This is a genomic window from Streptomyces parvulus, from assembly GCF_014648855.1.
Taxonomy (GTDB): domain Bacteria; phylum Actinomycetota; class Actinomycetes; order Streptomycetales; family Streptomycetaceae; genus Streptomyces; species Streptomyces parvulus.
In genome coordinates this window covers 57,672-173,014 of sequence record NZ_BMRX01000007.1, presented here as the reverse complement: position 1 = coordinate 173,014, position 115,343 = coordinate 57,672, and the positions used below count along the sequence as shown (strand labels likewise).

The 115,343-nt window shown below is 73.1% G+C and carries 97 protein-coding genes and 1 tRNA gene (2 of these 98 cut by a window edge); 66 read left to right on the top strand and 32 right to left on the bottom strand.

Translation table 11 applies throughout. The features are described 5' to 3' along the window. The 5 genes in view from IE108_RS15000 to IE108_RS14980 are tightly spaced (at most 46 nt apart) and all read left to right on the top strand, a layout consistent with a single transcriptional unit that may run on beyond the window. A protein-coding gene (locus IE108_RS15000; protein WP_064730622.1) for a M55 family metallopeptidase crosses the window boundary here: on the top strand, window positions 1-340 show its 3' end. The gene continues 494 nt to the left of window position 1, outside the view; the window shows 340 of its 834 coding nt (coding positions 495-834); the start codon falls outside the window, past its left edge; it ends in the stop codon at window positions 338-340. Continuing rightward, complete coding sequence (locus IE108_RS14995; RefSeq protein WP_064730623.1) at window positions 333-1,652, top strand: M20/M25/M40 family metallo-hydrolase; 1,320 nt, start codon at window positions 333-335, stop codon at window positions 1,650-1,652. The genes IE108_RS15000 and IE108_RS14995 overlap by 8 nt, the downstream gene beginning before the upstream one ends. A gap of 11 nt (window positions 1,653-1,663) precedes the next feature. Beyond that, window positions 1,664-3,640, top strand: a complete 1,977-nt coding sequence (locus tag IE108_RS14990) for a prolyl oligopeptidase family serine peptidase (RefSeq protein WP_229851823.1) — start codon at window positions 1,664-1,666, stop codon at window positions 3,638-3,640. After that, complete coding sequence (locus IE108_RS14985; protein WP_064730624.1) at window positions 3,637-4,569, top strand: S66 peptidase family protein; 933 nt, start codon at window positions 3,637-3,639, stop codon at window positions 4,567-4,569. The genes IE108_RS14990 and IE108_RS14985 overlap by 4 nt, the downstream gene beginning before the upstream one ends. 46 nt (window positions 4,570-4,615) lie before the next feature. Continuing rightward, window positions 4,616-5,188 (top strand): GNAT family N-acetyltransferase, encoded by a 573-nt coding sequence (locus IE108_RS14980; protein WP_064730625.1) that lies wholly within the window; start codon window positions 4,616-4,618, stop codon window positions 5,186-5,188. Here the strand turns inward: IE108_RS14980 and IE108_RS14975 are convergent. After that, on the bottom strand, window positions 5,160-5,507 hold the full coding sequence (locus tag IE108_RS14975) for a DUF6204 family protein (RefSeq protein ID WP_064730626.1): 348 nt from the start codon (window positions 5,505-5,507) through the stop codon (window positions 5,160-5,162). The two genes, IE108_RS14980 and IE108_RS14975, sit on opposite strands and share 29 nt — an antisense overlap. Window positions 5,508-5,653: 146 nt before the next feature. Between IE108_RS14975 and IE108_RS14970 the strand changes: the two genes are divergently transcribed. After that, window positions 5,654-7,615 carry a DUF5107 domain-containing protein gene (locus tag IE108_RS14970; protein WP_064730627.1) on the top strand — a complete coding sequence of 654 codons (1,962 nt, stop codon included), beginning with the start codon at window positions 5,654-5,656 and terminating at the stop codon, window positions 7,613-7,615. 19 nt (window positions 7,616-7,634) lie between these two features. Here the strand turns inward: IE108_RS14970 and IE108_RS14965 are convergent, their stop codons facing one another. Continuing rightward, window positions 7,635-7,982 (bottom strand): VOC family protein, encoded by a 348-nt coding sequence (locus IE108_RS14965; protein WP_064730628.1) that lies wholly within the window; start codon window positions 7,980-7,982, stop codon window positions 7,635-7,637. An 80-nt stretch (window positions 7,983-8,062) separates the two neighbouring features. Between IE108_RS14965 and IE108_RS14960 the strand changes: the two genes are divergently transcribed. The 14 genes from IE108_RS14960 to IE108_RS14895 all read left to right on the top strand — a co-directional run bounded on the left by IE108_RS14960 (window position 8,063) and on the right by IE108_RS14895 (window position 18,778). Continuing rightward, window positions 8,063-8,572 carry a phage holin family protein gene (locus IE108_RS14960; RefSeq protein ID WP_064730629.1) on the top strand — a complete coding sequence of 170 codons (510 nt, stop codon included), beginning with the start codon at window positions 8,063-8,065 and terminating at the stop codon, window positions 8,570-8,572. Window positions 8,573-8,707: 135 nt separating this feature from the next. After that, window positions 8,708-10,564, top strand: a complete 1,857-nt coding sequence (locus IE108_RS14955) for an NAD(P)/FAD-dependent oxidoreductase (RefSeq protein ID WP_064730630.1) — start codon at window positions 8,708-8,710, stop codon at window positions 10,562-10,564. Continuing rightward, entirely contained in the window at window positions 10,561-12,408 is a 1,848-nt protein-coding gene (locus IE108_RS14950) for a transketolase (RefSeq protein WP_064730631.1), read from the top strand. Before IE108_RS14955 ends, IE108_RS14950 begins: the two co-directional genes overlap by 4 nt. Beyond that, on the top strand, window positions 12,405-13,334 hold the full coding sequence (ligD, locus tag IE108_RS14945; protein ID WP_064730632.1) for a non-homologous end-joining DNA ligase: 930 nt from the start codon (window positions 12,405-12,407) through the stop codon (window positions 13,332-13,334). Before IE108_RS14950 ends, ligD begins: the two co-directional genes overlap by 4 nt. 105 nt (window positions 13,335-13,439) lie before the next feature. Next, the gene (locus IE108_RS14940; protein ID WP_079163863.1) at window positions 13,440-13,832 is read left to right on the top strand and encodes a gas vesicle protein GvpO; all 393 of its coding nucleotides are present in this window, start codon (window positions 13,440-13,442) and stop codon (window positions 13,830-13,832) included. A 63-nt stretch (window positions 13,833-13,895) separates the two neighbouring features. Further along, entirely contained in the window at window positions 13,896-14,333 is a 438-nt protein-coding gene (locus IE108_RS14935; RefSeq protein WP_064730634.1) for a gas vesicle structural protein GvpA, read from the top strand. After that, on the top strand, window positions 14,330-15,103 hold the full coding sequence (locus IE108_RS14930) for a GvpL/GvpF family gas vesicle protein (RefSeq protein WP_064730635.1): 774 nt from the start codon (window positions 14,330-14,332) through the stop codon (window positions 15,101-15,103). The genes IE108_RS14935 and IE108_RS14930 overlap by 4 nt, the downstream gene beginning before the upstream one ends. A gap of 4 nt (window positions 15,104-15,107) precedes the next feature. Beyond that, the gene (locus tag IE108_RS14925) at window positions 15,108-15,371 is read left to right on the top strand and encodes a gas vesicle protein GvpG (protein WP_064730636.1); all 264 of its coding nucleotides are present in this window, start codon (window positions 15,108-15,110) and stop codon (window positions 15,369-15,371) included. Then, a complete protein-coding gene (locus tag IE108_RS14920) occupies window positions 15,368-16,012 on the top strand; it encodes a hypothetical protein (protein WP_064730637.1) in 645 nt (214 codons plus the stop codon). The genes IE108_RS14925 and IE108_RS14920 overlap by 4 nt, the downstream gene beginning before the upstream one ends. Further along, window positions 16,009-17,193, top strand: a complete 1,185-nt coding sequence (locus tag IE108_RS14915; protein WP_064730638.1) for an SRPBCC family protein — start codon at window positions 16,009-16,011, stop codon at window positions 17,191-17,193. The genes IE108_RS14920 and IE108_RS14915 overlap by 4 nt, the downstream gene beginning before the upstream one ends. Beyond that, on the top strand, window positions 17,190-17,516 hold the full coding sequence (locus IE108_RS14910) for a gas vesicle protein (RefSeq protein ID WP_064730639.1): 327 nt from the start codon (window positions 17,190-17,192) through the stop codon (window positions 17,514-17,516). Before IE108_RS14915 ends, IE108_RS14910 begins: the two co-directional genes overlap by 4 nt. Further along, window positions 17,513-18,301 carry a GvpL/GvpF family gas vesicle protein gene (locus IE108_RS14905; protein ID WP_064730640.1) on the top strand — a complete coding sequence of 263 codons (789 nt, stop codon included), beginning with the start codon at window positions 17,513-17,515 and terminating at the stop codon, window positions 18,299-18,301. Before IE108_RS14910 ends, IE108_RS14905 begins: the two co-directional genes overlap by 4 nt. Continuing rightward, on the top strand, window positions 18,298-18,480 hold the full coding sequence (locus IE108_RS14900) for a gas vesicle protein (RefSeq protein ID WP_064730641.1): 183 nt from the start codon (window positions 18,298-18,300) through the stop codon (window positions 18,478-18,480). The genes IE108_RS14905 and IE108_RS14900 overlap by 4 nt, the downstream gene beginning before the upstream one ends. Before the next feature lies 1 nt (window position 18,481). Next, window positions 18,482-18,778, top strand: coding sequence for a gas vesicle protein K (locus tag IE108_RS14895; protein ID WP_079163724.1), 297 nt, complete (start codon window positions 18,482-18,484; stop codon window positions 18,776-18,778). 26 nt (window positions 18,779-18,804) lie between these two features. Here IE108_RS14895 and IE108_RS14890 read toward each other — a convergent pair whose 3' ends face one another. After that, a complete protein-coding gene (locus tag IE108_RS14890; RefSeq protein ID WP_064730642.1) occupies window positions 18,805-19,623 on the bottom strand; it encodes a class I SAM-dependent methyltransferase in 819 nt (272 codons plus the stop codon). A gap of 127 nt (window positions 19,624-19,750) precedes the next feature. Beyond that, window positions 19,751-21,295, bottom strand: a complete 1,545-nt coding sequence (locus tag IE108_RS14885) for a bifunctional phosphatase PAP2/diacylglycerol kinase family protein (RefSeq protein ID WP_064730643.1) — start codon at window positions 21,293-21,295, stop codon at window positions 19,751-19,753. Window positions 21,296-21,418: 123 nt separating this feature from the next. On the opposite strand from IE108_RS14885, the gene IE108_RS14880 reads away from it, so the two are divergent. Continuing rightward, the gene (locus IE108_RS14880; protein WP_064730644.1) at window positions 21,419-23,038 is read left to right on the top strand and encodes an ABC-F family ATP-binding cassette domain-containing protein; all 1,620 of its coding nucleotides are present in this window, start codon (window positions 21,419-21,421) and stop codon (window positions 23,036-23,038) included. Window positions 23,039-23,054: 16 nt separating this feature from the next. Here IE108_RS14880 and IE108_RS14875 read toward each other — a convergent pair whose 3' ends face one another. Beyond that, complete coding sequence (locus IE108_RS14875) at window positions 23,055-24,176, bottom strand: baeRF2 domain-containing protein (RefSeq protein WP_064730645.1); 1,122 nt, start codon at window positions 24,174-24,176, stop codon at window positions 23,055-23,057. A 61-nt stretch (window positions 24,177-24,237) separates the two neighbouring features. Between IE108_RS14875 and IE108_RS14870 the strand changes: the two genes are divergently transcribed. Continuing rightward, window positions 24,238-24,516 carry a DUF6158 family protein gene (locus IE108_RS14870; protein ID WP_064730646.1) on the top strand — a complete coding sequence of 93 codons (279 nt, stop codon included), beginning with the start codon at window positions 24,238-24,240 and terminating at the stop codon, window positions 24,514-24,516. A gap of 36 nt (window positions 24,517-24,552) precedes the next feature. Here IE108_RS14870 and IE108_RS14865 read toward each other — a convergent pair whose 3' ends face one another. From IE108_RS14865 to IE108_RS14855, 3 genes are all read right to left on the bottom strand, one after another. Further along, window positions 24,553-25,095, bottom strand: a complete 543-nt coding sequence (locus IE108_RS14865) for a type 1 glutamine amidotransferase domain-containing protein (protein ID WP_064730647.1) — start codon at window positions 25,093-25,095, stop codon at window positions 24,553-24,555. Between the two features lie 72 nt (window positions 25,096-25,167). Beyond that, window positions 25,168-25,599: a CBS domain-containing protein gene (locus IE108_RS14860; protein WP_064730648.1), complete on the bottom strand. Its 432-nt coding sequence runs from the start codon at window positions 25,597-25,599 to the stop codon at window positions 25,168-25,170. Between the two features lie 20 nt (window positions 25,600-25,619). After that, entirely contained in the window at window positions 25,620-26,018 is a 399-nt protein-coding gene (locus IE108_RS14855) for a DUF2795 domain-containing protein (protein WP_064730649.1), read from the bottom strand. Between the two features lie 202 nt (window positions 26,019-26,220). On the opposite strand from IE108_RS14855, the gene IE108_RS14850 reads away from it, so the two are divergent. From IE108_RS14850 to IE108_RS14820, 7 genes are all read left to right on the top strand, one after another. Beyond that, window positions 26,221-28,611, top strand: a complete 2,391-nt coding sequence (locus IE108_RS14850) for an ATP-binding cassette domain-containing protein (RefSeq protein ID WP_064730650.1) — start codon at window positions 26,221-26,223, stop codon at window positions 28,609-28,611. 56 nt (window positions 28,612-28,667) lie between these two features. Next, a complete protein-coding gene (locus IE108_RS14845) occupies window positions 28,668-29,096 on the top strand; it encodes a helix-turn-helix transcriptional regulator (protein WP_064730651.1) in 429 nt (142 codons plus the stop codon). Window positions 29,097-29,101: 5 nt separating this feature from the next. Then, window positions 29,102-29,518: a VOC family protein gene (locus IE108_RS14840; RefSeq protein WP_064732039.1), complete on the top strand. Its 417-nt coding sequence runs from the start codon at window positions 29,102-29,104 to the stop codon at window positions 29,516-29,518. 345 nt (window positions 29,519-29,863) lie between these two features. Then, window positions 29,864-30,658 (top strand): RNA polymerase sigma factor SigF, encoded by a 795-nt coding sequence (locus IE108_RS14835; protein ID WP_064730652.1) that lies wholly within the window; start codon window positions 29,864-29,866, stop codon window positions 30,656-30,658. Between the two features lie 188 nt (window positions 30,659-30,846). Next, window positions 30,847-31,788, top strand: a complete 942-nt coding sequence (locus tag IE108_RS14830; RefSeq protein ID WP_064730653.1) for a hypothetical protein — start codon at window positions 30,847-30,849, stop codon at window positions 31,786-31,788. 210 nt (window positions 31,789-31,998) lie between these two features. Next, window positions 31,999-33,285: an aminotransferase class I/II-fold pyridoxal phosphate-dependent enzyme gene (locus IE108_RS14825; protein ID WP_064730654.1), complete on the top strand. Its 1,287-nt coding sequence runs from the start codon at window positions 31,999-32,001 to the stop codon at window positions 33,283-33,285. Next, the gene (locus tag IE108_RS14820; protein WP_064730655.1) at window positions 33,282-34,397 is read left to right on the top strand and encodes an MBL fold metallo-hydrolase; all 1,116 of its coding nucleotides are present in this window, start codon (window positions 33,282-33,284) and stop codon (window positions 34,395-34,397) included. The genes IE108_RS14825 and IE108_RS14820 overlap by 4 nt, the downstream gene beginning before the upstream one ends. Before the next feature lie 63 nt (window positions 34,398-34,460). On the opposite strand, the gene IE108_RS14815 is transcribed toward IE108_RS14820, so the two are convergent. Then, on the bottom strand, window positions 34,461-35,096 hold the full coding sequence (locus IE108_RS14815; RefSeq protein WP_064730656.1) for a DedA family protein: 636 nt from the start codon (window positions 35,094-35,096) through the stop codon (window positions 34,461-34,463). After that, window positions 35,093-35,866: an MBL fold metallo-hydrolase gene (locus tag IE108_RS14810; RefSeq protein WP_064730657.1), complete on the bottom strand. Its 774-nt coding sequence runs from the start codon at window positions 35,864-35,866 to the stop codon at window positions 35,093-35,095. Before IE108_RS14810 ends, IE108_RS14815 begins: the two co-directional genes overlap by 4 nt. A gap of 94 nt (window positions 35,867-35,960) precedes the next feature. Between IE108_RS14810 and IE108_RS14805 the strand changes: the two genes are divergently transcribed. The 4 genes from IE108_RS14805 (at window position 35,961) to IE108_RS14790 (ending at window position 40,590) form a co-directional block, all read left to right on the top strand. Beyond that, window positions 35,961-36,362: a hypothetical protein gene (locus IE108_RS14805; RefSeq protein ID WP_064730658.1), complete on the top strand. Its 402-nt coding sequence runs from the start codon at window positions 35,961-35,963 to the stop codon at window positions 36,360-36,362. 102 nt (window positions 36,363-36,464) lie between these two features. Further along, window positions 36,465-38,609 (top strand): phage holin family protein, encoded by a 2,145-nt coding sequence (locus IE108_RS14800; protein WP_064730659.1) that lies wholly within the window; start codon window positions 36,465-36,467, stop codon window positions 38,607-38,609. An 84-nt stretch (window positions 38,610-38,693) separates the two neighbouring features. After that, on the top strand, window positions 38,694-40,091 hold the full coding sequence (locus IE108_RS14795; protein WP_064730660.1) for an amino acid permease: 1,398 nt from the start codon (window positions 38,694-38,696) through the stop codon (window positions 40,089-40,091). Window positions 40,092-40,164: 73 nt separating this feature from the next. Further along, window positions 40,165-40,590 carry an OsmC family protein gene (locus IE108_RS14790; RefSeq protein ID WP_064730661.1) on the top strand — a complete coding sequence of 142 codons (426 nt, stop codon included), beginning with the start codon at window positions 40,165-40,167 and terminating at the stop codon, window positions 40,588-40,590. Window positions 40,591-40,595: 5 nt separating this feature from the next. Here IE108_RS14790 and narI read toward each other — a convergent pair whose 3' ends face one another. From narI to IE108_RS14760, 6 genes are all read right to left on the bottom strand, one after another. Next, window positions 40,596-41,318: a respiratory nitrate reductase subunit gamma gene (gene narI / locus IE108_RS14785; protein WP_064730662.1), complete on the bottom strand. Its 723-nt coding sequence runs from the start codon at window positions 41,316-41,318 to the stop codon at window positions 40,596-40,598. Continuing rightward, window positions 41,315-41,809: a nitrate reductase molybdenum cofactor assembly chaperone gene (gene narJ, locus IE108_RS14780; protein WP_064730663.1), complete on the bottom strand. Its 495-nt coding sequence runs from the start codon at window positions 41,807-41,809 to the stop codon at window positions 41,315-41,317. The genes narI and narJ overlap by 4 nt, the downstream gene beginning before the upstream one ends. Before the next feature lie 4 nt (window positions 41,810-41,813). Further along, window positions 41,814-43,409 (bottom strand): nitrate reductase subunit beta, encoded by a 1,596-nt coding sequence (gene narH / locus IE108_RS14775; protein WP_064730664.1) that lies wholly within the window; start codon window positions 43,407-43,409, stop codon window positions 41,814-41,816. After that, complete coding sequence (locus tag IE108_RS14770; protein WP_064730665.1) at window positions 43,409-47,104, bottom strand: nitrate reductase subunit alpha; 3,696 nt, start codon at window positions 47,102-47,104, stop codon at window positions 43,409-43,411. The genes narH and IE108_RS14770 overlap by 1 nt, the downstream gene beginning before the upstream one ends. 143 nt (window positions 47,105-47,247) lie before the next feature. Next, a complete protein-coding gene (locus IE108_RS14765) occupies window positions 47,248-48,111 on the bottom strand; it encodes a Sco1979 family transcriptional regulator (RefSeq protein ID WP_064730666.1) in 864 nt (287 codons plus the stop codon). Between the two features lie 87 nt (window positions 48,112-48,198). Then, the gene (locus IE108_RS14760) at window positions 48,199-49,026 is read right to left on the bottom strand and encodes a helix-turn-helix domain-containing protein (protein WP_064730667.1); all 828 of its coding nucleotides are present in this window, start codon (window positions 49,024-49,026) and stop codon (window positions 48,199-48,201) included. Window positions 49,027-49,153: 127 nt separating this feature from the next. Here IE108_RS14760 and IE108_RS14755 point away from each other — a divergent pair, with 127 nt between their 5' ends. From IE108_RS14755 to IE108_RS14740, 4 genes are all read left to right on the top strand, one after another. Then, window positions 49,154-49,459, top strand: coding sequence for a 4a-hydroxytetrahydrobiopterin dehydratase (locus IE108_RS14755; RefSeq protein ID WP_064730668.1), 306 nt, complete (start codon window positions 49,154-49,156; stop codon window positions 49,457-49,459). A gap of 4 nt (window positions 49,460-49,463) precedes the next feature. Further along, complete coding sequence (locus IE108_RS14750; RefSeq protein WP_064730669.1) at window positions 49,464-50,204, top strand: class I SAM-dependent methyltransferase; 741 nt, start codon at window positions 49,464-49,466, stop codon at window positions 50,202-50,204. A gap of 573 nt (window positions 50,205-50,777) precedes the next feature. Next, window positions 50,778-52,508 carry a glycoside hydrolase family 6 protein gene (locus tag IE108_RS14745; RefSeq protein ID WP_189397663.1) on the top strand — a complete coding sequence of 577 codons (1,731 nt, stop codon included), beginning with the start codon at window positions 50,778-50,780 and terminating at the stop codon, window positions 52,506-52,508. A 151-nt stretch (window positions 52,509-52,659) separates the two neighbouring features. After that, window positions 52,660-53,586, top strand: coding sequence for a class I SAM-dependent methyltransferase (locus IE108_RS14740; protein ID WP_064730671.1), 927 nt, complete (start codon window positions 52,660-52,662; stop codon window positions 53,584-53,586). A gap of 72 nt (window positions 53,587-53,658) precedes the next feature. On the opposite strand, the gene IE108_RS14735 is transcribed toward IE108_RS14740, so the two are convergent. The 3 genes from IE108_RS14735 to IE108_RS14725 form a co-directional block, all read right to left on the bottom strand. Then, window positions 53,659-54,492, bottom strand: a complete 834-nt coding sequence (locus IE108_RS14735) for an aldo/keto reductase (RefSeq protein WP_064730672.1) — start codon at window positions 54,490-54,492, stop codon at window positions 53,659-53,661. An 83-nt stretch (window positions 54,493-54,575) separates the two neighbouring features. Then, entirely contained in the window at window positions 54,576-56,402 is a 1,827-nt protein-coding gene (locus IE108_RS14730; RefSeq protein WP_064730673.1) for an AMP-dependent synthetase/ligase, read from the bottom strand. Window positions 56,403-56,615: 213 nt separating this feature from the next. Continuing rightward, the gene (locus IE108_RS14725; protein ID WP_229851820.1) at window positions 56,616-58,121 is read right to left on the bottom strand and encodes an MFS transporter; all 1,506 of its coding nucleotides are present in this window, start codon (window positions 58,119-58,121) and stop codon (window positions 56,616-56,618) included. 113 nt (window positions 58,122-58,234) lie between these two features. Here IE108_RS14725 and IE108_RS14720 point away from each other — a divergent pair, with 113 nt between their 5' ends. Next, window positions 58,235-59,218, top strand: a complete 984-nt coding sequence (locus IE108_RS14720) for an Lrp/AsnC family transcriptional regulator (RefSeq protein ID WP_064730675.1) — start codon at window positions 58,235-58,237, stop codon at window positions 59,216-59,218. Here IE108_RS14720 and IE108_RS14715 read toward each other — a convergent pair. Next, window positions 59,197-60,078 (bottom strand): LysR substrate-binding domain-containing protein, encoded by an 882-nt coding sequence (locus IE108_RS14715; protein WP_064730676.1) that lies wholly within the window; start codon window positions 60,076-60,078, stop codon window positions 59,197-59,199. The two genes, IE108_RS14720 and IE108_RS14715, sit on opposite strands and share 22 nt — an antisense overlap. Window positions 60,079-60,250: 172 nt before the next feature. Between IE108_RS14715 and IE108_RS14710 the strand changes: the two genes are divergently transcribed. Beyond that, on the top strand, window positions 60,251-61,261 hold the full coding sequence (locus tag IE108_RS14710; RefSeq protein WP_064730677.1) for a bile acid:sodium symporter family protein: 1,011 nt from the start codon (window positions 60,251-60,253) through the stop codon (window positions 61,259-61,261). 15 nt (window positions 61,262-61,276) lie between these two features. On the opposite strand, the gene IE108_RS14705 is transcribed toward IE108_RS14710, so the two are convergent. From IE108_RS14705 to IE108_RS14680, 6 genes are all read right to left on the bottom strand, one after another. Further along, complete coding sequence (locus IE108_RS14705; protein WP_064730678.1) at window positions 61,277-63,160, bottom strand: exo-alpha-sialidase; 1,884 nt, start codon at window positions 63,158-63,160, stop codon at window positions 61,277-61,279. Window positions 63,161-63,371: 211 nt separating this feature from the next. Further along, the gene (gene fdhD, locus IE108_RS14700; RefSeq protein ID WP_064730679.1) at window positions 63,372-64,220 is read right to left on the bottom strand and encodes a formate dehydrogenase accessory sulfurtransferase FdhD; all 849 of its coding nucleotides are present in this window, start codon (window positions 64,218-64,220) and stop codon (window positions 63,372-63,374) included. A gap of 17 nt (window positions 64,221-64,237) precedes the next feature. Continuing rightward, entirely contained in the window at window positions 64,238-65,098 is an 861-nt protein-coding gene (locus IE108_RS14695) for a 2Fe-2S iron-sulfur cluster-binding protein (protein ID WP_064730680.1), read from the bottom strand. Continuing rightward, window positions 65,095-67,053 carry an NAD(P)H-dependent oxidoreductase subunit E gene (locus IE108_RS14690; RefSeq protein ID WP_064730681.1) on the bottom strand — a complete coding sequence of 653 codons (1,959 nt, stop codon included), beginning with the start codon at window positions 67,051-67,053 and terminating at the stop codon, window positions 65,095-65,097. The genes IE108_RS14695 and IE108_RS14690 overlap by 4 nt, the downstream gene beginning before the upstream one ends. Continuing rightward, window positions 67,034-68,977 (bottom strand): molybdopterin oxidoreductase family protein, encoded by a 1,944-nt coding sequence (locus tag IE108_RS14685; RefSeq protein ID WP_064730682.1) that lies wholly within the window; start codon window positions 68,975-68,977, stop codon window positions 67,034-67,036. The genes IE108_RS14690 and IE108_RS14685 overlap by 20 nt, the downstream gene beginning before the upstream one ends. Beyond that, entirely contained in the window at window positions 68,974-69,945 is a 972-nt protein-coding gene (locus IE108_RS14680; protein WP_064730683.1) for a 2-dehydropantoate 2-reductase, read from the bottom strand. The genes IE108_RS14685 and IE108_RS14680 overlap by 4 nt, the downstream gene beginning before the upstream one ends. Window positions 69,946-70,113: 168 nt before the next feature. Between IE108_RS14680 and IE108_RS14675 the strand changes: the two genes are divergently transcribed. From IE108_RS14675 to IE108_RS14585, 19 genes are all read left to right on the top strand, one after another. Further along, the gene (locus tag IE108_RS14675; protein WP_064730684.1) at window positions 70,114-71,454 is read left to right on the top strand and encodes an OFA family MFS transporter; all 1,341 of its coding nucleotides are present in this window, start codon (window positions 70,114-70,116) and stop codon (window positions 71,452-71,454) included. Then, on the top strand, window positions 71,423-71,566 hold the full coding sequence (locus tag IE108_RS14670) for an MFS transporter small subunit (protein ID WP_181849452.1): 144 nt from the start codon (window positions 71,423-71,425) through the stop codon (window positions 71,564-71,566). The genes IE108_RS14675 and IE108_RS14670 overlap by 32 nt, the downstream gene beginning before the upstream one ends. Window positions 71,567-71,736: 170 nt before the next feature. Next, window positions 71,737-72,687: a beta-ketoacyl-ACP synthase III gene (locus IE108_RS14665; protein WP_064730685.1), complete on the top strand. Its 951-nt coding sequence runs from the start codon at window positions 71,737-71,739 to the stop codon at window positions 72,685-72,687. A gap of 133 nt (window positions 72,688-72,820) precedes the next feature. After that, window positions 72,821-73,498, top strand: a complete 678-nt coding sequence (locus IE108_RS14660) for a GntR family transcriptional regulator (protein WP_079163726.1) — start codon at window positions 72,821-72,823, stop codon at window positions 73,496-73,498. 240 nt (window positions 73,499-73,738) lie between these two features. Further along, window positions 73,739-74,920 (top strand): ROK family transcriptional regulator, encoded by a 1,182-nt coding sequence (locus tag IE108_RS14655; protein ID WP_064730687.1) that lies wholly within the window; start codon window positions 73,739-73,741, stop codon window positions 74,918-74,920. A 113-nt stretch (window positions 74,921-75,033) separates the two neighbouring features. Beyond that, window positions 75,034-76,551 (top strand): sugar ABC transporter ATP-binding protein, encoded by a 1,518-nt coding sequence (locus IE108_RS14650; protein ID WP_064730688.1) that lies wholly within the window; start codon window positions 75,034-75,036, stop codon window positions 76,549-76,551. Continuing rightward, entirely contained in the window at window positions 76,548-77,567 is a 1,020-nt protein-coding gene (locus IE108_RS14645) for an ABC transporter permease (protein WP_064730689.1), read from the top strand. Before IE108_RS14650 ends, IE108_RS14645 begins: the two co-directional genes overlap by 4 nt. A gap of 17 nt (window positions 77,568-77,584) precedes the next feature. Then, on the top strand, window positions 77,585-78,628 hold the full coding sequence (locus IE108_RS14640) for a substrate-binding domain-containing protein (RefSeq protein WP_064730690.1): 1,044 nt from the start codon (window positions 77,585-77,587) through the stop codon (window positions 78,626-78,628). A gap of 95 nt (window positions 78,629-78,723) precedes the next feature. Further along, window positions 78,724-79,977, top strand: a complete 1,254-nt coding sequence (locus IE108_RS14635; protein ID WP_064730691.1) for a Gfo/Idh/MocA family protein — start codon at window positions 78,724-78,726, stop codon at window positions 79,975-79,977. A gap of 16 nt (window positions 79,978-79,993) precedes the next feature. Beyond that, entirely contained in the window at window positions 79,994-80,992 is a 999-nt protein-coding gene (locus IE108_RS14630; protein ID WP_064730692.1) for a sugar phosphate isomerase/epimerase family protein, read from the top strand. Between the two features lie 263 nt (window positions 80,993-81,255). Continuing rightward, entirely contained in the window at window positions 81,256-84,969 is a 3,714-nt protein-coding gene (locus tag IE108_RS14625; protein ID WP_064730693.1) for a ThuA domain-containing protein, read from the top strand. Between the two features lie 121 nt (window positions 84,970-85,090). Next, window positions 85,091-86,281 carry an inositol-3-phosphate synthase gene (locus tag IE108_RS14620; RefSeq protein ID WP_064730694.1) on the top strand — a complete coding sequence of 397 codons (1,191 nt, stop codon included), beginning with the start codon at window positions 85,091-85,093 and terminating at the stop codon, window positions 86,279-86,281. Between the two features lie 410 nt (window positions 86,282-86,691). Then, window positions 86,692-87,612: an SCO3242 family prenyltransferase gene (locus IE108_RS14615; RefSeq protein ID WP_064732040.1), complete on the top strand. Its 921-nt coding sequence runs from the start codon at window positions 86,692-86,694 to the stop codon at window positions 87,610-87,612. Further along, a complete protein-coding gene (locus IE108_RS14610; protein WP_064730695.1) occupies window positions 87,609-88,541 on the top strand; it encodes a sugar phosphate isomerase/epimerase family protein in 933 nt (310 codons plus the stop codon). Before IE108_RS14615 ends, IE108_RS14610 begins: the two co-directional genes overlap by 4 nt. A 13-nt stretch (window positions 88,542-88,554) precedes the next feature. Further along, window positions 88,555-89,289 carry an EboA domain-containing protein gene (locus IE108_RS14605; protein ID WP_064730696.1) on the top strand — a complete coding sequence of 245 codons (735 nt, stop codon included), beginning with the start codon at window positions 88,555-88,557 and terminating at the stop codon, window positions 89,287-89,289. Then, window positions 89,289-90,137 carry a TatD family hydrolase gene (locus tag IE108_RS14600; protein ID WP_064730697.1) on the top strand — a complete coding sequence of 283 codons (849 nt, stop codon included), beginning with the start codon at window positions 89,289-89,291 and terminating at the stop codon, window positions 90,135-90,137. The genes IE108_RS14605 and IE108_RS14600 overlap by 1 nt, the downstream gene beginning before the upstream one ends. Window positions 90,138-90,140: 3 nt before the next feature. Continuing rightward, the gene (eboE, locus tag IE108_RS14595; protein ID WP_064730698.1) at window positions 90,141-91,316 is read left to right on the top strand and encodes a metabolite traffic protein EboE; all 1,176 of its coding nucleotides are present in this window, start codon (window positions 90,141-90,143) and stop codon (window positions 91,314-91,316) included. Beyond that, entirely contained in the window at window positions 91,313-92,692 is a 1,380-nt protein-coding gene (locus IE108_RS14590; protein ID WP_064730699.1) for an alkaline phosphatase family protein, read from the top strand. The genes eboE and IE108_RS14590 overlap by 4 nt, the downstream gene beginning before the upstream one ends. A 112-nt stretch (window positions 92,693-92,804) precedes the next feature. Further along, a complete protein-coding gene (locus IE108_RS14585) occupies window positions 92,805-94,028 on the top strand; it encodes a sugar phosphate isomerase/epimerase family protein (RefSeq protein WP_064730700.1) in 1,224 nt (407 codons plus the stop codon). A gap of 79 nt (window positions 94,029-94,107) precedes the next feature. Here the strand turns inward: IE108_RS14585 and IE108_RS14580 are convergent, their stop codons facing one another. From IE108_RS14580 to IE108_RS14565, 4 genes are all read right to left on the bottom strand, one after another. Next, entirely contained in the window at window positions 94,108-95,487 is a 1,380-nt protein-coding gene (locus IE108_RS14580; RefSeq protein ID WP_064730701.1) for an OFA family MFS transporter, read from the bottom strand. Between the two features lie 122 nt (window positions 95,488-95,609). After that, a complete protein-coding gene (locus tag IE108_RS14575; RefSeq protein ID WP_064732041.1) occupies window positions 95,610-97,805 on the bottom strand; it encodes an acetate--CoA ligase family protein in 2,196 nt (731 codons plus the stop codon). A 4-nt stretch (window positions 97,806-97,809) separates the two neighbouring features. After that, on the bottom strand, window positions 97,810-99,042 hold the full coding sequence (gene frc / locus IE108_RS14570) for a formyl-CoA transferase (RefSeq protein WP_064730702.1): 1,233 nt from the start codon (window positions 99,040-99,042) through the stop codon (window positions 97,810-97,812). Window positions 99,043-99,053: 11 nt separating this feature from the next. Continuing rightward, window positions 99,054-100,736, bottom strand: coding sequence for a thiamine pyrophosphate-binding protein (locus IE108_RS14565; RefSeq protein WP_064730703.1), 1,683 nt, complete (start codon window positions 100,734-100,736; stop codon window positions 99,054-99,056). A gap of 144 nt (window positions 100,737-100,880) precedes the next feature. Here IE108_RS14565 and sucC point away from each other — a divergent pair, with 144 nt between their 5' ends. The 3 genes from sucC to IE108_RS14550 are packed head-to-tail and all read left to right on the top strand — an operon-like array spanning window position 100,881 to window position 104,517. Then, complete coding sequence (gene sucC, locus IE108_RS14560; RefSeq protein ID WP_064730704.1) at window positions 100,881-102,023, top strand: ADP-forming succinate--CoA ligase subunit beta; 1,143 nt, start codon at window positions 100,881-100,883, stop codon at window positions 102,021-102,023. A 38-nt stretch (window positions 102,024-102,061) separates the two neighbouring features. Then, window positions 102,062-102,964: a succinate--CoA ligase subunit alpha gene (gene sucD / locus IE108_RS14555; RefSeq protein WP_064730705.1), complete on the top strand. Its 903-nt coding sequence runs from the start codon at window positions 102,062-102,064 to the stop codon at window positions 102,962-102,964. Next, on the top strand, window positions 102,961-104,517 hold the full coding sequence (locus tag IE108_RS14550) for an aldehyde dehydrogenase family protein (RefSeq protein WP_064730706.1): 1,557 nt from the start codon (window positions 102,961-102,963) through the stop codon (window positions 104,515-104,517). The genes sucD and IE108_RS14550 overlap by 4 nt, the downstream gene beginning before the upstream one ends. 4 nt (window positions 104,518-104,521) lie before the next feature. On the opposite strand, the gene IE108_RS14545 is transcribed toward IE108_RS14550, so the two are convergent. Beyond that, entirely contained in the window at window positions 104,522-105,853 is a 1,332-nt protein-coding gene (locus tag IE108_RS14545; RefSeq protein ID WP_064730707.1) for a DUF2254 domain-containing protein, read from the bottom strand. A 141-nt stretch (window positions 105,854-105,994) separates the two neighbouring features. Here IE108_RS14545 and IE108_RS14540 point away from each other — a divergent pair. From IE108_RS14540 to IE108_RS14520, 5 genes are all read left to right on the top strand, one after another. Beyond that, window positions 105,995-106,079: transfer RNA gene (locus IE108_RS14540), tRNA-Leu, on the top strand. Between the two features lie 298 nt (window positions 106,080-106,377). Beyond that, on the top strand, window positions 106,378-109,125 hold the full coding sequence (locus IE108_RS14535) for an AAA family ATPase (RefSeq protein ID WP_159394637.1): 2,748 nt from the start codon (window positions 106,378-106,380) through the stop codon (window positions 109,123-109,125). A 167-nt stretch (window positions 109,126-109,292) separates the two neighbouring features. Beyond that, window positions 109,293-110,366, top strand: coding sequence for an effector-associated domain 2-containing protein (locus IE108_RS14530; RefSeq protein ID WP_079163727.1), 1,074 nt, complete (start codon window positions 109,293-109,295; stop codon window positions 110,364-110,366). 143 nt (window positions 110,367-110,509) lie between these two features. After that, window positions 110,510-110,698, top strand: coding sequence for an FxSxx-COOH-like cyclophane-containing RiPP peptide (locus IE108_RS14525; protein WP_064730710.1), 189 nt, complete (start codon window positions 110,510-110,512; stop codon window positions 110,696-110,698). A gap of 38 nt (window positions 110,699-110,736) precedes the next feature. Next, window positions 110,737-112,599, top strand: coding sequence for an HEXXH motif domain-containing protein (locus IE108_RS14520; RefSeq protein WP_064730711.1), 1,863 nt, complete (start codon window positions 110,737-110,739; stop codon window positions 112,597-112,599). Window positions 112,600-112,683: 84 nt separating this feature from the next. Here IE108_RS14520 and fxsT read toward each other — a convergent pair whose 3' ends face one another. Continuing rightward, window positions 112,684-115,343 carry the 3' portion of an FxSxx-COOH system tetratricopeptide repeat protein gene (gene fxsT / locus IE108_RS14515; protein ID WP_159394640.1) on the bottom strand. 1,246 nt of this gene lie beyond the right edge of the window, so the window shows 2,660 of its 3,906 coding nt (coding positions 1,247-3,906); the start codon falls outside the window, past its right edge — the gene reads right to left on this strand; its stop codon occupies window positions 112,684-112,686.

The window sequence follows — 115,343 nt, the reverse complement described above, 5'->3', positions numbered from 1 at the left end:
CTACGCGCCCGAGGCACGCAAGGTCGCGGTCAAGGACCACGTGTCGCGGTACGCGGCCGTCTGCCGCACGCCCGCCAGGACCGCGGCCGACATCCGGGCCGCGGCCAAGGACGCGGCCGCGCTCGCGGTGCGGTACGAGCCCGTGCGCGGGGGCCCCTTCACGGTGGCCCTGGAGTTCGACGCCGAGCACCTGGCGGCGGCCTCGACCGTGGTGCCGGGTGTGGCGCGGGTGGGGGAGCGGAAGGTGGCGTACACCCACGACACCATGTTCGAGACGATCCGGACGTTCAAGGCGGTCACCACGATCGTCTCGGCGGCGGTGGAGGAGCAGTATGGCTGAGGAGACGGGGACCGACGCGCGGGCACTGGACGAGGTCGTCCGGTTCACCTCCGAGCTGATCCGGATCGACACCACCAACCGGGGCGGCGGCGACTGCCGGGAACGGCCGGCCGCCGAGTACGCCGCCGAGCGGCTCGCCGAGGCCGGGATCGAGCCCACGCTGCTGGAGCGCACCAAGGACCGCACCAACGTGGTGGCCCGCATCGAGGGCACCGACCCGTCGGCCGACGCGCTGCTCGTCCACGGCCACCTGGACGTGGTGCCCGCCGAGGCCGCCGACTGGAGCGTCCACCCCTTCTCCGGGGAGATCCGCGACGGCGTCGTCTGGGGCCGCGGCGCCGTCGACATGAAGAACATGGACGCGATGATCCTCGCGGTCGTCCGCGGCTGGGCCCGCGCGGGCGTGCGGCCCCGGCGCGACATCGTGCTCGCCTTCACCGCGGACGAGGAGGCCAGCGCCGAGGACGGCTCCGGCTTCCTCGCCGACCGGCACGCCCCGCTCTTCGAGGGCTGCACCGAGGGCGTCAGCGAGTCCGGCGCGTTCACCTTCCACGACGGGGCCGGCCGGCAGTTCTACCCCATCGCCGCGGGCGAGCGCGGCACCGGCTGGCTCCGGCTCACCGCCCGCGGCCGGGCCGGACACGGCTCTAAGGTCAACCGGGAGAACGCGGTCACCCGGCTGGCCTCCGCCGTCGCCCGCATCGGCGACCACGAATGGCCGCTGCGGCTGACCCCGACCGTGCGCGCCGCCCTCACCGAGATCGCCGCCGTCTACGGCATCGACGCCGACCTCGACGACGTCGACGCGCTGCTGGCCAAGCTCGGCCCCGCCGCCAAGCTCGTCGAGGCCACCGTCCGCAACAGCAGCAACCCGACCATGCTGGACGCCGGGTACAAGCTGAACGTCATCCCGGGAGAGGCCGTCGCCCACGTCGACGGGCGCTTCCTGCCCGGCGGCGAGGACGAGTTCCGCGACACCCTCGACCGGCTCACCGGGCCCGACGTCGACTGGGAGTTCGCCCACCGGGAGGTCGCCCTCCAGGCGCCGGTGGACTCACCCACGTACGCCCGGATGCGCGCCGCCGTCGAGGAGTTCGCCCCGGAGGGGCACGTGGTGCCGTACTGCATGTCCGGCGGCACGGACGCCAAGCAGTTCTCGCGGCTCGGCATCACCGGCTACGGCTTCGCCCCGCTGAAGCTGCCCGAGGGCTTCGACTACCAGGCCCTCTTCCACGGCGTGGACGAACGCGTCCCCGTCGAAGCGCTGCACTTCGGGGTCCGGGTCCTGGACCGGTTCCTGCGTACCGCCTAGAGGCTGGAGAGATGGTGGAGATCGGGGAGCCGGTGCGGACTCTCGCCTACGGATCGTGGCCCTCGCCCGTCGGCGCGGCCCTGGCCGCCGCCCACGACGGGCGGCCGGACGACGTCGGCTTCGTCGGCGAGGAGGTGTGGTGGACCGAACCCCGGCCCGCCGAGGGCGGGCGGCGCACCCTGGTGCGGCGGCACCCCGACGGCACCGAGGAGCAGGTGCTGCCCTCCCCGTGGAACGTGCGCAGCCGCGTCATCGAGTACGGCGGCCGGCCGTGGGCGGCCGTCGCCACCGACTCCGGTCCGCTGGTGGTCTTCGTCCACTTCGCCGACCAGCGGCTCTACGCCTGCCGGCCGGGCGGCGCCGCGCCGCGCCCGCTGACGCCCCGCTCCGCGGTCGGCGGCGGACTGCGCTGGGTCGAGCCGCAACTGCGCCCGGAGCGCGGCGAGGTGTGGTGCGTCCTGGAGGAGTTCACCGGCGAAGGACCCACCGATGTGCGCCGGGTCCCGGTCGCGGTGCCGCTGGACGGCTCGGCCGCCGAGGACCGGGCGGCCCTGCGCGAACTCACCGGTGAGCGCCACCGCTTCGTCACCGGCCCCCGCGTCTCGCCCGACGGCCGGCGCGCGGCCTGGCTCGCCTGGGACCACCCGCGTATGCCGTGGGACGGCACCGAACTGGTCGTCGCCGGCATCGGCCCCGACGGGACCTTCCAGGACGCCCGCACCGTCGCGGGAGGCCCCGAGGAGTCGGTCGCCCAGGTGGACTGGGCCCCGGACGGCGCCCTGCTCTACGCCTCCGACCGCACCGGCTGGTGGAACCTCTACCGCGACGGGCAGCCCCTGTGCGCCCGCGACGAGGAGTTCGGCGGGCCGCTGTGGAAGCTCGGGCAGCGCTGGTTCGCGCCCCTGGACAGCGGCCCGATCGCCGTCCTGCACGGCCGGGGCGCCGCCGTCCTCGGGATACTGGACCCGCAGACCGGCGAGGTCGTCGACGCCGCCGGACCCTGGACGGAGTTCGCGCCCACCCTGGCCGTGCTCGGCGAGCGGGTCGCCGCCGTCGGCGCCGGACCGCACAGCGGCTACGAGATCGTCGAGCTGGACGCCCGCACCGGACGGGCCCGCGTGATCGGCTCCCCGCACCAGGACGCGGTCGACCCGGCGTACTACCCCCGGCCCGAGATCCGCACCTTCGCCGGCCCGGACGGCCGCGACGTCCACGCCCACCTCTACCCGCCGCACCACCCCGGCTGCCGCGCCCCCGACGGCACCCTGCCGCCGTACGTCGTCTGGGCGCACGGCGGCCCCACCAGCCGCTCCCCGCTCGTCCTAGACCTGGAGATCGCCTACTTCACCTCCCGGGGCATCGGCGTCGCCGAGGTCGACTACGGCGGCTCCAGCGGGCACGGCCGGGAGTACCGCGAGCGGCTGCGCGGGCAGTGGGGCGTGGTCGACGTCGAGGACTGCGCGGCCGTCGCCCTCGCCCTCGCCGAGGAGGGCACCGCGGACCGGCGGCGGCTCGCGGTGCGCGGCGGCAGCGCGGGCGGCTGGACCTCCGCCGCGTCGCTGGCCGCCACCGACGTCTACGCCTGCGGCACGGTCATCTACCCGATCCTCGACCTCACCGGCTGGGGCACGGGCGAGACCCACGACTTCGAGTCCCAGTACCTGGAGGGACTGATCGGACCGTACGCCGAGGTCCCCGAACGCTACGCCGAACGGTCGCCCGCCGAGCACGCCGACCGCGTCACCGCGCCCTTCCTGCTGCTCCAGGGCCTGGACGACGTGATCTGCCCGCCCGTGCAGTGCGAGCGCTTCCTCGCCCGGATGGCCGGGCGCGGGGTGCCGCACGCCTACCTCGCCTTCGAGGGCGAGGGGCACGGCTTCCGCCGGGCGGAGACCATGGTGCGCGCCCTGGAGGCCGAGCTGTCCCTCTACGCCCAGGTCTTCGGGCTGGAGCGGCCGGACGTCCCGGTCCTGGAGCTGAAGCCGTGAGCGGCCCGCCGCAGCCGACCCGGCCGGTCCGGCTCGCGTCCGGCGCCCGGGTGGCCGTCGTCGCGCCCAGCGGACCCGTGCCGGAGGAGCGGCTCCAGGCCGGCCTGGACGTCCTGCGGGGCTGGGACCTCGACCCGGTCGTGGCACCGCACGTCCTGGACCGGCACGGCACCCTCGACTATCTCGCGGGCACCGACGCCCACCGGGCCGCCGACCTCCAGTCCGCCTGGTGCGACCCGTCCGTGGACGCCGTGCTCTGCGCCCGCGGCGGCTACGGCGCCCAGCGCATGGCCGACCTGCTCGACTGGGACGCGATGCGCGCGGCCGGGCCGAAGGTCTTCGTCGGCTTCAGCGACATCACCGCGCTGCACGAGGCGTTCGCGACTCGCCTCGGCCTGGTCACCCTGCACGGCCCCATGGCCGCCGGGATCGACTTCGTCAAGAACGCGCGGGCCCAGGACCACCTGAGGGCCACCCTGTTCGCGCCCGAGAGCGTCCGGGTGATCGCCTCCGGCGGCACCCCGATGGTCCCCGGCCGCGCGCGGGGCGTCACCCTCGGCGGCTGCCTCTCCCTGCTCGCCGCCGAACTCGGCGGCCCGCACGCCCGCCCCTCGGCGCGCGGCGGGCTGCTGTGCCTGGAGGACGTGGGGGAGGAGGCCTACCGCGTCGACCGCTGCCTCACCCAGCTGCTCCGCGCCGGCTGGCTGGACGGGGTCGCCGGGGTGCTGCTCGGCTCCTGGCAGGACTGCGAGCCGTACGAGCGGCTGCGGCCCGTGCTGGCCGACCGGCTCGGCGGCCTCGGCGTGCCGGTCGTCGAGGACTTCGGCTTCGGACACGGCGAAGGGGCGCTGACCATTCCCTTCGGCGTGCCGGCGGAACTCGACGCGGACGCGGGCACCCTGGCCCTGGACCGCCCGGCGCTGGCCTGACCCCGCCGACCTGACGGCGCTCCGCGCGGCGCCTTAGGCTGGCCCCATGCCGCACACCCCGTCCCGCCACCTCGCCGAGGGCCCACGCGTGGGCATACGCCCCTTCACCTACGCGGACGCCGCCGAGTTCACCGCCCGCGCCCGGGAGAGCAAGGACCTGCACCACCCCTGGCTCTTCCCGCCGGACAGCCCCCAGGCGTACGACGCCTACGCGTCCCGGCTGATCGAGGACCCGACCAAGGCGGGGTTCCTGGTGTGCGAGAAGGGCACCGGGGACCGGGACGGCGAGGGCGGGGCCATCGCCGGGTTCGTCAACATCAACAACATCGTCCACGGCGGCTTCCTCAGCGGCGCCCTCGGCTACGGCGCCTTCGCCCACGCGGCCGGCCGGGGCCTGATGCGCGAGGGGCTGGGACTCGTCGTGCGGCACGCTTTCGGGCCGATGCGGCTGCACCGCCTGGAGATCAACGTGCAGCCGGGCAACGCCGCCTCGATCGCGCTGGCCCGCGCCGCGGGTTTCCACCTGGAGGGCTTCTCACCGCGGATGCTGCACGTCGACGGGGCCTGGCGCGACCATCAGCGCTGGGCGATCACCGCCGAGACCGCGACTTCCGGTTGACCTTCATGGTGTCCAGGTCCGTCACCGTGGACCGCAGCTCACCGAAGCCGTGACCGAGCCCGCGCAGCGTGGCCTCCGCCCGGTCCTCGGCGATCGCCGCCGCCATCTCCTCGCCGTCCGCCGCGTCCGAGACCACCACGTACCGCATCGAGAAGTGCTTCAGCGGCGACGCCTCGTACGACAGCGACCCCTCCTCGGTGAACCGCATGCTGGTCATCCCGTGCTCACCGGCCTCGGCGAGCAGGCGGGCGCGGCCCTCCTCGGTCAGGTCCTGCCAGGTGCCCCGGACGATCACCCGGTAGGTGTGCCGCTCACTCACGTGCCGCTCCTTCGTACGTACGCCGACCGCCCGACCCTAAGCCCGGGCCCGCACCGCGCCCCAGCGAATTAAACGTGAGCCACGTCGCGTCACGGCGACCGGTTCCGCCCCTGTTCACGCGGTCGGGGAGCGGCTTCCATGGGGCCGTGACGACGATCCGACGTGAGGTACTCACCCTGCCCGCCGCCTCGCCGGGCCCGGACAACCCGCTGCCGCCGCTGCGCCCGCTGGACGAGGCGCACCGCATCGACGACCGCGACCGGGCGGGCCTGCCCCGCGACATGGCCCGCCAGGTCGACCACGAGCCGCTGCGCAGCCTGCTGCCCGTCATGGTCCGGGACGGCTACGACCGCACCCGCCGGGCACGGGAACTGGACGCGCTGGTCATCGAGAACGACCGGCTGCGGGCCACCGTCCTGCCCGCGCTCGGCGGCCGGATCGCCTCCCTGCGCCACAAGCCCTCCGACCGCGAACTCCTCTACGTCAACCCCGTCCTCCAGCCCGCCAACTTCGCCCTCAACGGCGCCTGGTTCTCCGGCGGCATCGAGTGGAACATCGGCGCCACCGGACACACCACCCTCTCCTGCTCGCCCGTGCACGCGGCCCGCGTGCCCGCCCCGGACGGCGGCGAGATGCTGCGCCTGTGGGAGTGGGAGCGGCTGCGCGACCTGCCCTTCCAGGTCGACCTGTGGCTGCCGGAGGGCTCCGACTTCCTGTACGTCGGCGTCCGCGTCCGCAACCCGCACGAACGCCCGGCGCCCACCTACTGGTGGTCCAACATCGCCGTGCCCGAGGAACGCCGGGTCCTCGCCCCCGCCGACGAGGCCTACCACTTCGGCTACGAGCGCCGGCTGCGCCGCGTACCGGTCCCGGAGTACGACGGCGTCGACCGGACCTACCCGCTCAACAGCACCTACGCCGCCGACTACTTCTACGACGTGCCCGACGGCCGGCGCCGCTGGATCGCCGCGCTCGACGAGCACGGCCACGGGCTCGCGCAGACCTCGACCGACGTACTGCGCGGCCGCAAGCTGTTCGTGTGGGGCACCGGCCCCGGCGGGCGGCGCTGGCAGGAGTGGCTCACCGAGCCCGGCACCGGCGGCTACTGCGAGATCCAGGCGGGCCTCGCCCGCACCCAGCTGGAGCACGTCGGACTGGACCCGGAGAGCGAGGTGTCCTGGCTGGAGGCGTACGGCCCGCTGGAGGCCCGGCCCGACGGCGACTGGCACACCGTGCTGCGCGGGGCCGAGGAGCGGCTGGAGGCGGCCCTGCCGCGCGCCGACGTGGACACGGCGTACGAGGCGTGGCGGGCGCACGCCGACACCGAGCCCGGCGAGCGCCTGGCGGAAGGCTCCGGCTGGGGCGCGCTCGAAGTGCTGCGCGCGGACCTGAAGCTGCCGGGCACCCCCTTCGACGAGAGCACGCTCGGCGCGGAGCAGGAACCCTGGCTGCACCTGCTGCGCACCGGAACCCTCCCCGCGGGCGGGCCCCACGAGCCGCCCGGGCCCACCCTGGTCGCTCGGCCCTGGCGGGACATGCTGGAGACCACCGCCGCCACGCCGCTCGCCGAGTACCACCTCGGGATCGCCCAGTGGCACGCCGGCGACCGCGCCCAGGCCGTACGCAGCTGGGAGCGCGGCCTGGGGTGCGCCGCCGAACGCTGGCCGCTGCTGCGCTGCCTCGCCGCCGCCGACCAGCACGACGGCCACTCGGAGCGGGCCGCCGAGCAGTACGCGGAGGCCTTCGACGACCTGTGCGGGCACCGGCCCGGCGCGGCGGACGGGGACGAACGGTGGACGGCCGTCGCCGCCGCCCTCGGCCGGGAGGCGATCGGCGCGCTGCTCGCGGCCGGACGCACCGCCGACGCCCGGGCCGTGTGGGAGCGGCTGGACCCCGAGACGCGCGACCGCGGCCGGTTCAAGCTGACCGAGGGGGAGTTGCTGGCCGCCGAGGGCCGCACCGAGGAGGCGCGCGCCCTCTTCGACGCCGGCTTCGAGGTCGCCGACCTGCGGGAGGGCGACGAGAGCATCGGAGCGCTGTGGGCCCGGCTCGGCGACGAACCGCCCCCGGCCCGGTACGACTTCCGGATGCGGCCGGACGGGAACTGAGCCCGTCTGGCCCGGGCGGTTACGCCCGCCGGTCCACGTACTCGTAGATCGCCCCGTCCGGGTGCCGGGCGATCAGGTTGCGGCCGGCGGGCGTCGGGACCGGGCCCGCGATGACGTCGCCGCCCAGCGAGGTGATGGTCCGCAGGGTCTCCTCGACGTCCGTCACCGCGATCGTCGCCGCCACCTTGCGCAACACCTCGAGCTGGGACTCGGGCCCGCTCATCAGCAGGAAGCAGCCGACGGCGGCCACTTCGACCCCGCCGCGTTCGGAGCGCATGGCCCGGCCGCCGGCCAGCCCCTCGTAGAAGGGGATCGCCTTCTCCAGGTCGTCGACGTAGACGCGCAGTGTGGCACCCAGAATGTCCATGGGGACGAGCCTAGTTGGCGGCGGCCCGGCCCGACTCGGCCCCCGGCCATGGAAGTTCCCGGGCCGGGTACCCGCAGTGCATGGACCGCATGGATCACTTGGAACACCTGGACAAGCATCTGGTCGACGAACTGGCACAGGTGGCACGCGAGACCGTGCGCGACGAGCTGCGCGAACAGACCCGCAAGCAGCGCCGCAAGGCCACGCTGTACGCCGCGTCCGGTGCCGCCGCCCTGTACGCGGGCGCGGCCGTCGCGCTCGCCGTGGGCCTGGCGCTCGCCGTGGGACTGCCCGACTGGGCCGCCGCGCTGATCACGGCCGCGCTGCTGGGCGTCGCCGCCTACCTGCTGCGCGCCGCCGCCCGGCCGCACGCGTCGGGCCCGGGCGCCGGCCCCGGCGTCGGCGGTGACGCGCCCGCCATGCCCGCGGGCGCGCCCAGCGTGCCGCCGATGCCGCCGGTCGCCCCCGGCGTGGGCGACGCGGCCGGCGCCCCGGGCGCGGGCACGGCCGCTCCGGCGCCGGGCGGTGCCGGAGCGGCCGCGCCGCGCCGGGACGGCACCGGCCCCGAGGCCCCGCGCGAGCGCGGCTGACCCCGGCCCGCACGGACACCCCGCCCGCACGGACGGCCGTCCGTGCGGGCGGGCGCGTTCCCCGCGGACGTTTGGGTGCCCCGGCCAAGGGGACGCGGAAGGCTCACGAGGTACGCGACAGCCCGGAGGCGAACCGTGAGCCGACCCCGCATCGTGATCGTCGGTGCCGGCTTCGCCGGGTACCGGACGGCCCGCACCCTGTCCCGGCTCACCCGGCACCAGGCCGACATCACCCTGCTCAACCCGACCGACTACTTCCTCTACCTCCCCCTGCTGCCGCAGGTGGCCGCCGGGATCCTGGAGCCGCGCCGGGTCACCGTGTCCCTCTCCGGCTCGCTGCCGCGCGTACGGCTCGTACTGGGCGAGGCCGACGGCATCGACCTGGACGCGCACACGCTGCGTTACACGGGTCCGGAGGGCGGCGAGGGCACGCTGCCCTTCGACCGGCTGGTGCTCGCCGCGGGCAGCGTCAACAAGCTGCTGCCCATCCCCGGTGTCGCCGAGCACGCCCACGGCTTCCGGGGGCTGCCCGAGGCCCTCTACCTGCGCGACCACGTGACGCGCCAGGTGGAGCTGGCCGCCGCGGCCCGGGACCGCGAGGAGTGCGCCGCGCGCTGCACCTTCGTCGTGGTCGGCGCGGGGTACACCGGCACCGAGGTCGCCGCGCACGGCGCGATGTACACCGACGCCCAGGTCCGCAGGCACCCGATGCGCACCGGGATGCGGCCCCGCTGGATGCTCCTCGACGTGGCGCCCCGGGTGCTGCCCGAGATGGACGAACGGCTCTCCGTCACCGCCGACCGCGTACTGCGGCAGCGAGGCGTCGACGTGCGGATGGGGACCTCGGTCAAGGAGGCCACGCACGACGGCGTGGTGCTGACCGACGGCACGACCGTCGGCACGCGCACGCTGGTGTGGTGCGTGGGCGTGCGGCCCGACCCGCTGGTCGAGTCCCTCGGGCTGCCCATGGAGAGCGGCCGGCTCCTGGTCGACCCGCACCTCCAGGTGCCGGGCCGCCCGGAGCTGTTCGCCTGCGGTGACGTGGCCGCGGTGCCCGATCTGACCCGGCCGGGCGAGTTCACGCCGATGACCGCGCAGCACGCCTGGCGGCACGGCAAGGTCTGCGCGCAGAACGTCGCCGCGTCGCTCGGTATCGGGGAGCGGCGGCCCTACCGCCACCGTGACCTGGGCTTCGTCGTGGACCTCGGCGGGGCCAAGGCCGCGGCCAACCCGCTCGGACTGCCGATGTCCGGTCCCGCGGCGGGCGCGGTCACCCGCGGTTACCACCTGGCGGCGATGCCGGGCAACCGCGTCCGGGTCGCCGCGGACTGGGTGCTGGACGCGGTGCTGCCCCGGCAGGCGGTCCAGCTGGGCCTCGTCCGCTCCTGGTCGGTGCCGCTGGAGTCGGCGTCACCGGAGGTGGCCCGCGTCCCGGGCAGGCCGGAACAGCGCGACGGGGACGCGGTACCTGCCGGAGGCCCCGCGGGGGCGCCGGGCGGGGACACCCCCGAGCAGCGGCCCGATCCGCCGGGCGGCGAGCCCGCGAAGCAGCAGCCGGGCGGTGAGGCCGCCAAGAATCAGCCCGGCGGCGAGTCCGCGAAGCAGCAGTCCGGCGGAGAGTCCGCCAAGAATCAGTCCGGCGGCGAGCCCGCCAGGAATCAGCCGGGCGGTGAGCCCGCGAAGAATCAGCCGGGTGGCGAGTCCGCGAAGCAGCAGCCCGGCGGCGAGCCCGCGAAGAACCAGCCCGGTGGTGAACCCGCCAGGAACCAGTCCCACGCCCCACGCGCCACCGGCAAGCCGCGACCGCCCGGCAAGAGCGACCGGTCGGGCAAGGCTCGCAAGCCCACCCGGGCCGCCGGCGCGAGCCGGTCCGCGGGGCCGGGTGCCGATCCCGGCCCCGAACCCCCGGAGAACCAGCCGGCACCCGGCCCCGACATCGCCCCCGGCCCGGTCAAGCGCACCGACGGCCGTACCGCAGAAGGAGACTCATGAACACCGGTGAACTCGTCGACCTCGGACAGCAACTGCGCGTCGACAGCGTGCGCGCGTCGGCCGCCGCGGGCTCCGGGCACCCGACGTCCTCGATGTCCGCCGCCGACCTGGTGGCCGTACTGCTGGCCAACCACCTCCGCTACGACTTCGCCCGCCCCGCCCACCCCGGCAACGACCGTTTCGTGCTGTCCAAGGGACACGCCTCGCCCCTGCTCTACTCCGCCTTCAAGGCGGCGGGCGCCATCGACGACGAGGAACTGCTCACCTTCCGCAAGGAGGGCAGCCGCCTGGAGGGCCACCCCACGCCGCAGCGGCTGCCGTGGGTCGAGACGGCCACCGGCTCGCTCGGCCAGGGCCTGCCCGTCGGCGTCGGCATCGCCCTGGCGGGCAAGCGCCTGGACCACAGCGACCACCGCGTGTGGGTGCTGTGCGGCGACAGCGAGATGGCCGAGGGATCGGTGTGGGAGGCCGCCGAGCACGCCGGGTACGAACGCCTCGACAACCTCACCGTGATCGTCGACGTCAACCGGCTCGGCCAGCGCGGACCCACCCGGCACGGCCACGACCTCGACGCGTACGCGCGCCGCTTCCGGGCCTTCGACTGGCACACGATCGAGGTGGACGGCCACGACGTGGACGCGATCGACCGGGCCTACGGCGAGGCCCTGTCCACCCAGGGCCAGCCCACCGCCGTCATCGCCCGCACCCTCAAGGGCAAGGGCGTCAAGGCCGTGGAGGACCTGGAGGGCCACCACGGCAAGCCGCTGCCGGAGGCGGACGAGGCCATCGCCGAACTGGGCGGCCCGCGCGACCTGCGCGTCTTCGTGCACGAGCCCGAGGACGCCCGCGCGCTGCACTCGGCCGGCACCGGCGAGACCGAACTGCCCCGCTGGGAGATCGGCGACGAGATCGCCACCCGCAATGCCTTCGGCGAGGCCCTGGCCGCGCTCGGCACCGCCCGCGGCGACGTCGTCGCCCTGGACGGCGAGGTCGGCGACTCCACGCGCGCCGAGTTCTTCGCCAAGGAGCACCCCGAGCGCTACTTCGAGTGCTACATCGCCGAGCAGCAGATGGTCGCCACGGCCGTGGGGATGGCGGCGCGCGGCCGGGTGCCGTTCGCCACCACCTTCGCCGCCTTCCTGACCCGGGCGTACGACTTCGTGCGGATGGCCGCCGTCAGCGGCTCCGGCATCAACCTCGTCGGCTCCCACGCGGGCGTCGCCATCGGCCAGGACGGGCCCAGCCAGATGGGCCTGGAGGACCTGGCGATGATGCGGGCCATCCACGGCTCGACCGTGCTCTACCCGTGCGACGCCAACCAGACCGCGCGCCTGGTCGTCGAGATGGCCGACGCCGAGGGCATCCGCTACCTGCGCACCTCGCGCGGTGAGAGCAAGGTCGTCTACGGGCCCGACGAGGAGTTCCCGATCGGCGGCAGCAAGGTGCTGCGCTCCTCCGACGGCGACCGCCTCACCCTGGTGGCGGCCGGCGTCACCCTGCACGAGGCGCTGGCCGCGGCCGACGCCCTGGCCGCGGACGGCATCCCGGTCCGGGTGATCGACCTGTACTCGGTCAAGCCCGTCGACCGGGCCACCCTGCGCCGGGCGGCGGAGGAGACCGGCTGCCTGGTCACCGTCGAGGACCACCGCAGGGAGGGCGGCATCGGCGACGCGGTCCTCGACGCGTTCTGCGACGGCCGGCCCGTCCCCCGGCTGGTCAGGCTCGCCGTGGAGACGATGCCCGGCTCGGCCTCGCCCGCCGAGGAGCTGCGGGCGGCCGGGATCGACGCCGAGTCCGTCGCCGCGGCCGGACGGATGCTGGTGGAGCAGGCGATCGTGCCGTGAGCGGAGGCGACGGCGCCCGGAGCGTGCGGGCCGGGCGCCGCACCCTGGAGGTCCACCGGCCGGGCAAGGTGCTCTTCCCGGCGACGGACGGGACGCCCGAGTACACCAAGGGCGACCTCGTTGACTACCACCGCGCCGTCGCGCCCTTCGTGCTGCCGCACCTGCGGGGCCGCCCGCTGATGCTGGAGCGGCACCCCGACGGCGTCGGCGGTCCGCGGTTCATGCAGAAGAACACCCCGGAGCACTACCCCGAGTGGATCCGCCGGGTCGAGGTCGGCAAGGAGGGCGGCACCGTCCGCCACACGGTGTGCGACGACTCGGCCACCCTCGTGTACCTCGCCGACCAGGCCGCCCTGACCCTGCACCCCTGGCTGTCCCGGGCCGGGGCGGTCGACCTGCCGGACCGGATGGTCTTCGACCTGGACCCGTCCGGTGACGACTTCGAGGCGGTCCGGGAGGCCGCCCGCCTGGTGGGCGAGCTGCTCGACGAGCTGCGGCTGCCCTCGGCGCTGATGACCACCGGATCGCGGGGACTGCACGTCGTCGTACCCCTGACGGCACGTCAGGACTTCGACGAGGTACGCGAGTTCGCCCGGGACGCGGCCGACGTCCTCGCCGCCGCCCATCCGGACCGGCTCACCACCGCCGCCCGCAAGAAGGACCGCGGGGACCGGCTCTACCTCGACATCCAGCGCAACGCCTACGCGCAGACCGCCGTGGCCCCCTTCACCGTCCGCGCCCTGCCCGGCGCACCCGTGGCCACGCCCGTCTCCTGGGACGCACTGGACGACCCGGCCCTCCATGCCCGCCGCTGGACGATCGCCACCGCGGTGGAGCAGGCCCGCACCCGGCCCTGGGCCGACGTCATGAGCCGCGCCCGGGCCCTGGGCCCCGCCCGGCGGCGGCTGAACGCCCTGCGCGGCTGAACCGCGACGGGGCAGACACGCGAGGTCACGACCGCGTGTGGCACATGCACGTGCCCGCGGAGGTTTGCCGAACAACCTTGCGGCCACACGGAGGGGGAGGTGGCCATGTCGAACACGAACAACACATCCGAATCACAAGACTCGCAACAGAGTTCACGAAAATCACAAAAGCCCCATAACTCGCAGAACTCGCAGAACTCGCAGGACTCTCAGAAGTCGCAGGCGTCACGCAAGCCCCGGCCGATGGAGGTACTGCGCGAGGCGAGGGCTCAGCTGGCGGAACTCACCGGTATGACCGCGGAGTCCGTGTCGTCCTTCGAGCAGACGGAGGACGGCTGGTCGCTGGAGGTCGAGGTCCTCGAACTCGAGCGGGTCCCCGACACGATGAGCCTGATGGGGAGCTACGTGGTGGAACTCGATTCCGAGGGGCAGCTCACGGGTTACCGGCGAGTGAAGCGCTACGAGCGCGGCCGGGCCGACGTCCGGGGTTCCCGCTAGCGGGACGACCGGCCGGAGCGGCCGAACCAACCCATCCGCAACCAAGACGGAGGAACAGCAAGCATGAGTGTGGTACCGGCTCAACAGTCCGGCGGCGGCGGAGGCAGCAGCGGCCTCTACGACGTGCTCGAGCTCGTGCTGGACAGGGGGCTCGTCATCGACGCCTTCGTGCGGGTCTCCCTGGTCGGCATCGAGATCCTGAAGATCGACGTACGCGTCGTGGTCGCCAGCGTCGACACGTACCTGCGCTTCGCCGAGGCGTGCAACCGCCTCGACCTGGAGTCCGGGCCGCGCAAGGACCCGGGCCTGCCCGACCTGGTCGGCAAGATGACCGAGTCCGGCGCCAAGGGCAAGTCCAAGGGGGCGCTGTCCGGTGCCGCGGAGACCATCTCCGACGCGTTCAAGCAGGCCCGCGAGGAAGGCGACTCCGAGCGGCAGACCACCTCGCGGCCGCGCGCCCGCAAGACCGCCGCCTCGCGCCGTAAGGAGGAGCAGGAGTGAGTACGTACGTCTACGGCATCACCGCCGGCACGCACCCCGCGCTCCCCGAGGGCACCGGTGGCGTCGGTGACCCGCCGCGCGGGATACGGATCCTGAAGGAGGGCGGGCTGGCGGCCGTCGTCAGCGACGCCCCCGAGGGTCTGCGGCCCAAGCGCCGCGAACTGCTCGCCCACCAGAACGTGCTGAGCGAGGTCGGCGCCGGCGGCTGTGTGCTGCCCATGCGCTTCGGCAGCGTCGCCCCGGACGACAGCGCGGTGACCGGGGTGCTCGCCGAGCGCGCCGACCACTACGAGGAGCGTCTGCGGGCCCTGGACGGCCGGGTGGAGTACAACATCAAGGCCACCCACGTCGAGGAGGCCGTGCTGCACCACGTGATGGCCCAGAACCCCGAGGTCAGGGCTCTCGCGGACGCCAACCGGCAGGCGGGGGGCGGCAGTTACGAGGACAAGATCCGGCTCGGTGAGATGGTCGCGGCCGCCGTCAAGGACAAGGAGGCCGAGGACGCCACCGTGCTGGAGCGCGCCCTGGAGCCGGGCGCCGACGCCATCAGCGTGGGCCCGGAGTCCACCGGCTGGCTGGCCAACGTGTCGTTCCTGGTGAAGCGGGAGTCCGCCGAGGAGTTCCTGGCCGCCGTGGAACGCGTCCGCGGGGACATGCCGCACCTGGAGGTGCGGGTGAACGGCCCGCTTCCGCCGTACAGCTTCGTGGAGCCCGGCCCGGCCGAGCCCGCGGGCACCGCGGCCGGCGGGATGGACGTCGGAACGGAGTGAGGACGTGGGACTGATCTCAGAGGTCCTGCTGCTGCCGTTCGCCCCGGTGCGCGGCAGCGCCTGGGCCATCAGACAGGTGATGAACGAGGCCGAGCGGATCTACTACGACCCCGCCACGGTCCGGGCCGAACTAGCCCGTCTGGAAGAGCAGCTGGAGGCCGGTGAGATCACGGAGGAGGAGTTCGACCGGCAGGAGGACGAGCTTCTGGACCGGCTGGAGATCGCTTCGCGCACGAGCGCGGGATTGGGCAACGGGACGGCACCATGAATCGAGTGGGACTTGGCCTCGCGGTAGGGGCCGGATATCTGCTGGGACGCACCAAGAAACTGAAGCTGGCGGTCGCCGTGGGCACCATGGTGGCCGGCAAGAAGATGAACCTGACCCCCAAGGGGATCGCCGAACTGGTCAGTACGCAGCTGCAGAACAACCCCCAGTTCAAGGAGATCGGGGACCAGCTGCGCACCGACCTCAGGGGCGTCGGCAAGGCGGCCTCGGGCGCCATGGTCGAGCGTCAGATAGACGCGCTGGCCAACCGGCTGCACGGGCGCACCGCCGAGGTCCGCGACCAGCTCTCCGGCGTGACGTCCCAGGTTCCGGGCGTCGGCTCGGACGACTCCGAGGTCTCGGAGGACTCGGAGGAGTACGACGAGCGCGACGACGACGAGCGCGCCGAGCGTGACGACGACGACCGCGACGAGCGCGACGACGACCGCCGCGAGGCCGAGGCCCCGCGCAAGACGGCCAGGAAGGCGCCCGCGAAGAAGGCGTCGGCGAAGAAGGCACCCGCCAAGAAGACCGCGGCCAAGCGGGCCCAGCCCGCCAAGAAGGCGGCGGCCAAGAAGGCGTCCGGTGCCAGGGGCGCCGCCCGCGGTGCCGCCCGACAGACGAAGGGCGGTGGCGAGCGATGAGCGACACCCTGGGATCCGCCGCCTCCACGGCCGGCAAGGCCGCGAAGAAGAACCCGCTGACGGAGGTCGCGCAGAGCGAGGCCGCCGACCGCCTGAAGGCCGAGGTGCAGGAGTACTTGGCCGCCCAGGTCACCCGGCTGCTGACCGGCGTCGGCACCAAGCTCGGCGAGACCACGGGCAAGCTCAACGACATAGCCGACGGCAAGAGCCCCGGCTTCGCCAAGCTCGCCCTCGACGGCGGACGCAAGCTCGCCGAGGGCAAGAGCCCGATGCGGGCCGCGTTCGAGGTCGGCGCGGGCAAGGTCAAGGACAACGTGGTCGGCGCCTTCAAGAACCTCACCGGGGGCAAGGGCCGCAAGAAGGGCGGCGGCGGCCAGAAGCCGACGGTCATCCTCGAGTACGTCGACGTCGGCGTGCCGGTGCGCACCGCCTACGACCAGTGGACGCAGTACCAGGACTTCAGCACCTTCGCCAAGGGCGTCAAGAGCGCGAGCCGCGCCGACGACACGTCGTCCGACTGGCAGATGAAGGTCTTCTGGTCCAACCGCAGCTGGAAGGCGAAGACCACCGAGCAGGTGCCGGACGACCGGATCTCCTGGTCCTCGGAGGGCGCCAAGGGCACCACCAAGGGTGTCGTCACCTTCCACGAGCTGGCCGACAACCTGACCCGGGTGATCCTGGTCATCGAGTACTACCCCAAGGGCCTCTTCGAGAAGACCGGCAACATCTGGCGCGCCCAGGGCCGCCGGGCCCGCCTGGACCTGAAGAACTACGTCCGGCACATCACCCTCAAGGGCGAGGCCGACGACGGCTGGCGCGGCGAGATCCGCGACGGCGAGGTCGTCCGCAGCCACGAGGACGCCGTGGCGGAGGAGGAGCAGGAGCAGGAGGAGGGTCAGGAGCCCGAGGCCGAGGAGGAGTACGAGGGCGAGGAAGAGGCGCCGTACGCCGAGGAGGAGGGCGAGGCGGACGCCGAGTACGAGGAGGAGCCCGAGGAATCCGAGGAGGAGCCCGAGGGCGAGTACGAGGAAGAGGAGTACGAGGAGGAGCCGGAGGGCGAGTACGACGAGGAGGCCGAGGAGGCCGAGGAGCCCGAGGACTCCGACGACAAGGAAGCCGGGGGGGACGAGTACGCGTCCCGTGAGGAGCACGAGGACGCCGACAGCGGGAGTCGTCGATGACCACACCCAGCCGGCTGCCCGATCCCTATGGCCAGGGACAGAGCGCCAACCTCGCCGACATCCTGGAACGGGTGCTCGACAAGGGCGTCGTCATCGCGGGCGACATCAAGATCAACCTGCTCGACATCGAGCTGCTGACCATCAAGCTCCGGCTCGTGGTCGCCTCGGTGGACAAGGCCAAGGAGATGGGCATCGACTGGTGGGAGAGCGACCCCGCGCTCTCCTCGCGCGCCCGGCACGACGAACTCACCCGTGAGAACGCCGAGCTGCGCGAACGCCTGCGTGAGCTGGACCCGGGCCGCGTACCGAAGGAGGCGTCGTGAGCGGACTGCGGTACGTCTACGCCGTCTGCCGCCCCTTCGGCGCGGCCCTCCAGGCCCAGCTGACCGGCGTGGCGGGCGACCCGCCAAGGCTGCTGGCCCACGGCGACCTGGTCGCGGTCGTGAGCCGGGTGCCCGAGGCCGACTTCGGCGAGGAGGCCCTGCGCGCGCACCTGGAGGACCTGGACTGGCTGGCCGGCACGGCCCGTGCCCACCAGCAGGTGATCGACGCGCTCACCGCCGTCACCACCCCGCTGCCGCTCCGGCTGGCGACCGTCTTCCGGGACGACAGCGGGGTGCGGACGATGATGGAGCGTCGCGAGGACGCCTTCCGGCGCACCCTCGACCGGCTGGAGGGGCGCGTGGAGTGGGGCGTGAAGGTGTTCGTCGAGGCGGAGCCGGAGCGGCCCGCCGCGGCGGAGCCCGCTCCGAGGCCCGTCACGGGCCGCGACTACCTGCGCCGGCGGCGCGAGCAGTCGCGGGCGGGCGAGGACCTGTGGACCCGCGCCGAGGGGTTCGCCACCGGCCTGCACTCGACGCTGTCGTCGCTGGCCGACGACGCGCGGCTGCACGCGCCGCAGAACCCCCGGCTGTCCGGCGCCGCCGGGCGCAACGTCCTCAACGCCGCCTACCTCGTGCGGCGCGACGCCTCCGAGGAGTTCGTGGAGCGGGTCGACCGGACGAAGGACGACGCCCCCGGCATCCGCGTGGAGCTCACCGGCCCCTGGGCCGCCTACTCGTTCGCGGGTGACGCCGCCGGCGAGGAGGAAGCGGGGGCCGGGTCATGACCGTCGTGGAACGCCGGGAGATCGCCCTCGTGGATCTGCTCGACCGGCTGCTGGCGGGCGGCGTCGTCATCAAGGGCGACGTCACGCTGCGGATCGCGGACGTGGATCTGGTCCGGATCGATCTGAACGCGCTGATCAGCTCGGTCAACAGCAACGTCCCCTCGCCGTTCGGGGACTGACGTGAGCGACGAGCACCCCGAGCCCCGCAGGCGCATCGACCTCGACCCCGACACGGTCGAGCGGGACCTCATGAAGCTGGTCCTCACGGTGGTCGAGCTGCTGCGCCAGCTCATGGAACGCCAGGCGCTGCGCCGGGTCGACGAGGGCGGCCTCAGCGAGGAGCAGGAGGAGCGCATCGGCCTCACGCTGATGCTCCTCGACGACCGGATGACCGAGCTGCGCGACCGGTACGGGCTGCGGCCCGAGGACCTGAACCTGGACCTCGGACCGCTCGGACCGCTGCTGCCCCGGGACTGAGCGTCCCGGGGCCGCGGCCCGCCCGTTCACTCCTTGCGGCACAGGACCTCGCCGTGCAGGACGGCGAACCAGGCCTCCGGCCGTTCCCCCCACTCGCGCCAGGCCGCCGAGACGGCCGCCAGCTGCCCGGCGGTCGCGTGGCCGCCCTCGGTCGCGCGGTCGGCGTACGCCGACGCCAGGGTCCGGTCCGCCCACAGCCCGCTCCACCACGCGCGCTCGTCCGCGGTGGCGAAGGTCCAGGTCGCGGAGGTCGCCGTGACATCCGTGAAGCCGGCCCGCAGGGCCCACGCCCTCAGCCGGCGCCCGGCGTCGGGCTCGCCGCCGTTGGCGCGGGCCACCCGCCGGTACAGGTCCAGCCAGTCGTCCATGCCGGAGGAGGCGGGGTACCAGGTCATGGCCCCGTAGTCCGAGTCCCGGACGGCGACGATGCCGCCGGGCCGCACCACCCGCCGCATCTCGCGCAGCGCCCCCACCGGATCCCCCACGTGCTGGAGCACCTGGTGGGCGTGGACCACGCAGAACGTGTCGTCCGGGTAGTCCAGCGCGTGCACGTCGCCCACCGCGAAGTCGGTGTTGCCCAGTGCGCGCTCCGCCGCCGTGTCCCGGGCCCGTTCGACGATCTCCGGTGCCCGGTCCAGGCCGGTGACGTGCCCGTCCGGCACCAGTTCCGCCAGGTCCCCGGTGATGGTGCCGGGACCGCAGCCGACGTCCAGGACCTTCATGTGCGGCCGCAGGGAGTCCAGCAGATAGGCGGCGGAGTTGGCGGCGGTGCGCCAGGTGTGCGAGCGGAGCACGGACTCGTGGTGCCCGTGCGTGTAGACGGCGGTCTCCCGAGGCTTCGGCATGGTGGATCCCCTCTCCGGCGGTGCGCTCACGCTACGCCCGCCCGCCGAATGGTGAGACCCGCGTATTGCATCGTGGACTGACAGACCATCAGGACGGACCGTAGGGACGGGTCGTCAGGACGGACCGTCAGGACGGGTCGTCTCCGGGGCCGGTCCGGTCCGTCAGGGAGAGCAGCCCGCCCTCGCCCGGAAGCGGCCGGTACACCGTGAGCGCCTCCGGCAGCTTCTCCAGCGTCAGGTCGCCCTCGGTCTCCGTCAGCTCACCGTCGAACGCCATCAGCGTGCCCGGTGCCACCCCCGACAGCCGCAGCCGGGGCACCTGCACCGCGGCGTGGGCGGGGGAGCGGGTCAGCGGACCCGCGAGCGCCGCCGACAGCAGCCGCAGCGCGGGCCGGCGCCCGCCGTGCACCACCCGCACGTCCAGCTGCCCGTCCGCCAGGTCCAGCCGGCGGCCCGAGGCGAGCCCCCTGCGGTGGTACGTCCCGTTGCCCGCGAACAGCAGCCACAGCGGACGCCGCCGGCCGCGCACCTCCGCCTCCAGCGGGTGCCGGTCCGCGCGCAGCACCCGCACCGCCGCCAGCACCCCGGCCGGCCAGCCGCCGATCTTCGACGACCAGTGCTCCCGCTCGCGCACCAGCTCCGGGTACACGCCCAGGCTGAAGGTGTTGAGGAAGACGCCGCTGCGCCCGCCGGAGGCGAACCGGCCCACGTCCACCCGCACCCCCTCGCCCCGCTCCAGCGCCCCGCACAGGTCGCGCACGTCCTCCACGCCCAGGTCGTAGGCGAAGTGGTTGAGCGTCCCGCCCGGCAGCACCGCCAGCGGCAGGCCGTGCCGCAGGGCGACCTCGGCCGCGGCGTTCACGGTGCCGTCGCCGCCGCACACGCCGAGCACCCGGGCGTGGTCCGCCGCCTTCTCCAGCTCCGCCGGTATGTCCCCGGGCTCGCACTCCACCACCTCGGCGTCGGGCAGCGCGTCGCACAGCGCCCGCACCCGGTCCGAGGTGCCCGAGGCGACGTTGGCCACCATCACGAGCCCCTCACCGCCGGGCAGCGCCGGCACCTCGGCCAGCGGCCGGGCCGGCGGGATGTGCTGGGCGCGGGTCGGCACCAGAGCCCGTACGGCGAACGCGGCGCCCGCCCCGAGCGCGGCGCCCGCCACCACGTCGCTCGGGAAGTGGACGCCGGTGTAGACGCGCGAGAGGGCCACCGCCGCGGCCACCGGTGCCACCGCCGCACCCCACGCCGGGGACTCCAGCGCGACCCCGGTCGCGAACGCGGCCGCCGACGCGGAGTGGCCCGACGGGAACGACGTCGTGATCGGCTGCCGCTTCAACTGCCGGACCCGCGGCACCGCGTCCAGCAGCGGCCGGGCCCGGCGCACCGAGCGCTTGCCGAGGGTGTTGATCGTCAGCGAGGCGAGGCCCAGCGAGGCCAGGCCCCGCGCGGCGGCCCGCCGGGCCCTCGGGGTGCGGGACGCGGCCAGCGCCGCGGCCACCCCGAACCACAGCACGCCGTGGTTGGCGGAACGGCTCAGCCGGGGCAGCAGCGGGTCGGCGCCGGGCCAGGTGCGGGCGGCGACGGCCTCGAACGCCCGCTGGTCCAGCCGCAGGAAACCGTTGCGGAGGGGGTGCGGGCCGGGCGTCAGGGCGGTGAGGTCTACGTCGGGGCTCATGCCCCCCGCCTACCCGGTGCGCGGCGTTTTCTGCCGGTGGCGCTCGCCACGTCGGCCCGCGCGGGAGAGGCCCTCCGTAATCGGTTTGCCCGGGGCGGGGCCCGCCCCGCAGAATCCGGTGCCATGGGTCATCTCGAAGCCGCGCACCTGGAGTACTACCTCCCCGACGGGAGGGCGCTGCTCGGCGACGCCTCCTTCCGGGTGGGGGAGGGGGCCGTGGTGGCCCTCGTCGGACCCAACGGGGCGGGCAAGACCACCCTGCTCCGGCTGCTGTCCGGGGAGCTGAAACCGCACGGCGGGACCGTCACCGTCGGCGGCGGCCTCGGGGTGATGCGGCAGTTCGTGGGCTCCGTCCGGGACGAGACGACCGTACGGGACCTGCTCGTGTCCGTGTCCCCGCCCCGCATCCGCGAGGCCGCGCGCGCCGTGGACACCGCCGAGCACGCGCTGCTCACCGTGGACGACGAGGCCGCCCAGATGCGCTACGCGCAGGCGCTGGCCGACTGGGCCGAGGCCCAGGGGTACGAGGCCGAGACCCTGTGGGACATCTGCACCACCGCCGCCCTGGGCGTGCCCTACGAGAAGGCGCAGTGGCGGCGGGTGAGCACCCTCTCCGGCGGTGAGCAGAAGCGCCTGGTGCTGGAGGCCCTGCTGCGCGGCACCTACGAGGTGCTGCTGCTCGACGAGCCGGACAACTACCTCGACGTGCCCGGCAAGCGCTGGCTGGAGGAGCGGCTGGCCGAGACCCGCAAGACCGTGCTGTTCGTCTCCCACGACCGGGAGCTGCTCGCCCGCGCCGCCCAGAAGATCGTCTCCCTGGAGCCCGGCCCCGCGGGCGCCGACGCCTGGGTGCACGGCGGCGGCTTCGCCACCTTCCACGAGGCCCGCCGCGAGCGCTTCGCCCGCTTCGAGGAACTGCGCCGCCGCTGGGACGAGAAGCACGCCCAGCTCAAGAAGCTCGTCCTGACGCTGCGCCAGGCCGCCGCGGTCAGCCACGACATGGCCTCCCGCTACGCCGCCGCGCAGACCAGGCTGCGCAAGTTCGAGGAGGCCGGGCCGCCGCCCGAGCCGCCGCGCGAGCAGGACATCAGGATGCGTCTGAAGGGCGGCCGCACCGGCGTCCGCGCCGTCACCTGCGAACAGCTGGAACTCACCGGCCTCATGAACCCCTTCGACCTGGAGGTCTTCTACGGGGAGCGGGTCGCCGTCCTCGGCTCCAACGGCTCCGGCAAGTCGCACTTCCTGCGCCTGCTGGCCGGCGAGGAGGTGGCGCACACCGGTCACTTCAAGCTCGGGGCGCGGGTGCTGCCCGGACACTTCGCGCAGACCCACGCCCATCCCGAGCTGCTCGGCCGCACCCTCCTGGACATCCTGTGGACCGAGCACTCCCAGGACCGGGGCGCCGCCATGTCGAGGCTGCGCCGCTACGAGCTGACCCAGCAGGCGGAGCAGACCTTCGACCGGCTCTCCGGCGGCCAGCAGGCCCGCTTCCAGATCCTGCTCCTCGAACTCCAGGGCGTCACCGCCCTGCTGCTCGACGAGCCGACCGACAACCTCGACCTGGAATCGGCCGAAGCCCTCCAGGAGGGCCTGGAGGGCTTCGAGGGCACAGTCCTCGCCGTCACCCACGACCGCTGGTTCGCCCGCTCCTTCGACCGCTACCTCGTCTTCGGCAGCGACGGACGCGTCCGCGAGACACCGGAACCGGTCTGGGACGAGCGGCGGGTCGAGCGGGCCCGGTAGGCACCGGCCGGGGCGGTCACTTCCAGCGCAGCAGCGCCCCCAGACCGCCCACCGGGGACTTGTCCGCCGCCTCGGACGGCAGCGCCGGCGTCACCGAGACCGCCGGCGCGCCGGTCATCACCGCCGACCGCAGCAGCGCGTCGTCCGCACGGGCCGACCAGGAGTTCTGCTCGCCGAGCGTCTTCAGCTCCGTACGGCGCACGGCGAGCTGGTCGGCGTCCTCGCCGATCCACACCTCCCGGTGGGTGTCGGGGGCGTCCGGGACGACGAGCAGTTCGTCGATGCGGTGCTCCCGGGCCGCCTCCACCAGCGCGGGCACGCCCTCGGCGGCGCCCGCCCGGCCCTCGCCGTCCGGCGTCCGCGCGGCGAGGAAGCGGTCCAGCTCCGCCCGCGCGCGCGAACGCACGTGGTCCTCGCGCAGCCCCTCCACCTCGTCGTCCAGCAGCCTGCTGCCGGCGCCGCGCGAGGCCTCGGCCACCCGGTCCTGGAGCCGCTTGGGCAGCCGCTCGTGCACGGACCGCCGCTCGCGGTCGTCACCGACCAGGATCAGCAGGTCGGCACCGGTCTGCTCCTGGGACACGGCGAGGGCGTCCGCGATCTCCGCCGCGTTGTGCTCCCAGGTGTTCTCCACCCGCAGCTGGAAGTGGCGCTCCGACCAGTCGGCGCTGCTCGTGCGGTGCAGCGGCCACTGCCTGCCGGTCACCCCGCCCGCGTCCGAGCTGCCCAGCGCGCCGCGCAGCTCGAAGTCGGCGCCCTTGCGGTCGATGTACGCCACCACGCACACCGGGTCCTGGCCGGCCAGGTCGAGCAGCGGCGCGACGTGCGGCAGCGGCGCCCAGTCCGCGGTGGTCCCGCCGTACGGGGGCCGGGCCAGCCGGGGATCGAGGACCACCTTCCCGGCGCGCGCGAACAGCGCCCGGCCGTGCGGGTCGGAAGCGTGCCGCAGAGCGTCCACGGCCTCCCGGACCGCCCGGCAGGTGGCGTCGTCGGCGCCCTGCTCCGCCAGTTCCCGGGCCACCGCGGCGGCCGTCAGCTCGCGCTCGTGCGGGGTGTCCTCCGTGTGCCGGGACAGGTCGACGTACACGGAGGCCCAGGGCCCCTGGTGCTCGTAGAGGGGGTGCAGGAACGCGAGGTCCATGGCGCTCTCCCGGGTGGGCGCTCGAGGGTGGCAGTGCTGCGGGGGCGGGTACCCGGACCGCATGAACGAACACGACATAGCCGCCATAGGGGGCACGATGACCGGTGTGGACCCGGGCCGGCTGGACGACCAGCAGCTCATGAAGGAGCTGGAGACCATCCACCGCACGCGCCACGACACCCTGCTGTACGGGTCCAACGACGCGCTGCGGGCCCACAACGACCGCATGGCGCGCCTGGAGGGCGAGTGGCTGCGCCGCAATCCGCGGCGCCCGGTCGCCCCGGGCCGCACCCGCGAGGGCGCCCGCGAACGCGGCTGCGGCCGGCCCGTCACCCCCTGAGGAACGGGGCGCCGGACCGGCCGCGGGACGCTCCGGTCAGCCGGCCGCCTTGGCGAACTCGGCGAGGAAGGTCTCGCAGAACGCCTTCAGGTCGTCCGGCTTGCGGCTGGTGACCAGGGTGCTGTCGCCGTGGTCGCAGACCTTGACCTGCTCGTCCACCCAGGTGGCACCGGCATTTCGCAGATCGGTGCGGAGACTGGGCCAGGAGGTCAGCACCCGGCCGCGCACGACGTCCGCCTCGATGAGGGTCCACGGCGCGTGGCAGATCGCCGCCACCGGCGTGCCCCGTGCGAAGAAGTCCCTGACGAACGCCACGGCCTTCTCGTCGGTCCGCAGGAAGTCGGGGTTGGCCACCCCGCCGGGCAGCACCAGCCCGCCGAACGAGTCGGCGGACGTCTCGCCCACCACCTCGTCCACGGAGAACGTGTCCGCCTTGTCCAGGTGGTTGAATCCCTGAACCTTTCCGGACTGCGTGGACACGAGCACCGGCTCGTGACCCGCGTCCTTCGCCGCCTGCCACGGCTCGGTCAGTTCGACCTGTTCCACGCCCTCGGGCGCGGTGAGGAATGCGATGCGCATGGGGTTCGGGTTCCTTTCCTGGCGCGCCGGCCGGTGTCGCCGCCCGCGCGCGTATGTCTCGTCCGGCCCGGGTCAGGCCCCGGACCGGGTGTCCGGTTCCGGCCGGGTGATGCGCGCGGGCGCGGATCCGGGGTCCGGAGCCTCCGGCAGATCACCGAGGCCCACCGTCCCGACGGGCAGACCGTCCTCGACGACCGGCACCCGGCGCAGGCCGTGCTCCCGCAGCAGCGCCGCCGCCCGCGCGACGGGGTCGTCCGGGGCCACCGAGGGCGGGTCGCGATCACAGACCGCCCCGGCGCTCACCGCCATCGGGTCGACGCCCCGCGCCACCGCCCGCACCGCGATGTCGCGGTCGGTGAGCATGCCGACGACCTCCTGCCCGTCCGCGACCACCACGTCGCCGACGTTCTGGGTACGCATCAGCCGCGCCGCCTCGACCAGCGAGGACCCCGGGCGGACGGCGGCCACGCCCGGGGTCATCACGTCCTTCACACGGTCGGTCACGGGACCGCTCCTTGCGGCGCCTACGCGCCGCCCGGTCGCGTCGGGCCGGCCTCGGTGAGGGCCACCGCCAGTTCCTGGACGTTGCCGTAGCGCGCCCGGTCCGGCAGCCGGTCCACTTCCCCGACCAGGGCGTCGGGCGCGTTGCCGTGGCGCAGGGTGCGGGTCAGTTCCCGCGGCCCCGCGGGAAAGCTGCCCCGGGTCAGGTTCCGGGCCAGTTCGAGCCGCAGGGCCTCCAGGTACGTCGGTCCGCGGCCCGGCGTCACGGGCCCGTGGGTGACGTCCGGATCGTCCTCCGCCGGCGGCTCCGGGCCGTGCCACTCCTCGGTGCGGGTGGGATGCCCGGACCTGAGCAGACCCTGGAGCTCGTGCTTCATCTCGTCGTCGCGGTGGGCGCTCATCCGGTCGCTGCCTCGCTGCATGTCTCCCTCCAGATCTTCAGGGGTGCCGCCCGCGTACCCGGACGCCGACGGCCGACACGGATCCACCCGGACGAGTCCCTTCCGATTCCCGCCGCGCGGCACCGGATCAGTAATCGAGAAGCGCGCGCCCCGCCGCCCCCTCTAGCGTGTGGAACACGCGGGCGGCAGCCTTCGCACGAACCCCAGGACGGACGGAGACACGATGAGCAGCGCCAAGAGGACGGACGGCGGAGCGCCCGCGCCCCATGTCGCCGACAGTCACGACCTCATCCGCGTGCACGGCGCCCGCGAGAACAATCTGAAGGACGTGAGCATCGAGATCCCCAAGCGCCGCCTGACGGTCTTCACGGGGGTCTCCGGTTCGGGCAAGAGCTCGCTGGTGTTCAACACCATCGCCGCCGAGTCGCAGCGGCTGATCAACGAGACCTACAGCGCCTTCGTGCAGGGCTTCATGCCGACCCTCGCGCGACCCGAGGTCGACGTGCTCGAAGGCCTGACCACCGCGATCATCGTCGACCAGCAGCGGATGGGTGCCGACCCCCGCTCCACCGTCGGCACCGCCACCGACGTCAACGCGATGCTGCGCATCCTCTTCAGCCGCCTCGGCGAGCCCCACATCGGTCCGCCGAGCGCCTACTCCTTCAACACCGCCTCGGTCCGGGCGAGCGGCGCGATCACCGTGGAGCGCGGCAACAAGAAGGCGGTCAAGGCCACCTACGAGCGCACCGGCGGCATGTGCACCCGCTGCGAGGGCCGCGGCAGCGTCTCCGACATCGACCTCACCCAGCTCTACGACGACTCCAAGTCGCTCGCCGAGGGCGCCTTCACCATCCCCGGCTGGAAGTCCGACAGCCAGTGGACCGTGCAGGTGTACGCCCAGTCCGGCTTCGTCGACCCCGACAAGCCGATCCGCGAGTACACCGAGAAGCAGCTCCGGGACTTCCTGTACGGCGAGCCGGTCAAGGTGAAGGTCAACGGCGTCAACCTCACCTACGAGGGCCTGATCCCGAAGATCCAGAAGTCCTTCCTGTCCAAGGACAAGGAGGCGATGCAGCCCCACATCCGGGCCTTCGTGGAGCGCGCCGTCACCTTCACGGTCTGCCCCGAGTGCGACGGCACCCGCCTGAGCGAGGGCGCCCGCTCCTCGAAGATCGGCAAGATCAGCATCGCCGACGCCTGCGCCATGGAGATCCGGGACCTGGCCGACTGGGTGCGCGACCTCGACGAACCCTCCGTGGCACCGCTGCTCGGCGCGCTGCGCGACGCCCTCGACTCGTTCGTCGAGATCGGCCTCGGCTACCTCTCGCTCGACCGGCCCGCCGGCACCCTCTCGGGCGGCGAGGCGCAGCGCGTCAAGATGATCCGCCACCTCGGCTCCTCGCTCACCGACACCACGTACGTCTTCGACGAGCCCACCATCGGACTGCACCCGCACGACATCCAGCGGATGAACGACCTGCTGCTGCGGCTGCGGGACAAGGGCAACACCGTCCTGGTCGTCGAGCACAAGCCCGAGGCCATCGCCATCGCCGACCACGTGGTGGACCTCGGCCCCGGCGCCGGCACGGCGGGCGGCACCGTCTGCTTCGAGGGCACTGTCGAGGAGCTGCGGGCCGGCGACACCGTCACCGGGCGCCACCTCGACGACCGGGCCGCCCTCAAGGACTCGGTCCGCGCGTCCACCGGTGCCCTGGAGATCCGCGGCGCCACCACGCACAACCTCCAGGACGTCGACGTCGACGTCCCGCTCGGCGTGCTCTGCGTGGTCACCGGCGTGGCCGGCTCCGGCAAGAGCTCGCTGATCCACGGCTCGGTCCCGGCCGGCGCCGACGTCGTCTCGGTCGACCAGAGCCCGATCAAGGGCTCGCGGCGCAGCAACCCCGCCACCTACACCGGACTGCTCGAACCGATCCGCAAGGCCTTCGCCAAGGCCAACGGCGTCAAGCCGGCCCTGTTCAGCGCCAACTCCGAGGGCGCCTGCCCCACCTGCAACGGCGCCGGCGTCATCTACACCGACCTCGCCATGATGGCCGGGGTCGCCGCCCCCTGCGAGGACTGCGAGGGCAAGCGGTTCCAGCCCGCGGTGCTGGAGTACCGCTTCGGCGGCCGGGACATCAGCGAGGTGCTCGCCATGTCGGTCGCCCAGGCCGAGGAGTTCTTCGGCTCCGGCGAGGCGCGCACCCCCGCCGCGCACAAGATCCTCGAACGGCTCGCCGACGTCGGCCTCGGCTACCTCACCCTCGGCCAGCCCCTCACCACGCTCTCCGGCGGCGAGCGCCAGCGGCTCAAGCTGGCCACCCACATGGGCGACAAGGGCGGCGTCTACGTACTCGACGAGCCCACCACCGGCCTGCACCTCGCCGACGTGGAGCAGCTCCTCGGGCTGCTGGACCGTCTCGTGGACGCCGGCAAGTCGGTCATCGTCATCGAGCACCACCAGGCCGTCATGGCGCACGCCGACTGGATCATCGACCTCGGCCCCGGCGCCGGCCACGACGGCGGCCGCGTCGTCTTCGAGGGCACCCCCGCCGACCTCGTCGCCGACCGTTCCACCCTCACCGGCGAGCACCTCGCGGCCTACGTGGGCGCCTGACCGCCGGCCCACGGCGCCGGTACCGCCGGCGGCCGGCGCTGTGGGATCGTGGGAGCGTGACGAGCCTGGAGGACCTGGCCCGGCTGCGCCGGGCACGCGACCTGATGGACCGCGAGTACGCCGAGCCGCTCGACGTGCCGGCGCTGGCCCGGGTCGCCCTCATGTCGGCGGGCCACTTCTCCCGCAGCTTCCGCGCCGCCTACGGGGAGACGCCGTACAGCTACCTGATGACCCGCCGCATCGAGCGCGCCAAGGCCCTGCTGCGGCGCGGCGACCTGTCCGTCACGGAGGTCTGCTTCGCGGTCGGCTGTACGTCGCTGGGCTCCTTCAGCTCGCGCTTCACCGAGCTGGTCGGCGAGAGCCCCAGCGCCTACCGGGAGCGCGACCACACGGACGGCGCCGCCATCCCCGCCTGCGTCGCCAAGGTGTACACCCGGCCGGTCAGGAACGGAGAAGCGGCACCCGCGCGCCCGCCCGTAGCGTGACGCGCATGGACATCAACCTGTCGCAGTGCTTCATAGCCGTCGACGACCACGACACGGCGCTCGCCTTCTACCGGGACGTCCTCGGGATGGAGGTCCGCGACGACGTCGCCTTCGAGGGGATGCGCTGGGTGACCGTCGGCTCCCCGGCCCAGCCCGACGTGGACATCGTCCTCGAACCCCCGCTCGCCGAGCCGGGCGCCTCGGCCGCCGACCGGGACGCCGTGGCCGAACTGCTGGCCAAGGGCATGCTCCGCGGCCTGAACTTCACCACCGGCGACGTGGACGCCACCTTCGAGCACATCCGGGCCGCGGGCGCCGAGGTGCTCCAGGAACCCGTCGACCAGCCCTACGGCGTCCGCGACTGCGCCTTCCGCGACCCGGCCGGGAACATGGTCCGCTTCAGCAGGCCGCGCGGCCGCTGACGCGGTCCCACGCGCCGCCGCGGCCCGGGGACGGCGCGTGGCACCCGTTCGTGCGTCGCGCGAGGGGAAGTGTTTGGGACGGGTGCGAGGGGGCAGGGGCAAGGTCAGTGCTTCGGACAGGAGGCACGTCCGTGGGAGCGGCTGCGCCGCCCCGGACGTGACCGTCCGGGCCCGGACGCCCTCCCACGGGTGACCGCCCGACCCCCAGGGTCGTGTCGTCGCACCGGTGGCGTCCGTCCGGCGCGCCGGAGGTTCACGGACTCCGGCCGCCCCGCACGGGCCGTGCCCGAGGGCCCGCCCCCGTACCGACGACCGGCCCCGCGCTCCGAAGGAGTTGCGACGCACATGCCGATCCACGCCAGCGTGAAGCATCCGCACGACGACGCCCCCGACACCGCGGACGCGTTCCGCCGGCTCAGCACCCTTCCCGACGGCCCGGAGCGCGACGCGGTCCGCGGCCGGATCGTGGAGGCCTGGCTGCCCATGGCCGAACGGCTCGCGGGACGCTTCCGCAGCCGCGGCGAGAGCTACGAGGACCTCCGCCAGGTCGCCGCCCTCGGCCTGGTCAAGGCGGTCGACCGGTACGACCCCGAACGCGGCAACGCCTTCGAGAGCTACGCCGTGCCGACCATCACCGGCGAGATCAAGCGCCACTTCCGCGACCACATGTGGACCCTGCACGTGCCGCGCCGGGTGCAGGAACTGCGCAACCGGGTGCGCTTCGCCCGCCAGGAACTCTCCCAGACCATCCCGGGCCGCACGCCCACCGTGGCCGAGATCGCCGAACACGCCGACCTGGGCGAGGACGACGTCCGGGCCGGTCTGGAGGCGCTGGAGAGCTTCACCGCCCTCTCCCTGGACGCGGAGCTGCCCGGCAGCGAGGACGGCTACTCGCTCGGCGACGCCCTCGGCGGGCCCGACCCGGCCCTCGACACCGTCGTCGACCGCGAGGCCGTCAAGGAGCGCCTGGCCGAGCTGCCCGACCGCGAGCGGGCCATCCTCTACATGCGGTTCTTCGACGACATGACGCAGAGCAGCATCGCCGAGCAGCTGGGCATCTCCCAGATGCACGTCTCCCGCCTGATCAGCCGCTGCTGCGACCGGGTGCGGGAGCAGGTGCTGCGGGATCCGGGGGCCTGACGGCCGCTCCGCCGCGGGGCCGTTCCGGGACCGCGGCCCGGGGTTCCCAAACCTCGGGCTCACCCGCCCGGGCGGCCCGTTCGCGCGAACGGCGCACGGTGGCGCGCGGACCGGGGGCGGGCGGGCTGTGATGGCCGAGGGGCGCGAGTGCCGTGCCCCCGACGCCGCAGCTCGAAGGAGCCCGTCCCATGCGCCGCACCGCCCGCGCCCTGTCCGTGGCCGTCCTGTCCAGCGCCGCCCTCGGCGTCCTCGCGGTGCCGGGAGCGGCGGACCCGGGCGTCCCGCCGCCGCCCGCGGGCGCCGGGGAGCCCGTGCCGCCGCCCGTGGCGGAGGAACCCGTACCACCGCCGGCGGCGGACGAGCCCGTACCACCGCCCGCCGCCGACGAACCCGCGTCCGGGGCCGGCCGGGCCGCCGCCGAGGTGAGCCCCGCCGACGTCACCCCCGGCGGCACCGTCACCGTGTCGGTCTCCTGCGCCCCGACCGGCGGCGCCGCGCCCGACACGCTGGACGCCACCTCCCCGGCCTTCGACGAGGGCACCGTCGCGCTGCGCAAGGTGCGGGGCGAGGCGGCGGCGGGCGCCGGACCCGCCTACCGGGGCACCGCCCGGATAGTCGCCGCAGAGGACGCCGGGGACGCCGAGGGCGAGGGCGGCGTCGAGGACGAGGCGGCCGTCGAGGAGCCCGAGGGCGCCCTGGGCGAGGACCTGACCGTCGACGGCTCCTGCCCCGACGCGACGGGCGGCGAGGGCGACCCGTGGAGCGCGACCATGAACGGACCGGGCGCGGTCGCGGGCGAGAGCGGCACCGCCAAGCCCGCGTGCCCCCCGGCCGCCTCCCACGGCGAGGCTCCCGCGCACGGCACGCCCTGCCCCACCGAGCCGCCGTGCCCCGAGACCGCGGACCCGCACGGTGAGTACTCCGGGGCCGGGGCGGGTGCCGGTACCGGTGCCGGAAGGAAGCCCTGCGGCGACGTGCCGGCGGAGCACGGCGTACGGGCCGGCGCCGGCGGCACCTTCGGCGACTCGGTGCCCGCCCTGGTCGCGGGCGGCGTCCTGATCGCCGGCGCCTGCGCGGCGGCCGCCCACCGGCTGCGGCTGCGGCTGCGCGGGGAGGACGGCGGGCGCTGACCCCGGCGGCCGCCGGCCCGTGTGACGCGGACGACGGGCCGCGGAGCCATGGCCGGTGTGCCGGATGGGTACAGGGACCGACGACCGGTGCGCAACGCGTCGCCCCGCGCGGAGGGGCACTCCGAGGCAAACGAGGGAAACGGGGCGAACGGGGAACACGGGGCAGGGCACGGCACGGACAGGGCAGTACGCACCCGCGCGGAGGTACGCATGCGGCGCACGGACCCCGAAGGCCACGACGCCGTGGGCCACGGCCCGGTCCGGTACGGCCCGCACCTGCCCGACGACGGGCTGCCGGTGCTGCCCGAGCTGGCCGCCGTCCTCGCCTCCGCGGCCGACCGCCCGCAGGCCGAGCCGGTCGGCGGCGGCCCCGGTCTCACGGCCGCCGCGAGCGGCTACTGGTACCGCCGGGGCCTGCCCGCCGAACCCGGCCGGGTGGCCGCGGCCCCCGGGGCGCACGCCCTGCTGGTGGCGCTGACCGCCGCGCTCGGCGGCGACGTCCTGGTGCCCCGCCCCTGCGCCGCCTGGTGGGCGCCGGACGCGCGGCTGCTCGGCCGGCGCGTCTTCCACGTACCGACGCCGGCCGAGAGCGGCGGCGTACCCGACCCCTACGCCCTCCTGGAGACCGTCCGCCGGGTCCGCGCCGAGGGCGGAGACCCCCGCCTGCTCGTACTGGCCGTCGCCGACGACCCCACCGGCACCGTCGCGCCGCCCGAACTGCTGCACGAGACCGTCGAGGCGGCCGCGGGCGAGGGACTGCACCTGGTCAGCGACGAGACCTGGCGCGACACCCTGCACGACCCGCACGCCACGGTGGTCCTCAGCCCCGCCGAGATGCTGCCCGAGCGGGTCACCGTCGTCACGGACCTCGCCGGGGGGCTGCTCCCGCCCGCCTGGCCGGCCGCCGTCGCCCGCTTCCCGGCGTCCGCGGCCGGCGGCGGTCTGCACGCGCGCGTGCTCGACGTCCTCACCGCGCTTGGGGCGGGCGTGGCGGCGCCCGTCGCCGCCGCGGCCGGGTACGCGCTGGACGAGCCCGAACCGGTCACCGCCCGCCGCTCGGCCGCCGCACGCCTGCACGCGCGCGTGGCCGCCGCCCTGCACGCGGCCGTCGTCGACGCGGGCGCGACCGCGCGCCCCCCGCAGGCCGGACGGCACCTGTACGCCGACCTCGGCCCGCTGCGCGACGCCCTCGGCGCGGAGGGGGTCGGCGACGCGCAGGAACTGGAGGACTTCCTCTCCGCCCGCCTCGGCCTGCCCGCCCCCGGCGGCCACCGCTTCGGCGACGACCTCGCCGCCCTGCGCGTGCGCCTGTCCACGGGCCCGCTGCTCGGGGCGGTCCCGGACGCCGACGGCGGCGGGCGGGACGACGTGGGGCGCGTGGACGTCCTCACGTCCCCGGATCCGTTGGAACTGCCACACGTGCGACGGGCGTTGACCGCACTCGGGTCGGTCTTCGGCGGTCTGCGCGACGCTCAGCGATGGGAGCCTCCTCGATGACGCAGCAGCCCCGGTCGACCGCGAGCACCCCCGCCACGGACGGGGCCACCGGGACGCCCCCGGCCGCGTCCTCCCGTCCGGCCCCCCACCCCCCGCTCGCCGACCCCCGGCCGCCCGCCGAACACCGGGTGTGGCCGCGGACCTTCCACGACCGGCTGACCGCCCCGCTGCCCGGCCTGCGGGCGCTGGCCAGATTCGCCCGCGAGGGCGCGGTCCGCCCCGGCCGCGAGGGCCTCGCCGACATCCCCCGGCTGCCCTGTGCCCCGGGTCCGCTGCCCCGCGTCGACGCGGACACCGTCGCCGTCACGTGGGCCGGGCACGCCAGTTGGGTGGTGAGCATCGGCGGGCTCACCGTGCTCACCGACCCCGTCTGGTCCCGCCGCATCCTCGGCACCCCCGCCCGGATCACGCCCGTCGGAGTCCCGTGGAGCGCCCTGCCCCGCGTGGACGCCGTCGTCATCAGCCACAACCACTACGACCACCTGGACGCCCCGACCCTGCGCAGGCTCCCGCGCGACACGCCCGTCCTGGTGCCCGCCGGGCTGGGCCGCTGGTTCCACCGCCGCCGCTTCACCCACGTCACCGAACTGGACTGGTGGGAGGCGACCGAACTGCGTCCGAGGGACGGATTCGACGGCGCCTCCGGCAAGGGCGGTGGCGGGCGACGGGCGGGAGTGCGCTTCGACTTCGTCCCGGCGCACCACTGGTCCAAGCGCAGCCTCGCCGACACCTGCCGCACCCTGTGGGGCGGCTGGGTGCTCACCGCGCCCGACGGCCGCCGCGTCTACTTCGCCGGCGACACCGGGTACGGCCACTGGTTCACCCGGATCGGCCGCCGCTACCCGGGCATCGACCTCGCGCTGCTCCCCGTGGGCGCCTACGACCCCCGCTGGTGGCTCAGCGACGTGCACTGCGACCCGGAGGAAGCGGTCCGCGCGGCGCAGGACGTGGGCGCCCGCCGCATGGCGCCGATGCACTGGGGGACGTTCGTCCTCTCCGCCGAACCGGTGCTCGAACCCCTCACCCGGACCCGCGCGGCCTGGCAGGCCGCGGGACTGCCCCGGGAGGACCTGTGGGACCTGCCGGTGGGAGCCTCTCGGGTACTGGAGTGATCCCGGCCCCCCTCGAACCCGGACCCCCGAACCCCGGCCGGCCCCTGCGCCCCCGCCGGAGCCCTACGCCTTCGCCGGGCCGCGGAAGCGCCGCCACAGCGAAGGGGCCGCGCTGACCAGCACCGTCAGGGCGATGGCCGCGGCCACGCCCTCCCAGGGCTTGCTGAACAGGGCGCCGCTCAGGACGCCGATGAGCTGGTACGTCGCCGCCCAGGCCAGGCAGGCCGGGAGGTTGCCGTGGGCGAAGCGGCGCAGCGGCCACTCGGCCAGCAGACAGGCCAGCATCACCGGTATGCGCCCGGCCGGCACCAGCCGGGACAGGACCAGCACCGCGACGTCGTGCTCGGCGAGCTTGTCCTGCGCCTGCTCCAGCCGGTCCTCCGGCGCCCGGGACCGGATCGCCTCCAGCCAGCGCGAGCCGTTCTTCGAGCCGACCCCGCGCCGGCCCAGCCAGTACAGCGCCATGTCCCCGCAGAAGGCGGCCAGCGACGCCGTCGCGAACACCATGAGCATCGAGAACGGCAGCGACTGGTGCATCGCCACCACGGCCGCCGAACTCACCAGCGCCCCCGTCGGCACCACCGGCACCAGCGCCCCGATCAGCACCAGCAGGAACAGCGACGGATAGCCGAACGCCTGCTGCGTCGGCTCCGTCGGGATGCTCGTCATGCTCGTCGTGGCGGCGTCCAGCCAGTTCACCGCGCGACCTCCACCCGCACACTCTCGCCGTGCCCCAGACGGTGCACCGCCACCCCCGGCGCGCGCAGCGCCGACAGGCGCACGAACTCGTCCCCCGGCGTGTGGAATTCATGGGGGCGCACGGCGTCCATCCCGATCGGCCAGTACGTGCCGTAGTGCACCGGCACGGCCGTCCGCGGCGCGAGCCGGGCCAGCGCCTCGGCCGCCCGCCCCGCGTCCAGGTGCTCCGCCCCGAGGTACGGGCCCCAGCCGCCCACCGGCAGCAGCGCCGCGTCGACCGGCCCGACCTCCTTCTCCATGCCGTCGAACAGGCCGGTGTCCCCGGCGAAGTACGTCCGCGCCTCGCCCTCCACGACGAAGCCGAGTGCCGGGGCGCGGTGCCGTCCCACCGGCAGCCGCCGCCCGTCGTGCTGTGCGGGCACCGCCCGGATCCGCAGGTCACCGACGCGCACCACGTCGCCGGGCGCCACCTCCGCGACCTCCAGGTGCCCGAGCCGCCGCAGCCCCGGCACCGCCCGCCGCGCGCCCCGGGGCACGAGCAGGCGCGTGCCCGGCGCGAGCCGCGCGAGCGACGGCACGTGCAGGTGGTCCGCGTGCAGATGGGACACCAGCGCCACGTCCGCGCGCCAGGCGTCCGGCGGCGGCACCGCCCCCCGCCTGCGGCGCAGATGGGCCAGCCGGCGGGCGAACAGGGGATCGGTCAGCACACGGACGTCCGAGTCCTCGACGGTGCAGGTGGCGTGACCCCACCAGGTGAGCTCCACCGGCACTTCTTTGCCTCCTTCGCGCGACTCCCCGAAGCCTACGTCCAGGAGTAGGGTCGGCGGCGAAAACGGGAGGTGACGGGAGGTGAGGGGGGACACCATGGGGCCGGTGCGGGTGACGGCGATCGCGAGCCTGACGCCGCTGGAACTGCTGGACGACGACCCGTTCCTGGTCGACTCCCGCAGCCAGCACGCCATGTGCGCGCGCTGGGCGGCGGAACACGGCTACGTCGTCGCCAGGGAACTGCTGGTGCGCCGGCTGCGCCCGGACCACGACGCCTTGTGGGACGGGGTCCGCCCGGGCCGCGACCTCTTCGTGGCCCCCAGCCGGCGGGTGCTGGAGAGCGCGCTCTCCTCCGTCGACGACTTCACCGCCGAGTGCGCGCGGCGCGGAGCCCGCGTCGAGACCGCCGGCCACGCCGAACCGGCGTACGACGCCGTGATGAAGGCGTGCGTGCACCGCAGGCTGTCGATGCCGACGGCGGGGTACGACGGCCGCTGACCGTCGCTTTCGGGGTGTGAACCGGGCTCAGGGGGACATTCGGGTGCTCCGGGGCGTTGTGGCAGGGTGGGGAGGCCCGGACTGCGGGCCGGGACGTGAGGTGTGCGGAGCGTGGGTGGAGGCCGTTGGCGCCGGGTCGCCAGTCAGATCGGGCGGAGTGTCGCGGTGTGGGCCGTGTCCACCCTCACCATGCTCGCGCTCGCGGGCATCCTGCCGGACTTCCGGCTCCAGTCGCCCGACGGGGACAGCGCGACCGACATCGCCATGACCGCCGCGGTCGGCGCCGGGGCCTTCGGCCTGCTCTCCGCCCTGGTGTGGCCGCTCATGGTGCGGCTGCTGCTCCTGGTGCCCGCCCTGGTCCTCGGGCTGCTGGTCTTCTTCCTCAACGGCGGGCTGCTGCTCCTCGCCATCGACGTCAACCCGGCCGGCCGCGGCGGGGTCGCCCCCGAGACCGCGGTCGTGGTCGCCGCCGTCATGTCCGCCGTCGCCTCCGCGACCGGCGGTGCGCTGGCCGTGCGCGACGACGACGCCTACCGCCGCCGGCTCTACCGCCTCGCCGACCGCCGCCGCAGATCCGGCCCGCCCTGCCCGGCCGGCCCCGGCACCCTCTTCCTGCAACTCGACGGCGTGGGCCACGACGTGCTGCTGGAGGCCGTCGACGCCGGCGCCATGCCCACCGTCGCCCGCTGGCTCGGCCGCGACGGCGCCTCCGCGAGCCACCGGCTGGCCCCCTGGCGCACCGACTGGTCCAGCCAGACCGGCGCCAGCCAGCTCGGCATCCTGCACGGCAGCAACCACGACGTGCCCGCCTTCCGCTGGTACGAGAAGGACAGCGGCGAGGTCGTCGTCTGCAACCGCCCGACCAGCGCCGCCGAACTCCAGTACCGCGCCGTGCGGCGCACCGGCGACGGCGGACTGCTCAGCCTGGACGGGGCCAGCCGCGGCAACCTGTTCGGCGGCGGCGCCGACGAGCAGGCCCTCGTCCTGTCCATCGCCACCCGCCGCCGCAGCCGCGAGACCCGCTCCCGGTCCGGCTACTTCGCCTACTTCTCCGACCCGGCCAACGCCGTGCGCACCGCGATGTCCTTCATCGCCGAGGTGGGCCGGGAGATCGGCCAGTCCACCCGGGCCCGGGCCCACAAGGTCCGCCCGCGCGTCTCCCGCGGCGGCCTCTACCCCTTCGTCCGCGCCTTCGCGACCGTCGTCGAACGCGACGTCGTCGTCTCCGCGGTGATGGGCGACATGCTCGCCGGCCGCACCGCCGTCTACGCCGACCTGGTCGCCTACGACGAGGTGGCGCACCACTCCGGACCGCGCGGCCGGGACGCCCTCAAGGTCCTCCAGCGCCTCGACCGCTCCCTCGCCCTGATCGAGAAGGTCGCCGAGCACGCCCCCCGGTCCTACCGCGTCGTCGTCCTGTCCGACCACGGCCAGAGCCCCGGCGAGACCTTCCGCGCCCGCTACGGACTCACCCTCGGCGACCTGGTCCGGGCCGGCTGCGGCCTGCCCGTGCCGCGCCGCGCCCAGCGCACCCGCAGCGGCGCCGAGGCCCGCAACACCGTCCGCGCTGCCCTGCACCGCCCCGTCGAGGAGGCGGCCGCCCAGCAGCGGCCCGCCGACACCCCCGCCGGACGCCGCTCCGAGCCGATCGTGCTGGCCTCCGGCAACCTGGGCCTGGTCTCCTTCCCGGACGTGCCGCACCGGATGACCAGGGAGGAGATCGACGCCCGGCACCCCGCACTGCTGCCCACCCTCGCCAACCACCCCGGCATCGGGTTCCTGCTGGTGCGCAGCGAGCGGCACGGCGGCGTGGTGCTGGGCGCGCGCGGCGCCGAGATACCCCTGGACCGGCTCGACGAGGAGCCCGGACCGCTCGCCCCCTTCGGCCCCGGCGCCGCCGACGCGGTACGGCGCACCCACACCTTCCCGCACACCGCCGACATCATGGTCAACTCCTTCCACGACCCGGCCGACGGCGAGGTCCTCGCCTTCGAGGAGCAGATCGGCTCCCACGGCGGGCTCGGCGGCGCCCAGTCGCGCGCCTTCCTGCTGTCACCGGCCGTGCTGTCCGAACCGGTCGAGGACGGCGGGGAGATCGTCGGCGCCGAACAGGTCCACCGGGTGCTGCGCCGCTGGCTGCGCGAGTCGAACGGCCCGCAGGTGCCGCTGGACGATCCACGGCCGAACGTCGTCGAGAGCGCACCTTTTCCCGTGGCGGACGGGTTCGTGCAGGACAAAAGCGCCTGATTTGGAGCCGTGCCGGACTCTGCCCGACCATGGGCGCCGTCCCGGCGATCCCGGGCACCAGTTCCATGAGAGGCGCACCACCCCATGCACGACACCGGGACCGTCCCCCCACCGGCTCCGGATCCGCAGGAGACCCCCGCGGCCCCCGAACCCACCGCCCGCGACGGCCGGCACGCCCGCCGCTTCGGGCTCCCCGTCGCCACCGCCCTGGTCATGGGCAACATCATCGGCGGCGGGATCTTCCTGCTGCCCGCCTCGGTCGCGCCCTTCGGCACCGTCAGCCTGCTCGCCTTCGGCGTCCTGACCGTCGGCGCCATCGCGCTCGCCCTCGTCTTCGGCCGCCTCGCCGCCCGCGACCCGCGCACCGGCGGTCCCTACGTCTACGCCCGCGGCGCCTTCGGCGACTTCGCCGGATTCCTCGCGGCCTGGACGTACTGGATCACCACCTGGGTGTCCAACGCGGCCCTCGCCGTGGCCGCCGTCGGCTACCTCGACGTCCTGATCCCGGTCGGCGACCACCGCTGGAGCGCCTGCCTGGCCGCCCTCGTCGTCCAGTGGCTGCCCGCGCTCGCCAACTTCGCCGGCACCCGGTACGTGGGCGCCGTGCAGCTCACCGCCACCGTGCTGAAGTTCGCGCCGCTGCTGCTCGTCGCCGTCGGCGGGCTGTTCTTCTTCGACGCGGACAACCTCGGCCCGTTCAACGCGAGCGGCGGCAGCGGCATCGGCGCGGTCTCCGCCGCCGCCGCGATCCTGCTCTTCTCCTACCTGGGCGTGGAGTCCGCCGCGGTCAGCGCCGGCGAGGTGAGGGACCCGCGCCGCACCGTCGGCCGCGCCACGGTCATCGGCACCGCCGGCGCCGCCCTCGTCTACCTGCTGGGCACGCTCTCGGTCTTCGGCACCGTCTCCCACGACCGCCTGGTCGACTCCACGGCCCCCTTCTCCGACGCGGTCAACGCCATGTTCGGCGGCGCGTGGGGCGGCTGGGCCGTCGCGCTGGCCGCACTGGTCTCGATGACCGGCTGCCTCAACGGCTGGACCCTGCTCAGCGCCCAGACCCCGTACGCCGCCGCGAAGGACGGCCTTTTCCCGGCCGCGTTCGCGCGCAGGCGGCGCGGCGTCCCGACGACCGGCGTCGCCGTCACCGTCGTCCTCGCCTCCCTGCTCACCGTCTACAACTACACGTCGGGTTCGGCGAAGGTCTTCGAGGTCCTCGTCCTGGTCACCACCTTCACCGCGACCGTGCCCTACCTGCTGGCGGCCACCGCCCAGATCTTCCACCTGGTCTCCGGACGGGGCGAGCAGGTCGACCGGGGCCGCCTGGTCAGGGACCTCGTGATCGCCTCGGTGGCCGCCGGCTTCTCGCTGTGGCTCGTGGCGGGCGCCGGCTACGCGGCGGTCTACCAGGGGGTGCTGTTCCTCTTCGCGGGCGTACTCGTCTACGCGGTCATGGCGGCCCGCAGGGTGGGCCGGGCCGGAGTGTGATCGGATGGGGGCGGAAACCCGGGCACGGGCTTCCACCGCCCCAGTCCAGCAAGTGAATTCGAGAGGAACCGCCGTGGCAACCACGCGCTCCGCACACACCGTCTGGGAAGGCAACCTGCTCGAGGGCAGCGGTGTCGTCACCTTCGACTCGTCCGGCATCGGCGAGCAGCCGGTGTCGTGGCCGTCGCGCGCCGAGCAGGCGAACGGCAAGACCAGCCCCGAGGAGCTGATCGCCGCCGCCCACTCCAGCTGCTTCTCCATGGCGCTGTCGCACGGCCTGGCCGGCGCCGGCACCCCGCCCACCAGGCTCACCACCTCCGCCGACGTCACCTTCCAGCCCGGCGAGGGCATCAAGGGCATCCACCTGACCGTGGAGGGCACCGTCCCCGGCCTCGACGAGGAGGCGTTCACCGCCGCCGCCGAGGACGCCAAGAAGAACTGCCCGGTCAGCCAGGCCCTGACCGGCACCACCATCACCCTCACCGCCAAGCTGGCCTAGCACCGCTAGGAGCCCGTGCGCTCCCAGCCCCGCCGGTCCGGGCGCGGCCCCAGCTGCCTGGGGTCGCGCGACCGGTACACCACGTACGGGCGGGTCAGGTACTGGAGGGGCGCGCTGAACATGTGCACCAGGCGCGTGTAGGGGACCAGGGCGATCAGGATCATGCCGATGACCGCGTGCACGTGGTAGAGCACCGGCACGCCCTCCATCAGCTCCACCTTCGGGTTCAGGGTGAACAGGCTGCGCGACCAGGGGGCGATGGTGCTCCGGTAGTCGTAGCCGTCGCCCGAGGTGTCGGAGAGCTTGGCGATCATGCCCAGCACGATCGCGCCGAGCAGGAAGACGTACATGAACTTGTCGTTGGCCGTCGTGGCGCGGAAGACCGGCGCCTTGGTGCGCCGCCGGTAGACCAGCATCCCGATCCCGGCGACCGTGAGGACCCCGGCCAGGGTGCCGCCGTACAGGGAGAACAGGTGGTACGCGTGCTCGCTGACGCCGACCGCCCCGGTCCAGGACGCCGGGACGAACAGCCCGATCAGGTGGCCCACGAGCACGAAGAGGATGCCGTAGTGGAAGACCGGCGAGGCGATGTTCAGCAGCTTGGACTCGTAGACCTGCGAGGAGCGGGTCGTCCAGCCGAAGCGGTCGTAGCGGTGGCGCCACACCAGGCCCGCGACGAGCAGGGCGAAGGCGGCGTAGGGCAGGACACCCCAGAGGAAGACGTTCATCGGCGGGCTCCGGTGGGGGCGGGCGGCAGGGTGGCGCACACGGCGTCCAGCACGCACGCGTAGGGCGTGCCGAACGCGGTCAGCCGGGAGCGCAGCTGGTCCAGGGCGTCGCGGTGCTCGGTCAGCATGCCGATGTCCCCGGTGCGGGAGGCGAACTCCAGGACCGCCGGCAGGAAGTCCGGCAGCTCCTCGCCGGTGAACTCCAGGCCGTGGGCGCGGTACAGCTGCTTGAAGCGGACCAGGGACATGCCGCGGTTGCGGGTGTCGCCGTCGGTCCACCAGCTCAGGTACAGGCTGTGCCGGTTCTTGAAGTCGAAGACCTCCACGTAGTGCGCCTGGAGTTCGCCGTGGGAGGTGACGGCCGCGTGGTCGGTGAATCCGCGCAGCTGCGGGGCCGCCTCGCGCAGCAGCGGCAGCCGGGCGCGGAAGTCGTCGTCGGGGTAGGTCAGGCAGAGCGCCGCCGCCTGGTACAGCACCTCGAACCCGGGCATGGGATCAGGCCTCCCTCTCGTCGTCCGCGGTCTGCCGTCTGCGCAGGATGTGGAAGTTCTCCACCGGCACCAGCGGCAGCATCCGGCGTCCCGAGTCCTGGCCGAACGGCCCGTCGCCGCCCATGCCGGGCCCGCCCTCGGTGTCCAGGCTGCAGGTGTCCGGCAGCGCCGACGCCTCCAGCCGGTGCGCGTCCCCCACGGCCGCCGTCGGGATCACGTACCGCTCCTCGTACTTGGCGAGCGCCAGCAGCCGGTACATCTCGTGGATCTCCTCGGGCCGCATGCCGACGCCCGCGCAGACCGCCGGGTCCGGGTCCTCGCCGAGGTTGACCGAGCGCATGTGGGCGCGCATCGCGGCCAGCTTCTCCAGCGACGCCCGCACCGGGCCCACGTCCCCCGCGGTGAACAGCTCCGCCAGGTACTCCAGCGGGATGCGCAGGGTGTCGATGGCGCCGAAGAGGTTGTCCGCGTCCTCACCGTCGTGCCCGGTCTCCGTCAGCGCGTCCACCACCGGCGACAGCGGCGGGATGTACCAGACCATCGGCATCGTCCGGTACTCCGGATGCAGCGGGAGCGCCACCCGGTACCTGCTGACCAGGGCGTGCACGGGGGAGCGCCGGGCCGCCTCGATCCAGTCGAACGGGATCCCCGCCTCCTCGGCCGCCCGTCGCACCGCCGGGTCCTCCGGGTCGAGGAAGAGCCCCAACTGGGCCTCGTACAGGTCCTGTTCGTTCGGCGTCTCGGCGGCCTCGGTCACCTTGTCGGCGTCGTACAGGACCACCCCCAGGTACCGCAGCCGCCCCACGCAGGTCTCCGAGCAGACCGTCGGCTGCCCGATCTCGATGCGTGGGTAGCAGAAGGTGCACTTCTCCGCCTTGCCGGTGCGGTGGTTGAAGTACACCTTCTTGTACGGGCAGCCGGTCACACACATCCGCCAGCCCCGGCAGCGGTCCTGGTCGACGAGGACGATGCCGTCCTCCGAGCGCTTGTACATCGCCCCGGACGGGCAGGACGCCACGCACGACGGATTGAGGCAGTGCTCGCAGATGCGCGGAAGGTAGAACATGAACGTCTCTTCGTACGCGAACCGCACCTTGTCCGAGGCCTGTTGGCGGGTCCGCTCCACCATCGGGTCCAGGTCGCCGTAGGCGGGCGCGCCTCCCAGGTCGTCGTCCCAGTTCGAGGACCAGCCGATCTTCATCGGCTTGCCGTCGAGCTGCGAGACGGGCCGGGCGACCGGGTAGTCGTCGCCGAGCGGGGCGTCGGTGAGGTTCTTGTAGTCGTACGTCCAGGGCTCGTAGTAGCCCTTGATCTCCGGCAGCTTCGGGTTGGAGAAGATCCCGGCGAGCTTCCTGATCCGGCCGCCCGCCTTCAGTTTCAGCGCGCCGCGCCGGTTCAGCTCCCAGCCGCCGCGCCAGCGCTCCTGGTCCTCGTAGCGGCGCGGGTAGCCCTGTCCCGGGCGGGTCTCGACGTTGTTGAACCAGACGTACTCCATGCCCCGCCGGTTGGTCCACGCCTGCTTGCAGGTGACCGAGCAGGTGTGGCAGCCGATGCACTTGTCGAGGTTCATGACCATCGCGATCTGGGCCATCGGGCGCATCAGTACTCGACCTCCTGGCTGCGGCGGCGGATGACCGTCACCTCGTCGCGCTGGTTGCCCGTCGGGCCGAGGTAGTTGAACGCCCAGGACAACTGGGCGTAGCCGCCGATGAGATGGGTCGGCTTGAGCAGCAGCCGGGTCAGCGAGTTGTGGACGCCGCCGCGCTTGCCGGTGGTCTCCGCGAGCGGCACGTTGACCGTGCGCTCCTGCGCGTGGTGCATGTAGACGGTGCCGGGCGGCATGCGGTGCGAGACGATCGCGCGGGCCACCACCACGCCGTTGCGGTTGACCGCCTCGATCCAGTCGTCGTCCGCGACCCCGATGGCGTCCGCGTCCTGCGGCGACATCCAGACGCACTGGCCGCCCCGGGACAGCGCCAGCATGAACAGGTTGTCCTGGTACTCGGAGTGGATGGACCACTTGTTGTGCGGGGTCAGGTAGCGGACCGTCACCTCGCGGTGGCCGTCCGGACCGAGCCGCGGCTCCCCGAACAACCGGTTCATGTCCAGCGGCGGCCGGTACACCGGCAGCGCCTCGCCCAGCTCGTGCATCCAGTCGTGGTCCAGGAAGAAGTGCTGCCGGCCGGTGAGGGTGTGCCAGGGCTTGAGGTGCTCGGTGTTCAGGGTGAACGCCGTGTACCGCCGCCCGCCGGCCTCGCTGCCCGACCACTCGGGAGAGGTGATCACCGGCACGGGTGCCGCCTGGGTGTCCGCGTACGTGATCCGCTTGCCCTCGTGCTCGGCGGCCAGGTGCGCCATCTCCTGCCCGGTCCTCGCCTCCAGCGTGCGGAAGCCCTGGGTGGCCAGGCGGCCGTTGGTCGTGCCGGAGAGGGCGAGGATGGTGTCGGCGGCCTTGACCGCGGTGTCCAGCGCCGGGCGTCCGTCGGCGGGGCCGCCGCGCACCGGGCCGTTCGTCCGCCGCAGCCGCTCCACCTCCTCGTCCGGCTTCAGGGTGATGCCCTTGGCGGGCAGCCCCTTGGTCTCCACCAGCGGGCCGAGGGCCGCGAACTTCGCCCCGATCGCCGTGTAGTCGCGCTCCACCACGACCAGGTTCGGCATGGTCTTCCCGGGTTCCGGTTCGCACTCCCCGCGCCGCCAGTCCCGCACCACCCCTCCCGGCTGGGCGATCTCGCCGGGCGTGTCGTGCTGGAGCGGCGCCGCCACCAGGTCCCTGCGCACCCCGAGGTGCCCGGCGGCCAGCTCGCTCAGCTTCTCCGCGATCGCCTTGAACGTGTCGAAGTCGGTGCGCGCCTGCCACGGGGGGCTCACCGCCGGGGAGAAGGCGTGCACGTAGGGGTGCATGTCGGTGCTGGACAGGTCGTGCTTCTCGTACCAGGTGGCCGCCGGGAGCACCACGTCGGACAGCAGCGTCGACGAGGTGTGCCGGAAGTCCAGCGACAGCAGCAGGTCGAGCTTGCCCTCGGGCGCCTCCTCGTGCCAGACCACGTCCCGCGGGCGCTCGCCGGGCGCGGCCTCCTCGGCGCGCAGCGAGGAGTGGGTGCCCAGCAGGTGCTTGGTGAAGTACTCGGCGCCCTTGCCCGACGAGCCGAGCAGGTTGGCCCGCCACAGGGTCACGATCCGCGGCCAGTTCTCCGGGGCGTCCGGGTCCTCGCACGCGAACTTCAGTGTGCCCGCGCGCAGTTCCGCCACCGCGTCGGCCACCGGGTCCCCGGCGGCGTCGCCCAGCTCCAGCGGGTTGCGGTCGAAGGTCGGGTAGGAGGGCATCCACCCCGTGCGCGCCGACAGCGCGAGGCAGTCGGCGCCGGTCATCCCGGACAGCCGCCCCTCACCGAGCGGCGAGGCCAGCACGTCGGCGCGGAACCGGTCGTAGCGCCACTGGTCCGTGTGGAGGTACCAGTACCCGGTGCCGATCATCTGGCGCGGCGGGCGCGACCAGTCCGACGCCGCGGCCAGGGTCGCCCAGCCGGTGGAGGGACGGCACTTCTCCTGGCCGACGTAGTGCGCCCAGCCGCCGCCGTTGCGCCCCTGGCAGCCGGTGAGCTGGAGCAGGGCCAGGAAGGTCCGGTAGATCGTCTCGGAGTGGAACCAGTGGTTGGTGCCCGCGCCCATCAGGATCATGCAGCGGCCCTTGGACCGCTCCGCGGTCCGCGCGAACTCCCGCGCGATGCGCACACAGGCCGCCGCCGGGACCGAGGTGTGCGTCTCCTGCCAGGCCGGGGTGCCGGGCGCCCCGGCGTCCTCGTACGACGCCGGCCAGTCGCCCGGCACCCCGGGCCGCGCCACCCCGTACTGGGCCAGCATCAGGTCGAACACCGTCGTCACCAGCGGCCCGGTCGCCCCGCCCAGCCGGGTCGCGGGGACACCCCGCCGCAGGACGTCGCCGCGCCCCTGCCCGTGCGTGCCGCCCTCGGTGTCGAAGCGGGGGAGCAGCACCTCGGTACCCGAGGCCATCTCGTGCCCGTGCAGGCTCAGCAGGGGCCGGACCTCGCCCAGGTCGAGGTTCCAGCGGCCCCGGTCGGCCTCGTTCCAGCGGAAGCCCAGCGAGCCGTTCGGGACGACCGCGCGGCCCGTCCCCTCGTCCAGCACGACCGTCTTCCAGCGGGCGTCCTCGCCGCCCTGCCCGAGGTCGGCGGCGCGCAGGAACTTCGCCGGGACGTACGCCCCGTCCCGCTCGGTCAGCGTCACCAGGAACGGCAGGTCGGTGAAGCGCCGCACGTAGTCGTCGAAGAACGGCGTGGCGCGGTCGACGAAGAACTCCTTGAGCACCACGTGCCCCATCGCCAGCGCCAGCGCGGCGTCCGTGCCCGGGTGCGGGTGCAGCCACTGGTCGGCGAACTTGGTGTTGTCGGCGTAGTCGGGCGAGACCACCACGACCTTCTGGCCCCGGTAGCGGGCCTCCGCCATCCAGTGCGCGTCCGGCGTGCGGGTCACCGGCACGTTCGAGCCCCACATGATCAGGTACGCCGCGTCCCACCAGTCGCCCGACTCCGGCACGTCCGTCTGGTCGCCGAAGACCTGCGGGGACGCCACGGGCAGGTCCGCGTACCAGTCGTAGAACGAGAGCATCGGCGCGCCGATGAGGGAGTGGAAGCGGGCGCCCGCCGCGTGCGACACCATCGACATCGCGGGGATGGGGGAGAAGCCGGCGATCCGGTCGGGGCCCTGGGCGCGGATGGTGTGGACGTGGGCGGCGGCGATCATCTCGACGGCCTCGTCCCAGCCGGCGCGGACCAGCCCGCCCTTGCCCCGCGCCCGCTGGTAGCGCCGCCGGCGCTCCGGGTCGCCCTGGATGTCCGCCCAGGCGAGCACCGGGTCGGTCAGCCGCGCCTTCGCCTCCCGGTACATCTCCAGGAGCACCCCGCGCACGTACGGGTAGCGCACCCGGGTCGGCGAGTACGTGTACCAGGAGAACGCTGCTCCCCGGGGGCAGCCGCGCGGCTCGTACTCGGGGCGGTCCGGGCCGACCGACGGGTAGTCCGTGGCCTGGGTCTCCCAGGTGATGATGCCGTCCTTGACGAACACGTTCCAGCGGCACGAGCCCGTGCAGTTCACGCCGTGCGTCGAGGTGACGACCTTGTCGTGGCTCCAGCGGTCCCGGTAGAAGGCGTCCGCCTCCCGGCCGCCGACCAGTCCGATGCTGTGCAGGTCGGGTGCGGCGGTGCCCGGCCGGAAGAACCGCCCGGCGCGCAGCAGCGCCGCGCCCGGCTCGGTGGGCGGTGTCCGCGTGTCGGTCACGTGCGCTCCCTTGCTGGCCCTGGTTCCCGAACCTAGGGGCGGACAGGGGAGCGCACCCGTTCGCGGGGCCCGTACGGGTCAGTGCGGCCGTCCGGCGCCCGGACCGGGCCGGGCCGGGAAGGCGGGAGCGACCGTCCGCCGGGTCAGTAGTTCTCGCGGTACTCGCGCAGGACCTTCTCGGTGCGCAGGGTCGAGGCGGCGCGCGCCGTCATGTGGTCCAGGACCTCCAGGTGCGCGGAGACCTCGGCCCGGGAGTCCAGGTACAGGGCGCCCGTCAGGTACTCGGTGAAGACCATGTCGGGCAGCTCCGGCTCCGCGAACCGGAACAGCGTGAAGGGCGCGTACGTCCCCGGGTGCGGTCCGTCCTCGAACTCGGCGACCTGGAGCGTCACCCGGTCGTGGGTGGCGAATTCCAGGAGCTTGTCCAGCTGTTCGCGCATCACCCGGCCGTGCACGCTGACCGGGCGGCGCAGCACCGTCTCGTCCATCACCACCCACAGGTGCGGCGGGTCCGGACGCTCCAGCAGCCGCTGCCGCTCCATCCGCAGGGACACGTGCCGCTCGACGGCGTCCCCGCCGGCGTTGCCGATGGTCCCGGCCTCCAGGACCGAGCGGGCGTAGTCCTCGGTCTGGAGCAGCCCCGGCACGAAGTGCGGCTCGTAGGAGCGGACCATCCGGGCGGCGCCCTCCAGGCTCACGTACATGCTGAACCAGTCCGGCAGCACGTCGTGGTACCGCTGCCACCAGCCCGGCTGGTTGGCCTCCTCGGCGAGGGTCACGAACGCGGAGACCTCGTCGGCGGGGACTCCGTACGTCGTCAGCAGGATCTGGACGTACGGTATTTTCAGGGCGACCTCGGCCGCCTCCATGCGCCGCACCGTGGCCGGGGCCACCCGGAGCACCTTGGCGGCCTCGTCGCGCCTGAGGCCCGCGGCCTCCCGCAGCTCCTGCAGCCGCCTGCCGAGGACCACCTGGCCCACGGTGGGTGCGGCCCGTCGCTCGCTCACGCCCCGCCTCCCCAACGCCCCCAGGTCACACCGCAGTCTGCCACGGCACCCCGCCCGCCCCACAAGGGGTGTTCGCGATCAACCTCGTCAGGACAGCAGCGTGTGCAGGTACTTGGCGGTCGCCGGGTCGGCCGGCAGCAGCGTCTCGATGGCCAGCTCGGCCACGGTCACGTCCATCGGGGTGTTGAAGGTGGAGATGGACGAGATGAACGACAGGGTCCGCCCCTCGTGTTCGATGCGCATGGGCAGCGCGAAGTACGGCACCGGCCCGTCCGCCTCCAGGTCCGGCGCGGTGTCCGGCGGAGGGCCGGGCACGGGGTAGGCGGCCACCTCGTCGTACAGCGCGCGCAGCGGCTCGGAGCGCTGGAGGGCGATCTGCCGCTCCATCTGGTCCAGCAGGTGACCGCGCCACTCGCGCAGGTTGCGGATGCGCGGTGCCAGGCCCTCCGGGTGCAGGGTGAGCCGCATCGCGTTGAGCGGCGGCGCGAGCAGGTGCTCGGCGACCCCGTCCAGCAGCATCGCGATCCCCCGGTTGGCGGCCAGCACCCGGTACGTGCCGTCCACGACGAGCGCCGGATACGGCTCGTAACCCCGGATCAGCCGCTCCATGCCCTCGCGCAGGGCGCCCAGCGCGGGGTCGTCCAGCGGGGTCTCCGGGTAGTGCGGGGCGTATCCGGCGGCGAGCAGCAGGGCGTTGCGTTCGCGCACCGGCACGTCCAGGTGCTCGGCGAGGCGGAGCACCATCTCCTCGCTCGGCCGGGAGCGGCCCGTCTCGACGAAGCTGATGTGCCGGGCGGAGGAGTCGGCGCGCAGCGCCAGCTCCAGCTGGCTGACCCGCCGCCGCTCCCGCCAGGCCCGCAGCAGCGGGCCCACGCCCTGGGCGGCGGGGGCGGTGCCGGGCGTGAGTGCGGTCATGGGCCGAACGGTAGCCGACGGCGGCCCCGCCGGGACCCGGCCGGAGCCGCGGCCCGGGGCTCCGGCGGCCGCGCTGTGGCAGGCTGAACGGCGGTAACGGAACGCCCAGGAGCAGGGAGCGTGTCACATGCCCGTCGAACCGCTGTCGCCGCAGGAGATCGACGAGCGGCTGACCGAGCTGCCCGGCTGGTCGCTGGAGGACGGCCGCCTCACCCGGATCTACCGGCTCGGTTCGCACTTCGCGGCGACCGCCCTGGTGGTGCACGTCGCCCAGGTGCAGGAGGAGCTGGACCACCACTCCGATCTGACGCTCGGATACAACACGGTGTCCCTCGCGGTGCACACGCACAGCGCGGGCGGTGCCGTCACCGCGAAGGACGTCGAGCTGGCCCGCAGGGTGGAGGATCTGGCCGCCGGTCACGGGGCACACTGACGGTGTGCTCGACTACGACAAGGAAGCGGAGCGGTACGACGCGTCCCGCGGCGGCGAGCCCCGGGCCGAGGCCGCCGCGCGGGCCGTCCTGAGCCTCGTGCCGCGCCGGGCGCGCACCCTGCTCGACGTCGCCTGCGGCACCGGCATCGTCACCCGGCGCCTGGCGGCCGCGCCGGGCGCCCCGCGGGTGACCGGCGCGGACCTCGCCCCCGCCATGGCCCGCCGCGCCGCGGCCCGGCTGCCCGGCGCCGTCGTGATCGCCGACAGCCGCCGGCTGCCGTTCCGGGACGGCGGCTTCGACGCCGTCACCAGCGTCTGGCTGCTGCACCTGGCGGGGAGCGCCGACGACGTGCGGGCGATCGTGGGCGAGTGCGCCCGCGTCCTGCGGCCCGGCGGGGTGTACGTGACCACCGTCGACAAGGGCGCCTCGCACAACGTGGGCAGCGACATCGACGCCGTGCTCGCGGCCCGCCCGCCCAGCACCGTCCACGACACGGCCGCGGCGGTCGAGGCGTACGCCCGCGAGCAAGGCCTGCTCCCGGCGGGAGACGCCCGCTTCACCGGCCACGGCCAGGGCCGCAGCCCCCGCCGGACCGTCGCCGACCTGCGGCGCGGCTGGTTCGTCACCCTGCCGCCGGGCGGCCCGGACGCGGAGCGGTTCGCCGGCCGGCTCGCGGCCCTGCCGGACCAGGACCGGCCGCGGCCCGACCCGGTGTTCACGCTCAGGGCGTTCCTGAAGCCGTAGGGCGCCCCGCGGGGGCCCGGTGTGCGTTCAGCATGGTGCTGGTTCCTCCTTGCGGCTCGGAAAGGGAGTGGGGGAGGAGCGACAAGCCTTGAACCAGTGGGAGCGCTCCCATAGTGGGGAACGGGGCAACGGCGGTCAAGATGCGTGAAGAGTCGAAATGATTCGACGGGGTGAGAGCCGAGAAAGTCGGTAACTCCTCTGTTCTTCACGGTCACTTGGCGCTACCTTCGCTGAACCAGTGGGAGCGGTTCCATCAGTCGGCGCGACCCTCACGGCGCGCCCGGACTGCAAGGAGTCGCTCATGCGACACCCCCCGCACTGCCTTCCGCGTCCCGGACTCCCGGCCTCGACCACGGCCCGTCCCCGCGCGCGTCCACGGCCGGCCCGCCGGCCCGCACACGCACTCGCACTCGCACTCGCACTCGCCCCGGGCTTACGCACCGTGCCCGCGGACCGTTCCTGACCGCCGGTCACCACGGCACCCCCATGCCGATCGGCGACGGGCCGCGCCGAGCGTGCGCGCGGCCCCGGACGACAGCATCCGCACCCCCACGAAAGAAGGAACCCGCACCCATGACCCGTACCAGAACCGCGATGCTCGCCGCCCTCACGCTGGTGGCCGGCGCCTCCGGCACGGCGCTGGCGGCCCACTCCGCGAGCGCCGGAGCCGCGGCGCCCGCCTGCACCGTCGACTACAAGGTGCAGAACGACTGGGGAAGCGGCTTCACCGCCGCCGTCACCGTGACCAACAACGGTGCCGCCACCTCCGCCTGGTCGCTGGGCTGGACCTACGCCGGCAGTCAGAAGGTGACCAACGGCTGGAACGCGAAGGTCAGTCAGAGCGGCGCCGCCGTGACCGCGGCCAACGAGTCCTACAACGGCACGCTGTCCACGGGCGGTTCGGCGAGCTTCGGCTTCCAGGCCACGTACAGCGGCACCAACGCGGTGCCGGCCGCGTTCACCCTCAACGGCGTCACCTGCAACGTGGACGGCGGCGGCCCCACCGACCCGACGGACCCGACGGACCCGACCGACCCGCCGGAGACCGGCGACCGGGTGGACAACCCATACGAGGGCGCCAAGGTCTACGTGAACCCCGAGTGGAGCGCCAAGGCGGCCGCCGAACCCGGTGGCGCCAGAGTCGCGAATCAGCCGACCGGCGTGTGGCTCGACCGGATCGCCGCGATCAACGGCGTGAACGGTGGCATGGGGCTGCGCGACCACCTCGACGAGGCGCTGGCGCAGAAGGGCTCCGGCGAACTCGCCGTCCAGCTCGTCATCTACAACCTGCCCGGCCGCGACTGCGCGGCCCTCGCCTCCAACGGCGAACTGGGCCCGACGGAGATCGACAAGTACAAGACGCAGTACATCGACCCGATCGCCGCGATCCTCGCCGATCCGAAGTACGCGGGCCTCAGGATCGTCACCACGGTCGAGATCGACTCGCTGCCCAACCTGGTCACCAACGTCTCCGGGCGGCCGACCGCCACACCGAACTGCGACGTGATGAAGGCCAACGGCAACTACCAGAAGGGCGTCGGTTACGCCCTGAACAAGCTCGGCGACATCGGCAACGTCTACAACTACGTCGACGCCGGCCACCACGGCTGGCTCGGCTGGGACGACAACTTCGGTGCCTCCGCCGACATGTTCAAGACCGCCGCCACCACCGAGGGCGCGACCGTCGGAGACGTGCACGGCTTCATCGTCAACACCGCCAACTACAGCGCCCTGAAGGAGGACCACTTCAAGATCACGGACTCGGTGAACGGGACGTCCGTGCGCCAGTCCAAGTGGGTCGACTGGAACCGCTACACCGACGAGCTGTCCTACGCCCAGGCCATGCGCGACAAGCTGGTCTCCATCGGCTTCGACCAGAGCCTCGGCATGCTGATCGACACCTCCCGCAACGGCTGGGGCGGCACCGCCCGGCCCACCGGACCGGGCGCGACCACCACCGTGGACACCTACGTGAACGGCGGGCGCTACGACCGCCGCATCCACCTCGGGAACTGGTGCAACCAGTCCGGAGCGGGCCTCGGCGAACGCCCGCAGGCCGGCCCCGCCGCGGGGATCGACGCGTACGTCTGGATGAAGCCCCCGGGCGAGTCCGACGGTGCGAGCAAGGAGATCGAGAACGACGAGGGCAAGGGCTTCGACCGGATGTGCGACCCCACCTACCAGGGCAACGCGCGCAACGGCAACAGCCCCTCGGGCGCCCTGCCCGACGCCCCGGTCTCCGGGCACTGGTTCTCCGCGCAGTTCCAGGAGCTGATGAAGAACGCCTACCCGCCGCTGTCGTGAGCGGTGCGCCACGCGGGTGAGTCCGAGGGGTCCGGGCCTTGCGGTCCGGGCCCCGCCGGACGGAGGTTTTTTGCGGTACCGGCAATGTCGTTTGCCCCGGCCGGGTGGCCCGTCGCACTCTGAGGTCACCGCGAACGGGAGGCTGACCAGCATGGCGCACGACCACCACCACGACCACCACGGCTCCGCACCGGCGCACGGCCACGGCCACGCCCACGGGTCCGGACACGACCACTCCGACATGGACTGGGCCGAGATGGCCCCGCTGCTGGAGGCGCAGGCCGAGCTGTACACGCCCCTGTACCGGCAGGCGCTGGACTGGCTGGCCCGGGAGGCGCCCGACCCCGGGCTGGTCGTCGACGTCGGCAGCGGGCCGGGCGTCGTCTCCTGCCTGTTCGCCGACACCTTCCCCGGCGCCCGCGTGGTCGCCGCGGACGGCGCCGGCCCCCTGCTGGAGCGGGCCGGCGACCGGGCCGCCCGGCTGGGCGTCGCCGACCGCTTCGGCACCCTCACCGGCGATCTGCCCGACGCCCTGGGCGAGCTGGAGTACCCCGCCGACCTGATGTGGGCGAGCCAGAGCCTGCACCACCTGGGGGACCAGCGGGCCGCCCTCGCCGCCCTCGGCGGACACCTCGCGCCCGGCGGCACCCTGGCGATCCTGGAGGGCGGTCTGCCCGCCCGTTTCCTGCCCCGCGACATCGGCTTCGGGCGTCCCGGGCTCCAGGCGAGGATCCACGCCGTCGAGGAGGACTTCTTCGCCGAGATGCGCGCGAGCCTGCCCGGCTCCGTGCCCGAGACCGAGGACTGGCCCGCGCTGCTGACCGCCGCCGGCCTGAAGCACACCGGCACCCGCAGCTTCCTGCTCGACCTGCCCGCCCCCGTCTCCGACGCGGCCCGCGCCTACGCCGTCTCCTCCCTCACCCGGCTGCGCGAGCGGGTCGGCGAGGGCCTGGACGCGGGGGACCGGGACACGCTGGACCGGCTGCTCGACCCCGCGGACGCCGGGAGCGTGCACCGCCGGCCGGACGTGTTCGTGCTGGTCGCCCACACGGTGTACACGGCGGTCCGGCCGGCCTGACCCCGTTGCTGGGCGCGGGAGGGGCGGGACCCGGCAGGGTCCCGCCCCTCCCACGTCACGCCCGGGCGGTGCTCAGGAGTTGACCTCCGCCGGGTCCGAGCCCAGGCGCCGGTCCTCGTTCAGCGCGCTGATCGCCGCCAGGTCCTCGGTGTCCAGGGTGAAGCCGAACACGTCGATGTTCTCCTTGATCCGCGACGGCGTCACGGACTTCGGGATCACCACGTTGCCGAGCTGGAGGTGCCAGCGCAGCACGACCTGGGCCGGGGTGCGGCCGTGCTTCTGGGCGATCGCCACGATCGCCGGGATCTCCAGGATGCCCTTGCCGGAACCGAGCGGGGACCAGGCCTCGGTGGCGATGCCCTGCTCCGCGTGGAACTCGCGGGAGGCGTGCTGCTGGAGGTGCGGGTGCAGCTCGATCTGGTTGACGGCCGGAATGACGGACGTCTCGCCGGTCAGCCGCTCCAGGTGCTCCGGCAGGAAGTTGGAGACGCCGATGGCCCGCACCCGCCCGTCGGCGAGCAGCTTCTCGAACGCCTTGTACGTGTCGACGTACCGCTCCTTGGCCGGCATCGGCCAGTGGATGAGGTACAGGTCCACGTAGTCCAGGCCCAGCTTCGCCAGGGAGGCGTCGAAGGCGCGGAGGGTGGAGTCGTACCCCTGGTCGCTGTTCCAGAGCTTGGTGGTAACGAAGAGGTCCTCGCGGGCCACGCCCGAGGCGGCGAGCGCCTTGCCGGTGCCCTCTTCATTGCCGTAGATCGCCGCTGTGTCGATGCTGCGGTACCCGGCCTCCAGCGCCTGGACCACGGCCGTCTCGGCCTCGTCGTCCGGCACCTGCCAGACGCCGAAGCCCAGCTGGGGCATCTCGACGCCGTTGTTCAGGATGATCGGGGGGACCTTGCTGCTCACGAGCTCTTGATCCTTCGGTTGTGGTCAGGTGGTACTCATATCGTCAACGATCACGAGCCGCCACGCATTCCTGACCGTGGAACTCACGCCGTGTAGAGCGCCTCGACCTCGGTACCGTAGGCCTTCTCGATGGCTTTGCGCTTCAGCTTCAGCGAAGGCGTCAGCAGACCGTGCTCCTCGGTGAACGGCTGCGCGAGGATGCGGAAGGTGCGGATCGACTCGGCCTGCGACACCAGCGTGTTGGCCGCGACGACCGCCCGCCGCACCTCCGTCTCCAGGTCGGCGTCGTGCACCAGTTCGGCCGGCGGCATCTGCGGCTTGTTCCGCATCGCCAGCCAGTGCTCGACCGCCTCCTGGTCCAGGGTGATGAGGGCGGCGACGTAGGGGCGGTCGTTGCCGACGACGATGCACTGGTTGATCAGCGCGTGGTCCCGCACGCGCTCCTCCAGCAGCCCGGGGGAGACGCTCTTGCCGCCGGAGGTCACCAGGATCTCCTTCTTGCGGCCGGTGATGGTGAGGTAGCCGTCCTCGTCCAGGGTGCCCAGGTCACCGGTGGCCATCCACCCGTCGTGCAGGGTCTCGTCGGTCGCCTTGGGGTTGTTGAGGTAGCCCTGGAAGACGTTCTCGCCGTTCAGCCAGATCTCGCCGTCGTCCGCGATGTGCACGGTGACGCCGGGGACGGGGCGGCCGACGGTGCCGTAGCGGGTGCGCTCGGGCGGGTTGGCGGTGGCCGCGGCGGTGGACTCGGTCAGGCCGTAGCCCTCGTAGATCTGCACGCCCGCGCCGGCGAAGAAGAGGCCGAGGCGCCGGTCCATCGCCGAGCCGCCCGACATGGCGTTGCGGATGCGGCCGCCCATCGCCGCCCGCACCTTCGCGTAGACGAGCTTGTCGAAGAGCTGGTGCTGCACGCGCAGCCCCGCCGAGGGCCCCGGTCCGATGCCCCAGGCCTTCGCCTCCACCGCCTCGGCGTACTTCACGGCCACGTCGACGGCCTTCTCGAAGGGCCCGCCCCTGCCCTCCTTCTCGGCCTTGCGCCGGGCCGCGTTGAACACCTTCTCGAAGATGTACGGCACGGCCAGGATGAAGGTGGGTCTGAAGGCCGCCAGGTCGGGCAGGAGCGCGGCGGCGTTCAGCTGGGGCTGGTGGCCGAAGCGGACCCGGCCGCGGATCGCCGCGACCTCCACCATCCGGCCGAAGACGTGCGCGAGCGGCAGGAACAGCAGGGTCGCCGCCTCGTCGCCCTTCTTGGAGTGGAACACCGGCTCCCACCGCTCGATGACGGTGTCCGCCTCCCACATGAAGTTGCCGTGCGAGATCACGCAGCCCTTGGGGCGTCCCGTGGTGCCGGAGGTGTAGATGATGGTGGCGACCGAGTCGGGCGTGACCGCCTTGCGGTGCCGGTGCACCACCTCGTCGTCGAGGTGCGCCCCGGCGTCGTACAGCTCCTGGACGGCGCCCGAGTCCAGCTGCCACAGGCCCCGCAGGTGCGGCAGCCGGTCGATGACGGTGGCGATCGTCATCGCGTGGTCCTCGTGCTCCACGACCGCTGCGGTCACCTCGGCGTCGTACAGCATCCACATGCACTGGTCCGCCGAGGACGTCGGGTAGATCGGCACCACCTGCGCGCCGATCGTCCACAGGGCGAAGTCGAACAGGGTCCACTCGTAGCGGGTGCGGGACATGATGGCGACCCGGTCGCCGAAGCGGATGCCCTGGGCGAGCAGGCCCTTGGCGAGCGCCAGGACCTCGTCGCGGAACGCGCCCGCGGTGACGTCCCGCCACTGCCCGGCCGCGTCCTTGCGCCCCAGGGCGATGTGCTCCGGGTCCTCCTGGGCATGCTGGAAGACGACGTCGGCCAGACCGCCCACCGGCGGTGCCGACGTCAGCGCAGGACTGGTGAACTCACGCAAACCCCGCTCCCCGCTCTGGAATGAAGCCCCCGCACAGCGCGGTGAAAGCTACCCCACCCCGAAGAGGGGCGGGAGGGGCGCCGGACCCGGACGGGGCTCATGTTCGCGCTGGTCAGCGAGAGAAAATGCGCTCACATGGGGAAGGGTCGGACACTTGTTCAAGAGTTGCGCGGGATTCGGTGGCGTAATCTCCACCGAATCCATACGGCGCGCTTACCGCCGGTACGGGGCCGCCGGCTCCGGTTCCGCGGCGGGTCCCGCGGGGGCCGCCCCCCGGGTGCCGGGCCCGGTGCGGCCGGCCCGGACCAGCACGAGCACCAGCACTCCGCCGACCGCCGCCACCGTCCCCGCGGTCACCGCCGCGGCGTTCAGTCCGGAGGCGAAGGCCGCCCGCAGCGCGTGCTCGCCGAACACGCCCTCCAGGGCGCTCGCCGCGCCGCCCGCCAGACCGTGCGCCGCGTCGTGCGGCAGCGTGTCCGTCATCCGCGAGGTCAGCACCGTGCCGAACACCGCGATGCCGAGCGCGTACCCGAGCTGGCGGAAGGTGTTGACCGCGCCGCCCGCCATCCCGGCCCGCTCCGCCGGCACCGCGGCCAGCGCCGCACCCGCGATGCCCGGCGACACCAGGCCGGTGCCGACGCCCACCAGCAGCAGCCCCGGCACCAGCTCGGACGCGCCGGACGAGGAGTCGAGGAACGCCATGGCGTACTGGCCCGCCGCGACCAGCAGCAGCCCGCCCCCGATGGTGAACCGCGCGGGCACCCCGTGCAGCAGCCGTCCTCCCGCCGCCGCGACCACGAACGACGCCAGCGACAGCCACACGAACACCAGACCGCCGCGCACCGGGCTCATCCCGAGCAGCGTCTGGAGCCATATCGACGTGTACGCCATCACGCCGAACGCCGCCGCGTTGAAGGCCAGCGCGCCCAGCATGACGCCGGAGAACGCCGGCCGCAGGAACAGCCGGGGGTCCAGCAGCGGATCGGCGACCCGCCGCTCCACGGCCACGAAGGCGGCCAGCGCCACCACCGCCAGGCCGAAGGAGACGAGGGTGCCGGCCTCCGACCAGCCGTGCGACCCGGCCCGCACCGCGCCGTAGGTGAGCGCACCCGCGAACGCCGCGAAGGCGGCCGTGCCCGCCCAGTCCACGCGGCGCCCGCGCGCACCGCGCGACTCCGGCACCACGCGCAGCGTCAGCCAGACCGCCGCCACGCTCACCGGCAGGTTCACCCAGAAGATCCACCGCCAGCCGGGACCGTCCGTGAGCAGCCCGCCCAGCACCGGCCCCACGGCCGCCGCCGCGCCGCTGACCGCGCCCCACACCCCGAGTGCCATCGACCGCCGGCGCCCCTGGTAGACCGAGCCCAGCAACGGCAGCGTGGTGGCGAACATCGCCGCCGCGCCCACGCCCTGCAGGCCCCGCGCCGCGACCAGCATCCCGGGCCCGGTCGCCAGCCCGCACAGCAGCGACGCCGCCGCGAACAGCACCACGCCCGCCACGTGCACCCGGCGCCGCCCCAGCACGTCGGCCGCGGCCCCCAGACCCAGCAGCAGCGCCGCCAGCGCGAGCGCGTAGCCGTCCATCACCCACTGCAGGTCGCTCAGCGAGGCGTCCAGGCCCCGGGCCATGTCCGGCAGCGCGACCACCGCGATCGTCACGTCCAGCAGCAGCATGAACGTCCCGAGGCACACCGCCGTCAGCGGCCCCCATGTACGCATTCCGTCTTCTCCCTGTGTGCTACGACTTGCCACGCCTCCGTACGATGCGGTGTGACCGGCCGATCGCGCCGGTCCTGGGCGCACAGCCGGCCGAATCCGACGGAGACAGCACCATGCGGATGGAATCCGACACCTTCGACGAGCTGGACCTGCGGCTGCTGGACGCGCTGGAGATCAACGGACGCGCCTCCTTCAGCCGCATCGGCGCGGTCCTCGGCGTCTCCGACCAGACCGTCGCCCGCCGCTACCGCCGGCTGTGCGACGAGGGCGGGCTGCGGGTGGTCGCCGTGCGGGACGCCGAGCGGCTCGGCCAGGACCACTGGACCCTGCGGCTGCGCTGCGTCCCCGACAGCGCCCCGGCCATCGCGGAGGCCCTCGCCAAGCGCCCCGACACCAACTGGATCGGACTCGCCGCGGGCGGCACGGAGATCATCTTCGGCACCCGTCCGCGCAGCCCGGGGGACCGGGACGACCTGCTCCTCGGCAAGCTGCCGCGCACCCCGCGCGTCCTGGAGATCCACGCTCACCAGATACTGCACCGCTTCTACGGCGGGCCCAGCGGCTGGCTCCGCAAGTTCGCCGTGCTCGACGACGACGAGGTCGCCGCCCTGCGTCCGGAGCCCCGCCCGGCGACGTCGGGACCGGCCCGCATCGAGCCCGAGGACGAGCCGCTGCTGGCCGTCCTGGAACGCGACGGGCGCGCCACGTACCCGCGCTTGCAGCGGGCCACCGGTCGCTCCGAGTCAGCCGTCAAGCGCCGCCTGGCCGCGCTCCTCGCCTCCGGTGCCGTCTACGTCGACGTGGAGTACCGCTCCGAGATCCTCGGCTACCCCACCGCCGCCGTACTGTGGATCACCACCAGCCCGGCCGCACTGCACCGGGTCGGCGAGGCCCTCGCCGCGCACGACGAGATCGCCCACGCCGCCGCCACGGCCGGGCCGTCCAACATCATCGCCACGGCGGTCGTGCGCAACACCGCGGACCTCTACGCCTACCTCAGCGGCCCGCTCGGCCGGCTGGAGGGCGTCCAGCACGTGGAGGCGTCCCCGTTCCTGCGCCGGGTCAAGCAGCTCACCTATCCCAGCCCCGGCCGCTGAGGGCGGTGCAGCCGGTCGCCGCCCGCGAGGACGGCGGCGGCCAGCGCGTCCGCGGCGCCCTGCGCCGAGGGCCGGCGCCGGCCGTGCACCAGCACGAAGTCGACGCGGCCCAGCTCGGGCAGGTCCGCCCGGTCCGGGACCCGCACCAGGCCGGGCGGGACGAGTCCGCGCGAGTGCGCCATCACGCCGAGGCCCGCGCGGGCGGCCGCGAGCAGACCGTTGAGGCTGCCGCTGGTGCACGCGACGTGCCACTCGCGGCCCTGGCGCTGAAGGGCCTCCAGCGCCAGGGCACGGGTGATGCCCGGCGGCGGGTAGACGATCAGCGGCACCGGGCGGTCGGGGTCCAGGCGCAGCCGCGGCGCGCCGATCCACACCAGCCGGTCGCTCCAGACCGGCTCGCCCCGCGGGTCCTCGGGCCGCCGCTTGGCGAGCACCAGGTCCAGCTCCCCGTCGGCCAACTGCCGGTGCAGCGTGCCCGAAAGCTCCACCGTCAGCTCCAGGTCGACCTCGGGATGGTCGTGCCGGAAGCCCTCCAGGATCTCCGGCAGCCGGGTGAGCACGAAGTCCTCCGAGGCGCCGAACCGCAGCCGCCCGCGCAGCCGGGTGCCGGAGAAGAAGGCGGTGGCCTGCTCGTGCACCTCCAGGATCCGGCGGGCGAAGCCGAGCATCGCCTCCCCGTCCTCCGTCAGCTCCACCGAGTGCGTGTCGCGGCTGAACAGCCGGCGCCCGGTGGCGCCCTCCAGCCGCCGCACGTGCTGGCTCACCGTCGACTGGCGCAGCCCGAGCCGCCGGGCGGCCTGCGTGAAGCTCAGCGTCTGGGCCACCGAGAGGAACGTGCGGAGCTGCGAGGGGTCGTACACGTCGCCAGGCTATCGCGGTACGTGATGACAGTCAGAGCGGTATACCGGATTCCCGATCGCTCGCCGGGCGAGCAGGATGGAGCGGGGACCCGTGACCCTTCGCCACCGGGTCCTCGAACGACCGTGAACAAGCAAGTGGAGTACCGTGAAACGCCTGCGCCGGCCCCGCTGGATGCCGATCGACCCGTACGTCCTGCTGCTGCTCGGGACGGTGGGCCTCGCCGCACTGCTGCCGGCCCGCGGCACCGGCGCGGACGTCGCCTCCGGGGCCTCGACCGCCGCGATCGCGTTCCTCTTCTTCCTCTACGGCGCCCGGCTCTCCACCCGTGAGGCGATGGACGGGGTCCGGCACTGGCGGCTCCACGGCACCGTGCTGGCCTGCACCTTCGTCGTCTTCCCGCTGCTGGGCCTCGCCTCGCGCGGACTCGTGCCCGTCTTCCTGACCGACCCGCTGTACCAGGGCCTGCTCTTCCTCACCCTGGTCCCGTCCACCATCCAGTCCTCGATCGCCTTCACGTCCATCGCCCGCGGCAACGTGCCCGCCGCGATCTGCGCCGGGTCCTTCTCCTCGCTGGTGGGCATCGTCGTCACGCCGCTGCTGGCCGCCGCCCTGCTCGGCGGCACCGGGGGCGGGTTCTCCGCCGACTCGGTGGTGGGGATCGTGCTCCAGCTGCTGGTGCCGTTCGCCGCCGGGCAGCTGCTGCGCCGCTGGATCGGGGGCTTCGTCGCCCGGCACAAGAAGGTCCTCCAGCTCGTCGACCGCGGCTCGATCCTCCTCGTCGTCTACACCGCGTTCAGCGAGGGCATGGTCGAGGGCATCTGGCACCAGGTGAGCCCGGTCCGGCTCGCCGGGCTGCTGGCCGTGGAGGCGGTCCTGCTCGCCGTGATGCTGCTGCTGACCTGGTACGGGGCCAAGGCGCTCGGCTTTGGCCGGGAGGACCGGATCGCGATCCAGTTCGCCGGGTCCAAGAAGTCCCTGGCCGCCGGACTGCCCATGGCCGGCGTCCTGTTCGGCGCGCACGCCTCGCTCGCCGTGCTGCCGCTGATGCTCTTCCACCAGATGCAGCTCATGGTCTGCGCGGTCATCGCCAAGCGCCGCTCGCACGACCCGGAACCGCCCGCCGCGGCCGCCGACGGCGAGGCGGAGCCCGCCCGCGACCGGGTCGGCACGGGCCGCCGCTGAACCGCCGGGCGCGCCTCAGCCGCCCGCGCTCGTCCCGTCCAGGGGCAGGTGCACCACGGCGTTTGCGAGCGCGGACGGCGGGTCGCCCGCGGCGATCTCCTCGTCGGTCAGCGCCCGGTTCCAGACGTGCACCTCGTCGACCGCGCCTCTCAGCCGGGCCCGGCCGTCCACCCGCTCCCCGACGTGCACACCGAAGGGCGACCCGGTGCTGACCGAGCCCGGCACGTCCGCCGCGCCGGTCTGCTCGCCGTCGACGAAGAGCGTGAGCCGCCCCCCGCCCCGGCGGAGCGCCAGATGGTGCCAGCGCCCGTCGTTGAGGGCGTCGTCGGTGCGCACCCAGGCAGAGCGGGGGGCTGCCGCCCCATCGCGCGCGGTGATCAGCCCCTGGACCCTGCCGTGAGCGGGCTCGGCCCGCAGCCACACCTGCGGCTGCGCGATCCCCACCCCGCCCATCCACAGCAGCGGCTGCTCCCCGTCGGCCTCCGAGTAACGGAACCGCAGCGACGCGGTGAAGTCCCCGTCCCCCAGCGGCAGCCGCTCGTCGAACGGCAGCCGCACGGCGTCGTCGGCGCCGTCGAAGGAGAGGGCGCCGCCCACCGCGCCGGTCGTCGGTCCGGCACCGCCCAGCACCGCGGCGGGGGCCGCGCCGGGCGCGAGGTCCGGTGTGGTGGGGTCGGCGGCCCGGCGGGCCTGGAGCCAGTCCTCGGTGAAGCGGGCGAAGCGGATCTCGTCGCGGGCGTCGACGGCTCCGGCCTCGTACAGGAGGCCCACCGTCGCGTCGTCGACGTCCACCATGTCCGAGTACCCGGACCAGTCCCGCGTGAGGACGGTCCCGCGGTCCACGCTGTCCCAGGTCGCGCCGCCGTCGTAGGAGGAGCGCACGGACATCGTCCGGCGGCGGTCCGGATCGGCCGGGGCGGACAGCAGCGTGCGGTCGCCCATGCGGAGCACGGCGCCCTGCACCTGCGGCGTGTACAGGTCGGGCAGGGCGCGGAAGGGGGCCGCGAAGCTGTCGCCGCCGTCCAGGCTGAGGGCCTGGGTGCGGTGGCCGAGGTCGGTGCCCCGCTCCTCCCGCCCGCTGACCAGGAGGGCTCCGTCGGCGCGCTCGGTGAGGGTCAGTTCGGAGGGCTTCTGCCGGAAGGTGCCGTCGGCCGCGACGGGCCAGGTGTCGGTGGCGCCGACCTTCCAGTGCGCGCCGCCGTCGTCGCTGACCACCAGCGCCGCGTGGTTGGCGGTGATCCGGTCGCCGTCCCAGGTCTCGGCGTTGACGCCGACCACGAGCCGCCCGGGGTGGCCGCCGCCGGTGAGCTGGACGCCGTGCACGGGTCCGGTGGCGTACCAGGAGTTCCACTCGGCCGGCAGGATCTCGGGGCTCAGGTCGCGGGGCGCGGACCAGGTGACGCCGTCGTCGTCGCTGTGCTGGAGGTGGGGCGTGCGGGTGCAGGGGATCGCGCAGTTGGCGGCGTCGGTCCGGCCCGCGTTGTAGGTCTCGGTCAGCAGGACGCGGCCGGTGGCCCGGTCGACGACCGGCGCCGGGTTGCCGTGGGTGTCGCCGCCGCCGTCGTTGACGACCTGGAGCGGGCCCCAGGTGCGTCCGCCGTCGGTGGAGCGCTTGACGACGATGTCGATGTCGGCGGCGTCCCCGCAGTTGAGGACGCGCCCCTCGGCGAAGGCGAGCAGGGTGCCCTCGGTCGTCCGGACGATCGCGGGGATGCGGAAGCAGGCGTAGCCGCCCGGGTCCGCGTCCGCCCGGAAGAGGACCCGCTCCTCGAACTCAGGGGCCCGCTCGCCCGGCCGGGCGTACGCGGGCGGCGGGGCGGTGGCGGCGGCGAAGGCGGTGGCGGTGGCGAGGGCCGCGGCGAGAGCGGGCCTGAGAGAACGGGGGGGTCGGGACGGCATGGCGCGGTCTGCCCTTCAGGCGGCTGGTCGGAGCCGGTCGTCAGGACATCAGTACAACAGGACGTTCGGCGGCCCCTCCCGCTCCGGGCCGCCGCCCGCGTGTCGGACCGTCAGGACCGCGCGGGGGCGGTGACGTCGAGGCGGGGTCCCCGCGGCGCAGGGGGCGCTCCCCGCCGTCCGGGACCCCGCCGCCGTGCCGCGGGGAGCGGCGTCAGCCCTGGCCGGCCGCGGCCCGCAGGGCGACGCGGTCCTCGCCCGCGTACACGTTCATGGAGCTGCCGCGCAGGAATCCGACGAGCGTCAGCCCCGTCTCGGCGGCCAGGTCCACCGCGAGCGAGGACGGCGCCGACACCGCGGCCAGCACCGGGATGCCCGCCATGACCGCCTTCTGCGCCAGCTCGAAGGAGGCCCGGCCCGACACCAGCAGCACGGACCGGGACAGCGGCAGGTCCCCGTTCTGCACGGCGCGGCCGACCAGCTTGTCGACCGCGTTGTGCCGGCCCACGTCCTCGCGTACGTCGACCAGCTCCCCCTCCTCGGTGAACAGGGCGGCCGCGTGCAGCCCGCCGGTCCGGTCGAAGACCCGCTGGGAGGCGCGCAGCCGGTCGGGCAGGTCCGCCAGCAGTTCCGGCGTGACCCGGAGCGGGGGAGTGTCGGCGATGGGCCAGCGGGCGGTGGTGCGCACCGCGTCCAGGCTCGCCTTGCCGCACAGCCCGCAGGACGAGGTGGTGTAGACGTTCCGCTCCAGGGTGATGTCCGGGACCGTCACGCCGGGGGCGGTGCGCACGTCGACCACGTTGTACGTGTTGGAGCCGTCGGCCGTGGCGCCCGCGCAGTACACGATGTTCTGGAGGTCGCCCCGCTCGGCGAGCACGCCCTCGCTGACCAGGAAACCGGCCGCCAGCGCGAAGTCGTCGCCGGGCGTGCGCATGGTGATGGCCAGCGGCTTGCCGTTCAGCCGGATCTCCAGCGGTTCCTCGGCGACGAGGGTGTCCGGGCGGGTGGAGACCGCGCCGTCCCGCACGCGGATCACCTTGCGTCGTTCCGTGACTCGTCCCATGTCGTGCCCCTTGCCGGTCAGTCCCGGTTCTGTACGTGCTGGTAGCCGAAGCGGCCCTTGATGCAGAGGTTGCCGTGGGTCACCGGGTTGTCGTGCGGAGAGGTGACCTTCACGATCTCATTGTCCTGCACGTGGAGCGTGAGGTTGCAGCCCACACCGCAGTACGCGCACACCGTCGTCGTGGCGCTCTGCCGCTCCTCGTCCCACGTCCCGGCGGCCCGCATGTCGAACTCCGACTTGAAGGAGAGGGCCCCGGTGGGGCAGACCTCGATGCAGTTGCCGCAGTAGACGCACGCCGAGTCGGTCAGCGGGCCGTCGTGCTCCACCGCGATGCGGGCGTCGAATCCGCGGCCCGCGACGGAGATGGCGAAGCTGTTCTGCCACTGGTCCCCGCAGGCGTCCACGCACTTGTAGCAGAGGATGCACTTGCCGTAGTCCCGCACGTACAGGTCGTTGTCGACGCGCGGTTCCTCGTCGACGCGGGCCGCGTCGGGGCCGAAGCGGTCGGGCTTCGCCTCGTACTCCTTGATCCACTGCGCCGCCGACGGAGTCGTCGACAGGTCGACCGAGGAGGCGAGCAGTTCGAGCACCACCTTGCGGCTGTGCCGGGCGCGCTCGGTGTCGGTGCGCACCACCATGCCCTGCTCCGCGCGGCGCGAGCAGGCCGGGGCGAGCGTCCGGGCGCCCTCGACCTCCACCACGCAGACCCGGCAGGCGTTCTTCGGGGTGAGGGTGTCGCCCTGGCACAGGGTCGGCACGTCCTTGTCGGCGGCCCGGCAGGCGTCCAGGATCGTCGAACCCTCGGGGACCCGGGCCTCCTGCCCGTCCAGGGTGAACTCCACCAGCCGGCGCGGCACTCCGAGCGGTATCGCGGTCATTCGTACGCCCCCAGACGGTCGATGGCGGATTCCACGGCGTTCCACGCGGTCTGCCCGAGACCGCAGATGGAGGAGTCCCGCATGGCCCGCCCGACCTCCCGCAGCAGCGCGACGTCCCCGGCCGCGGCGGCGCCCGTGCGCTCGGCGATCCGGTGCAGCGCCTCCTCCTGGCGTACCGTCCCGACCCGGCACGGTACGCACTGCCCGCAGGACTCGTCGCGGAAGAACTCGGCGATGCGCAGCAGCAGCCGGGGGAGCGGGACGGTGTCGTCGAAGGCCATGACGACACCGGAGCCGAGCGTCGTGCCGGCCTCGCGGGTGCCCTCGAAGGTGAGCGGGATGCCGAGTTCGTCCGGGCGGACGAAGCCGCCGGCCGCCCCGCCGAGCAGCACCGCCCGCAGTCCGTCCCGGACGCCGGCGAGGGTGAGCAGTTCCCCCAGGGTGGCGCCGAAGGGGAGTTCGTACACGCCGGGCCGGCGGACGCTGCCCGAGACGCAGAACAGCTTCGGGCCGGTGGACGACGGGGTGCCGATCGCCGCGTACGCCTGCGCGCCCATGGTGAGGATCGGCAGGACGTTGACCAGCGTCTCGACGTTGTTCGCCGCCGTCGGTTTCCCGAACAGGCCCTTCTCCACGGGGAACGGCGGCTTGGAGCGCGGCTCACCGCGGCGGCCCTCGATGGAGTTGAACAGCGCAGTCTCCTCACCGCAGATGTACGCGCCCGCGCCCCGCCGGATCTCGATGTCGAAGGCGTAGCCCTGGCCGAGGACGTCGTCGCCGAGCAGCCCGCGGGCCCGGGCCCGGGCGACCGCGTGGGTGAGGCGGGCCAGGGCGCGCGGGTACTCGCCGCGGAGGTAGAGGTAGCCGCGGTGGGCCCCGGTGGCGTAGCCCGCGATCGTCATCGCCTCCACGAGGGCGTACGGGTCGCCCTCCATGAGGACGCGGTCCTTGAAGGTGCCCGGCTCGGACTCGTCGGCGTTGCACACCAGGTAGTGCGGCCGGTCCGGCTGGGCGGCGGTGGCCTGCCACTTGCGTCCAGTGGGGAAGGCGGCTCCGCCGCGGCCGACCAGGCCGGCGTCGGTGACCTCGCGGATGACGCCGGCGGGGCCGAGGGCGAAGGCGCGGCGCAGGGCGGTGTAGCCGCCAGCGGCGCGGTAGGCGTCGAGGGAGGTGGGGTCGGTGGTGCCGATGCGTCTGAGCAGGGTGAGGGTGGGGTCGCCGGTCTGTGGGACGGCGAGGGCGGGGGCGGGTTCGGGTGGGGCGTCCTCGGGGGTGGTGGCCGCGGTGATGGCGGCCTCGGGGGTCGCGGGGGCGGTGACGGCGGTGGCGTAACGGGGTTCTCGCATCCGCCGCCCCTTCCCGTTCCCGACCCCGGGGGCTGCCGCCCCCGGACCCCCGCTGTCGGCCTGAACGGCCTCGTCCTCAAACGCCGGACGGGCTGAGATATCGCCGGACGGTGGATGTCCCGCGCGTATCGCCAAGGCCGCGGGGGCCCGTTCGCACAGGCCCAGGCACGGGGAGCGTTCGACCTTCACCCCGCTCTCCGGGCCCAGGCGCGCCTCCACCGCCGCGCACAGCTCGCCCGCGCCCGCCGTCGCGCACGCCAGGTCGGTGCAGACGTGCAGGACCGTCGCCGGGCGGGGGCGGACCGAGAACATGGCGTAGAACGTGGCGACGCCGTACGCCTCGGCCGGCGGCACGGTCAGGCGGCGGCACAGGTAGTCCAGGGCGCCCTCGCTGATCCAGCCGACCCGGTCGTTGAGCGCGTGCAGTCCGGGCAGCAGCAGGTCGCGGCGGTTCCTGGCCTCGCGGCCGCCGCGGGCCCACCTCAGGTCGGCGGCGTCCGCCGCGTCGCGGTCGGCGCCCTCCCAGGACGACTCGGGCGGGCCGAGCAGGGCGTCGACGGCCTCGCGTTCCTCGTCGGTCGGCTTGCCGTCACCGAAGCGCAGGTCCACCGGTGCTCACCTTCTCGATCCGGATCGCCGAGGCCTTGAACTCCGCCGTCCCCGCGATGGGGCAGTTGGCCTCGATGGTCAGCTGGTTGGTGTCCACCTCGTCGGGAAAGTGGAAGCTCATGAAGGCCAGCCCGGGACGCAGCGCCGTGTCGACCCACACGGGCGCCAGCAGCGACCCGCGCCGTGAGGTCACGCGCACCTCCTCGCCGACCGCCACCCCGTAGCGCTCGGCGTCCTCCGGGCACAGCTCGACGGACTCGCCGCGGCGCAGCGGGGAGGCGTAACCGCCGGTCTGCACCCCGGTGTTGTAGGAGTCGAGGCGGCGTCCGGTGGTGAGCCGGATCGGGTACTCCTCGTCGGTGAGGTCCACGGGCGGGTCGTGCGCCACGATCCCGAAGGGCGCGGGCACCCCGCGCAGGGCCGGGTCCGCCTCCCACAGCCTGCCGTGCAGATAGGACGGTTCCATGCCCTCGGTGCTCGGGCACGGCCACTGGATGCCCTGGTGCTCCTCCAGGCGGGCGTACGTCATGCCGTGGTGGTCGGGGGACAGCGAGCGCAGCTCGTTCCATACCGCCTCGGCGTCGGCGTACTTCCAGTCGTGGCCGAGGCGGGTGGCGAGGTCGCAGAGGATGTCGATGTCCTCCCGGGCCTCCCCGGGCGGCGTCACCGCTCGGCGGACGCGCTGCACCCGGCGCTCGCTGTTCGTGGTGGTGCCGTCGGTCTCCGCCCAGCCGGCCGTCGCCGGCAGCACCACGTCGGCCAGCTCGGCGGTCTTGGTCAGGAAGATGTCCTGGACGACGAGGAAGTCCAGGGCCCGCAGCCGGCGGACCGCCTGTTCGCTGTCGGCCTCCGACTGGGCCGGGTTCTCGCCGATGCAGTAGACGGCCCGCAGCGAGCCCTCGTCCATCGCCTCGAACATCTCGGTCAGGGTGAGTCCGTGGCGGGGCTGGATGACCGTGTCCCAGGCGGACTCGAACTTCAGCCGGACCTCCGGGTCGAGCACGTCCTGGAAGCCGGGCAGCCGGTTGGGGATGGCGCCCATGTCGCCGCCGCCCTGCACGTTGTTCTGGCCCCGGAGCGGCTGGAGCCCCGATCCGTAGCGCCCGACGTGGCCGGTGAGCAGGGCCAGATTGATCAATGCCCGGACGTTGTCGGTGCCGTTGTGGTGCTCGGTGATCCCGAGGGTCCAGCACAGCTGGGCGCGTTCGGCGCGGGCGTAGGCGTGGGCCAGTTCGCGGATCGCGGCCGCCGGGACGCCCGTCACCTTCTCGGCCAGGGACAGCGTCCAGGGTTCGACCAGTTCCCGGTACTCGGCGAAGCCGGAGGTGGCCCGCGCGACGAACGCCTCGTTGGCCAGCCCGGCGTGGATGATCTCCCGGCCCACCGCGTGCGCCAGCGGGATGTCCGTGCCGACGTTGGGCCCCAGCCAGCCCTCCGCCCACTCGGCGGTGGAGGTGCGGCGCGGGTCGACGGCGTACAGGCGGGCCCCGGCCCGGACGCCCTTGAGCACGTGCTGGAAGAAGATGGGGTGCGCGAAGCGGGCGTTGGAACCCCACATCACGATCAGGTCGGTGTGCTCCACCTCCTCGTACGACGAGGTCCCGCCGCCCGAGCCGAAGGCGGCCGACAGGCCCGCCACGCTGGGCGCGTGGCAGGTCCGGTTGCAGGAGTCGACGTTGTGGGTGCCCATCACCACGCGGGCGAACTTCTGCGCCACGTAGTTCATCTCGTTGGTGGCCCGGGCGCAGGAGAACATCCCGAAGGCGTCGCGCGCCGCCGTCAGGCCCCGTGCGGTGCGGTCCAGGGCCTCGTCCCAGGTGGCGCGGCGGAAGGGCGCGTCGCGCGAGTCGCGGACGAGGGGGTGGGTGAGGCGGGTGTAGGTCTTCGGGGCGCGGCCCCGGCGGTTTCGCTGGCGTTCGCTCATGCGGCGCTCCTCAGCGCGAGCAGGTCCGACAGGGCGTGCACGGTGCGCAGGGTGGGCACCGGGACCCCGGTGATCTCCGCCAGTTCGACCACGGCCGCGAGCAGCACGTCGAGTTCCAGCGGCTTGCCGCGCTCCAGGTCCTGGAGCGTGGAGGTGCGGTGGTCGCCGACCCGTTCGGCGCCCGCGAGGCGGCGTTCGATGGAGACGCCGACCTCGCAGCCGAGCGCGGCGGCCACCGCCAGCGTCTCGGTCATCATGGTCTCGATGACCTGCCGGGTGCCGCCGTGCAGGCACATCTGCCGCATGGTGGCGCGGGCCAGGGCGCTGATCGGGTTGAAGGAGATGTTGCCCAGCAGCTTCAGCCAGATGTCGCCCCGCAGGTCGGGCTCGACCGGGCACTTCAGGCCGCCGGCCCGCATCGCCTCGCTGAACGCCAGACACCGCGCCGAGACCTCGCGGCCGGGCTCGCCCACGGAGAACCGGGTGCCTTCCACGTGCCGGACGACGCCCGGCTGTTCGAGTTCGGTGGCCGCGTAGACCACGCAGCCCACCGCCCGTTCGGGGGCGAGCACCGCGCTGACCGCGCCGGCCGGGTCCACGCTCTCCAGCCGGCGCCCGTCGTAGGGGCCGCCGTGGCGGTGGAAGTACCACCAGGGGATGCCGTTCTGGGCGGCGACGACCGCCGTGGTCTCGTGCAGCAGCGGCTCGATCAGCGGCCCGCACGCCGCGTACGAGTTGGCCTTCAGACCCAGGAAAACGTAGTCGACCGGGCCGACTTCGCCCGGGTCGTCGGTGGCGCGGGGGTGCGCGGTGAAGTCGCCGCGCGGGCTGCGCACCCGCACTCCGTACTGCCTCATGGCCGCCAGGTGCGGTCCACGGGCGATGAGATGGACGTCGGCGCCCGCACGGTGGAGCGCGGCGCCGACGTAGGCGCCGATCGCACCGGCGCCGAGGACTGCGACTTTCATGGCGGGGAGCTCCGTTCGGTCGAGGGATACCGCGGAACTGCCGAACAGATGTCGACGAAATATTGTCTACAGTATGGAAGTTGAGCCAGCAAGCCTTTGTGCAGCACTGGTGGTTGTCCGCTCAACAGTCTTCTCAAGCGCTTTCCCAGTCCATACGGTTGGGGACCCATGAGTCCCCCCGTCGCACCCCCGGGCTGGAGCCGCTGGCTCGTTCCCCCGGCAGCTCTCTCGGTCCACCTCTCCATCGGGCAGGCCTACGCCTGGTCCGTGTTCAAACCGCCCCTGGAATCCGCGCTCGGCCTCAGCGGCACCCAGAGCGCGCTCCCCTTCCAGCTGGGCATCGTCATGCTCGGCCTGTCGGCCGCGTTCGGCGGCACGCTCGTCGAACGGAACGGCCCGCGCTGGGCGATGACCGTCGCCCTGGTCTGCTTCTCGTCCGGCTTCCTGCTCTCCGCGCTCGGCGCGGCCGTGGAGCAGTACTGGCTGATCGTCCTCGGCTACGGCTTCGTCGGCGGGATCGGCCTCGGCATCGGCTACATCTCACCCGTCTCGACCCTGATCAAGTGGTTCCCGGACCGGCCGGGCATGGCCACCGGCATAGCCATCATGGGCTTCGGCGGCGGCGCCCTCATCGCCTCGCCGTGGTCCGCCCAGATGCTGGAGTCCTTCGGCACCGACAGCTCGGGGATCGCGCTCGCCTTCCTCGTGCACGGACTGGCGTACGCCGTCTTCATGCTGCTCGGCGTACTGCTGGTGCGGGTGCCCCGTCCCAAGGAGCGGGCGGACGGCACGGCGGCCCCCCTGGAGGGCGTGCAGGTCTCGGCCCGCGATGCCCTGCGCACCCCGCAGTTCTGGCTGCTGTGGGTCGTGCTCTGCATGAACGTCACGGCGGGCATCGGCATCCTGGAGAAGGCCGCGCCCATGATCACGGACTTCTTCGCCGACACCTCCACGCCCGTGTCGGTGACCGCGGCCGCGGGCTTCGTCGCCCTGCTCTCGGCGGCCAACATGGCGGGCCGGATCGGCTGGTCCTCGACCTCCGACCTGATCGGACGCAAGAACATCTACCGCGTCTACCTCGGCGTCGGCGCGCTGATGTACGCGCTGATCGCCCTGTTCGGCGACTCCTCCAAGCCGCTGTTCGTCCTGTGCGCCCTCGTCGTGCTCTCCTTCTACGGGGGAGGCTTCGCGACCATCCCCGCCTACCTCAAGGACCTCTTCGGCACCTACCAGGTCGGCGCGATCCACGGCCGGCTGCTCACCGCCTGGTCCACGGCCGGTGTGCTCGGGCCGCTGATCGTCAACTGGATCGCCGACCGGCAGGAGGAGGCCGGCCGCCACGGCTCGGCGCTGTACGGCACCTCCTTCGTCATCATGATCGGGCTGCTGGTGGTCGGCTTCGTCGCCAACGAACTCGTCCGCCCGGTCCACCCCCGCCACCACCGGCCCACGCCCGAGGCACCGAAGGAGGCCGCCGATGTCCCACGACAGCAGCCCGAGTCCGCCTGAGGTCCCCGACAGGCGGCCGCTGATCGCCTTCACCTGGCTCTGGGTGGGCGCACCGCTCGCCTACGGGCTGTACGAACTCGTCCGCAAGGCGACCCAGCTCTTCACCGGGTAGCCGAGGAGGACGGACGGGGGAGACGGGGGAACGGGTGTCCCGCCGGCGCCGGATGCTGACCGAAGCCGACAAGCCGGGCGCCCGTTTCCTGTCGTATCACCTGCCGTCGTACCCGTCGGTCACTGATCACACTGGTGGATCCCGTACCCGAGGCAGCGAGGACTCCACCCATGCACCACGGCTCCCGGATCACCGCCGTCGGCCACTACCAGCCCGCCCGGGTCCTGACCAACGAGGACCTGGCGGGCATGGTCGACACCAGCGACGAGTGGATCAGGAGCCGGGTGGGCATCCGCACCCGCCGGATCGCCGGGCCGGACGAGCCGGTCGACGAGCTGGCCGGCCACGCCGCCGCCAAGGCGCTCGCCTCGGCCGGCCTGACCCCCGCCGACGTGGACATGGTCGTGGTCGCCACCTCCACCGCGATCGACCGCTCCCCGAACACCGCCGCCCGCGTCGCGGCCCGCCTCGGCATGCCCGGCCCCGCCGCCCTGGACGTCAACGTCGTGTGCGCCGGCTTCACCCACGCCCTGGCCACCGCCGACCACGCGGTACGGGCCGGGTCGGCCGGCCGGGCGCTGGTCATCGGCGCCGACAAGATGTCCGAGGTGACCGACTGGACCGACCGCACCACCTGCGTCCTGGTCGGCGACGGGGCCGGCGCCGCCGTGGTGGAGGCCTGCGCGCCGGGCGAGGAGGCCGGGATCGGTCCCGTGCTGTGGGGCTCGGTGCCCGAGATGGGCAACGCGGTCCGCATCGAGGGCACGCCCCCGCGCTTCGCCCAGGAGGGGCAGAGCGTCTACCGCTGGGCGACCACCCGGCTGCCCGCCGTCGCCCGCCAGGCCTGCGAGCGCTCCGGCCTCGACCCCGCCGACCTCGCCGCGATCGTCCTGCACCAGGCCAACCTGCGCATCATCGAACCCCTCGCCGCGAAGATCGGCGCCGCCCGCGCCGTCGTCGCCCGCGACGTCGTCGAGTCCGGCAACACCTCCGCCGCGAGCATCCCCCTCGCCCTGTCCAAGCTCGTCGAGCGGGGCGAGATCACCACCGGCGACCCGGTCCTGCTCTTCGGCTTCGGCGGCAACCTCTCCTACGCCGGACAGGTCGTCCGCTGCCCCTGAACACCCCCGCGCATCCCTCGATGTGACGTGGCCTACACCCCGGCTCCCCGCCCGCCGCGCGCCGTAGACTGTAGACGAAAGACAATCGATACTTCCCCGTACGGGGTTGTGTGCCGGCTTTCGAGGGGGACCGATGTTGTCCGCAGGACTGCCGCAGGGCGCGGTGCCCAAGCTCGAACGCCCCGGCCCGCTGCGCGACCGGGTCTACGAGGCGCTGCTCGAACTCATCACGACCCGCGCCCTCCAGCCGGGCCAGCACCTCGTCGAGAGCGAACTCGCCGGGCACCTCGGGGTGTCGCGGCAGCCCGTGCGGGAGGCCCTGCAGCGGCTCAACACCGAGGGCTGGGTCGATCTGCGCCCGGCGCAGGGCGCGTTCGTGCACGAGCCCACCGAGGAGGAGGCCGACCAGCTCCTGACCGTGCGCACCCTCCTGGAGGCCGAGGCCGCCCGGCTCGCCGCCGCCAACGCCGGCCGGGCGGGCGTGACCGCGCTGGAGGAGCTGTGCGGCGAGGGGGAGCGGGCCGTCGCCGCCGACGACGTGGACGCCGCGGTCGTCCTCAACGCCCGCTTCCACGCGAAGATCATGGACCTGGCGAGCAACGCCGTCCTCGGTGAACTCGCCGCGCAGGTCGACCGCCGCGTCCGCTGGTACTACACGCCGATCGCCCGGCAGCGCGGCCGGCAGTCCTGGATCGAGCACCGCGCGCTGATCGCCGCGATCGCCGACCGGGACGAGCAGACGGCGACCCGGCTGATGCGCGAGCACACCGAACACACCCGGCGTTCGTACCACGCGCGCGGAGAATCCTGAGGTCACAGCCCCTCCAACGGCCGCCCGGCGAGCATGCCGGGCGGCCTCGTCGCATCCGGGTACGTCGGATCCCGCCCCTGCCTTTGTCCACTCAGTGGAGAAAGTTCGCAGCAATTCGTGCGTGACTTCTTCCCACACCCGGCGCCCACTGCTACGTTCCCTCCGAAAGCAGGCCACAGCACGTGGCCGGAAACCGGCAGACCCAAGGCCGATCGAGGCGGGGAGGGGCTCGTGAGACGCATGACCGCACGACCCGCCAACACCCACCAGGCGCGACTGCTCCAGCTGTTGCGCGACGGCGGGCCCAACTCCCGCGCCCAGCTGGGCGACCAGGTCGACCTCTCGCGGTCCAAGCTGGCCGTGGAGGTGGACCGGCTGCTGGAGACGGGGCTGGTCGTGGCCGACGGACTCGCCGCCTCGCGCGGCGGGCGCCGCAGCCACAACGTCCGGCTCAACCCGGAACTGCGCTTCCTCGGCGTCGACATCGGCGCGACCTCGGTCGACGTCGCCGTCACCAACGCCGAGCTGGAGATCCTCGGGCACATCAACCAGCCCATGGACGTACGCGAGGGACCCGTCGCGGTCTTCGAGCTGGTGCTGTCCATGGCCGCCAAGCTGCGGGCCTCGGGACTCGCGGAGGGCTTCGACGGCGCCGGCATCGGCGTCCCGGGGCCGGTCCGCTTCCCCGAGGGTGTGCCGGTGGCCCCGCCGATCATGCCCGGCTGGGACGGCTTCCCCGTGCGGGAGGCCCTCAGCCAGGACCTCGGCTGCCCGGTCATGGTCGACAACGACGTCAACCTGATGGCGCTCGGGGAGCAGCACGCGGGCGTCGCCCGCACCGTGCACGACTTCCTCGTCGTCAAGATCGGCACCGGCATCGGGTGCGGCATCGTCGTCGGCGGTGACGTCTACCGGGGGACCACGGGCAGCGCGGGCGACATCGGGCACATCCAGGCCGTGCCCGACGGACGCCAGTGCGCCTGCGGCAACCGGGGGTGCCTGGAGGCCCACTTCAGCGGAGCGGCACTGGCCCGCGACGCCACGGAGGCCGCCGAACAGGGCACTTCGCCCGAGCTCGCGAACCGGCTGGAGGCGAACGGCGGGCTCAGCGCCGCCGACGTCGCCGCCGCGGCAGCCGCCGGGGACGCCACCGCGCTCGACCTGATCCGCGAGGGCGGCCGCAGCACGGGCCAGGTCATCGCGGGACTGGTCAGCTTCTTCAACCCGGGCCTGGTGGTGATCGGCGGCGGGGTGACCGGCCTCGGCCACAACCTGCTCGCCGCCATCCGCACCCAGGTCTACCGCCAGTCGCTGCCGTTGGCGACCGGCAACCTCCCCATCGTCCTGGGGGAGTTGGGGCCCACCGCCGGCGTCATCGGCGCGGCCCGCCTGATCAGCGATCACCTCTTCTCACCGGCGTAGGAACCCTCCGGTACCTCCGTCACCTCCGTCCCGCTCCACCAGCACAGCGCTCTGCCCTGCCCTGCCCTGCTCTGCCCTGACACCGGCCCGCATGCCCGCCGAGGGGACCTCACATGGCACCAGAACCACCGCTGCTCAGCATGTCCGGCATCACCAAGTCGTTCCCCGGAGTCCGGGCCCTGGACGGCGTCGACCTCGACGTCCAGGCCGGCGAGGTGCACTGCCTGCTCGGCCAGAACGGCGCCGGGAAGTCCACGCTCATCAAGGTGCTGGCCGGCGCCCACCAGCCCGACACCGGCACCATCCGCTGGCGCGGCGAGGACGTCACCCTGCGCTCGCCCATCGCGGCCATGCGCCTCGGCATCGCCACCATCTACCAGGAACTCGACCTGGTGGAGCACCTGTCGGTGGCCGAGAACGTCCACCTCGGCCACGAGCCGACCAGCGCCGGCTTCGTCGTGCGCGGAAGGGCGGCGAAGACCTCGACGGCCCAGCTGCTGAAGCGGCTCGGGCACCCCGAGGTCGACCCGGGCCGGCTGGTCGGGGACCTCTCCGCGGCCCAGCAGCAGATCGTGTCCATGGCGCGGGCGCTCTCGCACGACGTACGGCTCATCGTGATGGACGAACCCTCCGCCGCGCTCGACCCGGACGAGGTCGACAACCTCTTCCGCATCGTCGCCGACCTCACCGCCGACGGCGTCGCCGTCGTCTACATCTCGCACCGCCTGGAGGAGATCCGCCGCATCGGCGACCGGGTCACCGTCCTCAAGGACGGCCGGGCGGTGGCCGGCGGACTGCCCGCCAAGGACACGCCCACCCGCGACGTGGTGGCCCTGATGACCGGGCGCAACGTCGAGTACGTCTTCCCGGAGCGGCCCGCCGCCCCCGGCACCGGCGAGCCGGTGCTGAGCGTCCGCGGACTGACCCGGCACGGCGAGTTCGCACCGCTCGACCTGGACGTCCGCCCCGGCGAGATCGTCGGCCTCGCCGGACTCGTCGGCTCCGGCCGCTCCGAGATCCTGGAGACCGTCTACGGGGCCCGCAAGCCGAACGCCGGACAGGTCCTCGTCGACGGGCGGGCGCTGCGGCCGGGCAGCGTGCGCGCCGCGGTGCGCGCCGGACTCGGACTCGCCCCCGAGGAGCGCAAGGCGCAGGCCCTGCTGATGCTGGAGTCCGTCACCCGCAACGTGTCGGTCTCCGCCATGTCCCGCTTCTCGCGCGGCGGCTGGATCGACCGCGGGGCCGAACTGAAGGCGGCCCGCGCCGCGACCCGCGAACTGTCGCTGCGGCCCGACAACCCCACCGCCCCGGTGCGCACCCTCTCCGGCGGCAACCAGCAGAAGGCGGTCCTCGCCCGCTGGCTGCTGCGCGGCTGCCGGGTCCTGCTCCTCGACGAGCCCACCCGCGGCGTCGACGTGGGCGCCCGCGCGGAGCTGTACGCCGTCATCCGGCGCCTCGCCGACGAGGGCCTCGCCGTCCTGCTGGTCTCCAGCGAGGTCCCCGAGGTCCTGGGCCTGGCCGACCGGGTGCTGGTACTGCGCGAGGGGAGCGTCGTGCACGAGGCCCCCGCCCGCGAACTCGACGAACACCGCGTACTCGACCTCGTGATGGAAGGAAGCCCGGCGTCATGACGCAGCACGTGTCCCCGCCGCGGGACGGCACCAGCAAGGCGGCACCGGTGGACACCCGGCCCGCCTGGAAGAACCTGACGGCCGGCGCCGACGTCCGCACCCTCAGCCTGCTCGGCGTGCTCGCCGTCCTGGTCCTCATCGGCGGCATCACCCAGCCCGACTCGTTCCTCGACACCCGCAACCTCCAGCTGGTGCTCACCCAGGCGTCCGTCATCGGCGTCGTCACCGTCGGCATGACCTTCGTGATCATGTCCGGGGGCATCGACCTCTCCGTGGGCGCCATCGTCGCCCTGTCCTCGGTGTGGGCGACCACCGTCGCCACCCAGGACTTCGGCTTCGCCGGCATCCTCTTCACCGCGGTCGTCGTCGGAGTCGGCTGCGGCCTGGTCAACGGCGTGCTCATCGCCTACGGCACGATGGTGCCGTTCATCGCCACCCTCGCCATGCTGGCCTCGGCACGCGGCCTGGCCCTGCAGATCACCGACGGGCGCACCCAGGTCGTCACGGTGCCGGGCGTCCTGGACCTCGCCGAGCGGGACTCCTACGTGCTCGGCATCCCGCCGCTGGTCCTGGTCTTCGCGGCCGTCACCGTCATCGGCTGGCTGGTGCTCAACCGGACCACCTTCGGCCGCCGCACCGTCGCCGTCGGCGGCAACCCGGAGGCCGCCCGGCTGGCCGGCATCGACGTCCGCCGCCAGCGCCTCTACATCTACCTGCTCTCCGGGCTGTGCTGCGGCATCGCCGCCTTCCTGTTGATCGCCCTGGCCGGCTCCGGCCAGAACACCAACGGCAACCTCTACGAACTCGACGCCATCGCCGCCGCGATCATCGGCGGCACGCTGCTCAGCGGCGGGCGCGGAACCATCATCGGCTCCGTGCTCGGCGTCCTGATCTTCACCACCATCACGAACATCTTCGCCCTGAACAACCTGCAGACCGACGTGCAGCAGATCGCCAAGGGCGCGATCATCGTCGCCGCCGTGCTGGTCCAGCGCCGTACCGCAAGCACGCATTGAGGAAAGGGTTCACCGTCATGACGAAGCTCACGAGTCGCAGAGGGCTGCTCTTCGGAGCCGCCGCCGTGTCCGCCGGTGCCGTCCTCACCGGGTGCACGAGCAACGACCCGGACGACGGCGGCGACAAGGCGGCGGACACGCAGCCCGCCGCCGACGACAAGCCCGGCAAGCAGGTCACCATCGGCTACGCGGGTCCGCAGGCCGACCACGGCTGGCTCAACGCCGTCAACGACCAGGCGCAGAACCGCGCCAAGAAGTACTCGGACGTCAGCCTCGAGGTCACCGAGGGCTCCAACGACACCGCCCAGCAGATCGGCCAGATCGAGACCCTCATCAACAAGAAGGTCGACGTCCTGGTCATCCTGCCCGCGGACGGCAAGGCCCTCACCCAGATCGGCCTCAAGGCGATGCGCGCCGGCATCCCGGTCGTCAACCTCGACCGCATCTTCAACAGCCCCCAGGCCTACCGCTGCTGGGTCGGCGGCGACAACTACGGCATGGGCCTCAACGCCGCCCACTACATCGGCGAGAAGCTGAAGGACAAGCCGGACGCCAAGGTCATCGAGCTGGCCGGCATCGACAACCTCGAACTGACCCAGCAGCGCACCCAGGGCTTCGACGACGGTCTGAAGAACTACCCGAACATCAAGAAGGTGGCCCGCCAGGCCGCCGAGTTCACGGTCGAGTCCGGACAGTCCAAGATGGCCCAGCTGCTGCAGGCCCAGTCGAGCTTCGACGCCCTGTGGAACCACGACGACGACCAGGGCGTGGGCGCCCTGCGCGCCATCGAGCAGGCCGGACGCGACGACTTCCTGATGGTCGGCGGCGCCGGCGCGCTCTCCGCCTTCCAGGCCATCAAGGCGGACAGCGGCGTGCTGAAGGCGACGGTGCTCTACCCGCCGACCATGGCCGCCTCCGCGATCGACCTGGCCCGCGCGCTCGGCCAGGGCAAGGGCGTCAGCGGGCTCGCCGAGTTCGAGATCCCCTCGACGGTCACCTGCTACTCGGCCGTCGTCGACAAGGAGAACGTCGACCAGTACATGTCCACGGGCTTCAAGTGACGGATCTCCAGGACCCGGCCCCGGCAGCGGCCTGACCAGCCGCCCGGGGCGGGTCCCACCCCCCACCGCGCCACCACGACGAGGAGGACATCCGCATGGGACAGCCGCAGCAGCCCGAGGGGGCCGGGGCAGCCGCCGCCGGGACCGGGAACGGGGCCACGGGGGCATCCGCGACCAGACCGCCCCTGCGCATCGGCATGGTCGGCTACGCCTTCATGGGCGCCGCCCACTCCCAGGGCTGGCGCACCGCCGGCCGGGTCTTCGACCTGCCCCTGAACCCGGTGATGGCGGCCATCTGCGGGCGGGACGCCGACGCCGTCCGCACCGCGGCCGAGCGGCACGGCTGGGAGAGCACCGAGACGGACTGGCGGGCCCTGGTCGAACGGGACGACATCGACGTGGTCGACGTCTGCACCCCCGGCGACAGCCACGCCGAGATCGCGCTGGCCGCGCTGGCCGCTGGCAAGCACGTGCTGTGCGAGAAGCCCCTGGCCAACACCGTCGAGGAGGCCGAGGAGATGACCCGCGTCGCCGAGGAGGCGGGTGCGCGGGGCCAGCTGGCCATGGTCGGCTTCAACTACCGCCGGGTGCCCGCCACCGCGCTGGCCCGGCGGATGGTCGCCGAGGGCCGGGTCGGACGGCTTCGGCACGTGCGGGTGACCTACCTCCAGGACTGGCTGGTGGACCCCGGGGCCCCGCTCACCTGGCGGCTGCGCAAGGAGCTGGCCGGATCGGGCGCCCTCGGCGACCTCGGTGCCCACATCGTCGACCTCGCCCAGTACCTGACGGGGGAGAGGATCGCGGGCGTCTCCGCCCTCACCGAGACCTTCGTACGGCAGCGCCCGCTGCCCGCCGGCGCCGCCCGGGGCCTGACCGCGGCCTCGGCCGACGGCGTCATGGGCGAGGTCACCGTCGACGACGCGGCCGTCTTCACCGGCCGCCTCACCTCCGGCGCCCTGGTCTCCTTCGAGGCCACCCGCTACGCCACCGGCCGCAAGAACTCCCTGCGCATCGAACTCAACGGAGAGCGCGGCTCGCTCGCCTTCGACCTGGAGCGCCTCAACGAGCTGTCGTACCACGACGGCACGGAACCGGGGGAGCACGCCGGCTTCCGCCGCATCCTGGTGACCGAACCGGAACACCCCTACCTCGACGCCTGGTGGCCGCCGGGCCACGGACTCGGCTACGAGCACACCTTCGTGCACCAGGCCCGCGACCTCGTCCACGCCGTCGCCGAGGGCCGCCGCCCCGAGCCGTCCTTCGCCGACGGGCTCCAGGTGCAGCGGGTGCTCGCCGCGGTCGAGGAGAGCGCCGAGAAGAACTCCGTCTACACCCCGATCGCCCCCTGAGGAGGCTGGCAGCGACATGCCGCGCAACTTCACTCTCTTCACCGGCCAGTGGGCGGACCTGCCCCTGGAGGAGGTCTGCCGCCTCGCCCGCGACTTCGGCTACGACGGCCTCGAACTCGCCTGCTGGGGCGACCACTTCGAGGTCGACAAGGCCCTCGCGGACCCCTCGTACGTGGAATCCCGGCACCAGCTGCTCGACAAGTACGGGCTCAAGTGCTGGGCCATCTCCAACCACCTGGTCGGCCAGGCGGTCTGCGACGCCATCATCGACGAACGCCACGAGGCGATCCTGCCCGCCCGCATCTGGGGCGACGGGGACGCCGAGGGCGTGCGGCAGCGCGCCGCCGCCGAGATCAAGGACACGGCGCGGGCCGCCGCCCGCCTCGGCGTCGACACCGTGATCGGCTTCACCGGCTCGGCCATCTGGCACCTGGTCGCCATGTTCCCGCCGGTCCCCGAGGCGATGATCGAGCGCGGCTACCAGGACTTCGCCGACCGCTGGAACCCGATCCTCGACGTCTTCGACGCCGAGGGCGTGCGGTTCGCGCACGAGGTGCACCCGAGCGAGATCGCCTACGACTACTGGACCACCCAGCGCGCCCTGGAGGCGGTCGGCCACCGGGAGGCCTTCGGGCTGAACTTCGACCCCTCGCACTTCGTGTGGCAGGACCTCGACCCGGTCGGCTTCCTGTGGGACTTCCGCGACCGCATCTACCACGTCGACTGCAAGGAGGCCCGCAGGCGCCTGGACGGCCGCAACGGCCGCCTCGGCTCCCACCTGCCCTGGGGCGACCCCCGCCGCGGCTGGGACTTCGTCTCGGCCGGCCACGGCGACGTCCCCTGGGAGGACGTCTTCCGCATGCTCCGCTCCATCGACTACCAGGGGCCCGTCTCCGTGGAGTGGGAGGACGCCGGCATGGACCGGCTCCAGGGCGCCCCCGAAGCCCTCACCCGCCTCAAGGCCTTCGACTTCGAGCCGCCCAGCGCGTCCTTCGACGCCGCGTTCAACAGCTGATCCACGCTTCCGGCCGATGGCCGGGAAGGGGGCCGGTGAGAGCACCGGTCCCCGGTCCGGCCTGCCCGGATCCCGCTTTGTCCTGAGTTGGGAAAAAGTTCAAACAAGTCCCGGCCCAAGGGGTGTTGGCCCCGGACGAACGCGGTTACCGTCCCTGAAGTGTTCAGGACACCCACGCCTCCGGGGTGACGGCGCACCCCGGCGCCCGCATCGCACGCCTTCGCACCCGATCCGTACGGCCCACCCGTTCCCGGAGGGACTTCGTGCACAGAACCAGACTCAATGGCACCAGGACCACGAGGCGTCCCAGGCTCCGCACCACTCTCGCCCTCTTCACCGGCCTGATGCTGGCCGTGGGCGCCCCGGCCACCGTCGCCGGCGCCCACCCAGGCCACCCGGAGCACGACGAACCGGCAGCCGCCGAGGGGCAGTTCCAGCAGGTCCCGCTCGCCAAGGGCGAACCCGAGATGGGCGAGCCGATGTCGCTCGCCGTGCTCCCCGACCGCAGCGTCCTGCACACCTCGCGCGACGGCACACTGCGCCTGACCGACCAGGGCGGCGTCACCAAGGTCGCCGGCAAGCTCGACGTCTACAGCCACGACGAGGAGGGCCTGCAGGGCGTCGGCATCGACCCGGACTTCGCGAACAACCGGGCGATCTACCTCTACTACGCCCCGCCGCTCGACACCCCCGCGGGCGACGCCCCGGAGACCGGCACCGCCGCGGACTTCGCGAAGTTCGACGGCGTCAACCGCCTCTCCCGCTTCGTGCTCAAGTCCGACGGGACGCTGGACACGGCCAGCGAGAAGAAGGTCCTGGACGTCGCGGCCTCCCGCGGCACCTGCTGCCACGTCGGCGGCGACATCGACTTCGACGCCGAGGGCAACCTCTACCTGTCCACCGGCGACGACACCAACCCCTTCGCCTCCGACGGCTTCACGCCGATCGACGAGCGCGCCGACCGCAACCCCGCCTTCGACGCCCGCCGCAGCGCCGGCAACACCAACGACCTGCGCGGCAAGATCCTGCGCATCAAGGTCGCCGAAGACGGCTCCTACACCGTCCCGGAGGGCAACCTCTTCGCCCCGGGCACCGAGAAGACCCGTCCCGAGATCTACGCGATGGGCTTCCGCAACCCGTTCCGGCTGAACGTCGACGAGGAGACCGGCACGGTCTACGTCGGCGACTACGGCCCCGACGCCGGCGCCGCCGACCCGAACCGCGGACCGGCCGGACAGGTCGAGTTCGCCAAGGTCACCGAGGCCGGCAACTTCGGCTGGCCGTACTGCACCGGCGACAACGACGCCTACAACGCCTACGACTTCGCCACCGGCGCGTCCGGTGCCAAGTTCGACTGCGCGGCGCCCAAGAACACCTCCCGGCACAACACCGGCCTCACCGACCTGCCGCCCGCGCAGGCCGCCTGGATCCCGTACGACGGCGCCTCCGTGCCCGAGTTCGGCACCGGCTCCGAGTCCCCGATGGGCGGCCCGGTCTACCGGTACGACCCCGACCTCGAGTCCAGCGTGAAGTTCCCCGAGGAGTACGACGGGGACTTCTTCGCCGGTGAGTTCGGCCGCCAGTGGATCAAGCGGATCGAGCAGAACGCCGACGGGACGGTCGCGAAGATCAACGACTTCCCGTGGACCGGCACCCAGATCATGGACATGGAGTTCGGCCCCGACGGCGCGCTCTACATCCTCGACTACGGCCTCTCCTGGTTCCAGGGCGACGAGAACTCCGCGCTCTACCGGATCGAGAACGCCGAGGACGGCTTCTCCCCGATCGCCGAGGTGAGCGCCGACAAGACCTCCGGCGCGGCGGGCCTCAAGGTCCGGTTCACCGCGAGCGCCAAGGACGCCGACTCCCCGGACCTCACCTACAGCTGGGACTTCGGCGACGGCACCAAGGGCGAGGGCCTGACGCCCACCCACAAGTACAAGAAGGTCGGCACCTACACCGCGACCTTCACCGCCACGGACCCCGAGGGCAACACCGGCACCGCCAGCGTCCGGGTCGTGGTCGGCAACACCGCGCCCACGGTGACCATCGAGACCCCGGGCAACGGCACCCTGCTCCCGATGGGCGAGCCCATCCCGTTCAAGGTGAAGGTCACCGACCCCGAGGAGACGATCGACTGCTCCAAGGTCAAGGTCGCCTACAGCCTCGGCCACGACTCCCACGCCCACGAGCTGACCAGCGAGATGGGCTGTGAGGGCACTCTCAACCCGCCGCCCGGCGACGGCGGCCACGACCCCAACGCCAACATCTACGGTGTCGTCGGTGCCAGCTACACCGACGGCGGGGCGAACGGCCAGGAGGCCCTGACCGGCACCGCCCGCACCGTCATCCAGCCGCCGCACCGCCAGGCCGAGCACTTCGGCGGCCAGTCCGGTGTCTCGGTCATCGACAAGACCGGGGCCAACGGCGGCAAGACCGTCGGCAACATCGAGGACGGGGACTGGATCTCCTTCAGCCCCTACAAGTTCGACGGCCAGAAGAAGCTGACCGTCCGCGCCTCCTCCGGCGGCGCCGGCGGCTACCTCGAGGTGCGCACCGGCTCGCCCGAGGGCCCGCTGCACGGCTCGGCGTACATCCCGCCGACGGGCAGCTGGGAGACCTTCCAGAACGTCGACGTACCGCTGCGGGCCCTGCCCAAGAAGACCACCGACGTGTACCTGGTCTTCCGGGGCGGCGACGGCGCGCTCTACGACGTGGACGACTTCGAGTTCTCCACCGAGCCCTTCAAGGCCGGCAAGAAGGTCCTCGTCTTCTCCAAGACGGCCGGCTTCCGCCACGACTCCATCCCGGCGGGCATCGCCGCGCTCAAGGAGATCGGCGCCCCCGCCGGCATCTCCGTCACGGCGACCGAGGAGGCCGGGCAGTTCACCACCGCCAACCTCGCCAAGTACGACGCGGTCGCCTTCCTGTCCACCACCGGTGACGTCCTCAACGCCGCTCAGCAGACGGCGTTCGAGAACTACGTCAAGAACGGCGGCGGCTACATGGGCGTCCACGCCGCGGCCGACACCGAGTACGACTGGGAGTTCTACGGCGGCCTGGTCGGCGCCTACTTCGACTCGCACCCGGCCATCCAGAAGGCCACCGTCCGCGTCGAGGACCACGACCACCCGTCCACCGCGCACCTGGACGACGCCTGGGAGCACACGGACGAGCTGTACAACTACCGCACCAACCCGCGTGAGCGGGCCAAGGTCCTCGCCACCCTGGACGAGACCACCTACCAGGGCGGCAACATGAAGGGCGACCACCCGATCGCCTGGTGCCAGCCCTACGAGGGCGGCCGCGCCTTCTACACCGGCCTCGGCCACACCAAGGAGTCCTACGCGGAGGAGGCCTTCCGCGGCCACCTGCTCGGCGGCATGCAGTACGCCACCGGCCAGGTCAAGGCCGACTGCAAGCCGAGCACCGACTACCGGGACATCTTCAACGGCCAGACCCTGGAGGGCTGGAAGCAGGCCGGCCCCGGCAAGTTCAACGTCAAGGACGGCGCCCTGGAGTCCGAGGGCGGCATGGGCCTGCTGTGGTACCAGGCCAAGGAGCTGAAGTCGTACTCCCTGAAGCTCGACTGGAAGATGCAGGGCGACGACAACTCCGGGATCTTCGTGGGCTTCCCCGCCTCCGACGACCCCTGGTCCGCGGTGAACAAGGGCTACGAGATCCAGATCGACGCCACGGACGCGGCGGACCGCACCACCGGCTCCGTCTACACGTTCAAGGCGGCGAACATCAAGGCCCGTGACCAGGTTCTGCGGCCGCCCGGCCAGTGGAACTCCTACGAGATCAAGGTCCAGGGCGAACGCCTCCAGGTGTTCCTCAACGGAGTCAAGATCAACGACTTCACCAACAAGGACCCCGAGCGGAGCCTGACCGACGGGTACATCGGCCTCCAGAACCACGGCGCCGACGACCAGGTCTCCTTCCGCAACATCCAGCTCAAGGAACTGCCCTCCTAAGGGCGATCAGACGGCGGCGGGCGGAGGACGCCGGACCTCCGCCCGCCGTCTCGCCGGGCCCCCTGCCCGGCCCCCGCTTCCGGCGCTCACATCCGGTTCGCGTACGACAAGGAGGCTGCCCATGTCCGCCGAACCGTTCCTGCCCACCCCTTCCACGGCCCCGCGCTTCGGCGTCTGGCTCATCGGGGCACGCGGCTCCGTGGCCACCACGGCGATCGCGGGCTGCGCCGCCGTCGCCGCCGGGCTCCACCCGGCCACCGGCATGGTCACCGAGACCGCGCCCTTCACCTCGTGCGGTCTGCCATCGTTGTCGTCGCTCGTCTTCGGCGGGCACGACACCCTCGACTGCCCGCTGCCCAAGCGGGCCGAGCACCTCGCCGCCGGCGGTGTGCTCCCGCACGGACTGCCGTCCGCCGTGCACGCCGAACTCGTCGCCGCCGACCGGGAGATCCGGCCGGGCGGCCCGCTGCCGGGCGCCCCCGCGCCCACCCAGGAAGCGCTGATCGACGCCTTCGCGTCCGACATCCGCGACTTCGTGCGCCGCCAGGATCTCGCGGGCGCCGTCGTCGTGAACGTCGCCTCCACCGAGCCCGCCCCCACCGACGACTCCCTGCCGCCCAGCTCCCTCTACGCGGCGGCCGCCCTGCGCGCCGGCTGCCCCTACGTCAACTTCACCCCGTCCACCGGCCTGCACCACCCGGCACTGGCCGCGCTCGCCGAGTCCTCCGGGCTCCCGTACGCGGGCCGCGACGGCAAGACCGGGCAGACCCTGCTGCGCTCGGTGCTCGGCCCCATGTTCCTCCAGCGGGCCCTCGCCGTGCGGGCCTGGTCCGGCACCAACCTCCTCGGCGGCGGTGACGGGGCCGCCCTCGCCGATCCCGCGGCCGCCGCCGCGAAGAACGCCGGCAAGGAACGCGTCCTCGTCGACACGCTCGGCGCCGCGCCCGAGGGCGAGGTGCACATCGACGACGTGCCCGCGCTCGGCGACTGGAAGACCGCCTGGGACCACATCGCCTTCGACGGTTTCCTCGGCGCCCGGATGGTCCTCCAGACCACATGGCAGGGGTGCGACTCGGCGCTCGCCGCGCCGCTCGTCCTCGACCTGGCCCGGCTCGCCGTCCGCGCCCACGAGAAGGGCCTGTCCGGACCGCTGGGCGAGCTGGGCTTCTACTTCAAGGACCCGGTGGGCTCGGGCCCCTCGTCGCTGGCGGAGCAGTACGCGGAACTGAGGGGCTTCGCGGGGCGGCTGCGGGACGACGGGGGCGTCGGCGACGACGCGAGCGGTGCCGCCGAGCGCGGGACGGGACGATGAGGCGGGGGACCGCGGGGGAGCGGGGCACGTCCGCGTCCACCGGCGGTGCGAGGGCACCTCGGGCGTCTTCGCCGGCCTCGGGCGCACCCGGCTCTTCCGGCTCGGCGGGCTCTTCGGGCTCTTCGGGCTCGGCGGGTTCTCCCGGCCTCTCAGGCCTTCCGGGCTATCCCGGCTCGGCGGGCTTCTCCGTCCCGCCGGACTCACCCGGCCTGCCGAGCTCACCCAGTCCCGCCGACCCGCCCGGTCCGCTCGGGGCTTCCAGGGCGCCGACGGCCGGCCGGGCCGCGGTCACGGCGTCCGCCGGCACCGACCGGGCCGCCGACGCCGCGGCACCCCCCGCCGGCGGCCGGCCGCCCCGCACCGCCCCCGTACGGTCCGCCCGGTCGGCGCGGGCCGGTGCCTGGGCCGAACTGCTGCGGCTGCCCGCCCTGTTCACCGTCCCCGGCGACGCCCTGGCCGGCGCCGCCGCGGCCGGGACGCGCCCCGGCCGCCGCACGCTGCTCGCCATCGGCTCGTCCCTGTGCCTGTACGAGGCCGGCATGGCCCTGAACGACTGGGCCGACCGTGCCGAGGACGCCGTGGAACGCCCCCACCGCCCGATCCCGTCCGGCCGGATCCGCCCGGCCGCCGCCCTCACCGCGGCCTGCGGCCTGACCGGCGCCGGCCTGGCCCTCGCCGCCGCGGCGGGACGCCCCGCGCTGACCGTGGCGGCGCCGCTGGCCGCCTCCGTCTGGGCCTACGACCTCGCCCTCAAGCACACCCCGGCCGGCCCCGCCGCCATGGCCGCCGCCCGCGGCCTCGACCTGCTCCTGGGCGCGGCCGCCACCTCGGGCGGCACCCGCACCGCGCTGCCCTCCGCCGCCCTGCTCGGCAGCCACACCCTCGCGGTCACCGCCGTGTCCCGCAAGGAGACCACCGGCGGTTCGGTCCTCGCCCCGCTGGGGGCGCTCGCCACGACGGGGGTACTGACCCGGCTGGCGGCCCGCCGCGGCACCCGACTCCCGGCAGGCCGGCGGGCAGCAGCCGCCCCCGGTCTGCCGGGCCCCATCCGGGACACGGGCGGACGGGGGAGCGCGGACGCCCTCGCCACCGCCCTGGGCGCCGCGTACGCCGCCACCGCGGCCCGTCCCTACTTCCACGCCGCGCTCAACCCCTCGCCCCCGCTCACCCAACGCGCCGTCGGCGGCGGCATCCGGGCCACCATCCCGCTGCAGGCCGCTCTCGCCGCCCGGGCGGGCGCACCCGCCACCGCCCTCCTGATCGCGGCCCTGGCCCCGGCCGGCCGGCTGTTCGCGAAACGGGCCGCCATGAGGAAGGTGAGCATCACGTGAGCCACGCCCCGGACGCCGCCGTCCCTCCGCCCGGCGCCACCCCGCCGTCCCCCCTCCGCTTCGGCTACGGCACCAACGGCCTCACCGACCTCCGGCTCGACGACGCCCTCGGCCTCCTCGCCGACCTCGGCTACGACGGCGTCGGCCTGACCCTCGACCACATGCACCTCGACCCGCTCGGCGACGACCTCGCGGACCGCACCCGCCGGGTCGGCCGCCGCCTCGACGCCCTGGGCCTCGGCGTCACCGTCGAGACGGGCGCCCGCTACGTACTCGACCCGCGCCGCAAGCACGGCCCCTCCCTGCTCGACCCGGACCCCGTCGACCGCGCCCGCCGCACCGACCTCCTGGTCCGCGCCGTCCGGGTCGCCGCCGACCTCGGGGCCCACGCCGTGCACTGCTTCAGCGGCACCACCCCCGCCGGCACCGACGAGGACACGGCCTGGAAGCGGCTGGCGGAGTCCCTCACCCCGGTCCTGGAGGCCGCCGCCGACGCGGGCGTCCCCCTCGCGGTCGAGCCCGAACCCGGCCACCTCCTGGCGGACCTGGCGGGCTTCCACACCCTGCGCGGTGTCCTCGGAGACCCCGAGCACCTCGGGCTCACCCTGGACATCGGCCACTGCCAGTGCCTCGAACCCCTCCCGCCCGCCGACTGTGTGCGCGCCGCCGCCCCCTGGCTGCGCCACGTCCAGATCGAGGACATGCGGCGCGGCGTCCACGAACACCTCCCCTTCGGCGACGGCGAGATCGACTTCCCGCCCGTCCTCGACGCCCTCGCCGCCACCGGCTACCAGGGCCTGACCGTCGTCGAACTGCCCCGCCACTCCCACGCCGGCCCCCACTTCGCCGAACGCTCCCTCCCGTTCCTCCGCCGGGCCGCGGCGACCTCCCCCACGAACCGTCCGGGCGAGCCCTCCGCCACCCGTTGAAGGGAGCCACACCATGTCGCAGCAACGCGCCACCCACGCCACCCCCACCCAGGGCGCGGACGGCGACCCCGCCGGGCAGGGCCGCCGAGGCACCGACCCCGCCCACCCGGTCCCCGCCGACCTGCGCGCCGCCCTCACCGCCGAGCTGGGCGGAGCCGCCCGCGCCTGGCTGGACCAGGCCCTGGACGAGGCCGCCGCCCACCCTGGCACGCACGGCCCCATCTCCGTGTGGGAGCTGCGCCTCGCGGAGGCGGGCCGGCGCTGCGGTCCCGCCCACGCGGACGCCGCCCGGGTCCTCGTCCTGCACGCCGCCCGCGCGGACACGGAGGCCCTCAGCCGGGTCTACTCCCAGGGCACCGCCGACGAACGCCGCGCCGTCCTGCACGCACTGCCCCACCTCGTGCCCGGACCCGACGCCCTCCCGCTCGTCGAGGACGCGCTGCGCACCAACGACACCCGGCTCGTCGCCGCCGCCCTCGGCCCGTACGCCGCCCGCCACCTCGACGCCCACCAGTGGCGGCACGCCGTGCTCAAGTGCCTGTTCACCGGGGTCGCCGTCGACCGTGTGACGGACCTCGCCGACCGGGCCCGCGGGGACGGCGAACTCGCCCGCATGCTCACCGGCTACGCCGCCGAACGCACCGCCGCGGGCCGCACCGTCCCCGAAGACCTCCACCGCGTCCTGGCCCTGACCGGGTCCGAGCCTCCCGCGCCCGGCAACGCCGGCCCCCACGGCAAGGAGTCCTGATGCGCATCTTCGACCCCCACATCCACATGACCTCCCGCACCACCGACGACTACGAGGCCATGCACGCCGCCGGTGTCCGCGCCGTGGTCGAACCCTCCTTCTGGCTGGGCCAGCCCCGCACCTCACCCGACTCCTTCCGCGACTACTTCGACGCCCTGCTCGGCTGGGAACCCTTCCGCGCCGCCCAGTACGGCATCGCCCACCACTGCACCATCGCCCTCAACCCCAAGGAGGCCAACGACCCCCGCTGCCTCCCCGTCCTCGACGAACTGCCCCGCTATCTGGTCAAGGACCGCGTGGTGGCGGTCGGCGAGATCGGCTACGACTCGATGACCCCGGCCGAGGACACCGCCCTCGCCGCTCAGCTCCAGCTCGCCGCCGACCACGGCCTGCCCGCCCTCGTGCACACCCCGCACCGCGACAAGCTGGCCGGCCTGCGCCGCACCCTGGACGCGGTCCGCGACTCCGCGCTGCCCACCGACCGCGTGCTCGTCGACCACCTCAACGAGACCACCGTCAAGGAGGCCAAGGACAGCGGCGCCTGGCTCGGCTTCTCCGTCTATCCGGACACCAAGATGGACGAGGCCCGGATGGTGGCCCTGCTGCGCGAGTACGGGCCGGAGCGGGTGCTGGTGAACTCCGCCGCCGACTGGGGCAAGAGCGACCCGCTCAAGACCCGCAAGGTCGGCGACCTGATGCTCGCCGAGGGCTTCACCGAGGACGACGTCGACCAGGTCCTGTGGCGCAACCCCGTCGCCTTCTACGGGCTCAGCGGACGCCTGGAACTGGACGTCTCCACCGCCGACGCCACCCACGAGGGCAACTCCATCCTGCGCGGAGGGGAGTGAGCCATGCGCTTCCGGCACCCCGACGGCTCCACCGTCCACCTCGCCTACTGCACCAACGTGCACCCCGCCGAGACCCTCGACGGTGTCCTCGCCCAGCTCCGCGACCACTGCGAGCCCGTCCGCCGCCGCCTGGGCCGCGACCGCCTCGGCATCGGGCTCTGGCTCGCCCGCGACGCCGCGCACGCCCTGATCACCGACCCCGCCGCGCTGCGCGGCCTGCGCACCGAACTCGACCGCCGGGGCCTGGAAGTCGTCACCCTCAACGGCTTCCCCTACGAGGGCTTCGGCGCCGAGGAGGTCAAGTACCGCGTCTACAAGCCGGACTGGGCCGACCCGGAACGCCTGGAGCACACCACCTCCCTCGCCCGCCTGCTCGCCGGACTGCTGCCCGACGACGTCACGGACGGCTCCATCTCCACGCTGCCCCTGGCCTGGCGCACCGCCTACGACGGGACCCGCGCCGACAAGGCCCAGGCCGCCCTCGTCACGCTCGCCGAACGCCTCGACGCGCTCCAGGAGCTGACCGGCCGCTCCATCCGCATCGGCCTGGAACCCGAACCCGGCTGTGTCGTGGAGACCACCCGCGACGCGATCGCCCCGCTCACCGCGATCGGCCACCACCGCATCGGCATCTGCGTCGACACCTGCCATCTCGCCACCTCCTTCGAAGACCCGGACACCGCGCTGGACGCCCTCACCGACGCCCGGGTCCCCGTCGTCAAGTCCCAGCTGTCCGCCGCCCTGCACGCCGAGCACCCCGGCGACCCCGGCGTCCGCCGGGCACTGGCCGCCTTCGCCGAACCGCGCTTTTTGCACCAGACCCGGACCACCACCCCGGCGGGCGGCCGGCTCGGCACCGACGACCTCGACGAGGCCCTGGCCGAGGACGGCCCGCTGCCCGGCACGGCACCCTGGCGCGCCCACTTCCACGTCCCCCTGCACGCGGCCCCCGCCGCGCCGCTCACCTCCACCCTCCCCGTGCTCAAGGCCGCGCTGACCCGGCTGGTCGGCGGACCGCGCCCGCTCACCCGCCATCTGGAGGTCGAGACCTACACCTGGCAGGCCCTCCCGCCCGAGCTGCGCCCCCGCGCCCGCGCCCAGCTCACCGACGGCATCGCCGCCGAGCTGACCCTCGCCCGCGACCTGCTGACCGACCTCGGCCTCAAGGAACTGCCATGACCCGCCCCGCCCCCCTCCTCGTCCTGGACGTCGTCGGCCTCACCCCCCGTCTCCTGGACCACATGCCCCACCTCAAGCGGCTGGGCCAGTCCGGCTCCCGGGCGCCGCTAGGCACCGTGCTGCCCGCCGTCACCTGCGCCGCCCAGTCCACCTTCCTCACCGGCACCCACCCCTCCGAGCACGGCATCGTGGGCAACGGCTGGTACTTCCGCGAACTCGGCGACGTCCTGCTCTGGCGCCAGCACAACGGACTCGTCGCCGGCGACAAGCTGTGGGACGCCGCCCGCCGCGCCCACCCCGGCTACACCGTGGCCAACATCTGCTGGTGGTACGCCATGGGCGCCGACACCGACTTCACCGTCACCCCCCGCCCCGTCTACTACGCCGACGGCCGCAAGGAACCCGACTGCTACACCAGGCCCCCGGCCCTGCACGACGAACTCACCGACAAGCTCGGCACCTTCCCGCTCTTCCACTTCTGGGGCCCCGGCGCCGACCTGGTCTCCAGCCAGTGGATCATCGACGCCACCCGGCACATCACCGCCACCCGCCGTCCCGACCTGACGCTCTGCTACCTCCCCCACCTGGACTACGACCTCCAGCGCTTCGGTCCCGACGACCCCCGCTCCCTGAAGGCCGCGGCCGACCTGGACACGGCGCTCGCCCCGCTGCTGGAGGACGCCCGCGCCGAGGGCCGCACGGTCGTCGCGCTGTCCGAGTACGGCATCACCCCCGTCAGCCGGCCCGTGGACATCAACCGCGCCCTGCGCCGCGCCGGCCTCCTCGAGGTGCACACACAGGACGGCATGGAGTACCTCGACCCGATGGCCTCCCGCGCCTTCGCGGTCGCCGACCACCAGATCGCCCACGTGTACGTCCGCCGGCCCGAGGACCTCGACGCGACCCGCGCCGCCCTGGACGGCCTGCCGGGCATCGCCCAACTCCTCGACGACGAGGGTAAGAAGGCCCAGCATCTGGACCACCCGCGCTCGGGCGAGCTGGTCGCCGTCGCCGAGCCGGACGCCTGGTTCACGTACTACTACTGGCTCGACGACGACCGCGCGCCCGACTTCGCGCAGCTCGTCGAGATCCACCGCAAACCCGGCTACGACCCGGTCGAGCTGTTCATGGACCCGCTCGACCCCTACGTCAAGGTCAAGGCCGCCTCCGCGCTGGCCCGCAAGAAGCTCGGCATGCGCTACCGCATGGCGGTCGTGCCCCTGGACCCCTCACCTATTCGAGGCAGCCACGGCCGCCTCCCCGCGAGCGACGACGACGGTCCGCTCCTCATCTGCTCCACCCCCCGCGCTGTCGGAGACCGCGTAGCGGCCACCGATGTGAAACAACTCCTGCTCCGGCTGGCCGGACTCGACTGACGCACCCGCATCCGCGCCTCCGAGATCCGACTACTGAGAGTGAAACACACGGCACTGACAACGGCCCGCCCGAGCCGCATCGCGGCAGGCCACGACCCAGAAGGCAGGCACCGTGAGCCCGTTCACCGACCCCTCCCGCACCGACTCCGGCACGGACCCGGCCCTCGACGGCCCGGACGAGAGCCTCCGCCGCAGCCTCGGCGTGGGCCGCCGCCGCTTCCTCTCCACCTGCACCGCCGTCGCCGCCGGCGCCGTCGCGGCCCCCGTGTTCGGAGCCTCCCCGGCCCTCGCGCAGGACCGCGGCAGAGACCACGGCCACGGACACGGCCATGACCACGACCACGGTCACGGCCGCGGGCAGGTCCTCGTCCCCGCCGACAGGCGCGGCATCATCCTCTACACCGTCCGCGACGCCACCGCCCGCGACCCCCTCGCCTCCGACCTGCCGTCCGGCTTCCGCGAGGTGTTCAAGCAGCTCGCCCGCCACGGCTACCGCCAGGTCGAGTTCGCCGGGTACAACCAGCACGCCAACGCCCCGGGCGGCGCCAGCCTGGAGTCGGTCCAGGGCGCGCGGCTGCTGCGCTCCTGGCTCGACGACTACGGCCTGCGCGCCCAGGGCAACCACGGCTTCATCCCCTCCTCCTGGCCGCTGACCGCCGAGGACAAGGAGACCTTCAAGAAGCACCTGGAGATCGCCAACATCCTCGGCATGGACCACATGGGCACCGGCGGCGACCCCACCGGCAGCTCCTACCGCGCCGACTGGGACGTGGCCGCCGACAAGTGGAACGAGCTCGGCCGGATCGCCCACCGGGAGGGCATCAAGCTCTACACCCACAACCACGACGGCGCCTACGGCTTCCTGCTGGACGGCGGCCCGCTGGACGACCAGGGCCGGCCGACCCGCAGCTCGGGCATCCGGAAGCTGGAGTACTTCCTCAAGGTCACCGACCCGAGGGTGGTCTGGCTGGAGATGGACATCTTCTGGGCGCACGTGGCCCAGTACAAGTTCCACACCTACACCGCCCACGACGGCTCGACCCGCAAGAAGGTCTTCGACCCGGCCGGCCTCGTGGTCCGCAACAACAAGCGCTACCCGCTGTTCCACGCCAAGGACGGCGTGGTCAGCACCACCAACGGCCAGGGCTACGACATGGTGCCCTTCGGCACCGGCGTCATCGACTACCGCACGTTCTTCTCCCGGGTCGGGGACCGGAACTACCACAACCCGATGATCGAGGACGACAACTCCCCGAGCGCCACCGACCCCGCGCAGTCGCTGCGCGAGGCCAAGATCAGCTACGACAACCTGGCGGCCCTGCGCAAGCGCTGCTGAACCGCGGCACGGACGGGCGGCCCTTCCCGCAGCTCGCGGGAAGGGCCGCCCGTGCGTGCGAGGGGAGCGCTTGGACGCGTCACCCCTCACCGAGCGGCTGGGGATTGGGCGTGACGCGCTTGTTCCCCGGCCGTCCCGGCGGCTGCAGGAACAGCGCCACGAATCCGGCGAAGATCGAGATGCAGCCCGCCAGCATGAACGCCCCGTTGTAGCCCCACGCGCCCACGACCACGGCACCCATGCCCGCGCCCAGACCCGAGACGAGCTTGGAGCTGTAGACCATCCCGTAGTTGGTGGCGTTGTTGTTCTCGCCGAAGTAGTCCGCCGTCAGCGCCGCGAACATCGGGAAGATGGCGCCGCCGCCGAAGCCGGAGACGGCGGAGAAGAACAGGAACAGCGGCAGGTTCTGGATCTCGGCTGCCCAGATGATGCCGAACTGGGCGAGACCCAGGATGGCGCACACGTACAGCAGGCACTGCTTGCGGCCGTAGAGGTCGGAGAGCCAGCCGATGACCCCGCGCCCGGTGCCGTTGACGATCGCCTTCAGCGACATCGCCGTGGCCACGATCCCGGCCGCGAAGCCGGCTTCCTCGCCGATGTCGACCTGGAAGGCGATGCCGAAGATGTTCACGCCCGAGGTGCAGGCGAGACAGAACCACATCAGCGCCACCCGGCCGGTCCGCCAGGCCTCCAGCGGGGAGAACTGCTTGGTGGCCGGGGGGTTCTTCTCCAGCGAGCGCCGGGCCCGCGGGTCGTCCGGCGGGTTCAGCGGGTCGATCGACGCCGGCCACCAGTTCTTCGGCGGGTCCCGGAAGTAGAAGCCGGCCAGGGCCACCATCGCGGCCAGGAAGACACCCGCCGAGACCAGCACCCAGCGGAAGTTGGAGCCGTCCATGTAGCCGTGGAAGATGAAGACGAACGGCACCGAACCGTACGCGAAGCCGCCGTTGACGAAGCCGGTCTTGCCGCCCCTGCGCTCCGGGTACCACTTGCCGACCATGTTGACGCAGGTCGCGTAGACCATGCCCGCGCCCATGCCGCTGAAGACGCCGAAGCCGATGAAGGCGAGCACGACGTGCGGCGCGAACGCCAGCGACAGATAGCCCAGCAGCGTGCCGCCCGAGCCCAGCATCATCGCCCAGCGGGCCGGCAGCTTGCCGTTCTCCCGCAGGCGCCCGGCCGGAAACGCGACCGCGGCCTGGCAGAAGATCCAGACGGTCATCATCCAGTAGATGCTGCCGCTGGACCAGTTGTGTGCCTCGTGGAGCGTGTCCTCCGCGGACGCGAACGCGTACTCGGCGGAGGAGATGCCCATCATGCCGATCCAGGGCAGGATCACCATCCACTTGCGCTTGCGCCCCATGATGTCGATGTCGGACTCGCCCACCCGGTAGACGCGCCCGTTCCGGTCGGTCACCTCCCGGTGGACGGCGACCCGTGTGACGTCCGTGGTTGTCATGTCGTTCGCACCCCTTGCGTCGAAAGAACTGGCCAGCGCCCCCTGTCCCGTGCCTTTCGTGCGCGCGCGGGTCCCGGGACCGGCCGACGCGCACCCGTCGGCCGGCCCCCCGCCGGCTCACCTCATGTACCGCCCCCCAGGAGCCCGCCCGTCTCCCGCCACCGCCCTGACGGAGGGCCTGCGGCCCCCAGCCTTGATGCCGCCCGCGCCCAGCGGTACTTCGCCCCGAGGACGGCGACCGGCTTCTCCGTCGTGTACGGGTAGGCCACGACCCCGTGCTCGAAGAGGTACTGGCACGCCTCCTCCACCTCGACGTCGCCGGCCAGGGAGGCCACCACGGGCTTCTCGACGCCCCGCGCGCGGAACTCGCCCACCACGCGCGCGGTGAGTTCGGCGAACGCCATGGGGGGAGTGACGATGGTGTGCCAGTAGCCGAGGACCAGAGCGTGGATGCGCGGATCCTCCAGACCCAGCCGGATCGTCGCCTCGTACGTCGACGGCGGCTCGCCCCCGGTGATGTCCACCGGGTTGCCCGCCGCCCCGAACGGCGGGATGAACGCGCGGAACGCCTCGTCCAGGTCCGGCGGTATCTCCATCAGCGTCAGGCCGTTGTCCGTCACCGCGTCCGAGAGCAGCACGCCGCTGCCGCCGGCCCCGGTGATGATCACCACGTTGTCGCCCTCGGGGGCGGGGAGCACCGGCAACGCGCGCGCGTACTCCAGCATCTCGTTCAGCCCGGGCGCCCGGATGACGCCCGCCTGCCGGAGGATGTCGTCGTACACCGCGTCGTCCCCGGCGAGCGCCCCGGTGTGCGACCCGGCGGCCCTCGCGCCCGCCGCGGTCCGGCCCGCCTTGAGCACCACCACGGGCTTCCTGGGCACCGTCGCCCGCGCGGCCTCGACGAAGGCGCGCCCGTCCTTGAGGTCCTCCAGGTGCATCGCGATGCACTCCGTCCGCGGGTCCTCGCCGAACCAGGTCAGCAGGTCGTCCTCGTCCAGGTCCGACTTGTTGCCCAGGCCGACGATCGCCGACACGCCCGTCCTGGTGGTCCGCGCGAAGCCCAGGATCGCCATCCCGATCCCGCCCGACTGCGAGGTCAGCGCGACCCCGCCCTTGACGTCGTACGGCGTGCAGAACGTGGCGCACAGGTCCTGCCAGGTCGAGTAGTAGCCGTAGATGTTCGGCCCGAGCAGCCGCACGCCGTACCGTTCGGCGACCGCCACGATCTCGTCCTGCAGGGCCTGCTCACCGGTCTCCGCGAAGCCGGAGGGGATGAGGACGGCGTTGGGGATCCGCTTGCGCCCCACCTCCTCCAGCGCCGCCGCCACGAACCGCGCGGGGATCGCGAAGACCGCCACATCCACCTCACCGGGAACGTCGGTGACACTCTTGTACGCCTTGCGGCCCAAGATGTCATCGGCCCTGGGGTTAACCGGGTGGATCTCGCCCGCGAAGCCGCCGTCGACGAGGTTGCGCATCACCGAGTTGCCGATCTTGCCGGACTCGGCCGACGCGCCGATGACGGCCACGGAGGAGGGCTGCATCAGGCGGCGCATGGAGGTGAGGATCTCCTCGCGCGTGTACCGCCGGCGCTCCTTCGGCGCGCCGGTCGCGAGGATGACCCGGATGTCGGCGGCGACCGCGCCCCCGGGCGCGGCGATCACCGGGTTGAGGTCCACCTCGGCGATGTCCGGGAAGTCGGCGACGAGTTCGGAGACCCGCCGGATCTGCTCGGCCAGCGCCCACCGGTCGACGCCGGCCTGCCCGCGCACCCCGCGCAGCACCTCCGCCGCCCGGATCGAGTCCAGCATGGACAGCGCCTCGTCGGCACTCACGGGGGCGAGCCGGAAGGTGACGTCCTTGAGCACCTCGACGAGCACGCCGCCGAGGCCGAAGGCCACCACCTTGCCGAACGTCGGGTCCGTCACCGCCCCGACGATGACCTCTTGGCCGGGCGGCAGCAGTTCCTGCACCTGCACGCCCTCGATGCGCGCCGACGCGTCGTACGCGCGCGCGTTGTCGACGATCCGGCGGAACGCGGCCCGCACGTCCGCCGCCCCCTCCACGCCGACGACCACACCGCCCGCGTCGGTCTTGTGGAGGATGTCGGGGGAGACGATCTTCATCACCACCGGCCCGCCGAAGCGCGCCGCCGATGCCACCGCCTCCTCGACGTCCCGGGCCAGCCGCTCGCCCGGCACGGCGATCCCGTAGGCGTCCGCCAGCACCTTCCCCTCGGGCGCGGTGAGCGCGGTGCGCCCCTCGGCCCGTACGGAGTCCAGCAGCGCCCGCACGCGCGCCGTCCGGTCCTCGGCCATCACGTCAGACCACCCCGTTCGACTTGAGCAGGCGCAGTTCCTCGTCGCCGAGGCCCAGTTCGCCCACGTACACCTCTTCGTTGTGCTCGCCGAGCAGCGGTGAACTGGTCACCCGCACCGGCGAGTCGGAGAGCTTCAGCGGGCTCCCGACGGTGACGAACTCGCCCCGCTCGGGGTGCGGGACGGTCACGACCATCTCGTTGGCGGCCAGCGAGGCGTCCTCGATGATCTCCTTGGTGGACAGGATCGGCCCGCACGGGATGTTGTGGGCGTTGAGCCGCTCCAGCACCTCCCACTTGGGCAGCGTGGACGACCACTCCTCGATCAGCTGGAACATCTTGCCCAGCTTCGGCAGCCGCGCCTGCGGCGTCGCCCACTCGGGGTCGTCGGCCAGCTCTGGCCGGCCGATCAGCTCGCTGAGCGGCTGCCAGCCGACCGGCTGGACGATGACGTACACGTAGTCGTTCGGGCCGCCGGGCGCGCACTTGACCGCCCAGCCGGGCTGCCCGCCGCCGGACGCGTTGCCGGACCGGGGAACCTCGTCGCCGAAGTCCTCGTTGGGATATTCGGCGAGGGGACCGTGGGTCAGGCGCTGCTGGTCGCGCAGCTTCACCCGGCAGAGGTTGAGCACCGCGTGCTGCATGGCCACGTTCACCCGCTGCCCGCGCCCGGTGTGCTCCCGCTGGTACAGCGCGGCGAGGATGCCCGCCACCGCGTGCACGCCCGTGCCCGAGTCCCCGATCTGGGCGCCCGTCGCCAGCGGCGGCCCGTCCTCGAAGCCGGTGGTGGACATGGATCCGCCCATGGCCTGCGCGACCACCTCGTACGCCTTGAAGGCGGTGTAGGGGCCGTCGCCGAACCCCTTGATGGAGGCGTAGACGATCCGTGGATTGATCTCCTGGATGCGGTCCCAGGTGAAGCCCATCCGGTCCACCGCGCCCGGTCCGAAGTTCTCGACCATGACGTCGGAGCGCCGGATCAGCTCGGTGAGGATGTCCTTGCCGCGTTCGGTCTTGGTGTTGAGGGTGATGCTCCGCTTGTTGCAGTTGAGCATCGTGAAGTACAGGGAGTCGACGTCCGGCAGGTCGCGCAGCTGCTTGCGCGTGATGTCGCCGCTCGGCGCCTCCAGCTTGACGACGTCCGCGCCGAGCCAGGCGAGCAGCTGGGTCGCCGAGGGCCCGGACTGCACGTGCGTCATGTCCAGGACGCGGATGCCCTCAAGAGCCTTGGCTGTCATGGGCCTTCACCTCACTTGTACATCGTCTGGTTCATGGTTCCGGGGGCGTACGTGTCCGGGTCCACCCAGACGTTGACCAGGGACGGCTTGCCGGACTCCCGGGCGCGCCTGAGGGCCGGGCCGATGTCGGCGGGGTCGCGGACCTCCTCGCCGTGGCCGCCCAGCATCCGGGCGAACTCGTCGTAGGGCACGTCGCCGAGGGTGTTGCCGACCCGCTCGCGCTCCTTGCCGTACTTGGCGGCCTGGCCGTAGCGGATCTGGTTCATCGAGGAGTTGTTGCCGACGATGCCGACGAAGGGCAGGTCGTAGCGGACCAGGGTCTCGAAGTCCCAGCCGGTGAGCGAGAAGGCGCCGTCGCCGAAGAGGGCGACCACCTCCTTGTCGGGCCGTGCCTGCTTGGCGGCGAGCACGAAGGGCACCCCGACGCCGAGCGTGCCGAGCGGCCCGGGGTCCATCCAGTGGCCCGGTGATTTGGGCTGCACGACCTGCCCGGAGAAGGTGACGATGTCGCCGCCGTCGCCGATGTACACCGAGTCCTCGGTGAGGAAGTCGTTGATCTCGCTGACCAGCCGGTAGGGGTGGATGGGGGAGGCGTCCGACCTGAGCTGCGGCAGCCGCTTGTCCAGCGCGGTCCGCTCCGCCGCGCGCAGCTCGTCGAGCCACTCCTTGCGCTTGGCCGCGCCCCCGTTGAGCCGCCCCGACGCGGCCTCGGCCACCGACCGGAGCACCAGCCCGGCGTCACCCACGATCCCGAGGTCGATGTCGCGGTTCTTGCCCACGGTGCGGTAGTCGAGGTCGATCTGGACGACCGTCGCGTCCGGCGACAGCCGCTTGCCGTAGCCCATCCGGAAGTCGAAGGGCGTGCCGACGATGACGATGACGTCGGCGTTGGAGAAGGCGTACCGGCGCGAGAGCTGGAAGTGGTGCGGGTCGCCCGGCGGCAGCGTGCCGCGGCCGGCGCCGTTCATGTACGCCGGGACGTTGAGGGTGCGGACGAGGTCGACGGCGGCCTCGGTCGCGCGGGTCGTCCACACCTGGCTGCCGAGCAGGATGGCCGGTTTCTCGGCGTGCACCAGCAGGTCGGCGAGGTGCTCGACCGCGTCCGGGTCGCCCGCCGACCGGGTCGAGGCGCGGTACGCCCCCGCCCTCGGGACCCGCGCCTTCTCCACGGCGACCTTGGCGTCGAGCACGTCGCGCGGGATCTCCAGGAAGGAGGGGCCGGGCGCGCCGTGGTAGCACTCGCGGAAGGCCATCGACACCATGTCGGCGGCCCGCGCGGTGTCCGGCACGGTCGCCGCGAACTTGGTGATCGGCGTCATCATGTCGACGTGCGGGAGGTCCTGGAGCGACCCCATCTTGTGCTGGCTGTGCGCGCCCTGACCGCCGATCAGCAGCATCGGCGACTCGGCGCGGAAGGCGTTGGCGACGCCGGTGACGGCGTCGGTGGTCCCGGGGCCGGCGGTGACCACCGCGCAGCCGGGCTTGCCGGTGATACGGGCGTAGCCGTCGGCGGCGTGCGCGGCGACCTGCTCGTGGCGTACGTCGACGACCTCGATGCCCTCGTCGACGCAGCCGTCGTAGATGTCGATGATGTGGCCGCCGCACAGCGTGTAGATGCGGTCGACGCCCTCGGCCTTGAGTGCCTTGGCGACGAGGTGACCGCCGGAGATGACGTCCTGGGTGCCGTCGGGCATGGCGAAGTCCTGTCCCTTCACACGGGGTTGGGGGAGCTCTCGCGGTAGATTGCATACAGTCGACGAATACTGTATGAAGCTTGTTATCCCGCATCCGGTGGGTGGTGTCCAGGGGGCGTGCGGCACTTTCAGTCAGGAGCCGGAATGGACCTGTACGAACACCAGGCAAGGGAACTCTTCGCAGAACACGGCATCGTGGTGCCGAGGGCCGAGGTCACCGACTCGCCCGCACGAGCCCGCGAGATCGCCCGCGCACTCGGCGGCCGCGCCGTCGTCAAGGCGCAGGTGAAGACGGGCGGACGCGGCAAGGCCGGCGGCGTCAGGCTCGCCGCCGACCCGGCCGCGGCCGAGGAGGCCGCCCGGCACATCCTCGGCATGGACATCAAGGGACACCGGGTCGAGGCGGTCATGCTCGCCGAACCCGTCGACATCCAGCAGGAGTTCTACGTCTCCTACGTCCTGGACCGCGCGGCCGGCGGCTTCCTCGCCGTCGCGTCGGCCGAGGGCGGCACGGAGATCGAGGAGGTCGCCGCCGAGCGGCCCGAGGCCGTGGTCCGCGTCCCCGTCGACCCGGCAGCCGGCCTCACCACGCCGACGGCGGTGCGCATCGCGGACGCCGCCGGGCTGCCCCCGCAGAGCGTCGACGTCCTCGTCCGCCTCTGGCAGGTGCTGGTCCGCGAGGACGCCCTGCTGGTCGAGGTCAACCCGCTCGTCAGGACCGTCGACGGCCGGATCGTGGCCCTCGACGGCAAGGTCACCCTGGACGACAACGCCCTCTTCCGCCAGACCCGTTGGGGTGAGCGGCACGCCACGGCCGCCGACCCGCTGGAGGCCCGGGCCGCCGCGAAGGGCCTCAACTACGTCAAGCTCGACGGCGAGGTCGGCGTCATCGGCAACGGCGCCGGACTGGTCATGTCGACGCTCGACGTCGTCGCCGGCTGCGGCGCCCGGCCCGCCAACTTCCTGGACATCGGCGGCGGCGCCTCCGCCCGGGTCATGGCCGACGGACTGTCCGTCGTCCTCTCCGACCCCGCCGTGAAGTCCGTACTCGTCAACGTCTTCGGCGGCATCACCGCCTGCGACGCGGTCGCCGACGGCATCGTCCGCGCCCTGGACGAGGTCCGGCCGACCAAACCGATCGTCGTACGCCTCGACGGGAACAGCGCCGCCCGCGGCCGGGCCCTGCTCGACGCGCGCGCCCATCCCCTGGTCGAACAGGCCACCACCATGGACGGCGCCGCGAGCCGTGCCGCCCGCCACGCCACCGCGGCGCCCACCGCCGGATAGCCGGGAACCCGGGAACCCAGAAAAGGAGACAGGACGACATGGCGATCCACCTCACCAAGGAGAGCAAGGTCCTCGTCCAGGGCATGACCGGCGCCGAGGGCATGAAGCACACCCGCCGGATGCTGGCCGCCGGCACCGACGTCGTCGGCGGCGTCAACCCGCGCAAGGCCGGCCGCACCGTCGACTTCGGCGAACGCTCCGTACCGGTCTTCGGCTCGGTGCGCGAGGGCGTCGAACGCACCGGCGCCGACGTCACCGTCGTCTTCGTCCCGCCCGCCTTCGCCAAGGCCGCGGTGACCGAGGCGGCCGACGCCGGCATCGGCCTGGCCGTCGTCATCACCGAGGGCATCCCCGTCCACGACTCCGTCGCGTTCACCGCCCACGCGAAGGCACGCGGCACCCGCGTCGTCGGCCCCAACTGCCCCGGCCTGATCAGCCCGGGGCAGTCCAACGCGGGCATCATCCCGCCCGACATCACCAAGCCGGGCCCCGTCGGCCTGGTCTCCAAGTCCGGCACCCTCACCTACCAGCTGATGTACGAGCTGCGCGAGGTCGGCTTCTCCACCTGTGTGGGCATCGGCGGCGACCCCGTCGTCGGCACCACCCACATCGACTGCCTCGCCGCCTTCGAGGACGACCCGGACACCGAACTCGTCGTCCTCATCGGCGAGATCGGCGGCGACGCCGAGGAGCGCGCGGCCGACTACATCCGCGACCACGTCACCAAGCCCGTCGTCGGCTACATCGCCGGGTTCACCGCACCCGAGGGCCGGACCATGGGACACGCCGGCGCCATCGTCTCCGGCTCCTCCGGCACCGCGCGGGCGAAGCGGGCCGCACTGGAGGCGGCCGGCGTCCGGGTCGGCAGCACCCCCACCGAGACGGCGCGGCACGTCCTGGCCGCGCTCGGGCGCCCCGCACGCGACGGAGCCGGCGCGTGACCGCCGGCGGGGCCGCCCCGGCCCTCACCCTCAAGTCCGGCACCGCCTGGGCCGACGCCTGGCAGCGCTGCCGCACCGTCGCCCCCGAGGCGTTCCGCGACGACCGCGTCCTCAACCTCTGGGACGCCGGCTGGCGGGCCGACGGCCGCGTCCTGCCCGCCACCAGCCCGGTCGACGGCACCCCCGTCGCCGGCCCGCCCCGCCTCGACGGCGCGACCGCACACCGCGCGGTACGCGCCTCCCTCGACCAGCACCGCGCCTGGCGCCACGTCCCCCTGCCCGAACGCCGCGCCCGCGTCGCGGCCACCCTCGACGCCCTCGCCCACCACCGCGACCTGCTCGCGCTGCTGCTCGTCTGGGAGATCGGCAAACCCTGGCGGCTCGCGTGTGCCGACGTCGACCGGGCCGTGGACGGAGTCCGCTGGTACCTCGACGGCATCGACGAGATGACCGAGGGCCGTGCCCCGCTGGACGGGCCGGTGTCCAACATCGCGAGCTGGAACTACCCGATGAGCGTGCTCGTCCACGCCCTCCTGGTCCAGGCACTCGCGGGCAACGCCGTCATCGCCAAGACCCCCACCGACGGCGGCGTCGCCTGCCTCACCCTGGCCTGCGCGCTCGCCGCCCGCGAGGGCGTCCCCGTCACCCTCGTCAGCGGCAGCGGGGGCGAGCTGTCCAGGGCGCTGGTGCGGGCCCCCGAGATCGGCTGCGTCTCCTTCGTCGGCGGCCGCGACACCGGCGCCGCCGTCGCCACCGCCGTCGCCGACCTCGGCAAACGGCACATCCTCGAACAGGAGGGCCTCAACACCTGGGGCGTCTGGAACTTCACCGGCTGGGACGCCCTCGCCGCCGTAATCCCGCGCCTCTTCGACTACGGCAAGCAGCGCTGCACCGCCTACCCGCGCTTCGTCGTCCAGCGGCAGCTGTTCGACGCGTTCCTCGCGGCCTACCTCCCGGCGGTCCGCACCCTGCGCGTCGGCCACCCGCTCGCCGTGGAGGCGCCGGACGACCCCTTCCCGGACCTCGACCTCGGGCCGGTCGTCAACGCGGCCAAGGCCAAGGAGCTGCACGACCAGGTCGCCGAGGCCGTCGACCGGGGCGCCGTGCCCCTGCACCGCGGCAGCGCCGCCGACGCGCGGTTCCTCCCCGGCCAGGACACCTCCGCCTACGTCCATCCGGTCACCCTCCTCAACCCGCCCCGGTCCTCGCCGCTGCACCACGCGGAACCCTTCGGGCCGGTCGACACCATCGTCCTCGTCGACACCGAGGCCGAACTGCTCGCCGCCATGAACGCCTCCAACGGCGCGCTGGTGGCCACCCTGTCCACGGACGACCCGGCGACCTACGACAGGCTCGCCCCGCAGATCCGCGCGTTCAAGACCGGCCACGGCGTGCCCCGCTCCCGCGGTGACCGCGACGAGCTGTTCGGCGGCCACGGCGCGTCCTGGCGCGGCGCCTTCGTCGGCGGCGAACTGCTGGTGCGCGCCGTCACGCGCGGCCCGGCGGGGGAGCGGCTGCCGGGCAACTTCCCCGACCACCACCTGATGCCCTAGCGGCTCAGCCGATGCCCTGGCGGTCGGGCCGCAGTGCGAAGGCCCGGTCCGCCGGGGCGGGCGTGGCGCGTTCGACGGCCTGCCGCAGCAGCTCGCGGTGGCGCAGCAGCGGTTCGCGCCGCTCCGGCGGCACGAGCAGCAGCAGGTCGTCGAGGCCGGCCAGCAGCCGCCGCGAGACCTGCGGCGCCTCGGCCGCACAGCCACGGACCTCGGTGAACCCGAGGTCCACCAGCTCCGCCCAGCCCGGCACGGACCGCACCAGCCGGGCGGCACCGCGCCGGTCCCGGTCCACCACGGCGTCCAGGGGCCGCCGGGCGAGCGCCGCGAGGATCTGCACCACCCGGTCCAGGGCCTGTACGGCGGTGGTCGGATCGTTGACCGCCGGCGACAGGGCGCGCAGCCCGATGTCGGACAGCTGGCGGAGTCCGAAGGCCAGGTCCTGGTGGAAGGTGCGCTCCACCCCCACGGACAGCGTGTACCGCAGCGCCCGGCGTGGCGGCGCGGCCCCGCCGTGCACCGCCAGCACGGGCGTGCCCGGCACCAGGAAGTCACCGATGCGCGGGACCAGCCGCAGCACCACCCCGTGCCCGCGCGCCACCCGCACCAGCCGCGCGCTGTGCACGTCCCGCAGGACGCCGGCCCGCCCCTCGTGCGCCACCCACGCCGTGACCGGGCCCAGCCCGTCCGCCTCCCCGTCCCTCGCGGGCGCCGGCATCAGCGCCGCCGCCCGGAAGGTCTCCGCGGCGATCCGGGCGATCACGTGACTGACCCGCATCAGCCGCAGGGTCCCGTTCACGTACATCACGAAGAGCACCAGGCTCAGCGCCACCATGAGCAGCGTGAGCACCGACTGCACCAGCGGCACCGAGGTGGCGGCCCGGGGGTCCGGATTGCCGTCGTAACTGGTCAGCACCAGCAGCGTCAGCACGAAGGTGGCCAGGAACACCGCGAACGTCGCCTTGGTGATCCGGCTGCGCACGAACAGCCGCACCACGCGCGGCGTGAACTGCCCGCTCGCCATCTGCACCGCGACCAGCGAGATGCTGAACACCACGCCGATGAACGTCATCATGGCCGAGCCGACCGCCGACACCACGGCCTTCGCGTCGTCCGCGAACCGCAGCAGCTCGGCGAGCGTGTCGTAGTCGCCGGCGTCCTGCAGCGAACGCACCAGCGCGGCGTCCAGCTCCTGCGCCGCCAGCCACACCACGAGGACGCCGGCCATCGCCGCCGTGGGCGCGAACCAGAACGTGTCCCGCAGATGCTCCCTGAGCGGCGACAGCGCCCGCGCCCGACGGCGCGGCTGCGGGCTCCCGGTAACCATCCAGTCACTCATGGTGCGACCCTAGGCGCCGCGGTGCCACCGCCCGCGGACCGCCGCTCAGGCGAAGGAAACGCAGGTGAAAGGCGCTGCGAAACCTTGGTATGGTTGTCCATGTCGCCGCGGGGGAACACCCCGCACCGCGACAGACACCTGGTCCGGGTGGCGGAATGGCAGACGCGCTAGCTTGAGGTGCTAGTGCCCTTTATCGGGCGTGGGGGTTCAAGTCCCCCCTCGGACACTTTCGGGGACGTTCACGAGATCGTCCCGGTACTCCCGCTGACACGCATGCGAGGACCTAGACCTGACGGTCGCGGTCCTCGTTGCGTTTTCGTAGCCGACGGCGATGCCCGGAGGCTGTGATCGCTGAGGGTGCAACATCCCGCGAAATCGCACGCGGCCTCGACCCGTCGTGCGTTGGCCGCCAGTCCCGCCAACCGGGCCGCGCCGCCCGGTCATCGTATGACACTATGTCAACTGTGCAGGCCCGTAAGAGATCCCATGGGGCGAACCCGCAGGGCGCCATGATCGACTCTGACTTGTCCAGCGAGACCTTGTCGTGGCTCACCGGTACGTGGCTTCCCAAAGGCCCACCGGTCACGGTCATTGCCGGTTTCAGTGGAGTGGGCAAGACCGCGACCGTCGCCCAGTTCGCTGGCATGGTCACCTGCCCGACCATTGTCGAGACGGTCCCCGCAGGGGGGTATGACCTCGACGAACTCGTCTTCAATGTAGCCGGGGCCCTGGAAGAGGCTGGTCGGCCGGAGATGGCCGACCATTTAGGTGAGAGGTACCCTCAGGCTTTCGTCCGGGCACTGTCTCAGCCTGTGCTCATCGTCTTGGACGACTTTCAGGAACTGCTGGACGCCGCAGGCCATCCGCCGGGTTCCATGCAGACGATCATTTCCGCGATCTCCTCGCGTATTCCCTCTCTCAGCGGCCGTCTGCTGCTGGTCGGCAACAGGATTCCGGAGGAAGAACCCTGGCTGGAGGGAACCCGTATCCGGAGGTTCAATCCCCCTCCCGCACACGAGGCGTCGTCCCTGCTCGGCAGGCTTCTGGCGGATCGAGGGATCGATCGTGAGGTGTCGCCCCATCTCCGGCAAGATGTGGCGAATTGGCTGGGCTGCAACCCGCGCGCCATTCACGCACTGGTCGCCTGCCTCATGCACGACTCGCTGGACCAGCTGATCCGCCTGGATTCCGATTCGTGGGAAACCCGCGATGAAACGATCAGCGCGGAACTGGTCCGCCAGTTGGAAGCGATGTTCATCAGCCGGACGGTGCGCCACCTCACGGACGATGCCCGCACGCTGCTTGACGCCCTGAGCATCCACCGAAGACCCTTCACGAAGGATGCCATCGAAAGGGTGCGCTCCCAAGTGCAGGACGTGAATGCAGCACGTAGAGAACTATCAAGCTTTTTCATCCTGGAGCGGCAGGGCAGCAGACATTCGCTCAACCGAGTGAGCCGGGAAATCGCGAGGTCGGGTCTTTCCCTGGACGCTCGGAAACTTCAGCGGTTCCACTCGCTGGCCGGAGACCACTACAAGCGTCACTTCAACGTCCGGCAGAACGACACGCGAAGTGACTATTCGGCTGAGTTCATCGAAGCGCGCCATCACTTGGTCAATTCAGACAGGGAAAGCGAGTTCCACGACATCGCGCAACAGTTCCGGTCCCGCCTGCAAGTGATGTACAACAACCACGGTTCGGTACCCGGCGATGCGACGGCCCAAAGACGTCTCCTGGCGACCTTGTGGGCGGTTCTCGACGGAACGCAGGGACCGCACGCGGGTTTGCGGCTCCTCTTCGCCAAGCTTCTCCTTGCCCGCTCCGCGTCGGGAGATGACCTGCTCGCCTACCGCCAGGTGACGAAGGCGAGCCGAGGATCCAAGCGCAACGACGTATGGATCCTGCGAGCCAAACTGGCCGCGCAGTTGGACGGATCGACCGCCGCGCGAGCCGTGGTGGACCAGGCGGAGGGAGCCCTGCCGGCGGGAATGGTCGTGCAGATCATCCAGGTCGCCGCGAAGTCCCTGGCGGAAAAGGGGGCACTCCGGGAAGCCCTCCGCCTGCTCGACGGCGTGAGTCAGGAAGTCCTCGAACAGCGGGGTTCTTGGGTGATCCATCAACTCCAGGCCACTCTGCTGAGCCACCTGGGAAGGGACGTCGAGGCTATTGACACTCTCGTCGCCGCCTTCAAGAGGCTGGGGCTCACGGTGGGCGGCACGAGCAGGCTGGTCGAAGAAGGCGCCATGATCGCGGCCGCATCGAGGAATCACAAGGCCCTGAGAAGAATACAGCTGGCGATTCTTGAGAACGACGGGATCGACGGGACCGAAGAACTGTCCACTCTGTGTGAGACTCTCATGCTGAAGATCAAGGGAAATTTCTCCGCCGCTGCCGAAGTAGCCGCTTCCCATTCGCACTACGTGACCTTGAGGGCTCAGCAAGCGTTCTGTCATCTTTGTGAAAATGAGCCGGAGAAGGCCGTGGAGGCGTTTGAGGGCACTAACAGTCGGCACTTCTTGGGGTGGCTCAAAGCTGTGACGGCACTGTCCATGATAAATGCCAGGAACAATAATCGGTACGCAGACTGGATCGACGGCTACGCAAGAGAAGAAGGCGTTACTCCTGCAGAAGTGACCGACCAATACCTGCTGGAACGCTGGGATGCGACAGCGCGAACCTTGGGTCCGTCCCCGGCTTTCTATTATCCGGAACTTCCGGCATCGCTGACCGGTCTTCCGGTCGACCTCAGACGCTTGCAACACGGAGACAGCTGCCTTATTGGAGTCGCTGTCGAAAAAGTGCGATTCGGAGTACCCTACAGAAAGCCGGGAATAAAGGCCGGACGCGAGTCCAACACGGTTCGAATCTATCGCCCCAATGGCGACATCTACATCGCCGGATATGTGCAGCGCGAAGGAGACCAATCTGTGAGCAATTACAATTTCTCCGGTAGTCAGATCGGGGCCGTGGGCGACCAGGCATCTGCATCGAACAACACCTTCCAGCAGTTTTCCGCAACCTCGGGCAGTGACCTCGCGAGCCTCGCGAGCGAACTTGGGAAGCTGAGCAGCGCGCTGCGGCAGCGTCCCGCCGAGGAGCGCGACGAGGCGGCGCTGGCCGAGATCGACGCCGCCGCCGTCGCGGCTGCCGAAGGCGATGAAGCGAAGACCAGGGGCCACTTGGCGCGTGCCGGGCAGTGGGCCCTCACCGCGGCCACCGCCGTGGGAGCCGGAGTCGCGGCCGCCTGGATAGAGGGCGCCATCGGTCTGTAAGCGTGACGTACGGCCTGTCGGAGCGCTTGCTGCGGGCCATGGGCCGTCGAGTCACCGGAGCTGCGCCCGTGACAGGCGACAGGGGTGCAATTCTCGGACATCTTCCGCTTCTTTGAGGCGCGCTCCCCCTGGGTAGAGCCCCACTCGTGAGAGTGGGGCGAGGGGGAATGGACGGGCTCGAAATGGACCGCGTCGCCGAGGTCATCGTCGGCGGTGCGGGCGGAGCCCCGGGGCGCAGGGGATCCGGTTACCGCGTCACCGAACGCCATGTGCTCACCGCGGCCCACCTGGTCGAGCCCCCGCCCCCCACGCTGAAGGTCCGCTTCGATGCCGACCGCCCCGCCGAATGGTCCACCGGAGCCCGGGTCGTCCTCAGCTCCGGCCCCGCAGACCTGGCCCTGCTGGAACTCACCGGCGGCCTCCCGGAGGCCGGCTCCGCCCTCCGACCGCCCCGTTACGCCGTCCTGCCCGACGAGGCCGTCACCCTCACGGTGACAGCCGTGGGGTTCCCCCGGTTCAAACTCCGGGAGTACCGGGGAGCGGACGCCGGCGGGCCGCCCGTCCGGTACCGGGACTCCTGCCACGTCGACGGCACGGTGTCGGTGCTCTCCAACCGCCGGGCCGGGACCCTGGAGGTCGCCGTACCGCCCCCGGCCGAGGACGTCGAACCCGACCGGTCCCCCTGGGAGGGGATGTCCGGCGCACCCCTCTGGGCCGGTGGCGCGGTCATCGGTCTGATCACCACCCACCACCGGTCCGACGGTCTCGCCCGTCTGGCCGCGGTGCGGGTGGCGCGCTGGTACGACCTGCTGACCGCGGCGGAAGCGGACGCCCTCCGGACCCGGGCCGGCCTCCCCGGCCGCCCCGAAGCATTGGCCGGGCCCGGAACCGGGGAGGGGGACGGCGCTCCGTCCGGTGCTCCGCCGTCCCTCGCCGCGCTGCCGCACACCCTCACGCTCGGCGAACTCCGCCACCTCGTGGACGCGTTGACCGCACTGCCCACCCTGCGCCGGGCGAACGGGCTCGACGCCGTCCTGGCGGGAATCGATCCCCGGGTGGCCGCCCACCGGCCGCGCGACGACCGGCTGCGGTTCGAGGTCTACGGCGTCATACGCACCTGCCTGCGCTTCCCGGGCACTCTTGACAGGTTCCTGGCAGAGCTGCGGACCTGGGAGGAGGGCTCGGCGGAACTGCTCGCCGTCGACCGCGCGATGGCCGAACTGGCCCTGCGCCACAGCTGACTTGATGGCGCAGCTGGCCGGTACACAGGTTTCGGGCCGCCTCCCCCTGGGTCATGATGAAGGAGGAATGACGGCGCGTAGAGGAACGACGGCGCGCAGAAGACGAACCGCAGGAGACCAAAGGGGGAGGGGACTTGGCAGCCGTGGAGCGGGCGACGCCGGCCTTTGAGTCCGGACTCATCGACCTCTCGGGGGTATCACTCGAGGCGTTGCGTTCTCTTGACGGCCCAGTGGTGTCCGCGTCTCTCGAACGGTTGCTGGCCGACGTCGACGACCCCCACGCGATCACGGTCGCAGGTGTCAACCAGACGCACACGGGGCTGGGAAACTAGGACCTCGGTCGTGTGCGGGGGGAGTGCCAGTGAGTGCCATGCACGGCGCCGCCGGGCGCCCCGTCTTCCACGGCATCTCGGAGACCGGCCTGCGCCGTCTCGTCCGGGGCGGCGGTGACGGTGCCGTCGTCGAGGAGCTGCTGAGCGCCGAGCGCAGCCGCCGGCTCCTGCTGCTGCGAGCCCTGCTGGACTGCACCGCCGACCGCGGTCACGGCCATGACGGGGAACGGCCGTTGTCCGTCCGGGACGCCTGGGACCTGCTCGAACGCGCGCAGGTCCGGGCTCCGGAGGCGGTGGACGGCGTCCTGATGGCACCGGGGACCGGCACCTGGCTGTCGTCGGCGCTGCGGCTGCTGCGCGGGGCTCCCCGGGGCGATGCCGCCGTCCGGCGCGTACTCGGGCACCTGTCCGCGCTGGCCGCCGCCGGCGCCGCCGGTGCCCGCATCCGCTTCTCCCTGTGGGTTCCGGCGACCGGGGGAATCGTTTCCCTCCCGGGGCTGGGATCTGCGGTCCTGGCCGGCGCGGAGGAGCGGGGGGCGGTGCGGGTCACGGGGGACGGGGAACGCCTGCGGATCGGCGGACCGGACGGGGACGTGGTGGTGGGCCCCGCATGGGAGCGCCGTACGCCGTATTGGCGGCCCACCCGGCGGCTGACCCTGGGGCGAGGCGACGCGGCGGCCTCGCTGGCACTCGAAGAACACGATCCCTTCCGCACGTTCGGCGGGCCCACCGCGCCCTTCACGCTCTCCGAGCAGGAGGCCGCGGCCTGGCAGCGCGTGGTCGACGACGCCTGGGAGCTGCTGGACGGCGAACCGGAGCAGACGGAGGCGATGCGCCGGGGACTGAGGTCGATCACTCCCGTGCCCAGAGGTGAAAGGTTTCGGCCATACAGCAGCTCCTCGGCGGAGGCGTTCGGAGCGATCAACGCGTCCCTGCCCGACGAGGGCCCGGAGCTGGCCGCCACCCTGGTGCACGAGTTCCAGCACATCAAACTGGGCGCACTCATGCACCTGGGGCCGCTGGTCACACCGGCCGACAAGACGGGTGAGCAGCCGGAGTTGTTCCACGCGCCGTGGCGCGACGACCCGCGCCCCCTGGAAGGGCTGCTCCAGGGGATATACGCCTTCTTCGGCGTGACCCGCTTCTGGCGCGCCCACCGGCACTCCGCCGAGGCGCCCCACGGACCGCTGGCCCACTTCGAGTTCGCCCTGTGGCGGGACGCCGTGTGGTCGGCCCTCGACAGTGCCCGGGGGCACGAGCGCCTGACAGCCCTGGGGAGCCGGCTCCTGGAGTCACTGGCCCAGATCTGTGCGGGCTGGCTCACCGAACCCGTGCCCGCCGAGGAACTGCGGCTCGCGCGCGAGGCCACCGCGGGCCACCGGGCCCGGTGGCGCGAACACCACCTGCGGCCCTCCGCCGAGGCGGTGTACGAGGCCGTCCGGGCCTGGCGGCGCGGGGAGCGCTGCCCGCCGGCGGTACGGACCGCGCCGTCGGTCCTGCGCACGGACCCCGACGCCTGCTTCCTGGACACGGCCGCGGTACTGGCCCGGCATCGGCTGACGGATCCGCGAGGCCCCTGGCGGGAGACCGCGACAGCGGCCGTACGAGGGGCAGGTCCGGTGGACGTCCTGCTGGCGGGCGACGCCCGCGGGCCGGCGCGGCGCATCCTCACGGACCAACTGCGGGGGGACGAACCACCGGTGGGGTCCTGGGCGGCACTGGGGCGGGCCACGGCCGGCGACCCGGAACACGGGAGCGCCTCGGCGTTCCTGCTCGGATCGCCCCACTGGGCCCGGTCGGTGCGGGACACCCTGCTCGCCGAGCACGGAGAGCGGCCCGAGCCGGTCGCCCTCGCCGCGTGGCTGGGCGGCGCCGGACCGGCGCCCGTGCCCGCGGGCTGAACGCCGCGAGGCCGCGCACCCGGTGGCGGGTGCGCGGCCTCGCGGATTCCGTTCCGCCCGGTCAAGCGGTCGGGGACCGCCCTGTCACAGCGGCATGGGGTCGATGTCGCAGTTGGCCCGCAAGCCGTTCATGGCCGCCACGGTCGCCGGGTGGGGCGTGGCCTCCTCCTGGCCCTCGGGCTGGGCGCCGAGGACCCGCCCCATGCGCTCCAGCGTGTCGGCCCGCATCGTCTCGCCCTCGTCCCCCTGGCCGGCGGCCACCAGGTCGAGGGAGAGGTTCGCCGCGCAGGCGAGCGTCGTCGGGTGGTCGGGCCCGAAGGCCCGCCTGCACCGCTCCAGCGTGTCCCGCCCGGCTTCGACCGCGGCGTCGCGTTCTCCGAGCGCGGCCAGGTCACTGGCCAGGTTCACGGCGGCCACCAGCGTGAACGGGTGGTCGGCGCCGAGGGTCTCGGACAGCCCGGCGAGAGCCTCGTCGTCCAGGCGCCGGGCCTCGGCGAGCCGGCCGAGGAGCCGCTCGGACACGGCGAGGCCGACGTCCGCGGCCAGCGTGTAGGGGTGCTGCGGGTGGAAGACCTTGCGGTAGCCCGCGCAGGCCTGGGCACCGCGCGCCCGTGCCGCCTCCAGGTCGCCGTTCTGGCGCAGCGCGATGGCGAGGGGCAGCGCCGTGGCCAGGGACTGCGGGTGGGTGTCGCCGTAGCGCCGGGTGAACGCCTCGTGGGCCTTGATGGCCAGCTCCAGCGCGCGGGGGTGGTTGCCGGCCTTGCGGCACGCGATGCCCAGTTCGCGCTCGGTGCTGATGGTGGCCGGATTGTCGTTGCCGAAGACGTCGCGGAACGCCTCCAGCGCCGCCTCCTGGAGCCGCAGCGCACCGATGTAGTCACCCGACTCGCGGACGTCGATCGCGATCGAGTTCTCCGTGATCAGGCTCCGCTGGTCGTCGCGGCCGAACAGCCGCAGCTTCAGGTGCCAGGTCTTGCGGTCGAGTTGCAGTGCCTCGTGGAACTCACCCGACAGCCGCAGACTCACGCCCAGGTTGTGCGCCATGTTCAGGCTCGCGGGGTCGTCGTCGCCGAACGCCCGGTGCGCCCGGTCGTGGACCAGCCGGTCCAGCTCGGCGCCCTCCAGGAAACGGCCCTGGGCGCGCCGCACGGCGGCCTCCATCTGGGCCGCGTCCAGGGACTCCTCGCTGTCGGGCGACGAGACGCGTTCGTGGACGCTCCGGATGTGCTCCACCAGGGTGGAGGCGTCGGTGTACCGGCCGACCATCAGGTAGACGAAGACCAGCCAGCGCCCCATCAGGAGCGTCTGCACGTCCTCCTCCCCGAAGCGGTTCACCCAGGCGTTCCAGGCCGTCTCGGAGAAGTCCAGCGAGACCTCGTGGTCACCCCAGTAGTAGAGGTACTTGGCGATGTTCATCACCAGCTGGCGCATCCAGGGCTGGTCGGAGGTGACGGCACCGGAGGCGATCACATGGGTGTAGAGCTCCGCATACCGGGGCCAGCTCTCCGGGTCGGTCGGCGTCCTCGGATCCGCGGCCGCCATCAGGGCGTGGGCGCCTTCGCGCATGCGGTTCTGCTCCTCTGGGCTCATACGGTTGATCAGTACGTGCTGGACCAACCGGTGCATCTCGATGCTGTTCGTTCGGTGGTCGATTCGGGCGAGCGAGTAGCGGTTGATCTCCCGTATCGCGCGAGCGAGCTTCATCGGGTCGTTCAGAGCCGCGTCCAGCTCGGGGAAGATGGTGTTGTACCCCGGGCCGGACAGGATTTGCCGTGAGATGGGGTCGGGGGCGAAGTAGGAGCACAGCTGGAGCAGGCGCAGCGCGGCGGGGCTGCGGGTCTCCAGGTGGTCGAGCGAGACGTTCCACGCGGCCGCGACGGGCAGTTGGTAGTCGGGCGGCGGCGCCGTCTCGAGGAGTTCGTTGCGCTTGCTCTCGAAGAGCCGCAGGTACTCGGATGCGGGCATGCCGGTCTCGGCCCGCCAGGCCGCCGCCTGGACCAGGGCCAGCGGCAGGTCTCCCAGCGCGTCCGCCAGCGCCTCGGCCTCCTGGTCGGCGAGTTCCGGCCCGGAGCCGCGGAGCAGTTCCTTGCTCTCCTCACGGGTGAACACGTCGACCTCGAGGGAACCGCCCACCAGCCCCCAGCGGCGGTTGCGGGAGGTGACGAGGATCGTGCCGGTGCCCCCGGTCGGGAAGTAGGGGCGCACCTGTTCGGGGCTGTCCGCGTTGTCGAAGATCAGCAGCCACCGGGAGTACGGCCGGCCCTCGCGCAGCGCCTCCCGGACGGCCGGCCCGGCGATGTTCGCCTCGGACGTCGTCACGAGCCCCAGGCGCTTGGCCAGCTCCACCAGGGACTGGCCGATCTGGCCCGGCCGCTCCGACGGGATCCACCACACGATGTCGTACTCTGACTGGTGCCGGTAGGCGTACTCGATCGCCAGCTGGGTCTTGCCGACACCCCCCATGCCGTGGATCGCCTCGGGCAGCACCGTGGTCGTGCCCTCCCGCAGCCGCTGGCCCAGCAGGTCGAGCAGCTCGCTGCGCCCGGTGAAGTTCTGGTTGCGCGGCGGCAGGTTCCCCCAGACGCGTGGCTGGACGGCGCGCTCTCCCTCCAAGGTGCGCTGGGGTGTGGTGGACATCGGGGTGGCTCCTTCGCTAGCTGCGGCAGCGGCGGTTGTCAGGGGGGCTTCGGCGGGCGGGACCTTGGCGAGCGGCACTGCATACCGCTGATCGTGCCATTTCAGGG

Bases quoted from the DNA above. Each gene is read 5' to 3' on its own strand.
- IE108_RS14530 (WP_079163727.1), top strand. From the start codon at position 109,293: ATGGACGGGCTCGAAATGGACCGCGTCGCCGAGGTCATCGTCGGCGGT.
- IE108_RS14840 (WP_064732039.1), top strand. From the start codon at position 29,102: ATGGACATCAACCTGTCGCAGTGCTTCATAGCCGTCGACGACCACGAC.
- IE108_RS14990 (WP_229851823.1), top strand. From the start codon at position 1,664: ATGGTGGAGATCGGGGAGCCGGTGCGGACTCTCGCCTACGGATCGTGG.
- IE108_RS14880 (WP_064730644.1), top strand. From the start codon at position 21,419: ATGGGTCATCTCGAAGCCGCGCACCTGGAGTACTACCTCCCCGACGGG.
- sucD (WP_064730705.1), top strand. From the start codon at position 102,062: ATGGCGATCCACCTCACCAAGGAGAGCAAGGTCCTCGTCCAGGGCATG.
- IE108_RS14630 (WP_064730692.1), top strand. From the start codon at position 79,994: ATGCCGCGCAACTTCACTCTCTTCACCGGCCAGTGGGCGGACCTGCCC.
- IE108_RS14670 (WP_181849452.1), top strand. From the start codon at position 71,423: ATGTCCCACGACAGCAGCCCGAGTCCGCCTGAGGTCCCCGACAGGCGG.
- IE108_RS14760 (WP_064730667.1), bottom strand. From the start codon at position 49,026: ATGACCGCACTCACGCCCGGCACCGCCCCCGCCGCCCAGGGCGTGGGC.
- IE108_RS14665 (WP_064730685.1), top strand. From the start codon at position 71,737: ATGCACCACGGCTCCCGGATCACCGCCGTCGGCCACTACCAGCCCGCC.
- IE108_RS14855 (WP_064730649.1), bottom strand. From the start codon at position 26,018: ATGCAGCGAGGCAGCGACCGGATGAGCGCCCACCGCGACGACGAGATG.
- IE108_RS14710 (WP_064730677.1), top strand. From the start codon at position 60,251: ATGCCGATCGACCCGTACGTCCTGCTGCTGCTCGGGACGGTGGGCCTC.
- IE108_RS14740 (WP_064730671.1), top strand. From the start codon at position 52,660: ATGGCGCACGACCACCACCACGACCACCACGGCTCCGCACCGGCGCAC.
- frc (WP_064730702.1), bottom strand. From the start codon at position 99,042: ATGACAGCCAAGGCTCTTGAGGGCATCCGCGTCCTGGACATGACGCAC.
- IE108_RS14645 (WP_064730689.1), top strand. From the start codon at position 76,548: ATGACGCAGCACGTGTCCCCGCCGCGGGACGGCACCAGCAAGGCGGCA.
- IE108_RS14545 (WP_064730707.1), bottom strand. From the start codon at position 105,853: ATGAGTGACTGGATGGTTACCGGGAGCCCGCAGCCGCGCCGTCGGGCG.
- IE108_RS14900 (WP_064730641.1), top strand. From the start codon at position 18,298: ATGACCGTCGTGGAACGCCGGGAGATCGCCCTCGTGGATCTGCTCGAC.
- IE108_RS14995 (WP_064730623.1), top strand. From the start codon at position 333: ATGGCTGAGGAGACGGGGACCGACGCGCGGGCACTGGACGAGGTCGTC.
- IE108_RS14935 (WP_064730634.1), top strand. From the start codon at position 13,896: ATGAGTGTGGTACCGGCTCAACAGTCCGGCGGCGGCGGAGGCAGCAGC.
- IE108_RS14870 (WP_064730646.1), top strand. From the start codon at position 24,238: ATGAACGAACACGACATAGCCGCCATAGGGGGCACGATGACCGGTGTG.
- IE108_RS14965 (WP_064730628.1), bottom strand. From the start codon at position 7,982: ATGGACATTCTGGGTGCCACACTGCGCGTCTACGTCGACGACCTGGAG.
- IE108_RS14885 (WP_064730643.1), bottom strand. From the start codon at position 21,295: ATGAGCCCCGACGTAGACCTCACCGCCCTGACGCCCGGCCCGCACCCC.
- IE108_RS14575 (WP_064732041.1), bottom strand. From the start codon at position 97,805: ATGGCCGAGGACCGGACGGCGCGCGTGCGGGCGCTGCTGGACTCCGTA.
- IE108_RS14890 (WP_064730642.1), bottom strand. From the start codon at position 19,623: ATGCCGAAGCCTCGGGAGACCGCCGTCTACACGCACGGGCACCACGAG.
- IE108_RS14600 (WP_064730697.1), top strand. From the start codon at position 89,289: ATGCGCATCTTCGACCCCCACATCCACATGACCTCCCGCACCACCGAC.
- IE108_RS14655 (WP_064730687.1), top strand. From the start codon at position 73,739: ATGACCGCACGACCCGCCAACACCCACCAGGCGCGACTGCTCCAGCTG.
- IE108_RS14640 (WP_064730690.1), top strand. From the start codon at position 77,585: ATGACGAAGCTCACGAGTCGCAGAGGGCTGCTCTTCGGAGCCGCCGCC.
- eboE (WP_064730698.1), top strand. From the start codon at position 90,141: ATGCGCTTCCGGCACCCCGACGGCTCCACCGTCCACCTCGCCTACTGC.
- IE108_RS14680 (WP_064730683.1), bottom strand. From the start codon at position 69,945: ATGAAAGTCGCAGTCCTCGGCGCCGGTGCGATCGGCGCCTACGTCGGC.
- IE108_RS14795 (WP_064730660.1), top strand. From the start codon at position 38,694: ATGCACGACACCGGGACCGTCCCCCCACCGGCTCCGGATCCGCAGGAG.
- IE108_RS14605 (WP_064730696.1), top strand. From the start codon at position 88,555: ATGTCGCAGCAACGCGCCACCCACGCCACCCCCACCCAGGGCGCGGAC.
- IE108_RS14865 (WP_064730647.1), bottom strand. From the start codon at position 25,095: ATGCGCATCGCATTCCTCACCGCGCCCGAGGGCGTGGAACAGGTCGAA.
- IE108_RS14915 (WP_064730638.1), top strand. From the start codon at position 16,009: ATGAGCGACACCCTGGGATCCGCCGCCTCCACGGCCGGCAAGGCCGCG.
- IE108_RS14660 (WP_079163726.1), top strand. From the start codon at position 72,821: ATGTTGTCCGCAGGACTGCCGCAGGGCGCGGTGCCCAAGCTCGAACGC.
- narJ (WP_064730663.1), bottom strand. From the start codon at position 41,809: ATGCCCGGGTTCGAGGTGCTGTACCAGGCGGCGGCGCTCTGCCTGACC.
- IE108_RS14835 (WP_064730652.1), top strand. From the start codon at position 29,864: ATGCCGATCCACGCCAGCGTGAAGCATCCGCACGACGACGCCCCCGAC.
- IE108_RS14950 (WP_064730631.1), top strand. From the start codon at position 10,561: ATGAACACCGGTGAACTCGTCGACCTCGGACAGCAACTGCGCGTCGAC.
- narH (WP_064730664.1), bottom strand. From the start codon at position 43,409: ATGCGCCCGATGGCCCAGATCGCGATGGTCATGAACCTCGACAAGTGC.
- IE108_RS14635 (WP_064730691.1), top strand. From the start codon at position 78,724: ATGGGACAGCCGCAGCAGCCCGAGGGGGCCGGGGCAGCCGCCGCCGGG.
- IE108_RS14830 (WP_064730653.1), top strand. From the start codon at position 30,847: ATGCGCCGCACCGCCCGCGCCCTGTCCGTGGCCGTCCTGTCCAGCGCC.
- IE108_RS14820 (WP_064730655.1), top strand. From the start codon at position 33,282: ATGACGCAGCAGCCCCGGTCGACCGCGAGCACCCCCGCCACGGACGGG.
- IE108_RS14650 (WP_064730688.1), top strand. From the start codon at position 75,034: ATGGCACCAGAACCACCGCTGCTCAGCATGTCCGGCATCACCAAGTCG.
- IE108_RS14695 (WP_064730680.1), bottom strand. From the start codon at position 65,098: ATGACCGCGATACCGCTCGGAGTGCCGCGCCGGCTGGTGGAGTTCACC.
- IE108_RS14910 (WP_064730639.1), top strand. From the start codon at position 17,190: ATGACCACACCCAGCCGGCTGCCCGATCCCTATGGCCAGGGACAGAGC.
- IE108_RS14960 (WP_064730629.1), top strand. From the start codon at position 8,063: ATGGACCGCATGGATCACTTGGAACACCTGGACAAGCATCTGGTCGAC.
- IE108_RS14705 (WP_064730678.1), bottom strand. From the start codon at position 63,160: ATGCCGTCCCGACCCCCCCGTTCTCTCAGGCCCGCTCTCGCCGCGGCC.
- IE108_RS14590 (WP_064730699.1), top strand. From the start codon at position 91,313: ATGACCCGCCCCGCCCCCCTCCTCGTCCTGGACGTCGTCGGCCTCACC.
- IE108_RS14920 (WP_064730637.1), top strand. From the start codon at position 15,368: ATGAATCGAGTGGGACTTGGCCTCGCGGTAGGGGCCGGATATCTGCTG.
- IE108_RS14850 (WP_064730650.1), top strand. From the start codon at position 26,221: ATGAGCAGCGCCAAGAGGACGGACGGCGGAGCGCCCGCGCCCCATGTC.
- IE108_RS14675 (WP_064730684.1), top strand. From the start codon at position 70,114: ATGAGTCCCCCCGTCGCACCCCCGGGCTGGAGCCGCTGGCTCGTTCCC.
- IE108_RS14980 (WP_064730625.1), top strand. From the start codon at position 4,616: ATGCCGCACACCCCGTCCCGCCACCTCGCCGAGGGCCCACGCGTGGGC.
- IE108_RS14745 (WP_189397663.1), top strand. From the start codon at position 50,778: ATGACCCGTACCAGAACCGCGATGCTCGCCGCCCTCACGCTGGTGGCC.
- IE108_RS14580 (WP_064730701.1), bottom strand. From the start codon at position 95,487: ATGACAACCACGGACGTCACACGGGTCGCCGTCCACCGGGAGGTGACC.
- IE108_RS14725 (WP_229851820.1), bottom strand. From the start codon at position 58,121: ATGCGTACATGGGGGCCGCTGACGGCGGTGTGCCTCGGGACGTTCATG.
- sucC (WP_064730704.1), top strand. From the start codon at position 100,881: ATGGACCTGTACGAACACCAGGCAAGGGAACTCTTCGCAGAACACGGC.
- IE108_RS14825 (WP_064730654.1), top strand. From the start codon at position 31,999: ATGCGGCGCACGGACCCCGAAGGCCACGACGCCGTGGGCCACGGCCCG.
- IE108_RS14565 (WP_064730703.1), bottom strand. From the start codon at position 100,736: ATGCCCGACGGCACCCAGGACGTCATCTCCGGCGGTCACCTCGTCGCC.
- IE108_RS14620 (WP_064730694.1), top strand. From the start codon at position 85,091: ATGTCCGCCGAACCGTTCCTGCCCACCCCTTCCACGGCCCCGCGCTTC.
- IE108_RS14720 (WP_064730675.1), top strand. From the start codon at position 58,235: ATGCGGATGGAATCCGACACCTTCGACGAGCTGGACCTGCGGCTGCTG.
- IE108_RS14520 (WP_064730711.1), top strand. From the start codon at position 110,737: ATGCACGGCGCCGCCGGGCGCCCCGTCTTCCACGGCATCTCGGAGACC.
- IE108_RS14685 (WP_064730682.1), bottom strand. From the start codon at position 68,977: ATGAGCGAACGCCAGCGAAACCGCCGGGGCCGCGCCCCGAAGACCTAC.
- IE108_RS14875 (WP_064730645.1), bottom strand. From the start codon at position 24,176: ATGGACCTCGCGTTCCTGCACCCCCTCTACGAGCACCAGGGGCCCTGG.
- fdhD (WP_064730679.1), bottom strand. From the start codon at position 64,220: ATGGGACGAGTCACGGAACGACGCAAGGTGATCCGCGTGCGGGACGGC.
- narI (WP_064730662.1), bottom strand. From the start codon at position 41,318: ATGAACGTCTTCCTCTGGGGTGTCCTGCCCTACGCCGCCTTCGCCCTG.
- IE108_RS14940 (WP_079163863.1), top strand. From the start codon at position 13,440: ATGTCGAACACGAACAACACATCCGAATCACAAGACTCGCAACAGAGT.
- IE108_RS14755 (WP_064730668.1), top strand. From the start codon at position 49,154: ATGCCCGTCGAACCGCTGTCGCCGCAGGAGATCGACGAGCGGCTGACC.
- IE108_RS14805 (WP_064730658.1), top strand. From the start codon at position 35,961: ATGGGGCCGGTGCGGGTGACGGCGATCGCGAGCCTGACGCCGCTGGAA.